Source organism: Rhodococcoides kroppenstedtii, assembly GCF_900111805.1.
Classification (GTDB): domain Bacteria; phylum Actinomycetota; class Actinomycetes; order Mycobacteriales; family Mycobacteriaceae; genus Rhodococcoides; species Rhodococcoides kroppenstedtii.
This window is the reverse complement of record NZ_FOJN01000004.1, coordinates 1-115,343: the sequence shown is the minus strand read 5'-3', so window position 1 is coordinate 115,343 and position 115,343 is coordinate 1. Positions and strand designations below refer to the sequence as shown.

At 70.3% G+C, this 115,343-nt stretch carries 105 protein-coding genes and 1 pseudogene (1 of these 106 running past the window's edge); 55 read left to right on the top strand and 51 right to left on the bottom strand.

The features are described from left to right. The 3 genes in view from trmB to BMZ18_RS06190 are tightly spaced (at most 55 nt apart) and all read left to right on the top strand, a layout consistent with a single transcriptional unit that may run on beyond the window. A protein-coding gene (gene trmB / locus BMZ18_RS06200; RefSeq protein ID WP_068099292.1) for a tRNA (guanosine(46)-N7)-methyltransferase TrmB crosses the window boundary here: on the top strand, positions 1-491 show its 3' portion. The gene continues 262 nt to the left of window position 1, outside the view; 491 of the gene's 753 nt are visible here — the last part of the coding sequence; its start codon lies beyond the left edge, outside the window; it ends in the stop codon at positions 489-491. 55 nt (positions 492-546) lie between these two features. Then, complete coding sequence (locus tag BMZ18_RS06195; RefSeq protein WP_068099291.1) at positions 547-1,254, top strand: NYN domain-containing protein; 708 nt, start codon at positions 547-549, stop codon at positions 1,252-1,254. After that, positions 1,255-4,368, top strand: coding sequence for an MMPL family transporter (locus BMZ18_RS06190; RefSeq protein ID WP_068360304.1), 3,114 nt, complete (start codon positions 1,255-1,257; stop codon positions 4,366-4,368). On the opposite strand, the gene BMZ18_RS06185 is transcribed toward BMZ18_RS06190, so the two are convergent. The 5 genes from BMZ18_RS06185 to BMZ18_RS06165 all read right to left on the bottom strand — a co-directional run bounded on the left by BMZ18_RS06185 (position 4,328) and on the right by BMZ18_RS06165 (position 9,991). Next, a complete protein-coding gene (locus BMZ18_RS06185) occupies positions 4,328-6,160 on the bottom strand; it encodes a DUF2339 domain-containing protein (RefSeq protein WP_068360306.1) in 1,833 nt (610 codons plus the stop codon). The genes BMZ18_RS06190 and BMZ18_RS06185 overlap by 41 nt on opposite strands. Positions 6,161-6,386: 226 nt before the next feature. Then, entirely contained in the window at positions 6,387-7,001 is a 615-nt protein-coding gene (locus BMZ18_RS06180; protein WP_068099288.1) for a DUF1707 SHOCT-like domain-containing protein, read from the bottom strand. A 59-nt stretch (positions 7,002-7,060) separates the two neighbouring features. After that, the gene (locus tag BMZ18_RS06175; RefSeq protein ID WP_068360312.1) at positions 7,061-7,723 is read right to left on the bottom strand and encodes a response regulator; all 663 of its coding nucleotides are present in this window, start codon (positions 7,721-7,723) and stop codon (positions 7,061-7,063) included. Then, on the bottom strand, positions 7,696-8,838 hold the full coding sequence (macS, locus tag BMZ18_RS06170; protein ID WP_068360315.1) for a MacS family sensor histidine kinase: 1,143 nt from the start codon (positions 8,836-8,838) through the stop codon (positions 7,696-7,698). Before macS ends, BMZ18_RS06175 begins: the two co-directional genes overlap by 28 nt. Then, positions 8,810-9,991: an AI-2E family transporter gene (locus tag BMZ18_RS06165; protein WP_308251634.1), complete on the bottom strand. Its 1,182-nt coding sequence runs from the start codon at positions 9,989-9,991 to the stop codon at positions 8,810-8,812. The genes macS and BMZ18_RS06165 overlap by 29 nt, the downstream gene beginning before the upstream one ends. A gap of 196 nt (positions 9,992-10,187) precedes the next feature. Between BMZ18_RS06165 and BMZ18_RS06160 the strand changes: the two genes are divergently transcribed. The 4 genes from BMZ18_RS06160 to BMZ18_RS06145 all read left to right on the top strand — a co-directional run bounded on the left by BMZ18_RS06160 (position 10,188) and on the right by BMZ18_RS06145 (position 13,921). Next, positions 10,188-11,651, top strand: a complete 1,464-nt coding sequence (locus BMZ18_RS06160) for an adenylate/guanylate cyclase domain-containing protein (protein WP_068104750.1) — start codon at positions 10,188-10,190, stop codon at positions 11,649-11,651. Between the two features lie 67 nt (positions 11,652-11,718). Then, positions 11,719-12,804: a lysylphosphatidylglycerol synthase transmembrane domain-containing protein gene (locus tag BMZ18_RS06155; RefSeq protein WP_068360326.1), complete on the top strand. Its 1,086-nt coding sequence runs from the start codon at positions 11,719-11,721 to the stop codon at positions 12,802-12,804. A 73-nt stretch (positions 12,805-12,877) separates the two neighbouring features. After that, the gene (locus tag BMZ18_RS06150) at positions 12,878-13,429 is read left to right on the top strand and encodes a YceI family protein (RefSeq protein WP_068099283.1); all 552 of its coding nucleotides are present in this window, start codon (positions 12,878-12,880) and stop codon (positions 13,427-13,429) included. Between the two features lie 78 nt (positions 13,430-13,507). Further along, complete coding sequence (locus tag BMZ18_RS06145; protein WP_068360327.1) at positions 13,508-13,921, top strand: DUF3054 domain-containing protein; 414 nt, start codon at positions 13,508-13,510, stop codon at positions 13,919-13,921. Here BMZ18_RS06145 and BMZ18_RS06140 read toward each other — a convergent pair. The 3 genes from BMZ18_RS06140 to BMZ18_RS06130 all read right to left on the bottom strand — a co-directional run bounded on the left by BMZ18_RS06140 (position 13,884) and on the right by BMZ18_RS06130 (position 18,360). Further along, positions 13,884-14,618 (bottom strand): sulfite exporter TauE/SafE family protein, encoded by a 735-nt coding sequence (locus BMZ18_RS06140; RefSeq protein ID WP_068099281.1) that lies wholly within the window; start codon positions 14,616-14,618, stop codon positions 13,884-13,886. The two genes, BMZ18_RS06145 and BMZ18_RS06140, sit on opposite strands and share 38 nt — an antisense overlap. Positions 14,619-14,642: 24 nt before the next feature. After that, the gene (locus BMZ18_RS06135) at positions 14,643-16,292 is read right to left on the bottom strand and encodes a penicillin-binding protein (protein WP_068360328.1); all 1,650 of its coding nucleotides are present in this window, start codon (positions 16,290-16,292) and stop codon (positions 14,643-14,645) included. A 121-nt stretch (positions 16,293-16,413) separates the two neighbouring features. Continuing rightward, on the bottom strand, positions 16,414-18,360 hold the full coding sequence (locus BMZ18_RS06130) for a penicillin-binding transpeptidase domain-containing protein (protein ID WP_244516439.1): 1,947 nt from the start codon (positions 18,358-18,360) through the stop codon (positions 16,414-16,416). Positions 18,361-18,585: 225 nt separating this feature from the next. Between BMZ18_RS06130 and abmR the strand changes: the two genes are divergently transcribed. The 3 genes from abmR to BMZ18_RS06115 all read left to right on the top strand — a co-directional run bounded on the left by abmR (position 18,586) and on the right by BMZ18_RS06115 (position 21,852). Beyond that, entirely contained in the window at positions 18,586-19,185 is a 600-nt protein-coding gene (gene abmR, locus BMZ18_RS06125; RefSeq protein WP_244516438.1) for an ATP-binding transcription factor AbmR, read from the top strand. A 168-nt stretch (positions 19,186-19,353) separates the two neighbouring features. Beyond that, positions 19,354-20,979, top strand: a complete 1,626-nt coding sequence (locus tag BMZ18_RS06120; RefSeq protein WP_068360415.1) for an ABC-F family ATP-binding cassette domain-containing protein — start codon at positions 19,354-19,356, stop codon at positions 20,977-20,979. 66 nt (positions 20,980-21,045) lie between these two features. Then, positions 21,046-21,852, top strand: coding sequence for an alpha/beta fold hydrolase (locus BMZ18_RS06115; protein WP_068360331.1), 807 nt, complete (start codon positions 21,046-21,048; stop codon positions 21,850-21,852). On the opposite strand, the gene BMZ18_RS20245 is transcribed toward BMZ18_RS06115, so the two are convergent. Then, positions 21,838-22,077 (bottom strand): MBL fold metallo-hydrolase, encoded by a 240-nt coding sequence (locus tag BMZ18_RS20245; protein WP_342028283.1) that lies wholly within the window; start codon positions 22,075-22,077, stop codon positions 21,838-21,840. The genes BMZ18_RS06115 and BMZ18_RS20245 overlap by 15 nt on opposite strands. Positions 22,078-22,112: 35 nt before the next feature. Continuing rightward, a complete protein-coding gene (locus tag BMZ18_RS20240; protein WP_342028277.1) occupies positions 22,113-22,568 on the bottom strand; it encodes an MBL fold metallo-hydrolase in 456 nt (151 codons plus the stop codon). Between the two features lie 87 nt (positions 22,569-22,655). Here BMZ18_RS20240 and secA2 point away from each other — a divergent pair. The 4 genes and pseudogenes from secA2 to BMZ18_RS06090 form a co-directional block, all read left to right on the top strand. After that, positions 22,656-24,818 (top strand): annotated as a pseudogene (gene secA2, locus BMZ18_RS06105) (accessory Sec system translocase SecA2); the annotation flags it as partial. Positions 24,819-25,025: 207 nt separating this feature from the next. Further along, on the top strand, positions 25,026-26,849 hold the full coding sequence (locus BMZ18_RS06100; RefSeq protein WP_068360337.1) for an N-acyl-D-amino-acid deacylase family protein: 1,824 nt from the start codon (positions 25,026-25,028) through the stop codon (positions 26,847-26,849). Next, positions 26,846-27,451, top strand: coding sequence for a TetR/AcrR family transcriptional regulator (locus BMZ18_RS06095; protein WP_222674578.1), 606 nt, complete (start codon positions 26,846-26,848; stop codon positions 27,449-27,451). The genes BMZ18_RS06100 and BMZ18_RS06095 overlap by 4 nt, the downstream gene beginning before the upstream one ends. Then, positions 27,448-28,308: an alpha/beta fold hydrolase gene (locus BMZ18_RS06090; protein ID WP_068360339.1), complete on the top strand. Its 861-nt coding sequence runs from the start codon at positions 27,448-27,450 to the stop codon at positions 28,306-28,308. Before BMZ18_RS06095 ends, BMZ18_RS06090 begins: the two co-directional genes overlap by 4 nt. A gap of 18 nt (positions 28,309-28,326) precedes the next feature. Here BMZ18_RS06090 and aztA read toward each other — a convergent pair whose 3' ends face one another. Continuing rightward, the gene (gene aztA, locus BMZ18_RS06085; protein WP_068360422.1) at positions 28,327-28,956 is read right to left on the bottom strand and encodes a zinc ABC transporter ATP-binding protein AztA; all 630 of its coding nucleotides are present in this window, start codon (positions 28,954-28,956) and stop codon (positions 28,327-28,329) included. A 55-nt stretch (positions 28,957-29,011) separates the two neighbouring features. On the opposite strand from aztA, the gene aztB reads away from it, so the two are divergent. The 4 genes from aztB to aztD are packed head-to-tail and all read left to right on the top strand — an operon-like array spanning position 29,012 to position 33,278. Next, positions 29,012-30,007 carry a zinc ABC transporter permease AztB gene (gene aztB, locus BMZ18_RS06080; protein ID WP_244516437.1) on the top strand — a complete coding sequence of 332 codons (996 nt, stop codon included), beginning with the start codon at positions 29,012-29,014 and terminating at the stop codon, positions 30,005-30,007. Continuing rightward, the gene (locus tag BMZ18_RS20025; protein ID WP_139203868.1) at positions 29,889-31,118 is read left to right on the top strand and encodes an ABC transporter; all 1,230 of its coding nucleotides are present in this window, start codon (positions 29,889-29,891) and stop codon (positions 31,116-31,118) included. Before aztB ends, BMZ18_RS20025 begins: the two co-directional genes overlap by 119 nt. Position 31,119: 1 nt before the next feature. Then, on the top strand, positions 31,120-32,031 hold the full coding sequence (gene aztC / locus BMZ18_RS06070; RefSeq protein ID WP_068360341.1) for a zinc ABC transporter substrate-binding protein AztC: 912 nt from the start codon (positions 31,120-31,122) through the stop codon (positions 32,029-32,031). 32 nt (positions 32,032-32,063) lie between these two features. Continuing rightward, a complete protein-coding gene (gene aztD / locus BMZ18_RS06065; RefSeq protein ID WP_068360433.1) occupies positions 32,064-33,278 on the top strand; it encodes a zinc metallochaperone AztD in 1,215 nt (404 codons plus the stop codon). Positions 33,279-33,284: 6 nt separating this feature from the next. On the opposite strand, the gene BMZ18_RS06060 is transcribed toward aztD, so the two are convergent. The 6 genes from BMZ18_RS06060 to BMZ18_RS06035 all read right to left on the bottom strand — a co-directional run bounded on the left by BMZ18_RS06060 (position 33,285) and on the right by BMZ18_RS06035 (position 39,515). Continuing rightward, a complete protein-coding gene (locus BMZ18_RS06060) occupies positions 33,285-34,079 on the bottom strand; it encodes an SDR family oxidoreductase (RefSeq protein WP_244516436.1) in 795 nt (264 codons plus the stop codon). Between the two features lie 104 nt (positions 34,080-34,183). Beyond that, positions 34,184-35,296, bottom strand: a complete 1,113-nt coding sequence (locus BMZ18_RS06055) for an ABC transporter ATP-binding protein (protein WP_068360347.1) — start codon at positions 35,294-35,296, stop codon at positions 34,184-34,186. An 11-nt stretch (positions 35,297-35,307) separates the two neighbouring features. Further along, a complete protein-coding gene (locus BMZ18_RS06050) occupies positions 35,308-36,189 on the bottom strand; it encodes a carbohydrate ABC transporter permease (protein WP_068360350.1) in 882 nt (293 codons plus the stop codon). Further along, positions 36,189-37,136, bottom strand: a complete 948-nt coding sequence (locus tag BMZ18_RS06045) for a carbohydrate ABC transporter permease (protein WP_068360353.1) — start codon at positions 37,134-37,136, stop codon at positions 36,189-36,191. Before BMZ18_RS06045 ends, BMZ18_RS06050 begins: the two co-directional genes overlap by 1 nt. Continuing rightward, on the bottom strand, positions 37,136-38,485 hold the full coding sequence (locus BMZ18_RS06040; RefSeq protein WP_068360356.1) for an ABC transporter substrate-binding protein: 1,350 nt from the start codon (positions 38,483-38,485) through the stop codon (positions 37,136-37,138). The genes BMZ18_RS06045 and BMZ18_RS06040 overlap by 1 nt, the downstream gene beginning before the upstream one ends. A gap of 7 nt (positions 38,486-38,492) precedes the next feature. Further along, complete coding sequence (locus BMZ18_RS06035; RefSeq protein ID WP_068360359.1) at positions 38,493-39,515, bottom strand: sugar-binding transcriptional regulator; 1,023 nt, start codon at positions 39,513-39,515, stop codon at positions 38,493-38,495. A gap of 69 nt (positions 39,516-39,584) precedes the next feature. On the opposite strand from BMZ18_RS06035, the gene BMZ18_RS06030 reads away from it, so the two are divergent. Next, positions 39,585-40,607, top strand: a complete 1,023-nt coding sequence (locus BMZ18_RS06030; RefSeq protein ID WP_068360362.1) for an NAD(P)-dependent alcohol dehydrogenase — start codon at positions 39,585-39,587, stop codon at positions 40,605-40,607. Beyond that, positions 40,604-42,094: a mannitol dehydrogenase family protein gene (locus BMZ18_RS06025; protein WP_068360365.1), complete on the top strand. Its 1,491-nt coding sequence runs from the start codon at positions 40,604-40,606 to the stop codon at positions 42,092-42,094. Before BMZ18_RS06030 ends, BMZ18_RS06025 begins: the two co-directional genes overlap by 4 nt. Positions 42,095-42,109: 15 nt before the next feature. On the opposite strand, the gene BMZ18_RS06020 is transcribed toward BMZ18_RS06025, so the two are convergent. From BMZ18_RS06020 to BMZ18_RS06000, 5 genes are all read right to left on the bottom strand, one after another. Continuing rightward, positions 42,110-43,234, bottom strand: a complete 1,125-nt coding sequence (locus tag BMZ18_RS06020; RefSeq protein WP_068360368.1) for an ROK family protein — start codon at positions 43,232-43,234, stop codon at positions 42,110-42,112. Continuing rightward, a complete protein-coding gene (locus tag BMZ18_RS06015; protein ID WP_068360371.1) occupies positions 43,231-44,643 on the bottom strand; it encodes a sugar ABC transporter permease in 1,413 nt (470 codons plus the stop codon). Before BMZ18_RS06015 ends, BMZ18_RS06020 begins: the two co-directional genes overlap by 4 nt. After that, positions 44,640-45,434 carry an ATP-binding cassette domain-containing protein gene (locus tag BMZ18_RS06010; RefSeq protein ID WP_068360436.1) on the bottom strand — a complete coding sequence of 265 codons (795 nt, stop codon included), beginning with the start codon at positions 45,432-45,434 and terminating at the stop codon, positions 44,640-44,642. The genes BMZ18_RS06015 and BMZ18_RS06010 overlap by 4 nt, the downstream gene beginning before the upstream one ends. Before the next feature lie 5 nt (positions 45,435-45,439). Beyond that, positions 45,440-46,561, bottom strand: a complete 1,122-nt coding sequence (locus tag BMZ18_RS06005; RefSeq protein ID WP_068104713.1) for a sugar ABC transporter substrate-binding protein — start codon at positions 46,559-46,561, stop codon at positions 45,440-45,442. 88 nt (positions 46,562-46,649) lie between these two features. Continuing rightward, positions 46,650-48,041 (bottom strand): xylulokinase, encoded by a 1,392-nt coding sequence (locus tag BMZ18_RS06000; protein WP_068360374.1) that lies wholly within the window; start codon positions 48,039-48,041, stop codon positions 46,650-46,652. 144 nt (positions 48,042-48,185) lie between these two features. Here BMZ18_RS06000 and BMZ18_RS05995 point away from each other — a divergent pair, with 144 nt between their 5' ends. Next, positions 48,186-48,869 carry a TetR family transcriptional regulator gene (locus tag BMZ18_RS05995; protein WP_068360439.1) on the top strand — a complete coding sequence of 228 codons (684 nt, stop codon included), beginning with the start codon at positions 48,186-48,188 and terminating at the stop codon, positions 48,867-48,869. Here BMZ18_RS05995 and BMZ18_RS05990 read toward each other — a convergent pair. After that, positions 48,853-50,880 carry an acyltransferase family protein gene (locus tag BMZ18_RS05990; protein ID WP_074922036.1) on the bottom strand — a complete coding sequence of 676 codons (2,028 nt, stop codon included), beginning with the start codon at positions 50,878-50,880 and terminating at the stop codon, positions 48,853-48,855. The two genes, BMZ18_RS05995 and BMZ18_RS05990, sit on opposite strands and share 17 nt — an antisense overlap. 155 nt (positions 50,881-51,035) lie before the next feature. Here BMZ18_RS05990 and BMZ18_RS05985 point away from each other — a divergent pair, with 155 nt between their 5' ends. Continuing rightward, a complete protein-coding gene (locus tag BMZ18_RS05985; RefSeq protein ID WP_068104705.1) occupies positions 51,036-52,193 on the top strand; it encodes an acyl-CoA dehydrogenase in 1,158 nt (385 codons plus the stop codon). 47 nt (positions 52,194-52,240) lie between these two features. Here BMZ18_RS05985 and BMZ18_RS05980 read toward each other — a convergent pair whose 3' ends face one another. From BMZ18_RS05980 to BMZ18_RS05970, 3 genes are read right to left on the bottom strand one after another with little or no spacing between them, the layout of a single operon-like run. Next, on the bottom strand, positions 52,241-52,576 hold the full coding sequence (locus BMZ18_RS05980; protein ID WP_074922034.1) for an RNA-binding S4 domain-containing protein: 336 nt from the start codon (positions 52,574-52,576) through the stop codon (positions 52,241-52,243). After that, complete coding sequence (locus BMZ18_RS05975; RefSeq protein ID WP_074922032.1) at positions 52,573-53,064, bottom strand: metallophosphoesterase family protein; 492 nt, start codon at positions 53,062-53,064, stop codon at positions 52,573-52,575. Before BMZ18_RS05975 ends, BMZ18_RS05980 begins: the two co-directional genes overlap by 4 nt. A 1-nt stretch (position 53,065) precedes the next feature. Next, the gene (locus BMZ18_RS05970; RefSeq protein WP_074922030.1) at positions 53,066-53,824 is read right to left on the bottom strand and encodes an SDR family oxidoreductase; all 759 of its coding nucleotides are present in this window, start codon (positions 53,822-53,824) and stop codon (positions 53,066-53,068) included. Positions 53,825-53,917: 93 nt separating this feature from the next. Here BMZ18_RS05970 and BMZ18_RS05965 point away from each other — a divergent pair, with 93 nt between their 5' ends. Beyond that, positions 53,918-54,319, top strand: coding sequence for a VOC family protein (locus BMZ18_RS05965; RefSeq protein ID WP_074922029.1), 402 nt, complete (start codon positions 53,918-53,920; stop codon positions 54,317-54,319). Between the two features lie 9 nt (positions 54,320-54,328). Here the strand turns inward: BMZ18_RS05965 and BMZ18_RS05960 are convergent, their stop codons facing one another. Further along, positions 54,329-55,108 carry a lysophospholipid acyltransferase family protein gene (locus tag BMZ18_RS05960; RefSeq protein ID WP_074922027.1) on the bottom strand — a complete coding sequence of 260 codons (780 nt, stop codon included), beginning with the start codon at positions 55,106-55,108 and terminating at the stop codon, positions 54,329-54,331. 124 nt (positions 55,109-55,232) lie between these two features. On the opposite strand from BMZ18_RS05960, the gene BMZ18_RS05955 reads away from it, so the two are divergent. Both BMZ18_RS05955 and BMZ18_RS05950 read left to right on the top strand, forming a co-directional pair. Beyond that, positions 55,233-56,618 (top strand): NAD(P)/FAD-dependent oxidoreductase, encoded by a 1,386-nt coding sequence (locus tag BMZ18_RS05955; protein WP_235606374.1) that lies wholly within the window; start codon positions 55,233-55,235, stop codon positions 56,616-56,618. A gap of 15 nt (positions 56,619-56,633) precedes the next feature. Beyond that, positions 56,634-57,437, top strand: a complete 804-nt coding sequence (locus BMZ18_RS05950) for a UbiA family prenyltransferase (RefSeq protein WP_074922026.1) — start codon at positions 56,634-56,636, stop codon at positions 57,435-57,437. Positions 57,438-57,494: 57 nt separating this feature from the next. Here the strand turns inward: BMZ18_RS05950 and BMZ18_RS05945 are convergent, their stop codons facing one another. Further along, positions 57,495-57,728, bottom strand: coding sequence for a hypothetical protein (locus BMZ18_RS05945; RefSeq protein ID WP_069973069.1), 234 nt, complete (start codon positions 57,726-57,728; stop codon positions 57,495-57,497). A 320-nt stretch (positions 57,729-58,048) separates the two neighbouring features. Here BMZ18_RS05945 and BMZ18_RS05940 point away from each other — a divergent pair, with 320 nt between their 5' ends. Beyond that, positions 58,049-58,978, top strand: coding sequence for a pirin family protein (locus BMZ18_RS05940; protein ID WP_068366703.1), 930 nt, complete (start codon positions 58,049-58,051; stop codon positions 58,976-58,978). On the opposite strand, the gene BMZ18_RS05935 is transcribed toward BMZ18_RS05940, so the two are convergent. The 3 genes from BMZ18_RS05935 to BMZ18_RS05925 all read right to left on the bottom strand — a co-directional run bounded on the left by BMZ18_RS05935 (position 58,969) and on the right by BMZ18_RS05925 (position 61,776). Next, positions 58,969-59,742: a putative protein N(5)-glutamine methyltransferase gene (locus tag BMZ18_RS05935; RefSeq protein ID WP_074922024.1), complete on the bottom strand. Its 774-nt coding sequence runs from the start codon at positions 59,740-59,742 to the stop codon at positions 58,969-58,971. The two genes, BMZ18_RS05940 and BMZ18_RS05935, sit on opposite strands and share 10 nt — an antisense overlap. Continuing rightward, positions 59,739-61,193 carry a maltokinase N-terminal cap-like domain-containing protein gene (locus tag BMZ18_RS05930; protein WP_083400180.1) on the bottom strand — a complete coding sequence of 485 codons (1,455 nt, stop codon included), beginning with the start codon at positions 61,191-61,193 and terminating at the stop codon, positions 59,739-59,741. Before BMZ18_RS05930 ends, BMZ18_RS05935 begins: the two co-directional genes overlap by 4 nt. A gap of 217 nt (positions 61,194-61,410) precedes the next feature. Continuing rightward, entirely contained in the window at positions 61,411-61,776 is a 366-nt protein-coding gene (locus tag BMZ18_RS05925) for a VOC family protein (RefSeq protein ID WP_068366603.1), read from the bottom strand. A 63-nt stretch (positions 61,777-61,839) separates the two neighbouring features. On the opposite strand from BMZ18_RS05925, the gene BMZ18_RS05920 reads away from it, so the two are divergent. Both BMZ18_RS05920 and BMZ18_RS05915 read left to right on the top strand, forming a co-directional pair. Further along, positions 61,840-62,295 (top strand): MarR family winged helix-turn-helix transcriptional regulator, encoded by a 456-nt coding sequence (locus BMZ18_RS05920; protein ID WP_074922023.1) that lies wholly within the window; start codon positions 61,840-61,842, stop codon positions 62,293-62,295. A 53-nt stretch (positions 62,296-62,348) separates the two neighbouring features. Next, the gene (locus BMZ18_RS05915) at positions 62,349-64,328 is read left to right on the top strand and encodes a M13 family metallopeptidase (protein WP_074922051.1); all 1,980 of its coding nucleotides are present in this window, start codon (positions 62,349-62,351) and stop codon (positions 64,326-64,328) included. 75 nt (positions 64,329-64,403) lie between these two features. Here BMZ18_RS05915 and BMZ18_RS05910 read toward each other — a convergent pair whose 3' ends face one another. The 5 genes from BMZ18_RS05910 to BMZ18_RS05890 form a co-directional block, all read right to left on the bottom strand. After that, on the bottom strand, positions 64,404-65,486 hold the full coding sequence (locus BMZ18_RS05910; protein WP_074922021.1) for an ABC transporter ATP-binding protein: 1,083 nt from the start codon (positions 65,484-65,486) through the stop codon (positions 64,404-64,406). 18 nt (positions 65,487-65,504) lie between these two features. Next, complete coding sequence (locus BMZ18_RS05905; RefSeq protein WP_068104681.1) at positions 65,505-66,833, bottom strand: ABC transporter substrate-binding protein; 1,329 nt, start codon at positions 66,831-66,833, stop codon at positions 65,505-65,507. 41 nt (positions 66,834-66,874) lie between these two features. Further along, complete coding sequence (locus tag BMZ18_RS05900; protein WP_074922019.1) at positions 66,875-67,741, bottom strand: carbohydrate ABC transporter permease; 867 nt, start codon at positions 67,739-67,741, stop codon at positions 66,875-66,877. Next, positions 67,738-68,664, bottom strand: a complete 927-nt coding sequence (locus BMZ18_RS05895; protein ID WP_235606372.1) for a carbohydrate ABC transporter permease — start codon at positions 68,662-68,664, stop codon at positions 67,738-67,740. The genes BMZ18_RS05900 and BMZ18_RS05895 overlap by 4 nt, the downstream gene beginning before the upstream one ends. 149 nt (positions 68,665-68,813) lie before the next feature. Beyond that, a complete protein-coding gene (locus BMZ18_RS05890) occupies positions 68,814-69,761 on the bottom strand; it encodes a L,D-transpeptidase (RefSeq protein WP_074922017.1) in 948 nt (315 codons plus the stop codon). Between the two features lie 183 nt (positions 69,762-69,944). Here BMZ18_RS05890 and BMZ18_RS05885 point away from each other — a divergent pair, with 183 nt between their 5' ends. Further along, on the top strand, positions 69,945-71,291 hold the full coding sequence (locus BMZ18_RS05885; protein WP_068104675.1) for an EAL domain-containing protein: 1,347 nt from the start codon (positions 69,945-69,947) through the stop codon (positions 71,289-71,291). A gap of 22 nt (positions 71,292-71,313) precedes the next feature. Here the strand turns inward: BMZ18_RS05885 and BMZ18_RS05880 are convergent, their stop codons facing one another. Continuing rightward, complete coding sequence (locus tag BMZ18_RS05880; protein WP_068360578.1) at positions 71,314-72,324, bottom strand: zinc-binding metallopeptidase family protein; 1,011 nt, start codon at positions 72,322-72,324, stop codon at positions 71,314-71,316. 154 nt (positions 72,325-72,478) lie between these two features. On the opposite strand from BMZ18_RS05880, the gene BMZ18_RS05875 reads away from it, so the two are divergent. Both BMZ18_RS05875 and nhaA read left to right on the top strand, forming a co-directional pair. Beyond that, a complete protein-coding gene (locus BMZ18_RS05875) occupies positions 72,479-73,039 on the top strand; it encodes a Dps family protein (protein WP_068360581.1) in 561 nt (186 codons plus the stop codon). Between the two features lie 92 nt (positions 73,040-73,131). Continuing rightward, entirely contained in the window at positions 73,132-74,976 is a 1,845-nt protein-coding gene (gene nhaA, locus BMZ18_RS05870) for a Na+/H+ antiporter NhaA (RefSeq protein WP_139203867.1), read from the top strand. A 45-nt stretch (positions 74,977-75,021) separates the two neighbouring features. Here nhaA and BMZ18_RS05865 read toward each other — a convergent pair whose 3' ends face one another. The 4 genes from BMZ18_RS05865 to BMZ18_RS05850 form a co-directional block, all read right to left on the bottom strand. Next, the gene (locus BMZ18_RS05865; RefSeq protein ID WP_068360654.1) at positions 75,022-75,657 is read right to left on the bottom strand and encodes an RES family NAD+ phosphorylase; all 636 of its coding nucleotides are present in this window, start codon (positions 75,655-75,657) and stop codon (positions 75,022-75,024) included. Positions 75,658-75,666: 9 nt separating this feature from the next. Further along, entirely contained in the window at positions 75,667-76,215 is a 549-nt protein-coding gene (locus BMZ18_RS05860) for a MerR family transcriptional regulator (protein ID WP_244516435.1), read from the bottom strand. Between the two features lie 195 nt (positions 76,216-76,410). Further along, the gene (locus tag BMZ18_RS05855; RefSeq protein ID WP_068360587.1) at positions 76,411-77,496 is read right to left on the bottom strand and encodes a DNA polymerase domain-containing protein; all 1,086 of its coding nucleotides are present in this window, start codon (positions 77,494-77,496) and stop codon (positions 76,411-76,413) included. Continuing rightward, positions 77,496-78,542 carry an ATP-dependent DNA ligase gene (locus tag BMZ18_RS05850; RefSeq protein ID WP_068360657.1) on the bottom strand — a complete coding sequence of 349 codons (1,047 nt, stop codon included), beginning with the start codon at positions 78,540-78,542 and terminating at the stop codon, positions 77,496-77,498. The genes BMZ18_RS05855 and BMZ18_RS05850 overlap by 1 nt, the downstream gene beginning before the upstream one ends. A gap of 53 nt (positions 78,543-78,595) precedes the next feature. Between BMZ18_RS05850 and lppU the strand changes: the two genes are divergently transcribed. Further along, entirely contained in the window at positions 78,596-79,198 is a 603-nt protein-coding gene (gene lppU, locus BMZ18_RS05845) for an LppU family putative lipoprotein (protein ID WP_068360660.1), read from the top strand. Positions 79,199-79,207: 9 nt separating this feature from the next. Continuing rightward, positions 79,208-80,569, top strand: a complete 1,362-nt coding sequence (locus tag BMZ18_RS05840) for an MFS transporter (RefSeq protein WP_068360589.1) — start codon at positions 79,208-79,210, stop codon at positions 80,567-80,569. A 2-nt stretch (positions 80,570-80,571) separates the two neighbouring features. On the opposite strand, the gene BMZ18_RS05835 is transcribed toward BMZ18_RS05840, so the two are convergent. Continuing rightward, positions 80,572-81,108 carry a sigma-70 family RNA polymerase sigma factor gene (locus tag BMZ18_RS05835; protein ID WP_068106726.1) on the bottom strand — a complete coding sequence of 179 codons (537 nt, stop codon included), beginning with the start codon at positions 81,106-81,108 and terminating at the stop codon, positions 80,572-80,574. Positions 81,109-81,389: 281 nt separating this feature from the next. On the opposite strand from BMZ18_RS05835, the gene ilvD reads away from it, so the two are divergent. Continuing rightward, positions 81,390-83,159 carry a dihydroxy-acid dehydratase gene (ilvD, locus tag BMZ18_RS05830; protein WP_068360595.1) on the top strand — a complete coding sequence of 590 codons (1,770 nt, stop codon included), beginning with the start codon at positions 81,390-81,392 and terminating at the stop codon, positions 83,157-83,159. 148 nt (positions 83,160-83,307) lie between these two features. Next, on the top strand, positions 83,308-83,769 hold the full coding sequence (locus BMZ18_RS05825; RefSeq protein ID WP_068360598.1) for a DUF6764 family protein: 462 nt from the start codon (positions 83,308-83,310) through the stop codon (positions 83,767-83,769). A 186-nt stretch (positions 83,770-83,955) separates the two neighbouring features. On the opposite strand, the gene BMZ18_RS05820 is transcribed toward BMZ18_RS05825, so the two are convergent. Further along, positions 83,956-84,627, bottom strand: coding sequence for a chymotrypsin family serine protease (locus tag BMZ18_RS05820; protein ID WP_068360601.1), 672 nt, complete (start codon positions 84,625-84,627; stop codon positions 83,956-83,958). 55 nt (positions 84,628-84,682) lie between these two features. Continuing rightward, complete coding sequence (locus tag BMZ18_RS05815) at positions 84,683-85,399, bottom strand: DUF6319 family protein (RefSeq protein ID WP_068360603.1); 717 nt, start codon at positions 85,397-85,399, stop codon at positions 84,683-84,685. A 115-nt stretch (positions 85,400-85,514) separates the two neighbouring features. Between BMZ18_RS05815 and BMZ18_RS05810 the strand changes: the two genes are divergently transcribed. From BMZ18_RS05810 to thrC, 7 genes are all read left to right on the top strand, one after another. After that, on the top strand, positions 85,515-86,000 hold the full coding sequence (locus BMZ18_RS05810; protein ID WP_068104657.1) for a pyridoxamine 5'-phosphate oxidase family protein: 486 nt from the start codon (positions 85,515-85,517) through the stop codon (positions 85,998-86,000). Positions 86,001-86,186: 186 nt separating this feature from the next. Next, positions 86,187-88,475, top strand: a complete 2,289-nt coding sequence (locus BMZ18_RS05805) for a glycerol-3-phosphate 1-O-acyltransferase (protein ID WP_068360606.1) — start codon at positions 86,187-86,189, stop codon at positions 88,473-88,475. Next, positions 88,472-89,920 (top strand): HAD-IB family hydrolase, encoded by a 1,449-nt coding sequence (locus BMZ18_RS05800; RefSeq protein WP_244516434.1) that lies wholly within the window; start codon positions 88,472-88,474, stop codon positions 89,918-89,920. Before BMZ18_RS05805 ends, BMZ18_RS05800 begins: the two co-directional genes overlap by 4 nt. Further along, a complete protein-coding gene (locus tag BMZ18_RS05795; RefSeq protein ID WP_068360609.1) occupies positions 89,910-90,986 on the top strand; it encodes an adenylate/guanylate cyclase domain-containing protein in 1,077 nt (358 codons plus the stop codon). Before BMZ18_RS05800 ends, BMZ18_RS05795 begins: the two co-directional genes overlap by 11 nt. Positions 90,987-90,994: 8 nt before the next feature. Then, the gene (locus tag BMZ18_RS05790) at positions 90,995-92,113 is read left to right on the top strand and encodes a spore photoproduct lyase family protein (RefSeq protein WP_068360611.1); all 1,119 of its coding nucleotides are present in this window, start codon (positions 90,995-90,997) and stop codon (positions 92,111-92,113) included. A gap of 2 nt (positions 92,114-92,115) precedes the next feature. Then, the gene (locus BMZ18_RS05785) at positions 92,116-92,919 is read left to right on the top strand and encodes a DNA-formamidopyrimidine glycosylase family protein (protein ID WP_068360614.1); all 804 of its coding nucleotides are present in this window, start codon (positions 92,116-92,118) and stop codon (positions 92,917-92,919) included. A gap of 52 nt (positions 92,920-92,971) precedes the next feature. Beyond that, positions 92,972-94,420: a threonine synthase gene (gene thrC, locus BMZ18_RS05780; protein ID WP_068360617.1), complete on the top strand. Its 1,449-nt coding sequence runs from the start codon at positions 92,972-92,974 to the stop codon at positions 94,418-94,420. 76 nt (positions 94,421-94,496) lie between these two features. Here thrC and BMZ18_RS05775 read toward each other — a convergent pair whose 3' ends face one another. Further along, positions 94,497-94,922 carry a MarR family winged helix-turn-helix transcriptional regulator gene (locus tag BMZ18_RS05775; RefSeq protein WP_068360666.1) on the bottom strand — a complete coding sequence of 142 codons (426 nt, stop codon included), beginning with the start codon at positions 94,920-94,922 and terminating at the stop codon, positions 94,497-94,499. A 261-nt stretch (positions 94,923-95,183) separates the two neighbouring features. On the opposite strand from BMZ18_RS05775, the gene BMZ18_RS05770 reads away from it, so the two are divergent. The 4 genes from BMZ18_RS05770 to BMZ18_RS05755 all read left to right on the top strand — a co-directional run bounded on the left by BMZ18_RS05770 (position 95,184) and on the right by BMZ18_RS05755 (position 98,779). Then, positions 95,184-97,265, top strand: a complete 2,082-nt coding sequence (locus BMZ18_RS05770; protein ID WP_068360669.1) for an MMPL family transporter — start codon at positions 95,184-95,186, stop codon at positions 97,263-97,265. Continuing rightward, positions 97,262-97,867, top strand: a complete 606-nt coding sequence (locus BMZ18_RS05765) for a lipocalin family protein (protein ID WP_068360620.1) — start codon at positions 97,262-97,264, stop codon at positions 97,865-97,867. The genes BMZ18_RS05770 and BMZ18_RS05765 overlap by 4 nt, the downstream gene beginning before the upstream one ends. Before the next feature lie 104 nt (positions 97,868-97,971). After that, the gene (locus BMZ18_RS05760) at positions 97,972-98,352 is read left to right on the top strand and encodes a hypothetical protein (RefSeq protein ID WP_068104647.1); all 381 of its coding nucleotides are present in this window, start codon (positions 97,972-97,974) and stop codon (positions 98,350-98,352) included. Then, positions 98,345-98,779, top strand: coding sequence for a hypothetical protein (locus tag BMZ18_RS05755; protein WP_068360624.1), 435 nt, complete (start codon positions 98,345-98,347; stop codon positions 98,777-98,779). The genes BMZ18_RS05760 and BMZ18_RS05755 overlap by 8 nt, the downstream gene beginning before the upstream one ends. Here the strand turns inward: BMZ18_RS05755 and BMZ18_RS05750 are convergent. After that, positions 98,776-99,204, bottom strand: a complete 429-nt coding sequence (locus BMZ18_RS05750) for a type II toxin-antitoxin system Rv0910 family toxin (protein ID WP_068360627.1) — start codon at positions 99,202-99,204, stop codon at positions 98,776-98,778. The two genes, BMZ18_RS05755 and BMZ18_RS05750, sit on opposite strands and share 4 nt — an antisense overlap. A 184-nt stretch (positions 99,205-99,388) precedes the next feature. Between BMZ18_RS05750 and BMZ18_RS05745 the strand changes: the two genes are divergently transcribed. Together BMZ18_RS05745 and BMZ18_RS05740 are read left to right on the top strand one after the other, a co-directional pair. After that, complete coding sequence (locus tag BMZ18_RS05745) at positions 99,389-101,686, top strand: ATP-dependent DNA ligase (RefSeq protein WP_068360672.1); 2,298 nt, start codon at positions 99,389-99,391, stop codon at positions 101,684-101,686. 219 nt (positions 101,687-101,905) lie between these two features. Next, positions 101,906-103,114, top strand: a complete 1,209-nt coding sequence (locus BMZ18_RS05740; protein ID WP_068360630.1) for a lipase family protein — start codon at positions 101,906-101,908, stop codon at positions 103,112-103,114. 4 nt (positions 103,115-103,118) lie between these two features. Here BMZ18_RS05740 and BMZ18_RS05735 read toward each other — a convergent pair whose 3' ends face one another. The 4 genes from BMZ18_RS05735 to BMZ18_RS05720 all read right to left on the bottom strand — a co-directional run bounded on the left by BMZ18_RS05735 (position 103,119) and on the right by BMZ18_RS05720 (position 108,719). Beyond that, positions 103,119-104,987, bottom strand: coding sequence for an ABC transporter ATP-binding protein (locus BMZ18_RS05735; RefSeq protein ID WP_068360675.1), 1,869 nt, complete (start codon positions 104,985-104,987; stop codon positions 103,119-103,121). 40 nt (positions 104,988-105,027) lie between these two features. Then, positions 105,028-107,358 (bottom strand): endopeptidase La, encoded by a 2,331-nt coding sequence (gene lon / locus BMZ18_RS05730; RefSeq protein ID WP_068360633.1) that lies wholly within the window; start codon positions 107,356-107,358, stop codon positions 105,028-105,030. A 100-nt stretch (positions 107,359-107,458) separates the two neighbouring features. Further along, a complete protein-coding gene (locus BMZ18_RS05725; protein WP_068104635.1) occupies positions 107,459-107,854 on the bottom strand; it encodes an OsmC family protein in 396 nt (131 codons plus the stop codon). 55 nt (positions 107,855-107,909) lie between these two features. Further along, on the bottom strand, positions 107,910-108,719 hold the full coding sequence (locus BMZ18_RS05720) for an alpha/beta fold hydrolase (protein ID WP_068360637.1): 810 nt from the start codon (positions 108,717-108,719) through the stop codon (positions 107,910-107,912). 132 nt (positions 108,720-108,851) lie between these two features. Here BMZ18_RS05720 and BMZ18_RS05715 point away from each other — a divergent pair, with 132 nt between their 5' ends. After that, a complete protein-coding gene (locus tag BMZ18_RS05715; protein WP_068360639.1) occupies positions 108,852-109,442 on the top strand; it encodes a DUF4190 domain-containing protein in 591 nt (196 codons plus the stop codon). Between the two features lie 58 nt (positions 109,443-109,500). Continuing rightward, positions 109,501-109,767 (top strand): hypothetical protein, encoded by a 267-nt coding sequence (locus BMZ18_RS05710; RefSeq protein ID WP_068360642.1) that lies wholly within the window; start codon positions 109,501-109,503, stop codon positions 109,765-109,767. Between the two features lie 22 nt (positions 109,768-109,789). On the opposite strand, the gene BMZ18_RS05705 is transcribed toward BMZ18_RS05710, so the two are convergent. Next, positions 109,790-110,293 (bottom strand): ribonuclease H family protein, encoded by a 504-nt coding sequence (locus BMZ18_RS05705; RefSeq protein ID WP_068360678.1) that lies wholly within the window; start codon positions 110,291-110,293, stop codon positions 109,790-109,792. Positions 110,294-110,423: 130 nt separating this feature from the next. On the opposite strand from BMZ18_RS05705, the gene BMZ18_RS05700 reads away from it, so the two are divergent. The 5 genes from BMZ18_RS05700 to BMZ18_RS05680 form a co-directional block, all read left to right on the top strand. Continuing rightward, positions 110,424-111,428, top strand: coding sequence for an oxidoreductase (locus BMZ18_RS05700; protein WP_244516433.1), 1,005 nt, complete (start codon positions 110,424-110,426; stop codon positions 111,426-111,428). Then, positions 111,418-112,347, top strand: coding sequence for a DNA-3-methyladenine glycosylase family protein (locus BMZ18_RS05695; protein ID WP_068360681.1), 930 nt, complete (start codon positions 111,418-111,420; stop codon positions 112,345-112,347). The genes BMZ18_RS05700 and BMZ18_RS05695 overlap by 11 nt, the downstream gene beginning before the upstream one ends. A gap of 60 nt (positions 112,348-112,407) precedes the next feature. Then, positions 112,408-112,920, top strand: a complete 513-nt coding sequence (locus BMZ18_RS05690; RefSeq protein WP_068104621.1) for a VOC family protein — start codon at positions 112,408-112,410, stop codon at positions 112,918-112,920. A gap of 39 nt (positions 112,921-112,959) precedes the next feature. After that, positions 112,960-113,907 (top strand): aldo/keto reductase, encoded by a 948-nt coding sequence (locus tag BMZ18_RS05685; protein ID WP_068360648.1) that lies wholly within the window; start codon positions 112,960-112,962, stop codon positions 113,905-113,907. A gap of 87 nt (positions 113,908-113,994) precedes the next feature. Beyond that, positions 113,995-115,343, top strand: a 1,349-nt coding sequence (locus tag BMZ18_RS05680) for a DUF222 domain-containing protein (protein ID WP_074922016.1), incomplete at its 3' end; no start/stop codon positions are given.

Sequence of the window (115,343 nt, the reverse complement as noted above, 5' to 3'; positions counted from 1 at the left end):
CGGCCGCCGAGCCGCACGTGAATCTGGTGGCCGTCGAGGTCTACCGCCCCGGCATCGCACAGACGGTGCAGGGCATCGAACGCGCCGGGCTCACCAACCTGCGCATCCTGCGCGGTGACGCCGCGGACGTCCTCGAGAACATGGTCGCGTCGCGTTCTCTGACCGCCGTGCGAGTGTTCTTCCCCGATCCGTGGCCCAAGGCGCGGCATCACAAGAGGCGGTTGCTCAAGGCGTCGACGTTCGCGCTGATCGCGGACCGTCTGCTCCCCGGCGGCGTCCTGCACGTGGCCACCGACCACGCGGACTACGCCGAGTGGATCGCGGAGATCGGTGACGCCGAGTCGGCCCTGACCCGCCTGCCGTTCGACGTCGACACCCGTACCGTCGAGGGGTCGCCCGTCTCGGTCGATCGTCCCGTGACCAAGTTCGAGGACAAGGCCAACCGAGTCGACCGCGCCGTCACCGAGTTCGTCTGGACCCCCAGCGCCTGACCTCCCGCGGCCCGACGCCCGGCCCCCGACTGCCGCAGAGAGCGAGAAACCGAGAATGAGCGTGGACTCCCAGAGCGTCGACGACGTGCGTGGCGACGCCGCCGCGTTCCCGGACGGCGGTGATTCTCGCCATACCAAGCGGGTCCTGCTGGTGTGGGACGCCCCGAATCTCGACATGGGTCTCGGCGCCATCCTCGGCGGGCGGCCCACCGCCGCCTATCGCCCTCGCTTCGATGCGCTGGGCCGTTGGCTGCTCGGCCGGACGGCCGAGCTCTCCGCCCGCGAGACCGCGACCCTCGAACCCGAGGCGACGGTCTTCACCAACATCGCCCAGGGCAGCGCCGATGTCGTTCGCCCGTGGGTCGAGGCCTTGCGTAACGTGGGATTCGCGGTCTTCGCCAAGCCGAAGATCGACGAGGACAGCGACGTCGACTCCGACATGCTGGACCACATCGCGCTCCGCTCCCGCGATCACGGGCTCGCCGGCGTGGTGGTGGCGTCCGCCGACGGTCAGGCCTTCCGCATCCCGTTGGAGGAGATCGCGGCCGCCGGAGTGCCGGTCCAGGTCCTCGGGTTCCGTGAGCACGCCAGCTGGGCCGTCGCGTCCGAGACCCTCGAGTTCGTCGACCTCGAGGACATCGCCGGGGTGTTCCGTGAGCCGCTGCCCCGCGTCAGCCTGGACGCCCTGCCCGACGAGGGTGCGTGGCTCCAGCCGTTCCGTCCGCTGTCCGCCCTGCTCGTCGGGCGTCAAGGAGTGTCCTGAGTGTTCTCGAGATGGGGGGACCTGGTCCACCGGTCACGGTTCACCGTGCTCGGGGTCATGGTGGCGTTCCTGCTCGGTCTCGCCGCGTACGGCGCGAGCCTGAACGACCACCTGAGCCAGAGCGGGTGGGACGATCCGGGGTCGGAGTCCGTGCACGCCGCGCGCACCGCGGACGGCACCTTCGGCCGGGACAGTTCCGGTGACGTCGTCGCGCTCTACACCGCTCCCGCGGGGTCGACGGTGGACGATCCGGACTTCACCCGCACCATCGCCGACGCCCAGAACGCCATGGTCGCCGAGCATCCGGACAAGATCGCCAAGATCAACGTCAGCTACTTTCAGCAGCGCCTCCCCGCGCTGGCGTCGCCGGACAAGACCAAGGCGATCGCCACGTTCGCGATCGTCGGCGACAACGACACCGAACTGACCAACAACTTCCGCGACGTGAAGGACGCCTTCGAGATTCCCGGCGTCGACGTGCAGTTGGCCGGTCTGCAGCCCATCGCGGGCGCCCTGAACGACACCATGGCGGGCGACATCAAGCGCATGGAGTTGCTCGCCATCCCGGTGGTCGGTGTCCTCCTCTTCTTCGTGTTCGGCGGTGTCGTCGCCGCGGCTCTCCCGCTGGTCATCGGCGGTCTGACGGTCGTCGCCGCCAACGGCATGGTGCGGTTCTTCACCAACTTCGTCCCGGTCAACAGCTTCGTCGCGCCCGTGGTGTCGCTGATCGGCCTCGGGCTCGCGATCGACTACGCCCTGTTCATCGTCAGTCGGTTCCGCGAGGAACTCGCCGACGGACGCACGACGGGCCAGGCCGTCCAACGCTCGGTCATGACGGCGGGCCGGACGGTCGTGTTCTCCGCGACGATGATCGTCGCCAGCCTCGGCGGGCTCCTGCTGTTCCCGCAGGGCTTCCTCAAGTCGGTCGCGTTCGGTGCGATCTCCACGGTCGCGCTCGCCGCGCTGACGGCCATCACGATCCTGCCCGCGATGCTCTCGGTGCTGGGCAAGCGCATCGACATGCTGGGTCTGAAGAGCATGCGAAAGACCAAGACCACCGAGGAGATCGAGTCCGGCCGGTGGGGTCGGCTGACGCGCTGGGTGATGCGCAACCCGATCAAGGTGACCGTGCCGATCGTGCTGGGTCTGCTGCTCATCACCCTGCCCGTCGGGTCCATCAAGTTCGGCGGCATCAACGAGACGTACCTGCCGCCGGACAACCCCACCCGCGTCGCGCAGAACGTCTTCGACGAGAACTTCCCGTCCTATCGGACCGAACCGCTGAAGATCGTGCTCGAGAACGCCGAGGGCCCGCAGCTCGGCGCAGTGCTTCGCGAGGCGTCCAACGCCCCCGGCCTGGTCGAACGCTTCTCCATCGAACGCAACGAGAACGGCGTCGCCGTGCTCAAGGCGGGTCTGGTCGACCGCAACGTCTCCTCCCCGGCCATCGATTACATCCGGTCCATCGACATTCCCGACGGCGTCCGGCTCTCCGTGGGCGGCACCCCGGCCATCGAGCAGGACTCCATCGCGGCGCTGATCGACCGGCTCCCGCTCATGGCGACGCTGGTGGTCCTGGTGACCACCCTGCTGATGTTCCTCACGTTCGGCTCGCTGGTCCTGCCCCTCAAGGCCATCCTCATGACCACCTTGGGGCTCGGCGCGACACTGGGCTTCCTGACGTTCATCTTCGTCGACGGCGTCGGGGCCGAACTGCTGAACTTCACGCCCGGCCCGATCATGGCGCCGGTGCTGGTGTTGATCATCGCGATCATCTTCGGTCTCTCGACCGACTACGAGGTGTTCCTGCTCTCCCGCATGGTCGAGGCCCGCGCGCGCGGCGCCAGCACCTCCGAGGCCATCCGCGTGGGCACCTCCCACACCGGTCGCATCATCACCGCGGCCGCGCTCATCCTCATCGTGGTCACCGGGGCGTTCGCGTTCTCCGATCTGGTGATGATGAAATACATCGCCTACGGCATGATCTTCGCGCTGATCGTGGACGCGACCCTGATCCGGATGTTCCTGGTCCCGGCCACCATGAAGCTGCTCGGTGACGACTGCTGGTGGGCTCCGCAGTGGATGAAGCGCCTGCAGGAGAAGATGGGGCTCGGCGAGCCGATCCTCGACGACGACCGGATGCCCGCCGACGTCCCCGAGGTGGTGGCCATCGGGTCCGCCCCGCCGCCCGCGCGGGTGCGCGAGCCGATCCGGGCCCGCGAACCGCTCACCCAGCCGATCCCGCGGACCGTCGCCCCGCCGGCCCGGCCGGAACCGGCCAGGGCCGGGCAGGACCGCCCGTCGCAGGACCGCGCTGTGCAGGACCGCGCTGTGCAGGACCGCGCTGTGCAGGACCAGACCATGGCCGACCGCCCGAAGCCGGCACGGGTCGAGCCCACCCGGCCGGCGCCCGCTCGCGCCGACCAGGCCGACGCTGATTCCCCCGGCGCGGACGCGGCTCCCCGCCCGGAGACGCCGCGGCCGATCGAGAGTTGGCTCGCCGAACTCCGCTCCCCCGCCGTCGAGCGACGCACCCCCGCGCGTCCCGAGCCGTCCGCGCGGAGCGATCACGCAACCGGCGTGAACGGCTCCAACGGCAGCGGTTCCAACGGCAGCGGCTCGAACGGCTCCGCGTCGACGGGCACTGCGTCGAACGGGTCTGCCTCGAGCGGGTCCTCGCAGGGATCCGGGTCGAACGGCTCGAACGGTTCTCGGCGCTCCCCGGACAGTGCGTCCGGAAGCACGACTCCCCGGCGCGACACCGACGACATCGACGCCTGGATCGCCGACCTGCGACTCGGCCGTCCGGAGACTCCCGCCACCCCGCCCGCCGAGGCGCCGCGGACCCGGGACCGGAGACCCGCGCCGGACGACACCGACCGGCCCGAGGGCTCGTCGTACGACGAGCCGACGCCGACCGAGTCGTCGCCGAACGAGGTGACGTCCGAACCGGCGAACTCCGAGCCGACCGCGTCCACCGGCGGACGCCGTCGTGCCCGTGAGGACGACAACGGAGGTCGACGTGCGACGGAGTCGGAGTCCGGCGGTCGGCATCACGGGCAGTCGGGTGCGATCAGTGTGAGCGAGCTGCTCGCGCGTCAGCGTCGGCAGTAGGGCCGGCAGGCCCGTCGGTCGGACCTGCCCCCAGCCGCTCGGCGAACACCCGCGCGTAACGCGTTCCCGCCGCGAGGAGCAGTCCGCCGGCCAGCAGGAAGGCGACCGCGCGGGTGACCCCGCCGGTGGCGGACAGGTCGAAGAGGAACAGCTTGGCCAACGCCGCACCCGCCACGGCGAGCCCGGCCGCCGGCAACGTGCGGGCCCGGGCCGGACGCGCGAGCCCCCGCGCCAGGAGAGCGACGGCCAGCCCGGTCCACACCACCGTGCCGACACCGTGCCCGGCCACCGCGCCCGCCCGGCCGGCGAGCAGTGCGCCGCTCACGACGGCGGTGGTCACCGCGGCTGCCAGGCCGACCACCGCGAAGCACCCGGCGACGATCACGCGCACCGCGTCGTCACGCAGCACTCGCAGGCCGACGACGCTGCCGGTGACCGCGGTCGCGACCGCGGCAACGGCCCCGACGAGCGCCCAGCCGTCGAGCGTGACGGCGAGGGCGGGCGAGAGCGTGGCATCCAGCGACCAGGCGTCGGCGTAGCCGGCCACGCCCGCCACGGAGAGAGCAACACCGACCCCGTACAGGGGAAGCGATCCGAGACGATGCGCGGCGATCATCGTCACGCACGCCACCGCCAGGAGAGCAGGGAAGGCGAGGTCGCCGGGGGTGGCGGCCACGACGGCCACCGTCGCTGCGAGTGCGGTCGGCAGCGCGAAGGCGATACGCGTCGACGCCGGGCGCTCGCCCTGCAGGAGGAACCAGCCGGTGGTCAGCGCCACTCCGGTCGCGACGACGGTGGTGACCGGGCGGTCGAGGAGACTCGCCGCCGCGAGGAGCGTGCCCGCGGTGCTCACGACGGCGGCCAGCGTGGTCACGTCGGTCGGAACCCGCTGCAGCACCAGCCGAGCCGACGCCACGGCGCCGCCGAACGCGGCCAGCGCCACGAACAGGATCGGCACACGGGGGCCGTCCGCACCGACCGCGACGGTCGCGGCCACGGCGGCGAGGGCGAGCACCACCGGCGCCGTGCGTACGGCCCGCAACATCGTCCACGAGCGCGTGGCGTCGACCGGCACGGTCGCGAGATGGACGACGACCAGAGCCACCAGCAGGGCGGCAGACAGACCGCCGGTGACGACCGGCGCGAGGAGTGCCACCCCGAGAACCACGAGGACGGCGAGCAGTTCGGAGGACCATCGCAGCGACACGGCGACGCCGAGCGCGGCGATCCCCAGTCCGAGAACGATGCCGACGGGAGCGGCCACCCACCCGTACAGGGCGGTGACGGCGGCGACGGACAGGTAGAGACCGGCGAAACCGGCTGCGGCCGAGGCGACGGCGCCGATGCGACCGCCCGGCCGGTTCACCACTCGGAACGCGGCACCGAGCAGACCCGCCGAGACGGCGACACCGGACGCGACGCGCAGCGGCGGGCCGAACCAGCCCGCGCGAGCGGCAAGGACGACAAGCATCACGACGCCGACGAGAGTCACCGCGGCGCCGGCGATCGCGAGGAGGCGGCTGACGACGCCGTCGCGCTGCCACCAGGGAACGGTCGGCGCGGGGGGTGTGGACGGAGCAGTCGGACGGGTTGGGGTCGCCTGCCGGTACTGCGGCGGCGGACCGGCCGGCGGCGGGGGTACGGGCCGAGCGGGCAGCGCATGTGGGACGGGCTGCGGGGGCTGGGCGAGACGGGCGAGGTCGTGGGCGACGCGGCCGAGACGCTGATGCAAGAGGGCGACCTCGCCGGCCAGAGCCTGGACGGCGCGTGGGTCGGGAGCGTGAGGAGTCATGACTCGATGCTCGCCCGGTCCACCGCCACCCGGAATGGGGGAAACTACGCAGTCGCGCCCGGCGACTACTCGAGTGGCTCTCGCTCGGGTTTCCGCCATCCTCACCGGTTGCAACCCGTGCAGGTGACCAGAACCCGCGCAGGTGTCGACCTGCTCGGGTTTCCGCCATCCTCACCGGTTGCAACCCGTGCAGGTGACCAGAACCCGCGCAGTTGGGGGGCGAGCGTCAGCCGAGCATGCGCTTGATGGTGACGCCGAACGGGTGCTTGGCCGTCACCGAACCCATGCGGGTCCGCCCGCGGATCTCGAGGTGCAGGGAGCTGTCGTCGCGGCGACCGCGCACCTTGTTGTCGGCGCTGCCCGCCACGGCCTGCAGGCCGTCCATGTTCACCGACACGCCTTCCGGCACGACGATCGAGATGGAGCTCATGTAGTCGTCCACCTCGATGACGACGGTCGACGAGTGCACGGTGGCGTCGGCGAAGTTCAGCGTCACCGAGCCCAGGCGGGACCGCACGCGCAGCAGACGGGGCACGTCCCACGCGCCGGACCGGGTGACCGACGACAACGTCGCCTTCACCGTGGCTTCGTCCGCGCCGCCGACGGACGACACCACCGACCCGCGCGAGATCGTCTCCGGGGCAGTCGAACCCGAGATCCGGATACCCGGCAGGTCGACCAGAACGGCGTTGAGCTCGCCGCGCGTCTTCGCGGCCAGGGCGGTGTCCATCCGCTCGGTGTACTCGCCGAGGGACAACATCCCCTGGCCCACGGCCCGCTGCAGCAGTTCGCCCACATGGTTCCGTTCGGCATCGCTCACCCGCAGGTCCCTGTCGTCCATGCGGCCAGGATACCGATCCGTCCGTTCCCCGTGATCCCGCCGAGCACCGTCGGACACGCTCAGTCGAGCCCCCGCTCGACCGCCCACCGCGTCAGCTCCACCCGGTTGGCCAGGTGCAGTTTGCGCAGGGTCGACTGCACGTGGTTCTCCACCGTGCGGTGGCTGACGTGCAGCCGCTCACCGATCTGCTTGGCGGTCAGCCCTTTCGACACCATGCGCAGTACCTCGGTCTCCCGCGCGGACAGGCTGTGCTCGAGCGGCGGAGTTTCGGGGCCGGCGGCCACGCGTCGGTACTCGCCGAGGACGAGCCCGGCCAGCCCCGGCGTGAACACCGCGTCGCCGTTCGCGGTGGTGCGCACCGCGGCCTCGAGTTCCTCGGCCGACGCACTCTTGACCAGATAGCCTGTGGCTCCGGCCTTCACGGCCGCGAGGACGTCGTCACGCTCGCCCGACGCGGACAGCACGAGTACTCGACTCCGCGGCGACGCGGCGAGCACCGCCGCCGTCGCCGACGCCCCGTCGCCCTCCGCGAGGTTCATGTCCATGAGGACGACGTCGGGGCTCGTCACCGCGGCCCGACGCGCCGCCGCGGACTCGCCGTCGGCCGTCGCCACCACCTCGAATCCCCGCGCGGTGAGATCGCGTGCGACGCCGTCACGCCAGAGCGGATGGTCGTCGACCACCATGACCGTGATCACGGATTCGGTACCGTCAGTTCCCATTCCGTTCCTTCCCCGGGCGCCGAGATCATCTCGGCCCGTCCCCCGATCGCGTCGAGGCGGCCGACGATCGATGCCGCGACGCCCAGCCTGCCCTCGGTACGAGCGGCCGCCAGACGCGCGGGGTCGACCCCCGGCCCGTCGTCCCGCACGCCGACCACCACCGTGCCGGCGTCGTCCTCGATCGAGACGTAGACCGCCGCGCCCGGTGCGTGTCGGTGGGCGTTGTCCACGGCCGCCACGACGGCGGCCACCACTTCTCGGCCCACGTCGGCCGTGACGGTCACCGGGTCGGACGGTGCCGCGACGGTCACCGTCGGTCCCACCGCCGCCCGCACGTCGGCCGTGAGGTCGGTACGCGAACCATCCCCCGTGACGCGGGATACGCTGCCGGACAACAGGTCCCGGAGCGCGCGCTCCTGCTCGGCGGCAAGCGTGCCGAGCTCCGCGGCCGGACCGCCGAGCTCTCGACCGCGCCGGTTGACCAGAGCAAGTACCTGCAACACCCCGTCGTGCACTTCCCGCGCGAGCCGCTCCCGCTCGGCCGTGGCGGCGGCGAGGGCGACGGCCTCGTCGAGTCGGGCCCGCGCGGACCGGGCGATGCGCGCGGCCAGGCCCAGCGCCAGCCCGACGGACACCAGGATCGGCCCGGTGGAGTCGCGCCACAGATCGGCGTCGAGGGTCCCGCGCACGAGAGCGATCGCGACGGTCATCGTCAGGGCGGAGGCGACGCCGATGCGCGGACCGCCGAGCAGCGCGGCGGCGACGACGGCGCCCGCCACCCAGATCGTCGTGGGGAGCACCTGGTGGTCGCGTCGCCAGTCGGGGCCGGCGACCGTCACCGTCGAGACGATCAGGCCCAGTGTGACCACCTGGTCCGCCACGACGATGGCGGGCCGAACGGCCGGAGTGACGGCGGCGACCACCGAGACGCCGGACCAGAGGACCACCACGGCGACGAGGACGTGCGACACGAGCGTGGCGTCGTACTGCTGGTACACCACCAGGTGGAAGCCCACCGCGTAGATCACGGTGAGCAGCCGGAAGGCCGCCGCGGCGCGCCACAGGGGCGCGTCGGCACCGGAGGGGTCAGTCGTCGGTGTCGCCGTCGATCTCACCCTTTCGCAGCCGCGCCGTCCCGGGGACGGGATCGGCGGCGTCGGCGGGGAACATCGGCTGGGACGGGTCGGACTCGGCGATCGCGTCGTACGCCTCCTCGGGGTCGTCGGCGAGCAGCGATCGCACCGCGGTGTTGGCCATCGCGACCAGCGGCACGGCCAGCAGACCGCCGATGATGCCGGCGAAGACGATGCCGGTCGCGATGGCGAGCACCACGGCGAGCGGATGGATGCGCACGGCGCGGCCGAGCAGCAGCGGCTGGAGGACGTGCCCTTCCAACTGCATGACGGCCACCACGATCGCGAGCGCGATCAGGGCCGTGACCAGGCCCTTGCTGACGAGGGCGACCAGCACGGCGACGAATCCGGTGAGGACCGCGCCGACGATGGGCACGAACGCGCCGATGAAGACGAGGGTGGCGAGCGGGAGGGCGAGCGGCACCCCGAGCACGGCCAGACCGATACCGATGCCCACCGCGTCCGCGGCCGCGACGACGACAGTGGCCCGCACGTAGCCGACCAGCGAGCCGAAGGCCTGGCTGCCGGCGACCCGGATGCGCCGCCGCGCGCGCGTCGGCGCGAGCCGGGTGACGAACTCCCAGATCTGCTGGCCGCCGTAGAGGAAGAAGATGAGGGTGAACAGCAGCAGCAGGGTCCCCGTCAGGATCTCCCCGATGGTCGCTGCGGTGGTGAGGGCGCCGGAGGTGAGGGCCTCCTGGTTCGACTGCAACGACCGCACGACGGAGTCGCCCGCAGTGCGAATCTGATCCTGGCTGAAGTGGAGCGGGCCGTCCGTGAGCCACTGCTGAACCGAGGTGATGCTGCCCGTGACCTTGTCGGTGAGGGCGGGCAGTCCCTGGATGAACTGCTCCACGACGAACGTGAGGATGCCGACCAAAAGCCCGATGCTGCCGAGCACCGCCACCACCACGGCCAGCACCCGCGGGATGCCGCGGCGATGCATCCAGTCCACCAACGGCAGCAGCAGAGCGGAGGCGAGCAGGGCCAGGCCGACGGGCACGACCACGCTCTCGAGCCGTTGCACCACGGCTCCGAGCGCGACCAGCCCGGCGAAGAGCACCAGCAATCGCCAGGTCCAGGCCGCGCCGACCCGGACCACCGGATGCACGGAAGCTGCCGGGTCGTCCGTCACCGAGCGAGCGTAACCACCCCGGGCGGGTATGAGCATCGCTTCCGGGGCACCGACACGCGCCGACCTTCCGTTCGCGGCACCGGGGGAGGTCTGCGCGGGGTGGTGTCCGGTGTCGGCCCGTCCCGGTAAGTTTCCCTTCGTGCTGGTGCCCGTGCGTGCGGTCGAGAGGACTCTGCGGAGTCGCTGGCCGGTGTACCTGGCATCGATGCTGCTCGCGAACCTCCTGGGGTCCATCCTCGTGTTCGCGTTCGTGCGGTACGGCCTGCCCATCCCGGAGAACCAGTCGATCGTGGTCGACCGCGTGCGCAACGTGGTCATCTTCGGGGCGTACCTGATCTTCGCCGCCGTCGTGAGCCTGGTCACCGCGGCCATCATGCTGCGCAGCGTCATGCGGTGGCAGTTGCGCGGCGGTCCGCCCACCCGCGCGGAGCAGATGGCGGCTCTGCACGCCCCGTTGCGCCAGGCCATCGTGCATCTGGTCCTGTGGATCATCGGCGGCATCCTCTTCATGGCGCTCACCGCGGCGGAGATGCCGTCGTTGGCCGTCGCGGTGGCGGTCACCGTGGCCATGGCCGCGGCCATCACGTTCGGTTTCACCTACATGCTGGGCGAGCGCATCCTCCGGCCGGTGGCGGCGCAGGCGCTGAGCGAGGGCCGGTTCGACCGCACCATGACGCCGGGTGTGGGCACCCGCATGGCGATGACCTGGGGCCTGGGCACGTTGATCCCGGTCACCGGGATTCTCCTGCTCTGCGCCACGCAGCTCACCACCGATCTGGTGTTCTCCCCGGATGCGCTGGCGATCGCCATCGCGTTGCTGTGCATCCTCGCCATCGTCCAGGCGTTCTGCCTCTCCATGCTGACCGCCAGTCAGATCTCCGACCCCATCCGGCAGCTACGCCGCGCGATCGAGCGAGTCCAGCGGGGCGACACCGAGGTCCAGGTCGAGGTGTTCGACGGGAGCGAGATCGGCCGCCTGCAGGTCGGGTTCAACCGGATGATGCAGGACTCCTCGGAACGCAAGGTGCTGCGCGAGCTGTTCGGTCAACACGTCGGCGAGGACGTGGCGCGTCGAGCACTGCAATTCGGCACCGAACTCGGCGGCGAGACGCGCTTCGTCGCCGTGCTGTTCGTCGACATGGTGGGCTCCACCGCCGCGGCCTCCGAACGCCCGCCGGGCGAGGTGGTCGACCTGCTCAACGACTTCTTCCGCGTCGTCGTCGACGTGGTCGACCGACACCACGGGTTCGTCAACAAGTTCGTCGGCGACGCCGCTCTCGCCATCTTCGGTGCGCCGCTCGACCGGCCGGACGCGCCGACGGCGGCGCTGTCGGCAGCGCGCGAACTGCGCTCCGAGCTGCACGGGATCGTCGGTCTCGACATCGGCATCGGCGTCTCCGCCGGGCTGGCGGTGGCCGGCAACATCGGGGCGCAGGAGCGCTTCGAGTACACCGTGATCGGCGATCCGGTCAACGAGGCGTCGCGCCTGACCGAGCTGGCCAAGTTCCAACCCAGCCGCGTCCTGGCATCGACCTCGGCGCTGTACTTCGCGGACGAGGACGAGCAGTCGCACTGGGAACTCGGCGAGAAGGTGCAGTTGCGCGGCCGTCGACGGGCGACACATCTGGCGACGCCCGTCGTCTATCCGGACCCCGACTGACCGGACTCGATCCTCGCCCCGACCCGACGGGCCGGGCCGGGCGGTCTCGTTCGTTACGCTGTCCGACGTGGCATCCCCCGAGCACGACGGCCAGGCCGGGGCTCCCCGGTCGGGACGCCACTGGCGGTGGTTGCGCTGGGTGCTCGCGGTCGCGCTGCTCGCCCTGCTCATCGGGGAGGGCGTCTACCTCGCTCCTCGCCTCCACGAATCCTGGCGTGCGCTGACGGAGATGCACTGGGGCATCGCCCTCGCGTGCGTGGTCGCCCAGGCGGTGTCGCTGTCGGCGTTCGCCCGGGTGCAGAAGCAACTGCTCGCCGCGGGTGGTGTCCGGGTGACCCAGCGGCGGTCCCTGTCGGTGATCTACGCCAGCACCGCGATGTCGGTGACCCTGCCGGCCGGACAGGTGTTCTCGACGGCGTTCACCTATCGCGAGACGCGTCGCTGGGGCGCGAGTCCCGTCGTCGCGTCGTGGCAGTTGGCCATCTCGGGTGTCATCGCCGCCCTCGGACTCGCCCTGCCCGGGGTGTCGGGCGCCCTGCTGGTCGGCGGCAGCGCCAACACCACGACGTTGATCCTCCCCGTCGCCGGCGTGATCGCCCTCGTCGCGGCGGTGCGGTACGTCCGCGCCCATCCCCGGTCGATCGTCGCCGCCGGGCGCTGGGGGCTCGCGAAGTACAACGCGCTCCGGGGGAATGCGGCGGATGCGGGCCGCGCCCGGTTGGACGCCATCGTCGACCAGGTGACCTCGGTGCGGCTCGGTCCCCGCGACGCCGCGGCCGCCGCCGGGTTCTCGGCGGTTCATCGCCTCGCCGACGTCGCCTGCCTGGGACTGGCGTGCTTCGCCGTCGGCGCCGACCCGACGATCTACGGCCTGCTCCTGGTGTTCTCGGCCGGGAAGACCGTTGGCTCGATCCCCGGCGCTCCGGGCGGCCTGGTCATCGTCGACGCCACGTTGATCGCCACCCTGACCACCGCGGCGTCCATCAGCGCCTCGCAGGCCGTGGCGGCGGCGCTGGTCTACCGCGTCGTCAGTTTCGTGCTGGTCGCGGTGGTGGGCTGGGTCGTGTTCCTCGCCCTGTTCCGCTCGCACCGCCTCGAGGATGCGCGCGCCGAGTTCGAGCGGGAGAGCGAACGCACCACGGCCGGGGAATAGATGCGGACCACGGTCCGGTTGTGTACGGTGTCGTTCCAAGTCGGTTGAAACCTCAACACACCAGGAGTTCGTCATGACCGCAGCAGTCGCCGTTCCTCAGCTCACCGCCGGTACGTGGGCCATCGACCCCACGCACTCGACCATCGGCTTCACCGTTCGCCACCTCATGGTCAGCAAGGTCCGCGGACGCTTCCAGGACTTCTCCGGCTCGATCACCGTCGACGAGAGCGGCGTCACCGCCATCTCCGCCGACATCGACGTCGCCTCCATCACCACCGACAACGCGCAGCGCGACGGCCACCTCAAGACCGCCGACTTCTTCGAGGTCGAGAAGTTCCCCACCGCCACCTTCCGCTCCACCTCGGTCGCCCCGCAGGGTGACGGCTACGTCCTCACCGGCGACTTCACGCTGCACGGCGTGACCAAGCAGGTCGAACTCACCGTCGAGTACAACGGCGTCAACGCGGGCATGGGCAACGGCCCGGTCGCCGGCTTCGAGGCCACCACCACCATCAACCGCCGCGACTTCGGCATCAGCATCGACATGCCCCTCGAGGGCGGCGGCGCCGTGGTGGGCGACAAGATCACGCTGAACCTGGACATCGAGGCCGGCCTGCAGGCCTGATCCGACTCCCGTCTCGTCGCCCCCGCCGGTGTCACCGGCGGGGGCGACGTGCGTTCGGCGATCTCTATCCTGGTGCCCATGACCACCGCCACCCGCCCGTCGACGACGCGCGTGCTCGCCCCAGCCGTCGCGCTCGACGTGGTGCTCGTGCTCGTCTTCGCCGCCATCGGACGCGGCAGCCACGCCGAAGGTGTCACCGTCGGCGGCACACTGAGCACGGCCTGGCCGTTCCTGGTCGGCCTCGCTGTCGGCTGGGCGGCCACGGTCGCGCTCTACCGGGACAAGCTGGCGCCGCTGCTCATCCTGCCCACCGGGGTTCTGGTGTGGGTGTCGACGGTGGTGGGCGGCATGGTGATTCGGCGCCTGATCGGCGAGGGAACGGCCTTCAGCTTCGTGATCGTGGCGTCGGTGACGTTGGCGGTGTTCCTGCTCGGGTGGCGTGCGATCGCGCGAATCAGAACCAGAGGTACAGCGCGAGCCCGACGCCGCTGAGAGCGATCACCACGCGCAGCGGGCCGGCGGGCACGCGGCGTACCAGCCGCGGACCGACGGCACCGCCGCCCATCGCGCCGAGGGCCATCGCCCCGGCCGCGAGCCAGTGCACCTCACCGGAGAACGCGAACAGGATTGCGGCCACGAGGTTGGCCACACCCAACAGGTAGCTCTTGAGAAGTGCTGCGCGCCAGACGGGTTCGGCCGTGCAGATCAGCGTGAGCGCCATGAACACGACGCCCGCTCCGGCACCGAAGTAGCCGCCGTAGACGGCCACGACGAACAGCGACAGCGGGTAGGCGACCGGGAACGTCCGCGATCCCGCGAGCAACCGGATGCGCGGTTGGGCGAGCACGGCGGCGGACGCGACCAGGATGAGGAACGGCACCAGCCGTTCGAACGACTCTCCCGGCGCCAGCAGGAGGATTCCCGCTCCGGTGAGGCCGCCCAGCGCCGCCCACAGCGTGGACCACAGCAAAGCGCGACCGCCGCGCGCGAGTTCCTTGGTCGACGACGCCGTGGCACCCACTCCGGCGCCGACGAGGGCGACGGTGTTGGTCACGTTCGCGGACACCGGGCTCAGACCCACGGCCAGCAACGCCGGGTACGACACGAGGGACGCCAATCCGGTGACGTAGCCGACCAGACCCGCCCCGAATCCCGCCAGGACGAGCAGGAGAAGGTGAGCGACGGTCACGACCCGAGCGTATCGGGGACGGTGTCACTCGCTGGGCGCGGCCATCTCCCGCAGCAGGCGATTGGTCATGCGGGCGGCGGCGTCGGTGCTGTCCGCGTCCTCGATGTGGACCGCGAACGCCAGGTCGCCGCGGGTCCCGAGGAACCACCGGCCGTCGTCGCCGTCGCCGGACAGGCCGATCACGGCGGGGTCGGCGATGCCGGCCTTCCGCGCGTCGTCGGCGAGCGTGCGACGGAGACCACTCAGCACGTCCCCCGGAACCGGGGACCCGGCCGCGGACACCGTCGCCGGTCGTCCGTCCACCACGAACGGCACCGGGGCGGACCCGCGCGCCACCGCCGCGGCCATCTGCGCCAGACCGAACGGGGTGACGGCGAAGTCGCCGGCCTGCCCGCGGGTCGAGGCCAGCGAGGCGCCGCGGATCTGGTCGACGGCGGTGCGTCCCTCGGGCAGAGTCGCGGTCACGGTCTCGAGCCCGGCGAGGTCGTACGACACACCGAGTCCGAATTGCCGTGCGGCGTCGGCGAAATCGATGCCCTGGCGGTCCGCCGAGGCCGCGACCACGTCGCGCACCGCGTCGGCCGGGTGCAGGGCGGTGAACGCGGGCGTCCCCTGATCGTTGGCGTAGCTGTTCTGCGCGGCGGCCACGACGGCGCCGCTGGACGGCCGCGTGACGACGATCGACGCCGGCGTCCCCACACTGACCACCGCGTTCAGGGCCGCGAGTTGCAGCGCGGGATCCAGCGAGGACGTCAGGTCGGGCGTTCCGGGCCCCTGGTACCCGGCCAGCTGCGTCGTCTCGCCGTCGGCGTCGGTGGCCTGCACGGCCCATCCCGCCGTGCCGTCGCGGTCGGCCTGCCAGACGGAGCGCAGCGCGTCGAGCACCGGGGAGTTGAGTCGCCGGTCGGTCGCGATCAGCTTCGGCTCGGCGTAGAGGACGACGCCGGGAATCGCGCGCAGGTCGTCCTCGAGGACGGCGTAGTCGTCGGCGCGCAGGTTGACCGCGGTGATCACGGCTCCGGGCGCCGCGGCGGCGTCGGCGAGCAACGACTCTGCGGTGATGAGCGGGGCGACGACATCGATGACGTCGGCGAGGCGGGCTGCGCTGGCGGCGAGGTCGGACGTGGCGGCGGGGTCGAGGCGCACCGAGGCGACGTTCTGCGCGGTCATCATGACCGCACCCGAGGAGTCGAGGACACGAGGCGCGGGCGCGTCGGTGCGGGTGTAGCGGACGGTCTCGCCGGCGCCGGAGTGCGGCATGACCACCGCCGGGTCCCACGCGATGCGCCAGCCGACGCCGAGCTTCTTCGCCGTCCCCTGCGTACTGACGTGCCAGGTGCGATCGTCGCCGGGACGGGGAGCACCGAAGGACCACGACGTGTCGACGGTGAAGAATCCGGACGCGTCGTCGAGACCGATGTACTGCGACACGCGGCGGGTGGCGACGCCCGGACCCATCGCGTCGAACATCTCCTCGAGGGTATGGGCCGCGGCGTTGGGGTAGGACGTCAGCGCGGCGGCCGCGGCCACGTCACGCTGGTCGAGGGCGGCGACGAAGCGGTCCACCAGAACGGCGGCCTCGCTGCGCGGCTTGTGCACCACGAACGAGGCGATCGTCGCGAGCGAGACGAACACTGCGAGCAGCGCGACGACGTACCGGGGACGCAGAGCCATTCCCCAATGTTCACATCAGTCACACGAGTAACACAGCACGGGCAGCGCTCGGAGCGGTCACGGTTCGGTCACCGCTCGGTTCGGCATCGGTGTCACCGCCGGTTCCGAGCCGACCGCGACGTCAGCGCAGGTACCGCCCCGCGGCCGCGAGTGCCGGCGCGGAGGAGTCGCCGCCCGCGACGAAGACCGCGAACGCGAGATCGCCGCGGATGCCGACGAACCATCCGTGCGCCGGGCCGCCGGCGACCTCCGCCGTGCCCGTCTTGCCGAGCAGCCCGTCGAGGTCGCGCAGCTCCGAAGCCGTGCCGTTCTGGACGGTCTCGCGCATCATCGCCCGGATCTCGTCGGTGACCCGGGCGGGAGCCGGCTCCGGCGTGCTGTCCGGGGTCCCCGGTCGACCGACGATCATGACCGGCGCGGGGGTGCTGCCGTCGGCGATCGACGCGGCCACCAGGGCCATCCCGAACGGCGACGCCGTCACGGTGCCCTGGCCGATCGCGGACTCGACGCGCTCGGCCGGCGTGGTGGCGGGCGGGACACTGCCGGTCACGGTGGTCAGTCCCGGCGTCACGTAGTCGACGCCGAGGCCGAACTGCGCGGCGGCGTCCCGCAGCGCGGTGTCCGGGAGCCCGACGGCGAGCTGACCCATCGTGGTGTTGCAGGACCGGGCGAACGCCGTGGTGAGCGGGACGGACCCGAGATCGAAGTTGTCGTCGTTGGGAATGGTTCGTCCCTCGATGTTCGCCGATCCGGGGCACGGAACCACGGTGTCGGGCGTGACCTCACCGGCCTGCAGCGCGGCCGAGGTGGTCACCGTCTTGAAGGTGGACCCGGGCGGGTAGAGCCCGGTGAGGGCCACCGGACCCTGCGCGTCGGCGGCGGCGTTCTGCGCCACGGCCACGACGTCCCCGGTCGACGGGCGGAGGGCGACGATCGCCGCGGCGTTCGGCAGCGCGGTCAGTGCGTTCTCCGCCTTGAGCTGCTGCAACGTGTCCAGGGACACGCGGATGTCGTCCCCCGTCGTGGCGTCCTCACCCGTCAGTCGCTGGGTGGGGGCGCCGTCCGGTCCGACGAGCTGCACGGCCCACCCGGCCGTGGCGTCCTGCTGCTCCTGCCAGACGGCGGCGACGTCGTTCAGCGCCGGCGAGGTGAGCGCTCGGTTGTCCGTGAGGAGCCGCGTCTGCTTCGACAGGGTCACGCCGGGGATCGCGGCGAGCAGCGACTCGATGGGGGCGATGTCCTCGTCGCGCAGGGTCACGGCCGTCACCGGGGACCCACCCGCCGTGGCCAGCGATTCGCCGAGCGACTCCGCGGTGACGGTGGGCGCGAAGGGCGACACCAGCGCGGCGACGGCTCCGGCATTCGCCGACGCGTCGAGGTTCACCAGGGTCACCACCTGCTGCGACATCAGCGGAGCGCCCGAGGCGTCGAGAACGCGGGGGACGCGGTCCGCGGCGAGCGTCGTGTAACGGACGGTGGTGTCCGGGGTCAGTCCGGCCACCACGGTTCCGGGATTCCAGGTCACCTGCAGGCCGGCGCCCCGGTCCGCGACCGAGCCCTCCGTGGTGTAGGTCCAGACCCGTTCGGTGGCGGTGGGGGCGGCCGACGTGCTCGTGGCTGCCGCAGTGGTCGACGCGGTCGACTCCGGGGTGTCGGTGGTCGACGCGGTCGACTCCGGGGTGTCGGTGGTCGAGGTGGCCGACTCCGGCGTGTCGTCGTCCGTCGGCGTGAAGGACCACGACGCCGACAGCGTGAACGTCTGCTGCTCCTCGTCGGTTCGGGAGACCGTGAAGCGCGGAGTGGCGGTGACGCCGGAAGCGCTGCCGACGCCCCCGAGGCCGGCGTAGATGCCGTCCAGTGCCGTGGTGGCGGCGGCCGGGTCGGAGGTGATCTCGGCCGCGGCCGCGACGTTCTGCGTGCTCAAGGCCTCGGCGAACCGATCCGCGAGCGACCTGACCTGCGACGGCGGCTCGCTGGAACACGCCGACGCCACCAGGGCGAGGACCAGGGCGGCGGCGCCGAACGACGCCGAACGACGGACCGGGTGACGAGTGATCGCGGCAGGCACGTGCTGATAGTGCCCCACGGGTCCGACGGTCACACGCCGTCCACGCCGCGCCGTCCGATCCGCGTGGCTTCCAGCAGTCCGCGTCGGCTGCAACACCAGCGGATCGCGGCAACGGGCGCGGATCGAGGCCCGCCGTCTCGCGCCAGTCGTCGACAGTCCCGGCGTTGGCGTGTAATCATGTAACTGCCGGTGTAATCAAGTAACACCCGAGCCGAGGAGGTTCCCATGTCATCGCACGAGCATCCGTTCGACCGAGGCCACCGCGGCCGCCGCGGCGGCCCCCGACCGCGAGGGGAACGCATCGGGCGTCCCGGCGGCTGGCAGCAGAAGGACGTCCCCGACGCCGGCGACGCCGAGCAGTGGTTCCTCGGGCGCCTCCCCGATACCTGGTACGACGGCGCGGTCACCGTCGAGGTGGACCGCGAGGAGATCGTCGTCGTCGGCGAGCTGTCGGTGCCGGACTCCTCCGCCGCCACGGTGGAAGGCCGCATCGCGCGCTTCCGCGAGGACACCCGCGGCGACCGCATGCGCATCGCCGACGAAGCCGAGGCCCGCTACGGCCGCAAGGTCGCGTGGGGTGTCGTCGTCGACGGCGAGACCACCCTGTTCACCCATCTGGCGGTGCCGGTGATGACGCGGCTGCGTCAGCCGGAGCGCAAGGTGCTCGACACACTGGTCGACGCCGGAGTCGCGCGATCCCGCGCCGATGCGCTCGCCTGGGCGGTCCGCCTGACCGGCGACCACATCGATCCCTGGCTCGCCGAGCTCCGCGACGCCATGCGCACGGTCGACGACCTTCGAGCCAAGGGCCCCGACTTGGGTTGAGCGACAACGAGAACCGGAAATCACCTTGACGGTCTGTTCCACCCGCCCCTACCATCGGACGCGACCGTGTTCCCGACGAACGGACAGCATCGAGTGATCACCTCGCAGTAGTGCGGATCCCACCGGCGAATCCTCGCGGTGGCCACGTCACTCCTCTCGAGGTTCTCCTTGTCTCGATCCCTCTCGTCCGAGCAGTCGTCGGTCGTCGTCACCGACCTCACGTATTCCTTCCCCGACGGGCGCACCGTCGTCGACGGCCTGACCGTCACCTTTCCGGCCGGCACCACCGGCCTGGTGGGCGCCAACGGTTCCGGTAAATCGACTCTGCTGCAACTGATCGCAGGCCGACTCACGCCGTCGTCGGGCACCGTCACCGTCCGCGGCAGCCTCGGTTACGTCCCGCAACGGTCCGACGTCGGAACGTCCCCGACGGTGGCCGACCGGCTCGGCATCGCCGAGGTGCGGGCCGCGCTGGCCCGCATCGAGCGTGGATCGACCCGGCCGTCGGACTTCGACACGGTCGGGGCCGACTGGGACGTCGAGGAACACAGCCTGGCCACGTTGGGCTCGGTCGGTCTCGACGTGAGTGGCAGCGGCACAGCGTATCTCGATCGAACCGTCCAGTCGCTGTCCGGCGGCGAGGCGACCCAGTTGGCGGTGGCCGCGCAGATGCTGCGTCGTCCCGACGTGCTGGTGCTCGACGAGCCGACGAACAATCTCGACGGTCGTGCGCGAGCGGCACTGCGCCGCGCCGTCGGGGGCTGGCCGGGCACCGTGATCGTGGTGAGCCACGACGTCGCCCTGCTCGAGACCATGGACCGTATCGCTGAAATGCGTTCGGTCCGTGAGCAACCGGCCACGATCACCCTGTTCGGTGGCAACTTCTCGCACTACCGCGCCGCTGTCGAGGCCGAGCAGGACGCCGCCCTGGCCGCGGCACGGGCGGCCGAGCAGGACGTGCGTCGACAGCACCGCGACCTGCAGGACGCCCGAACCACGATCGACCGCCGACGCAAGATGGGCGACAAGGCCGACCGCGAGAAACGGGTGCCGAAGATCGTGGCCCACAATCGGCGCAGCGCCGCGCAGGAATCCGCGGCGCGCTACCGGTTGGGTCACGAGAAACGGCTGTCCTCCTCACGTGAGCGGCTCGACGAGGCCCGCGACGCGATCCGCGACGACGCGGAGATCGTCGTCGACCTGCCCGGTACCGAGGTGCACTCGGATCGCACGGTCGTCGACACCGGTGACGTCGAGATGAACTGTGGCGGACGCTTTCCCGGACGCACGGTGCGGTTGACCGTCATCGGCCCGGAACGCGTCGCGGTGACCGGTGACAACGGCGTCGGCAAGACGTCGCTGCTCCGCGCGCTGCGCCCCGACGTGCCCTCGGCCTACCTGACGCAGAGTCGCGACGATCTGGACGACGACCTGTCGGTCGTGGAGAACGTCACGGCCGTCGCCCCCACCGCGACCGTCACCGAGATCCGCACGCGGTTGGCTCGGTTCCTCTTCCGGGGTCGCCGGGCCGAGGCCGCCGTCCGCACCCTCTCCGGTGGCGAACGGGTGCGGGCCGCCCTGGCCACCCTGCTGCTGACGGAGCCCCCACCCCAGCTGTTGATCCTCGACGAGCCGACCAACGATCTCGATCTCGCGTCGCGGGAGCAGCTGGTCTCGGCACTGCGCTCGTTCCGCGGTGCGCTGGTCGTCGTGTCTCACGACGTCGACTTCCTGGAGCAGCTGAGGGTGACGCGGCGGCTGCATCTGTCGGCAGAGGGGCTCGCCCCGACCTGAGGCCCGGAGGGGCTCGCCCCGACCTGAGGCCCGGAGGGGCTGGTTCCGACCTGACAGACTGACACCGTGGATTTCGCGATCAACCCCGTCGACGGCACGCGCATCGCCTACACCGTGACCGGCGCCTCCGACGGACCCCCGGTACTGCTGGTGCACGGCAGCCTGCTGTCGCACCAGATCTGGCGCACGTTCGGGTACGTGCGCGCGTTGCGCGAGACCTACCGAGTGATCCTGGTCGACCAGCGCGGCCACGGGCGCAGCGACGCGCCCCGGAGCGAGGACGCCTACCGAATGGACCGCGTCACGGCGGATCTGGTGGCGGTGCTCGATGCGGTCGACCTCCGTGCGGTGCACTACGTCGGCTATTCGTTCGGGGGCCGCTCGGGCCTGCACCTGGCGGTGGCGCATCCGGGCCGGGTCGCCTCGGCGCTGATCGGCGGCGCCGGGGCCGGGAGTCAACGCGGCGCGCTCGACAGTCTGTTCTTCGACGGCAGCGCCGACGTTCTGGCCGAGCGGGGCATGGCGGGCTTCGTCGACGAGTGGGCCGCGCGCCGCCGGTTCCCGGTCGACTCGGGAACGCGAGCGGCGTTCCTGCGCAACGATTCCGACGCTCTGGCAGCCTACTTCCGGGCGTCGGACGCCGATCCCGGCCTGCCCGACGACGCCGTCCGCGCCCTCGACGTCCCGATGTTGTTCTCGGTCGGCTCGCGGGACGTCCAGCGCATCGCGGACACCCGCCGCACGGCCGCGCTGGTCCCCGGCGCCGAGTACATCGAACTGCCGGGGTACGACCACGCGACGGCGGTGGCCGCCCCCGAGGCCGTCGACCTCACGCGCGAATGGCTCGGCAGGGTCACGTCAGCCGGCACGTAGCGCGAGGGTGACCGCGTCGTCGAGGCCCGACGTCCAGACGTCGCCGTGCCCCGGCAGCACCGTGGCGGCCGACACCTCGCGCAGCGCGACCAACGACGCTCGGGCCTGCGGCACGTTCGCCGTGGCCGCAGCCGGGACCACGCGCGGTCCCGTGTGCCCGGTGTAGGGGTCGTGAGTGACCAGCGCGTCGCCGACGATGATCGCGTCGCGGTCCGGAAAGTGCAGTGCGACATGGCCGAACGTGTGGCCGGGTGTCTCGATCAGGCGGGGGAGCCGGGAATCGCGGCGTCGACGCCGACGGGGACGACGTCCGTCACACCTCGCACTCCCAACGCACCGGCGAGAACGATCGACCCCAGAATGGGCAGCGACCGAGGATGGCGGAGCGGGAACAGGACCCGCGACCGCTCGCGCTGGTAGGTGTAGGGAAGGTGCGCCAGCGTCTCGTCGGCGTGGTGCACCCACACCGGTACGCCCCACGTGCGACCGATTCGTGCCGCGAGCCCGACGTGGTCGAAGTGCGCGTGGGTGAGCATCACGCCGACGACGTCGGACGGTGCGCGACCGAGCCGGGACAGCGCCGAGAGCAGGTCACCCCACATCCGCGGCAGACCGGCGTCGACGACGAGAATGCCCTCGTCGACCTCGACCAGGTACATGTTGGTCACCGCCCGGCAGAGTCGATGGATGCCGGGCGCCTCGTCGGGGACGAACACTGTGTCTCTCCTTCGTCGGGATCGTCCGGGCGTTCCCGTGGGTCGACGCGCCAAACCGATCGAACGCTCGTCGGTAGCCTGACCCTCATGGCGTCACGGTTCTGGTCCCTGCTCGGTCGATCGGTCGCGAAGGGACACGCGCGGTCGCGCCGGGCGGTGGCGGACGCCGGGTCGGTCGACGTCGACACGGTGACTGCCGACGCGTTGCGCGAGAAGTTCGACCTCCCGCGGTTCTTGGCCCTCGCACGGGAGACCGCCGACACCGCGATCGGGCTGCGCCCGTTCGACACCCAGCTCTACGCCGCCGTCCGGTTGCTCGAGGGCGACGTGGTGGAGATGGGGACCGGCGAGGGCAAAACGCTCGCCGGGGCGATCGCCGCGGCCGGGTACGTCCTGCAGGGGCGCACCGTGCACGTGGTGACGGTCAACGACTTCCTCGCCCGGCGCGACGCCGAGTGGATGGAGCCGTTCTACCGCGCCCTGGGCATCGACGTCGGGGCCGTCACGGCGGAGTCCACCGCGGACGAGCGGCGCAGCGCGTACGCCTGCGCGGTGACCTACGCGTCGGTCAACGAAATCGGATTCGACGTTCTCCGTGACCATCTGGTGGACGATCCCGCCGATCTCGTCGCCCCCACCGCGGACGTCGCCGTGGTCGACGAGGCGGATTCGGTCCTCGTCGACGAGGCGCTGGTACCGCTGGTCCTGGCCGGCGGCACCGAGCAGGACGGCGGAGCCGACGACGTGCTGGCCGCCGTGCGCACGCTCGATCCGGACACCGACCACGCCACCGACACCGAGCGTCGCAACGTCTTCCTCACCGACGCGGGGGCGGAGAAGGTCGAGGTCGCACTGGGCGGCATCGATCTCTACAGCGAGGAGCACGTCGGGACCACGTTGGTGCGAGTCAACCTCGCGCTCCACGCGCAGGTGTTGCTGCGCCGCGACGTCGACTACATCGTGCGCGACGGCCGGGTGCAGTTGATCGACGCGTCTCGTGGACGGGTGGCGGATCTGCAGCGGTGGCCCGACGGGCTGCAGGCGGCGGTGGAGGCCAAGGAGGGGCTGCGACGCACCGACACCGGCCGCATCCTGGACAGCATCACCGTGCAGGCCGTGATCGGTCGGTACCGTCGGGTGTGCGGCATGACGGGCACGGCTCTCGCTGCGGGAGAACAACTTCGGACGTTCTACGGTCTCGGCGTGTCGGTGGTGGAGCCGAACGAGCCGTTGATCCGCGTCGATCGGCCCGATCGGGTCTACGCGACGGCCCCCGAGAAGACCGCGGCGGTGGTCACGACGGTGGCGGAGGCCCACGCCGAGGGTCGGCCCGTCCTGGTGGGCACGCACGACGTGGCCGAATCCGAAGCACTCTCGGAACGGCTGACGGCGCACGGAGTTCCGGTGACCACCCTCAACGCCAAGAACGACGCCGAGGAGGCGGACATCGTCGCCCGGGCGGGGGAACGCGGGGCGGTGACCGTCTCGACGCAGATCGCGGGGCGCGGCACCGACATTCGCCTCGGCGACGGTGTGCGCGAGCTCGGCGGACTCCTGGTGGTGGGCACCGGACGCTTCGTCACCGAACGCCTCGACAACCAGCTGCGCGGGCGCGCGGGGCGGCAGGGCGATCCGGGCGAGTCGGTGTTCTTCGCCTCCTGGGACGATCCCCTGGTCACCTCCTTCCTCGACGCGAAGGACCGGCCGGGTACGCCCGACGCGTCGGGCTTCGTCGCCGCACCGTCCGCAGCGTCGCGCATCGACCACGCCCAGCGCGTCGCCGAGGGCGCCATGCTCGCCACCCACTCCTCGACGTGGCGCTACAACCGCCTGACCGCGCAGCACCGCGACATCCTCGACACCCGTCGTCACGCCCTCCTCACCACCGACGAGGCGTGGGGCCTGCTCGCCGGCCGCAACCCGGAGCGGGCCGAGCAGCTCGCCGACGACGTGCCGCACGACGTGCTGGTCGTCGCGGCGCGGCGGATCGTGCTGCACCACCTCGACCGCGCGTGGAGCGACTACCTGGCCCACCTGGCCGACGTCCGGGAGAGCATCCACCTGCGTGCGCTGGGCCGGGAGAACCCGCTCGACGAGTTCCACCGCATCGCGATCGACGCGTTCGCCGAGGTGCAGTCGCGGGCTCTGGACGAGTCGGACCGCACCTTCCGGACCGCCGACATCGGTCCGGACGGGGTGGACCTGGAGTCGCTGGGGCTCGTGCGGCCGTCGTCCACCTGGACCTACGTGCGGGAGTCGGAGCGGCCGTCGCTGTTCTGACCGCCGGCCGATCGATGCTGCGCCGGGGGCACACCAGCGCGCCTAATCGACGGGATCCCGCCGTTTGCGGCGACTTCTGTGCACGCAGGCATGGCGCCCGGGGCCGATCGGCCCGAACCATTGCGAGCGAGCACTCTCTTTCTGTACGGTGACGCCATCCCACGTGATGGAGGTCACATGAGCGACTACGACGTCATCCTGTCCGGCGGCACGGTGTTCGACGGCAGCGGCGGGCCCGGCGTCCGCGCCGACGTGGGCATCAGCGGCGGGGAGGTCCGCGCGGTGTCCTCGACCCCGCTCGAGCCCGGCCCGGACACCGAGGTGATCGACGCCACCGGTCAGTGGGTGATGCCGGGCTTCGTGGACGTGCACACGCACTACGACGCCGAGGTCCTGGTCGGCCCGGGCCTCACCGAATCCGTCCGCCACGGCGTGACGACGGTGCTGCTGGGCAACTGCTCGCTGTCCACCCTGTACTCGACACCCGTCGACATCGCCGACCTCTTCAGCCGCGTCGAGGCGCTCCCCCGTGACCACGTGCTCAAGGCCGTCGACACCCACAAGACGTGGTCCAACCCGGAGGAGTACATCGCTGCGCTCGAGCGACTCCCGTTGGGCCCGAACATCGCTGCACTCGTGGGCCACTCGGACCTGCGGGCCAAGGTCATGGGCCTCGACCGGTCCACCGATCCGAGCCAGCGGCCCACCCGCCGGGAGAGCGCGCAGATGGCCGAGGCGCTCGACCGTGCGCTCGACGCCGGCCTGCTCGGCCTGTCGACCATGACCAACCCGTGGGACAAGCTCGACGGCGACCGGTACCGCTCGCGCTCCCTGCCCTCGTCGTACGCGTCGTGGTCGGAGTTCCGCCGGCTGCACCGCATCCTGCGTCGCCGGGGCCGACTCCTGCAGTCGATCCCGAACCTCAACACCAAGTACGACATGATCTTCTTCCTCGGCGCCGCCACGGGTGTCGGCCGGAAGGCGCTCAAGGTGTCGCTGCTCGCCGCCGCCGATCCCAAGGCGTCCCCGTGGATCCATCGCATCTTCGGCCCCCTCGCGGCATTGGTGAACGGGCCCGGCCGGGGCGACTTCCGCTGGCAGCACCTGCCCACCACCTTCGACGTGTACTCCGACGGTATCGATCTGGTGGTGTTCGAGGAGTTCGGTTCCGGCCGGGCTGCGCTGCACCTGCGAGAAGAGCTGGGCCGCAACGAGTTGCTGCAGGACGAGGCCTACCGCCGGTGGTTCCGCGCGGACTTCGAGAAGAAGTTCTCCTCCCGGGTGTGGCACCGCGACTTCGCGGACGCGGAGATCACCGAGTGCCCCGACGCGTCGGTGGTGGGCAAGAACATCGCCGAGGTGGCCGAGGAACGCGGAATTCACGTGGTCGACGCCTTCCTCGATCTGGTCGTCGAGCACGGACGGAAGCTGCGCTGGCACACCACGATCGCCAACCATCGCCGCAAGCAGATGGACAGGCTGATCACCCGACCGGGCGTGACCGTCGGCTTCTCCGACGCGGGCGCGCACCTGCGGAACATGGCGTTCTACAACTTCGGCATTCGCCTGCTGCGTCGGGTGCACGACGCGCGGGAGGGCTTCCTCACCGTCGCGCAGGCCGCGCACAAGCTCAGCGGCGAGTTGGCGGACTTCTACGGCGTCGACGCCGGCCACCTGCGGATCGGGGACCGGGCGGACATCGTCGTGGTGAACCCGGCCGGCCTGACCGACGAGGTGGACGCGTACCGGGAGGAAACCATGCCGGAGTTCGGCGGCCTGAGCCGCATGGTGAACCGCAACGACGACGCGGTCACCGCCACGCTCGTCGGCGGCCGGGTGGTCTACCGCGGCGGCCGCTTCGCCTCGTGGTTCGGCGTCTCCGAGCGCGCCGGGCAGTTCCTGCGCGCCGGCGTGCGCACGCCCGCCGCGGGCGCGGCCGCTGCGGGCGAAGACCGCCGATCGGCCGCCGCGGGCGCCGACCGCCGACCGGCAGCAGTGTGAGGCGGACCCAGGAGGAACGCCGGACCGCGACCGTCGGCAAGCTCGTCGACGCCGCGATCGCCTCGCTGTGCGAGAAGGGCTACGCCGCCACGACGGTCACCGAGGTGGTCACCCGCGCGGGCCTGTCCTCGGGCGCGATGTTCCGGCACTTCCCCACTCGGCTCGACCTGATGGTGGCGGCGGCGGACGAGGTGCGCCGCCGACAGTTCGAGGAGTTCCGCACGGGTCTGTCGGCGTTCGGATCGGCGTCGGTCGAACACTGCCTGACCCTGTTGCGCGCGGCGTGCCGGGCACCGATCAACGGCGCCTGGTACGAGCTGCTCATCGCGGCGCGCAGCGATCAGGCATTGCGAGAGCGGCTGGTGCCTTTCACCGAGCGGTACCACGCGGAGATCGTCGCGCTCGGCCGAACCCTGCCCATTGCCGGGGCACTGCCCCCGGCCGAGGTGGATACCGTGCTCTTCTCGGTGGTATTCCTCCTCGACGGGGAGGCCCTCTCCGCCGTCGTGCATCCGCAACCCGAGCAGGAGCAGCTCCGGCTGGACCTGGTTGCCCGGTTGTTGCGCGGCGACTCGGTGCATCGACGAAGCGAGGCGAGTTGACCCAGCAGGAACCACCCGAGCCGCACGCGCAGTGGACGGTCCGGTCCACCGGAGCGGACGTCGCGGTCTTCGAGTACGGCCGACGCGACGCGGAGACGACCGTCGTTCTCGTGCACGGATATCCGGACGATCACCGCATGTACGAGCCGCTGATCGCCGCGATCGGCGACCGCGCTCGCGTCGTCGCCTACGACACCCGCGGCGGTGGTGACACCCTCCTCGACACTCCGGACCGCACCGCGTCCTACGCCCTCGAGCGACTGGCCGAGGATTTCTGGGCAGTGGTCGACTCCATCCCCGATCGCGGCGGTCCGGTCCACGTGTTCGCGCACGACTGGGGATCGGTCCAGATGTGGGATCCGTTGCGCGACAGTCGCGCTCGTGTCGACGTCGCCTCCTACACCTCGGTGTCCGGACCCAGCATCGACCACCTGCGGGCAGTGTCGCGCCGGCGGGGCCTGCGCCCCTGGCAATGGCCGTCGTTGATCGGCCAGCTGGGTCGGTCCTGGTACATCTGGGGCTTCCACGTCCCCGTGCTCGGGAAGTACGTGCCGACGGCGTTCGTCAAGGCCGGACCGAACGATCCGGCTCCCGCGGCCACACCCGAGAACATGGCACGCGGGGTGGAGTTGTACCGCGCCAACATCGTTCGACGGATGATCGCCGGGCCCGAGCCGCGGTGCGAGGTGCCGACGACCATCGTCGTACCGCGGCGGGACCGCTTCCTCTCCCCCGATCTCGTCGAGGGCGTGGAGCGGTGGGCCCCGGATCTGCGGATCGTGCGGGTCGACGCCAAGCACTGGTGGCCCTGGACCCACCCCCGCGACGCGGCGGATCTTCTCCTCGGTCGCTCCTGAGCCGGGAGCGTCGCCGGATCACTCGACCCGGCGCCCGCCCTCCAGTCGGACCACTCGATCGGCGACGGCGATCACCGCGGCGTCGTGCGAGACGCAGACCACCGCGGCGCCGCGCTGTGCCTCGTCGACCATCGCGGCCCGGATCCGCTCGGCGCTCGCGGCGTCGAGTCCAGTGGTCGGCTCGTCGAGCAACAGCAGGTCCGCCCGCCGCGCGAGCCCCTGGGCGAGCAACGCACGCTGACGCTGACCGCCGGACACCGTCGCGAACGACGCCGAGGCGAGATCGGCGATGTCGAGGCGGCGCAGCGCGTCGTCCACCAGCGCCCGGGTGCCCGCACGCGCGGGGCGCCACCGACCGAGCCGACCCCAGGTACCCACCGTCACGACGTCCCGGACGGTGAGCGGCAGGCCGTCGGACACGGCGGTGCGCTGGGGAACGAATGCGATCGTCCCCGACACCACCCGCCGACCCGCCGTCGGCACCACGGTGCCCGCGATCGTCTCCACCAGAGTCGATTTGCCGGAACCGTTGGGTCCGGCGATCACCGTCACCGTGCCCGCGCGGACGTCCAGGTCGACGTCGCGCAACGCCACGGTGCCGTCGTATTCCACGCGGAGTCGGGTGAGGTGGGCCGCAACGAGGGTCATCACCACACCATAGCCGGTTTTGATAATCGTTTTCGATACTGTTACGTTCCCGACCGTGACGAATCCGGCACTCGGTGCGCTGATGGACCCGTTCGCCCACGGGTTCGTCCAGCGCGCTGCCCTGGGCGGTGCGCTGGTGGCCGTGCTCTGCGGTGTCGTCGGCACCTGGGTCGTGGTGCGCGGCATGGCCTTTCTGGGTGAAGCGCTCGCGCACGGCATGCTGCCGGGGGTCGCGCTCGCCACCGTGCTGGGTGGTCCCGTGCTGGTGGGCGGAGCCATCGGCGCCGCGGTCATGAGCGTCGGTATCACCGCGCTGCAGCGTCGCGGCCGACTGTCGTACGACACCAGCATCGGCCTGCTGTTCGTGGCCATGCTCGCACTCGGCGTCATCGTCGTGTCCCACTCCGGAAGCTTCGCCACCGACGCCACCACGATCCTGTTCGGCGACGTGTTGGCGATCGACGAGACCGACCTCGTTCTCCTCGCCGTGGCCACGGCGGTCGGAATCGCCGCCGCGACGGCCTTCCACCGCCCTCTCGTGGCGCTCGCGATCGACCCGCGCATCGCCGCCGTCCTCGACCTGGGCCCCCGCTCGGCCCGCGCGGTCCTGGTCGCCCTCGTCACCCTCGCCGTCGTGTCGTCGTACCAGGCCGTCGGCTCGCTGCTGGTCGTCGGCCTGTTGCTCGCCCCGGCCGTGGCGGCCGGTCCGTGGACCGACCGCATCCCGACCCGGATGGTCCTGGCGGCCGTGATCGGGGTCGCCAGTGTCGTTGTCGGCCTGCTGGTCTCGTGGCACGCAGCCACCGCGGCCGGCGCCTCGATCGCGGCCACGGCCATCGCGGCGGCCGCCCTGTCGCACGCGGCGCACGCGGCTCTCCCACCCGTCGACGCGCGTCGACACCCGTCCCCGAAAGGTCACCGTGCACCATCGACTGACCCGCGCCGTCCTGGCGCCCGCTCTTCTCACGCTCGCCCTGTCCGGGTGCAGCGCCGAGCCCGCACCGGTCGACGATCGGGCGGCCGACGAGACCGCCGTCGACGCGAGCGGTGACGGCCACGGCGCGATCGACGGCGCCGAGGAACTGGCCGAGCCGCGCCTCGGTCTCACGTCCGTCGACGCCGCCGGGACGGTCACCCACCTCGACCTTCTCGACGAGACGACGACCGAGCTCGGTAGTGTCGACCCTCCCCGCGCGGTGCACACCGACGGTCGATACCTGTTCGTGCAGAACGATTCCGGCGTCGAGATCGTCGACAGCGGTGTGTGGACGTGGGACCACGTCGACCACTTCCACTACTACCGGGCGCAGCCGCGCCTCCTCGGCACGGTGCCCGGGGACGGCGACGTCACCGTGAGCACGACGAACTCGTCGACGTCCGGCGGGACGGGGCTGTACTTCGCCGGGTCCGGCGACGCCGTCCTGCTCGACACCGAGGCACTCTCTCGCGGTGAGATCCGCGAACTCTTCCGCGTCACCGGCGCTCCGGGTCCCGGCCTGACCGTCCCGGTCGGCTCGTTCGCGCTCGTCACCGAGGGGAGCGGCGCGTCGCGCACCGTCGTCGGCCGTGCCGCCGACGGGACACCCACCGGGGTCGTCGACTCGTGCCCCGACGTCGGCGGTACCCGGACCACGCGGGTCGGTGCCGTGATCGGCTGCGCCGACGGCGCCCTCCTCGCCACGGCCACCGACGACGACGTGACGACGCAGCGCATCCCCTACCCCGAGGGGCTGTCCGGTATGTCCGTGGCCGAGTTCGACAACCGAGAGGGCCGGCCGACGGTCGCCGGCCTGGTCGGCGACGAGATCCTGCTCCTCGATACCCGCGACAGATCCTGGACCCGGCTGCCGGCTCCGGCCCCGCTGGTGCACGTCACCGCGGTCGACGACGGCGACGACCACGTGCTCGCCCTGGCCCGCGACGGACGCGTTCTCGTCCTCCGCGGTACCGACGGAGCGGTCCTGGCCGAGACTCCGGCCCTCGTCGCGGACTCGATCGCCGCCGGTGCCGCGCCGACGCTCGTCGCCGACCAGCAGCGGGCCTACCTGAGCGGACCCGTCGAGAAGACCCTGTACGAACTCGATTTCGCGGACGACGCGCGCATCGCCCGCACCTTCGACACGGCGACCGAACCCGTGTTCACCGCCGGGACGGGGCGCTGACATGACACGATCGTTACTGTCCCTCGCCGCGGTCGCCCTGGTGATCTGCGGCGCCGCAGCGTGTTCCGCGACGGACGACGATCGGCCCACCGTCGTCGTCTCCACCAACATCCTCGGCGACGTGGTCGAGAGCGTCGTCGGCGACGAGGCGCGCGTGGTCACCCTCATGAAGCCGAACGCCGACCCGCACTCGTTCGAGATCTCGGCGCAGGACGGTGCCCTGCTGCGGTCCGCCGATCTGGTCGTCTCCAACGGTCTGGGACTCGAGGAAGGTCTCCAACAGCACCTCGACGCGGCTGCGGCAGAACGAGTTCCGACCTTCGTCGCCGGCGATGCCGTCGACGTCCTCGACTACCGGGACGGCGACGCGGCGGGAACGCCGGACTCGCACTTCTGGACCGACCCGACGCGGATGATCGACGTGGTCACCGCGCTGGAACCCGCGCTCTCCGGCCTGGACGGGGTCGACCCCGACAGGATCGCCGCGCAGACCGCCGAGTACACCGCGCGCCTGACCGAGCTCGACCGCACGATGGCAACGACGTTCGACGCCATTCCGCGCGATCGCCGAGCCCTCGTGACCAACCACCACGTGTTCGGCTACCTTGCGGACCGCTACGACTTCGACGTCGTCGGCACCGTGATCCCCGGCGGGACCACCCTCGCCGCACCGTCGGCGTCCGACCTGTCCGACCTGGTCGACGCACTCGAACGCACCGGAGTCCCGGCCGTGTTCGCCGAATCCTCCGCACCGGACCGACTCGTTCGAGCCCTGGCCGACGAGGCCGACCTCGAGGTGCGCGTCGTCGAGCTCTTCTCGGAATCCCTCACCGAACCCGGCGGCGGCGCCCCCGACTACCCGACCATGATGCGCGCCAACGCCGATCGCATCGCCGACGGACTCACACCCTGACCGGAAACACCCACACAGAAATGGATCACTGCATGCGCACCAACGCCGTTCGACGCTCGACCACCGCGGTCGTCGCCCTCGCCGCCGCCGCCGTCGCTCTGACGGCCTGCTCCGCCGACACCTCGACCACGTCGGACGCCTCGACCGCGCCCGACGGTGCCGCCGCCGAGCCCGGACCCCGCGTCGTCGTGTCCTACGCGGGCGGGCTCCGCGTCCTCGACGCCGAGACACTCGCCGACGTCGCCGACTTCACGTCCGAGGACTACACCCGCCTGAACGCCGCCGGCGACGGGCGTCACGTCATGGTCACCACCAGTGCCGGATTCCAGGTGCTCGACACCGCGGCGGGCACGGCGGACACCCCGGAACTCACCGACACCGTGTTCCCCGCCGAGAAGCCGGGCCACGTGGTCCACCACGCCGGGCGCACCGTGCTCTACGCCGACGGCACCAGCGACACCACCATCCTCGACACCGCCGCTCTGGGTACGACCGACGGCATGCCCGAGACGGAGACCGTCCCCGGCACGGAGGCTCATCACGGCGTCTCCGTGGTCCTGTCCGACGGCGCTCTGCTGACTACCGTCGGAAACGCCAACGGGCGCACCGGTATCGAAGCCCGGTCCGAGAACGGGGACGTCGTTGCCTCGAGCGACCGCTGCCCGGGCATCCACGGCGAGGGCACAGCGCAGGACGAACGGGTCGTGTTCGGGTGCGAGAACGGCGCCCTGGTCTACGACGGGGGCGAGATCACCAAGCTCGACGCACCGGACCAGCCGTACGGCCGGATGGGCAACGCGTACGTGAGCGAGACCAGCCCCCTCGTCGTCGGCGACTACAAGGACGACCCCGACGCGGAAGGTCTGCTGCTGGACCGGGTGACCGTCGTCGACACCGAGGCCAAGACGCTCGACGTGGTCGACCTCCCCGCCGGAGTCGAGTACACCTGGCGCGGCGTCACCCGCGGCCCGAACGATCTGGCCTACCTGATCGGCACCGACGGCGCGGTCCACGTCTTCGACCCGACCACCCGCACGGTCACGGCGTCCTACCCGGTCATCGGACAGTGGGACGGACCCGCTCGGTACCAGGACGCGCACCCGGGGATCTCCGTGATGGGCGACACCGCGTACGTCACCGAGCCCGCCACGAACACCGTGCACGCCCTCGATCTGACGACCGGCGACGTCGTCGCCACCGCGACCCTGGACGTCACGCCCAACGAGTTCGTCGCCGTCGCCGGCTGACGACGGTTATCGACGGAACCCGCCCTCGGAGTCGATGACCTGCCCGGTGATCCACGCGGCGTCGTCGGTGCAGAGCCAGGCGATCAACCGGGCGGCGTCGTCGGGTGATCCGATGCGCCCCGTCGGAAAGCGCGCCGCTACTGCGGCGCGGTCGGCCGGGGACAGGTACCCGGTGTCGGTGGGGCCGGGGTTGACGGTGTTGACCCGGATTCCGGCGTCGGCCAGCTGGTCGGCGACGGTCATCGTCACCCCGGCCAGCGCCGCTTTGGCCGCGGCGTAGGCGATCTCACCGGGCATCGGGCCGAGGTGTTGGCCGGAGGTGAGGAAGACGATCGATCCGGGACGGCCCGGGACGTGGCGAGCCGAGAAGCCCTGGGCCAGCAGGATCGACGTGCGCGCGTTCACCGCGAAATGTCGGTCCAGATCGCCGGCGGTCAGGGCGCCGAGGGGTCCGTCGGAGCCGGACAGGGCCTGATTGCAAACGAGGACGTCGACCGCGCCGAATTCCGCTGCGGCGCGGTCGACGATCGCCTCGGGCGCACCGGGGTCCGTGAGATCGCCGGACACCTCCATCACGCGAGCGCCCGCCACCAGTCGGGAGCGCACGCTGTCCACGACCGCCGAGACGTCGTCGCCGCCCCAGGGTTGCTCCGCGTCGTGCGGCGAGTGGTGATGGCACACCACGTTCGCCCCGAATGCCGCGAGCCGACAGGCGACGGCGTGGCCGATCCCCACCCGCCGGCTCACCCCGGTGACCACGGCGGTGCGGCCGAGCAAGGGGTACGGATCGCACACACTCACGCCGGCCAGTACACCAGACCGCGCGCGTTACGCCACACGATCGGCGCGGAGTCCGCGGATTCGCGGATCGGCGCCCGATCGTGTGGCAGAACTCGCGGCGACTCCTACGCCCCGATCCGCTCTCCCGTCTCGGTATGGAACACGTGCGCCGAACCCTCGCGCTTGCGCAGCGTCACGGTCTCACCGATCCGCGCCGGGGCCCGCTGCGGGGACCGCGCGACGATGGTGGCCGAGGTGCCGTCGATCGCGCGGATCTCCCGGTCGGGGAAGCTCGCGTAGAGGTAGCTCTCGTTGCCCAGCTCTTCCACCAGGTCCACTTGCACCAGCAGGCCGTCGTCTTCCGCGCTGCCGATCTCGAGCTGCTCCGGCCGCAGGCCCAGGGTCACCTCGTCGAGGCCCGCCGCCGCGATGGCGGTCAGCTGATCACGCTCGAGCGCCACCAGACGCTCGCCCACCCGGACCCCGCCGGACGCGACGGGCACCGTGAACAGGTTCATGGCGGGTGAGCCGATGAAGCCGGCCACGAACGCGTTCACCGGGTGGTCGTAGAGCTCGGTCGGCGAGGCGAACTGTTGCAGGCGGCCGTCTTTGAGGATTGCCACGCGATCACCCATCGTCATGGCCTCGACCTGGTCGTGCGTGACGTACACCGTGGTGGTGCCGAGGCGACGCTGCAGAGCGGCGATCTGCGTGCGGGTCTGCACGCGGAGCTTGGCGTCGAGGTTCGACAACGGCTCGTCCATGCAGAACACCTGCGGCTCGCGCACGATCGCGCGGCCCATGGCGACACGCTGACGCTGACCACCGGAGAGCTTGCCGGGCTTGCGGTCCAGGTACTCGGTGAGGTCGAGCAGCTTCGCCGCTTCCTGCACCTTGCGGTTCCGCTCCTCGAGCCCGACGCCGCGCATCTTGAGCGCGAACCCCATGTTCTCCCCGACGGTCTTGTTCGGGTAGAGCGCGTAGTTCTGGAACACCATCGCGATGTCGCGGTCCTTGGACGGCACGCCGACCATGTTCTTCCCACCGATCTCGATGGCACCGCCGTCGATCTCCTCGAGGCCGGCGAGCATGCGCAGCGCGGTGGACTTCCCGGACCCCGACGGTCCCACCAGAACGACGAATTCGCCGTCCTGGATGTCGAGATCGAGCGAGTCGACGGCGAGCTTGTCGGCGCCCTCGTAGATGCAGGACGCGTTCTTGTACGAGATTGCAGCCATGATCGTTTCTCCTACTTGATGGCGCCGAAGGACAGGCCGCGCACGAGCTTGTTCTGCGCGAACCATCCGGCGAGGACGACGGGGAGGGCTGCGAACGTCGCAGCGGCGGAGAGCTGGGCCCAGTAGAGGCCCTGACCGGTGATGAAGCCGACCAGATAGACCGGAATGGTCTGCGCCTGAACGGCGGTGAGGTTCACGGCGAAGAAGAACTCGTTCCAGGAGAAGATCACGCAGATCAGCGACGTCGCCGCGATCCCGGGCGAGACCAGCGGCAGGATGACCTCCCGCACCGACGTCCACAGCGAGGCGCCGTCCATGCTCGCGGCCTCGAGCAACTCGCTCGGCACCTCGAGGAAGAACGAGCGCATCATCCACACCGCGATCGGCAGATTCATCGCCGTGTAGAGAACGATCAGCGCCCAGATGTTGTCGAGCAGACCGATGTCGCCGACGATCACGTACAGCGGCACGATCGCCGCCACGACGGGAAGCATCTTGGTCGAGATGAAGAAGAACAGCACGTCCTGCGTCTTCTTCACCGGGCGCAGCGACAGTGCGAACGCGGCCGGAACCCCCAGCAGCAGAACGAGAAGCGTCGAGACCACGGTGGCGAACGCCGAGTTCGCGAGGGTGGTACCGATCCCGCTCTCGAGCACCCCGCGGTACTGATCGAGGGTGGGCGTGAAGAAGATCTTGGGGGTGGAGGTGTAGGCGTCCGCCTCCTGCTTGAACCCGGTGATCACCATCCACAGCACCGGGAAGAAGAAGACGATGCCGGCGATCCAGGCGACGAGGGACCAGACCGAACCCGGTCCCCACGACCGCTTCCGGGACACCGGGGCGGTCGTGCTCGGGGCAGTCCGGTCGGTGCCCCGCTCGGTGGTGGTGCTCATCAGGCCGCCTCCTCTTTCCCGCTGAAGCTCGTGAAGATCAGTCGCAGCGCCAGGGTGCTGACGACGATGGTGGCCACCACGGTGACGACGCCCATGGCCGCCGCCTGTCCGATGTCGAAGCCGAGGAACGCGCGCTGGTAGATGTAGAACGGCAGGTTCGACGACGCGACTCCCGGGCCACCGGAGGTCATCATGTAGACGGCGTCAAAGGTGTTGATGAGGTAGATCGCACCGAGGACCGCTCCGAGCTCGATGAAGCGCCGCAGGTGCGGCAACGTCAGCTCGCGGAACAGGGCGATCGGCCCGGCACCGTCCACGCGCGCGGCCTCCGCGATGTCCTTCGGCATCGACTGCAGGCCCGCGAGGATCAGCAGCATCATGAAGGGAGTCCACTGCCAGACCAGGTTGGTCATGACGGCGGCGAGCGGGAACCGCGAGACCCAGTCGATCTGACCCACCCTGAACGGGCTGAGGACGAAGTTGATCAGGCCGAAGACCGGGTCGAACATGGTGGTCTTCCAGATCAGCGCGCCGGCGACCGGGGTGACGAGGAACGGGGTGATGAGCAGGGTGCGAATCAGGCTGCGTCCGATGAACTTCCGGTCGAGCAGCAGCGCGAGCGCCAGGCCCAGCACCACCGAGATGAGCACCGTGCCCACGATCATGATCACGGTGTTGAACGCGACCGTCCGGAACTGGCTGTCGCGGAACACGTCGACGTAGTTGTTCAGACCGTTGAACTCCCGCGATCCGGGGCGCACCAAGTTCCACGACTGCGTCGAGTAGTAGAGCGTGAACAGGAACGGGATCTGCGTGACGACGATCGCGAACACCATGGCGGGCAGCAGGGGCCCGCGGCGGCGCCACCCCTCCGCCTTCGAGATCACGCGTTCGCGGGGAACGACGGTGGCGTCGGACCTCGCCGAGCCGACATCGGTCGTGGTCATCACTGATCCTCCTGGTACGTCTTGCCGACCACCTCGGCGTACTGCTGCGCTTGCGCGAGCGCGTCCTGGACGCTGATCTGTCCTGCCACGGCGGCGCTGATCTGTTGGCTGACCCGCGTGCCGAGATCCTGGAACTCGGGAATCGTGAGGAACTGGACTCCGGTGTACGGCACCGGGTCCACGGTCGGATCCAGAGGATCGGCGCCGTTGATCGAGTCCAGCGTCACCTGCCCGAACGCGGCCGATGCCTCCTGGTACTCCGGAATCTCGTAGGTGGACAACCGACTTCCGGGCGGCACGCGTTCCCACCCGAGTTCGGTGCCGACCTTCTGCAGGTACTCCTTGTTCGTCATCCACGAGACGAACTTCCAGGCGTCGTCCGGGTTCTCCGACGTCGTCGGGATGCCGAGCGACCACGAGTACAGCCACCCGTTGTCGCCCTTGACCGCCGACGGCGCCTTCGCGTAGCCGATCTTGCCGACGACGGTGCTCGACGTCGGGTCCTCGAGAACCGACACCGCGGAGGTGGCGTCGTACCACATGGCCGTGTTGCCCTGAGCGAGTTGCGTTCCGCACTCGCTGAACCCGCTCGTCGCCGCGCCGGCCTGCCCGTGCTCCCGCACCAGATCGACGTAGAACTGCACGGCCTGCTCGACCTCCGGACTGTCGAGTTGCGCGTTCCAGTTCTCGTCGTACCAGCGGCCGCCGAATGCGTTGATCACGGTGTTCAACGGAGCGAGCACCTCGCCCCACCCGGGCTTGCCGCGCAGGCAGATTCCCGACACGCCCGGGCGGTCGAGCGCCGCGGCGCCCTCCGCGACCTGGTCCCAGGTGGGCTCGGCCGGCATGGTGATGCCCGCTTCCTCGACGAGGTCCTTGCGGTACATGAGGAACGAGGACTCGCCGTAGAACGGAACCGAGTACATGCTGCCCTCGTACGACAACGACTCCTTGAGCGACGGGATGAAGTCGTCCTCGTCGTACCCCGGCGTGGCCTGCGCGTAGTCGGACAGGTTGGTGAGCCACCCGTTCTCGGCCCACTGCGGCGTCTCGTAGTTGCTGATCATGACCACGTCGAATTCACCGCCGCCCGTGGCCACCGACGCCGTGATCTTCGCGCGGGCCTCGTTCTCGGACAGGGACACGAACTTCAGGTTCACACCGGGGTTCGCGGCCTCGAACTCCGGCGCGAGCGAGATCGCGTCGGACATCTGCGAGTTCGAGACGATGGCCACGGTGATGGTCGTGCCGCCACCGTCACCACCGAACGATCCCGCGCCCGCGCAGCCGCTCGCCGTCAGCACGGTGGCTGCGGCGAGGGCGACGAGTGGGACGAATCGTGATGTCACGTCGGTACTACCTCGATTCCTTCGTGGGGGTGCTGCCGGGCTCGTCGAGAAGGTCGAGAGCACAGGCGATATCGGTCACCAGGACGGTGGCCAGACGGCCGCGCAGAGCGGCCCGGACCGCAGCGTGCTTCCGCGCGCCGCCGGAGATGAGCAGAGTGGTGGCGCAGTTCCGAATGTCGTCCAGCGGGACCGAGACGGTGCGCTCGGCCAGCGATCCGCCGACGTCCCTGCCGTCGGCGTCGAAGAACCGCCCGCCGATCTCGCCGACCGCGCCGAGGCGGTCGAGTTCGACCAGCAGATCGGCGTCGAGGAAGCTTCCCTCGAACAGCGTCGTCGAGGTCGAGACCGGGCCGAGCCCGAAGAACATGAGATCCGCGGTCCGGCCCGCGTCGAGAGCCCGGGACATCAGCGAGTCCTGCTGCAGCGCGACGACGGTCGCCGGGTCGGCGTAGAGCGGGGCGTTCAGGCGCATCGGCGTCGCCTGCAGCTGGTCGGCACACCGTGCGAGCACGAAGTCGACGCCGGTCTGGTAATCCGCCGTGCTCATGGACCCGTCCAGCTGCACCACCCGGGCGCACCGGGTGCCGCGGCCCTGCAGTGCCTGCGCCACCGCGACGGTCTCCGGCCCCCAGGTGAAGCCCAGAGTGTGCGCGGGCTGCAGACGCCGGGTGAGCACACCCGCGGCGGCGCGTCCCACCGCGTCGTACCGACCGCCGGCGTCGTCGATGCTCGACGTGACCACCATCGCCTCGTCGAGGCCGTACCGCTCCTCGAGTCGGCGTTCGAGATCGGTGTGCACCGATCCACTGATCTCCTCGGGCACGTGGATCTCGATGCGCACCAACCCGTTCGCCCGGGCGCGGGCGACCAGCCGACCCGCCGTGGGGCGGGAGACGCCCAGTTTGGCGGCGATCTCGGCCTGGGTCGCGCCCTCGACGTGGTACATCGTCGCCGCACGCAGCGCCAGCCTCAGCTCGTCGCTGCCACTCGGCGTCGTCACGATGTCGCTCCCGGCTCTTAAGGTGAGCATCTGCTCACCTGGTGTTCATCTGCTCACTTAAGCTAGCATTCAGGTGTGATCCACACAACAGTCGAGTCCATGCGTGCCGCAGTTCTCACGGAACCGGGACGCCTCGAGACGCAGACGCGGCCGATACCGACCCCCGCGGGCGGCGACGTCCTGATCCGCGTGGCGTCCGTCGGGGTCTGCGGATCGGACGCGCATTACTACCGGGAAGGCCGCATCGGGGACTTCGTCGTCGACGCCCCGCTCGTCCTCGGTCACGAGGCATCGGGCGTGATCGTCGGCGTCGGCGACGGCGTCTCCCCCGAGCGCGTCGGATCGCGGGTGTCCATCGAGCCGCAGCGGCCCGATCCCCACAGCCGCGAGACCCGGTCGGGCCACTACAACCTGTGTCCCCACATGGAGTTCTACGCGACCCCGCCGGTGGACGGAGCCCTCTGCGAGTACGTGACCATCGGATCGGAGTTCGCGCACGACGTTCCGGACTCGGTGTCCGACGACGCCGCGGCCTTGTTCGAACCTCTCTCCGTGGCCGTCGCGACTGCCCGCAAGGCCGGGATCACCGGCGGCTCGCGGGTGTTGATCGCCGGCGCCGGCCCCGTGGGGCTGCTCACCGCGCAGGTCGCCCGGGCCTACGGCGCCACGGAGATCGTCGTGTCGGACGTCTCGGCCACCCGACGCGCCGGAGCGGCCCGGTACGGAGCCACCCGTGTGATCGACCCCGCCGCCGAATCCGTGCACGACCTCGACGTCGACGCCTTCGTCGACGCGTCCGGGGCACCCCGCGCCGTGCAGGACGGGCTGCGCGCCGTGCGCCCCGCGGGCACGGTGGTGCTCGTGGGGATGGGCGGCGACGAATACCCGATTCCGGTGTCGGTGATTCAGAATCGCGAGCTCTGGGTCACCGGGGTCTTCCGCTACGCGAACACCTGGCCCACCGCCCTCGAGCTGGTCCGCACCGGCCGCGTCGACCTCGACGGCATGGTCACCGGCCGCTTCGACCTCGATCACGTCGAGGACGCACTGAACCACGACCGCACCGACGGCGCCGTCAAGGCCGTCGTCACCGTGACCCCCAGTCAGGAGACCCTCTCGTGAAGCTGTCCGCCGCCTCCCTCGACCGGCTCCCCGACGACGTCGACGTACCCCGGTACGACCGGTCCGCGATCACCACCGGCATCGTGCACTTCGGCGTCGGCGGCTTCCACCGTGCTCACCAGGCGATGTACGTGGATCGGTTGCTGCGCAGCGACTTCGAGTCCGCGTCGCGGTGGGGCATCTGCGGCGTGGGTGTGCTGCCGGGCGATCGCCGCATGAAGGACGTCATGGACGCCCAGGACTGCCTCTACACCCTGGCGCTGCGGCACGCCGACGGATCGTGGGACACCTCCGTGATCGGGTCGATCGTCGAGTACCTCTTCGCGCCGGACGATCCCGAGGCGGTGGTCGAGAAACTCGCTCACCCCGACACCCGCATCGTCTCCCTCACCGTGACCGAGGGCGGGTACAACTTCTCCGCCACCACGGGCGAGTTCGATGCCGAGAACTCCCTGATCCGAGCCGATCTGGCGGCGGGTGCCGTACCGAGCACCACCTTCGGGCTCGTCTGCGAGGCCCTGGCCCGCCGCAAGGAGCGCGGTCTCGCGCCGTTCACGATCATGTCGTGCGACAACATCGAGGGGAACGGACACATCGCTCGGTCGACCTTCACCGCGTTCGCTCGACTGAAGGATCCCGCACTGGCGCAGTGGATCACGGACCACGCGCAGTTCCCCAACTCGATGGTGGACCGCATCACCCCCGTCACCACGCCCGACGTCGTCGACGAGCTCGCCACGCGGTACGACCTCGAGGACGCCTGGCCCGTCGCCGCGGAACCGTTCACCCAGTGGGCGCTGGAAGACTCGTTCACCCTCGGGCGGCCGGCCTTCGAGGACGCCGGTGTGCAAGTGGTCGACGACGTCACCCCGTACGAGCTGATGAAGCTGCGGCTGCTCAACGCGAGCCATCAGGCCCTCTGCTACGTCGGCTACCTCAGCGGATACCGACTGGTCCACGACGTCACACAGGACCCGCTGTTCGCTCGATTCCTGTTGCGCTACATGGACGAGGAGGCCACGCCCACCCTGCAGCCGGTGCCCGGGATCGATCTCGCGGACTACAAGCGAACGCTGATCGAGCGCTTCTCCAACCCCGAGATCCGGGACACCGTGGCGCGCCTCTGTGCCGAGTCGTCCGACCGGATTCCGAAGTGGCTGGTCCCCGTGGTGCGCGCCAACCTCGACGCCGGCGGTCCAGTGGCGCTGTCCGCGGCGGTGATCGCCAGTTGGGCGCGCTACGCCGAAGGGGTCGACGAGCAGGGGGAGCCCATCGACATCGTCGACCGGCTGAAGGACTCGCTGGTGCCGGTGGCGCGATCGCAGCACGAGGACCCGCTCGCGTTCGTCCGCAACCGGGACCTGTTCGGCGACCTGGTCGACGACGAGCGCTTCACCACCGCGTACCTCGATGCGCTGGGCGGATTCCACAGCCGCGGAGCGCGAGCCGTCGTCGAGGAGCTGGTGGGCCGACCTGCTCGCGCCTGATCGACCCGCTCGCGCTCAGAGGCGCGGAAGCAGCTGTGCGAAGGCCAGTTCCGCCGCCCCGATGACCGAGATGCGACGGCCGAGACCGGACACGTGCAGGGCCACGCCCCGCTGGCGGCCGACCAGGCAGTCGTTCACCGCGGCGCGGACGTGGTCCATCACCGACGGCACCCCGAGCACGTCCGCGAAGAGGCCGCCGAACACGACGGCGCGAGGATCGACCATCGTCACGATGGTGCACACCCCGGTGGCGAGATCCTCGACGTACGCGTCGGGGAGCGTCCCGCGGCGAGCGGCGATGTCGGCGATGGCCCGCGCGAGCGCGGCGGGACGCGCCGGCCCCGCCAGTCCGAGCGCGTCGCGCAACGCTTCCTGACCGACGGAGAGTTCCCAGCACCCGTCGCTGCCGCAGCTGCAGCGCCGCCCCCGGCGGGTCGCCCGCATGTGCCCGACCTCGCCGGCGTACCCACCGGACCCACCCAGCAGCGTTCCCGCGCTGAGGATCCCGGCGCCGACACCGAACTCGGCGAACAGGTAGACGACGTCGTCGACGCCGCGCGCGCAGCCGCGGGTGTGCTCGGCGACGACACCGAGGTCGGATTCGTTGGCCACGACGCAGGCGAGGCCGACCGCGTCACCGACCGACTGCCCCAGCGGCACGTCGCGCCACCCCAGGTTGGGGGCGACCCGCACCGAACCGTCGGCGGACCGCACCAGTCCCGGCACCGCGACGCTCACCGCCCGCGGCGACGTCCCGACGCGAGCAGTGAGGTCGGCGGTCGCCGCAACGATGCGCTCGACGAGTTCCTCGGGCGACCGGCCGGCACCCCTCTCGTGCTCGACCTCGGCGAGAGTGGTACCGCCCCAGCCGATCGCGGAGAAGGTGACCCAGTCGACCGCCGCGTCCACCGAGAGGACCCACGCGGCGGAGGCGACGGGATCGACGACGAGCGACGGGCGTCCCGCACCACCCCCGCTGGAGGGGTGTTCGGTGACCAGCCCGTCCGCGACGAGGTCGTCGACGAGGGACTTGACCGTGCTGCGGTTGAGGGAAAGGTCCTCGGCGAGTTCCGCCCTCGTCCGTGCGCCACCGAGGTGGACGGCACGGACGAGGGCGGAGCGAGTGGATCGATCTCTCACCGAGCGATCGGCGCGCGGCGCCGGGACAGCGCGTCGACACTGGCGGCGAGCAGGAGCACCAGACCGGTGACGATCGACACCACGGCGGCCGACTGACCCTGCAGGCGCAGGCCGTTGTCGATCACCGCGATCACCGCCGCACCGATCACCGCGTCGCGCACGCGGCCGCGACCGCCGAACAGCGAGGTGCCACCGATGACGGCCGCACCCACCGCGAACAGCAACGTGTTGCCGCCGCCCGCCTGCGGATCCACCGACCCGACCTTCGACGCGGCGACGATGGCCCCGAGCGCCGCGATGGTGGAGCTGACGACGAACACGCTCATCCGGATCCGACGGACGTCGATACCCGCACGCCGCGAGGCCTCGGCGTTGCCGCCGACCGCGTAGACGTGCCGGCCGTACGACGTGCGGTCGAGCACGAACGTCGCGAGCACGAGCACCGCCAGGACGATGGGCACCACGTACGGGATGCCCGCGATCGACAGCACCGCCGGGTTGGGGCTGCGGTTCACCGTCATCGCCCACGTCGCCAGAGCCGCGAAGATCGCCAGGGCACCGATCTTCACCAGGATGAGTGCCGTCGGCGGTGCCGTGAGGCCCTTCCGCAGCCGAGTGCGCTGGCGGCCGAGGTTGATCGCCGCGAACCCGCCGACCACCACCACGAACAGCACCCAGCTCGCCCACACCGGCAGCGACCGGTTGGCCACGGCGAACAGCACCGGGTTGTCCGAGATGCCGAGCGTGCCGCCCTCGCCGATCAACTGCAGGACCACGCCGCCCCACGCGAGGAACAGCGCGAGGGTGACCACGAAGGACGGGATGCCGACCCGCGACACCAGGAATCCGGTGAGGCAGCCGATGGACGCGCCGACGCAGATCGCGAGGACGATCTCGATCCAAGGGTTCGCCGGGACCCCCAGCACCGCGATCAGCAGAGCGATCGCCGCGGGCACGATGGCCACCCACAGGCGGGTGAGGCCGGCGAGCACCCCGGCGAGCACGAGCACGAGGCAGAAGGTGTAGAACACCCCGGTTCCCATGCCGCCGAGCAGGTTTCCGCCCTCGGTGTAGTGCAGGGCGAGCACCGCCGCCGCCACCCCGGATCCCGTGCCGGCCGACAGATCGATCTCGCCCAGCAGCAGCACGAACACCAGACCCATGCCGATCAACGCGGTCGCGGCACCCTGGGTGAGCAGGTTGGCGACGTTGTTCAGCGTGAGGAACTGCTCGGACAACGAGGAGAACACCACGATCAGCACGACCAGGCCGGCGAGAGCCGGCAGAGCGCCCAATTCGCCGCCGCGCAGACGCGCGACGTAGTCCTGCCCGGCCTGCCCGAGCGAGCGACGCTCGGTGTCCATCGAGAAATCCGAGCGCGCCCGGTCCTGTTCCGGTGCGGCGGTCATATCGTCACCGCCTTCGCCTCGGCCGACGGCAGTCCGATGTCGCCGCTCCGACCGGTGGTGATCAGTTCCACGATCTGCGGAACCTTCACGTCCGCCGTGCGGACCTGAGCCGCCATGCGGCCCAGGAAGAGCGCCGCGACGGAGTCCGACACCTCCACCACGTCGTTCATGTTGTGGCTGATGAGCAGGACGCCGACACCCGAATCCGCCAGTCGCCGAACCAGATCGAGCACCTGGCGGGTCTGGGCGACGCCGAGGGCCGCGGTGGGCTCGTCGAGCAGCACCACCTTCGACTCCCACAGCACGGACTTCGCGATCGCGACGGTCTGGCGCTGTCCGCCGGACAGCGCCGCCACCGGGGTCCGCACCGACTTCACGGTGCGGACCGACAGCGACGCGAGCGTGTCGCGCGCCGCCTGCTCCATCGAGGCCTCGTCGAGCAGTCCCTTGGCCGTGCGTTCGCGGCCGAGGAACATGTTCTGGACGATGTCGAGGTTGTCGCAGAGCGCGAGGTCCTGGTAGACCACCTCGATTCCGAGCGCCGCGGCGTCCTTCGGGCTGGACACCGACACGGGCTCGCCGCCGAAGCGGACCTCGCCCGAGTCGGTGCCATGGATGCCGGCAATGCACTTCACCAGCGTCGACTTGCCCGCACCGTTGTCACCGACCAGGGCGGTGACCTCGCCCGCGCGGACCGTCAGGTCCACGTCGTGCAGCACGTGCACGGGGCCGAAACTCTTGTTGATCTCCCGCAGTTCGAGCACCGGGGGAGCCTGGGCGGTGTCCGCCATGCCGGTCAGGAGATGCCCGCGTCGGCGCACGCCTGTGCGACGTCGCCGGTGCACAGCGCGTCGGCCGTGACGGCCCCGCCGTCGACGGCGACCTTCACGTTGTCGCGCGTGATGGTGACCGGATCGAGCAGGACCGACTTCACCTGACGATTGCCCTCGGGGTCCTCCGACGTGGCCGTCGCCTTGGCGTCGGCCGCGGCGGTGTCGCCGTTGGCCAGATCGATGGCCAGTTCGGCCGCGGCCGCCGCTTCCTTCGCGACGTCCTTGAACACGGTCATGCACTGATCGCCGCGCAAGACGGCGCGCAGGCCGTCCTCGGTCGCGTCCTGCCCGGTGACGGGCACGGTGCCGTTCAGACCGTTCTTCTGCAGCACGGTGATCACGGCGCCGGCCAGACCGTCGTTGGCGGCAAGGACGCCGTCGACGCGGCCGCCGTTGGCGGTCAGCAACTGCTCGAAGGTGGTGGCACCGACCTGGTTGTCCCACTCGGGGATGGCCTGGTCACCGGCCAGCCGGAACTCGCCGGAGTCGTACTTCGGCTGCAGCACCTCGAGCGCACCGGCCTTGAACAGCGTCGCGTTGTTGTCCGTCGGGGACCCGTTGATCTGGATGATCTGGGCGCCCGGCTTCGCGCCGACGCAGTCGACCAGGCCCTGACCCTGCAGGTTGCCGACGGTGGTGCTGTCGAAGGAGACGTAGTAGTCGGCCGAGCCGCCCAGTGTCAGGCGGTCGTAGTCGATGGTGGCGACGCCGGCCTCGGTGGCCTTCTTCTGCACGGCCGCACCGGATTCCGACGACAGGTTGCTCATCAGGATCACCTTGGCGCCCTGACTGATCATCGAGTCGGCGATCGACGAGAACTTGGTGGTGTCGCCCTCGGCGTTCTGGATGATCGGGTCGAGACCCGCGTCGCTGAGAGCCTTCTGCAGGAGCGGACGGTCCTGGGACTCGTACCGCGCGGAGGACTTGGTGTCGGGAAGGATGACCCCGACCTTGGTGCCGCCGTTGTTCGATCCGCCGCTGTCTCCGCTGCCGGTGTCGCCGCCGCTGGAGTTGCTGCCGCACGCCGTCAGTGCCATGACGAGGCCGACGCCCGCCGCGGTGAGGGCGAGCTTGGTGTTCTGCATCGATCGTCCCTTCGGTTGTATGTTGCGGAGCACAACATATTCCTCCGGGTGTGATCCAGGCAATAGAGCCCCTCTGACGTGGCCCGAGTCACATACCGTCGGTCAGGTCCCGCACCTCGGCGTAGCGCTCCCGCACCGCCGGAACGGGGTCGGCCTCGTACCGGGGCACGTCCGCCGAGACCCATTCGGGCGGTTCCGCCGCGCCCGAGCGCACCCAGGCGGCCTGGCGCGCGGCTCCGTCCGCCACGTACTCGCCGGGTGCCGGGACGTCGACGGGCAGACCGAAGACCGCGGGCGCGAGCCGGCGAACGGCCTCGGACTTCGCCCCGCCACCGACGAGCAGGACGCGCGACACCGTCGCTCCCTGCGCGCGCAGATGGTCGATACCGTCGGCGAGACTGCACAACAACCCGTCGACGGCCGCGCGGGCCAGGTGCGCCGGGGTCGAATTGCCCAGTCGCAGGCCGTGAATCGCACCCGTCGCCTCCGGCCGGTTCGGCGTCCGCTCCCCTTCGAGGTACGGCACCATGACCAGCCCCTCGCTGTCGGTCGACAGCGCGAGCCGCGAGAGTTCGTCGTGATCGACCCCGAGCAACCGTGCCGTCGCGTCGAGCACCCGTGCCGCGTTCAGCGTGCACACCAGGGGCAGTTGGCGGCCGGTGGCGTCGGCGAAACCCGCCACCAGTCCCGACGGGTCGCGCGGAGCCACCGTGGTCACGGCCGAGACCACGCCGGACGTCCCGATGGACACCACCAGATCTCCCTCGCCCGCACCCAGAGCCAGTGCGGCAGCGGCGTTGTCCCCCGTCCCGGGTCCGATCACCGCCCCACCCGGCGTCGTCCCGATCGATGCCGACGGGGCCGCCACCGTGGGCAGGTGGGGGGCACGTCCCCGGAACGCCAGTTCCAGCAGATCCCGGCGATACTCGTCGGTGGCGGCCGAGAAGTACCCCGTGCCGCTGGCATCGCCCCGGTCGGTGGCCAGGGCCGCGAGACCGTGATCGACGCCGAGTCGCCAGGACAACCAGTCGTGCGGAAGGCACACCGCTGCAGTGCGATCGGCGCTCCGGGGCTCGTGATCGGCGAGCCACCGCAGTTTCGCCGCGGTGATCGCCGCCACCGGCACCACACCGACGGCGTCGGCCCACGCCCGGCCGCCCCCGAATTCCTCGACCAGGTCCCGAGCCGACCCCGCCGACCGAGTGTCGTTCCACAGCAACGCCGGACGCACCACCTCGCCGTCGGCGTCCAGGCACACCATGCCGTGCTGCTGCGCGCCGACGGACACCGCCTCGACACCGTCCGCCCCGCCCGCGTCCGCGAGTGCGACCTCGAGGGCCTCGAACCACCGCGCGGGGTCGATCTCCGTGCCGTCGGGATGGGGCGCGCGGCCCTGCCGCACCAACTCCCCGGAATCGGCATCGCGAACAACGACTTTGCAGGACTGGGTGGAGGAATCGACACCCATCACCAACGCCACGACTCGTCCTTTCCCGTACCGGTTCGAGTCACCGGTCCACGACCGAACCGCCTCCGGCCTTCCCGTGACAGACGACCGGCCTCCGGCCTTCCCGTGACAGGCGACCGGCCTCCGGCCTTCCCGGTCGAACGCTACCGTGGGACCGTGCCCGCCCACGACGAGTCCGGCGAAACGGACCGATTCCGACTCGACGTCATGAGTGCGGCGCTCGAACTCTTCGAAAGCCGAGGGTTCGACGCCACGACGGTCGATCAGATCGCGGACCGGGCCGGCATCTCGCGTCGGACCTTCTTCCGCCAGTTCCGGTCGAAGGACGACGTGGTGTTCGTCGACCACGACGTGACTCTGGCAGCGGTCCGAGACTTCCTGGCCCGCAGCGAACTCCCCCCGTACGACGCCGTGTGCGACGCCGCCGCGCAGGTGTACGAGCGCTTCGCCGGCACCCCCGACACCACGCGTCGTCGGTACCGCGTCGTGCAGGCCGTGCCCGCGCTCCGCGAGCGGGAACTGGTGATGGTGCTACGGTACGAGCAGGTCTTCGTCGGCACTCTCCGGGACCGCACGCCGGACGCCGATCCGTTGATCACCGTGCAGTTCGCCGCCGCGGTGACGGCCACGCACAACTATCTGCTGCGCCGGTGGCTCCGGGACGCGACGGCCGTCTCCGCGGCCGACGTCCGGGCCGCACTCGCCGCCGTCCGGACTCGCTTCGCCGCACCGTCGTCGTCGACCGGACCGACGGTGGCCATTCTGCCCCCCGGAGTCCGTCCGGACGACGTCACCGCCGTCCTGAGTCGACACTTCGGGACCGTCACCACCACCGAGTGACGTCGCCGATCGTGCGGGCCACCACCGGCGCGAGGGTCCGGACGTACGATGCCGATAGGTGATGAGAATCGTGGTAGATCAACACGTTTCCCTCCACGACCCGGCACCGGTCGGGGCCGCAGACCGCGTCGGAGAAGTCCACGGGTACCACGTTCGGGAACGGCGCCGACGCGGCCACCGCCGGATCGACCTCCGCGAGCACCTCCGACCGCGGCAGACCACAGGACTCGGCGTCGCCTCCGTCGGCGATGCAGTCCGCGGCGCGATAGGGGACACCGTCGACACTGAGCCACGGCGTGTCGCGAATGCCGATCACCGGCAGTCCGGCCGCCTCGAGACGCGCCCACACGTCGGTGTACGCGCTCGGGGTGATGTCGCCGAACTCGGTGGGCGAGGGCCGAGTCGACGTCGTGACCACCCAGTCCGGCCGTTCGGCGGCGAGTCGCGTCAGGACGTCCTCGGACCAGTCGCGGCAGTCCGGGTACGGATTGGCGTCCAGCAGCAGCGGTTCACCGATGTCCAGCGGGCAGCCCATCTTCAGGTAGGTCACCACGGCGACCCCGCGGGCGCGGCCGATCTCGTCGAGAGCCGGAAGCCAGTGCTCGGCGTGCGATCCGCCCGCCAACGCGAGGGTGCGATCGCCATTGGGGTCGCCGTAGGTGCACGTGACGACGTCCCGCTGGGTCATGTCGGCGATGCAGCCGTCGAGCGTGGACTGCGGAAGGTCCATCGCGGCGTCGAGAACGGACGGGCGCATGGGCGCATCGGGCACCGGGACGCCGTCCGTCAGTGCGAGGGCACCCGGGTACAGCCTCGGGTCGAGGTCCGACGCGGTCGGACCCGTCGTCCGCTGCAGGTAGCTCTGCCAGCCGCCCGCCGTGAGAGCCAGCACCAGAACGCCGACGATGACGGCACGGACGGCCGTCCGTGACCCGTCGGTGACCCGTCGCTCGACGACGTTCCGGGTGAGGACCGCGAGGCCCACCGACGCCGCGACGATCAGCGCCCCGGTCAGCGGGTTCACGGTCCCGCCGGCGTCGAGGACGGCGATGAGAATCGGCCAGTGCCACAGGTACAGCGGGTAGGCGATCGAGCCGAGGAACAGCAGGGGGCGGGAGCCGAGCAGCCGCGTGACCGTCGTCGGGGAGCCGGGATCGGTGCCGGCCAGGATCACGGCCAGCGCCGCGCCCACCGGGACCAGGGCCCACGGTCCGGGATAGTGCGCCGCGCCGTCGATCACGACCCCGCCGAAGCACACCACGAGGAACCCGGCGACGCCGAGCACGGCGCGCACTCGGTCGGCCATCACGATTCGCCCGATCAGGAGGCCGGCCAGTGCACCCACCCCGAGCTCCCAGAACCGGGCCGCCGTGTCGTAGTAGGCCCAGCCCTGCCGGACGGCACCGATCCGCGTCGCGTAGAGGAACGACGCCGCCGTGGCGAGCAGCAGCGAACCGACGAGGACGGGCCGCACCGCGTCCGGTCGGCCGACGCGACGGGCGATCGTCACGATCGCGGCGACGAGCAGGATCGCCACCGCGTAGTACTGCGCCTGCACCGACATCGACCACAGGTGCTGCAGTGGGCTCACGGACGCGTCCGCGGCGGCGTAGTCCGACGCGGTGGTGGCCAGTTCCCAGTTCTGAACCTGGGCCAGGGTCGTCAGGATCTGCCGCGTCGTCGCGTCCCACGTCGTGAACGGCAGGAGGATCGCGGTCCAGACGCCGACGGCGAGCAGCACCACCGCCATCGCGGGATACAACCGCCGGGCCGTGCGGCGGACGACGGCGCCCAGCGCACCGGCCTCTGCCCGCCGCAGCACCATCGTCGTGAAGAAGAAGCCGGACAGGACGAGGAACACGTCGACACCGCCGGAGACGCGCCCGAACCAGATGTGGAACACCACCACCAGCGCAATGGCGAGCCCACGCAAACCGTCGAGGTCGGTGCGGTGGACGGCGGTGCGGGCCACGGCGGGAGCGGTCGAGACCCGATCGACGTCGGAGGTCATGCACCCACCTCTCGCACGTTCGGTCTTCCGTCCCAGGATACCGATCGAGCCGACGTGGCATCGCGTGCCATCAGGGCCTGGTTCGATTCGGGCAGTCGCTGGTAAGATCGGCGTCAACCCTCGGCACCGAGTGCCACATCTGCGAAGGAGTTCCCATGGCCGGCAATCCCGACTTCGACCTGTTCCAGCTTCCCGACGAGCACAACGAGCTCCGCGAGGCCATCCGCTCGCTCTCCGAGAAGGAGATCGCGCCCTACGCGGCCGAGGTCGACGAGAACGAGCGCTTCCCGGAGGAGGCCCTGAAAGCCCTCAACGCCTCCGGCTTCAACGCCATCCACGTGCCCGACGAGTTCGGCGGCCAGGGAGCGGACTCCATCGCGGCCTGCATCGTGATCGAAGAGGTCGCCCGCGTCTGCGGCTCGTCCTCCCTCATTCCCGCCGTGAACAAGCTCGGCACCATGGGTCTGATCCTCAACGGCAGCGACGAGCTGAAGCAGAAGGTGCTGCCGTCCATCGCCGAGGGCGAGATGGCGTCCTACGGACTGTCCGAGCGCGAGGCCGGTTCCGACGCCGCGGGCATGAAGACCCGCGCGAAGGCCGACGGCGACGACTGGATCCTCAACGGCACCAAGGCCTGGATCACCAACGCCGGCAAGTCCAGCTGGTACACCGTCATGGCCGTGACCGACCCGGAGAAGAAGGCCAACGGCATCTCCGCCTTCATGGTCCACAAGGACGACGAGGGCTTCTCGGTCGGCGAGAAGGAGCGCAAGCTCGGCATCAAGGGCAGCCCCACCCGCGAGCTGTACTTCGAGAACTGCCGCATCCCCGGTGACCGCATCATCGGCGAGCCCGGCACGGGCTTCAAGACCGCGCTGGCCACGCTCGACCACACCCGCCCGACCATCGGTGCGCAAGCCGTCGGCATCGCCCAGGGCGCGCTCGACGCCGCCCTCGCGTACGTCAAGGAGCGCAAGCAGTTCGGCAAGCCGATCAGCTCGTTCCAGGGCGTCGAGTTCATGCTCGCCGACATGGCGATGGAGATCGAGGCGGCGCGCCTGATGGTGTACTCCTCCGCCGCTCGCGCCGAGCGCGGCGAGAAGAACCTCGGCTTCATCTCCTCGGCGTCGAAGTGCTTCGCCTCGGACGTCGCCATGAAGGTCACCACCGACGCCGTGCAGCTGTTCGGCGGCGCCGGCTACACCCGCGACTTCCCCGTCGAGCGGATGATGCGCGACGCGAAGATCACGCAGATCTACGAGGGCACCAACCAGATCCAGCGCGTCGTGATGTCGCGCGCGCTGCTGCGCTGACCCTCGTTCGTCGCCGATCCGGTGCAGTAATCGGTGTACAGCACCGATTACTGCACCGGATCAGTCAGTTCTGGCCGCCCGGCCCCCCGATCCCGCACCGGCACCGCCGCGAACAGCTCCTTCGGCGGGGGCGGCGGGCTGCGGTCGACGTAGCACTCCGCCGCGGCCGGCGCCCCGACCCGCTTGCTCACCAGCCGGGCAACCTCCACGATGCGCTCGCGGCCGCCCGCCCACACCCGCACCTCGTCCCCGGGTACCACGGGTTGCGCGGGTTTGGCCGTGGCGCCGTTGATCTTCACGTGCCCGCCCCGGCACGCCGACGCCGCCGCCGAGCGGGTCTTGAACAGCCGCACCGACCAGGTCCAGGCGTCCACGCGGGTCACAGCGACACCAGCCGGACGTCGTGAATCCCGTTGTCCTGCAATCGCAGCGTCATGTACGTGCACGCCGGTTGACGACGGCGATCGGTCGGCGACCCGGGGTTGATCAACCGCATCCCACGCTCGGTGACCGTGTCCCACGGAATGTGGCTGTGGCCGAAGACCAGCAGGTCGACGTCGGGATACGCGGCGTCCGCACGCTTCTCGCGTCCGGTCTTCGCCCCGGTCTCGTGCACGACGGCGACGCGGACGCCCTCGATCGTGCGGCGATCGACCTCCGGGATCAGCGCCCGGAGATCGTCGCCGTCGTTGTTGCCCCAGCACGCCATGAGGTCCGAGGACCGTTCTCGCAGTGCGTGATACAGCTCCACCGCCATCCAGTCACCCGCGTGGATCACCAGGTCGGCGCGGTCCACCTCGTCCCACACCGGCGCGGGCAGATCCTTCGCGCGGGTGGGGACGTGGGTGTCGGCGAGGAGCAGCACCTGCATGTCAGTCCTTCGGACCGCCGGCCACGTAGACCACCTGGCCGGAGACGAATCCGGCTCCCTCGCTGCAGAAGAAGGACGCCGTGTGCGCGATGTCCTCGGGCTGGCCGACGCGGTTCACGGGGATCTGCGACGCCGCCCCCTTCTTGAAGTCCTCGAAGGGCACGCCGACCCGCTCCGCCGTCGTGGCCGTCATCTCGGTCTCGATGAACCCGGGGGCGATCGCGTTGACCGTCACGTTGTACCGACCCAGCTCGATGGCCAGGGTCTTGGTGAAGCCCTGCATGCCGGCCTTGGCGGCGGCGTAGTTGGCCTGCCCGCGGTTGCCCAGCGCCGACGTCGACGACAGGTTCACGATGCGACCCCACTTCTCCTCGACCTGGTGCTTCTGCACCTCGCGGGACATGAGGAAGGCGCCGCGCAGGTGCACGCCCAGGACGGCGTCCCAGTCGTCGACGGACATCTTGAACAGCAGGTTGTCGCGCAGGATGCCGGCGTTGTTGACCAGGATCGTGGGCTTGCCGAAGTCGGTGGCGATGCGCTCGACGGCCGAGACGACCGACTGCTCGTCGGCGACGTTCGCCCCGACCCCGATGGCCTGTCCACCGGCCGCGGTGATGGCGTCGACGGTGGTGGCGCACGCCGCCTCGTCCAGATCGACCACGGCCACGCCGTACCCGTCCGCCGCGAGCCGCTTGGCCACGGCTGCACCGATTCCGCGCGCACTTCCCGTGACGATTGCCGTCCTGACCTGATCGCTCACAGCTACCCTTTCGTCGTTCGGCACCGAAACCCGCGTCGGCTCTCGTTCTTTCTATCAGCGCACCCGGCGCGCCCCGACGGAAAGGCGTTCGTCATGCCCTCGCGACTCAACCCGTACCTGTCCTTCCGCGACACCGCGCGCGAGGCCATGGAGTTCTACCGGGACGTCTTCGGCGGAGACCTGACCGTGTCCACGTTCGGCGAGTCCGGCATGCCGGTCGAGCCCGCCGAGAACGATCTGGTCATGCACGCCCAGCTCGAGACACCGAGCGGTTTCCTGCTCATGGGCGCGGACACGCCGTCGTCGATGTCGGTGTCCACCAACGGCACCGTGTCGCTCAGCGGCGACGACGAGGCCGATCTGCGGCGCTGGTGGGACGGTCTGTCCGAGGGCGCCACCCCGGGCGTGCCACTGGAGAAGGCGCCGTGGGGCGACACCTTCGGCATGCTCACCGACCGCTACGGCATCGGCTGGATGGTGAACATCGCCGGCTGAGCCGGCTCGTCAGTACTCGCTCACCGAGAGTTCGACGGCGACCTGGAGGTACTCGGCGACGGTGCGCGCGATGGTGATCGGCTTCTCCGGCAGCGTCAGGTCCGGCACGTCGATGTGCACGCTCGCACCGCGGTAGCGGCCGGGCGGCGGACCGTAGTGCAGGCCCATCACCACCAGGGTGGGGTCGACGCCCTTCGCCCGGGCGCGCGCGACGATGTGGCCGATGCCGCTGCCGACGTGCTGCAGCACCGTCGGGTCACCCTCGTTGCACGTGCCCTCGGGGAACAGCGCGAGGTCGTCGCCGCGCCGGAGGCGCTCGGCGCAGACGTCCATCATGAGATTCCCGGCGCGCGCCGCGGCACGCAGACCGTGGTCCTTGCCACGGAACACCGGAATGCCGCCCATCATGTCGATGCGACGGCGCTGCGACGTCCGCTCGGCAATCGCCCGACCACGTGTGCGCCCCGGCTCGGTCTCGACGAACAGCTCGTCCTTCGCGAGGACGCGAGTGCGGCCGATCACCGGTCGCAACGCGCTCGACCAGGCCGCCGCGGCCACGGTGTACGGATCGGTGTCGCTCACGTGGTTGACCGCAACGATCAATCGGCTGTCGTCGTAGATCAGGCTGCGCAGCCGCTCGCGGGCACCCACTCCGTAGTGCACCCGCGGTCGGAAGCGGCCGGCGAGAGCCCCGTAGGCCAGGCGCGCCACGCGCCGATTCTGCTGGTGAGAAAGGTAGTAGTCGTAGACGGCGTCGGCATTCTCCAGCGCGACCACGGGGCGATCCATGTCCGAATCCTATGCGTCGTCGCTGGTTCTGCGATTTGTTCTGACATTTCGAGCGAGCCGTGTATGGTCTGGGTCACAGGCGGAGACCCCGTCTTTGTTCGGACATGGAAAGGTGTGTGCACCCGTGAACGCAGCCCCCCATCGCGTCGTGGTCGTCGGTTCCGGCTTCGGTGGCCTCTTCGCCACCAAGGCCCTGCGCCGCAGCGACGTGGAGGTCACCCTGGTCGCGCGCACCGCCCACCATCTGTTCCAGCCGCTGTTGTACCAGGTGGCCACCGGGATCCTGTCCGAGGGCGAGATCGCGCCGTCGACACGCATCGTGCTCCGCGACCAGCGCAACGCGAACGTGCTCATCGGAGACGTCACCGACATCGACCCGGACACCCGCACCGTGACGTCGGTGCACCGCGGCCGCGTCACCGTGACGCCGTACGACAGCGTGATCGTCGCCGCCGGCGCCGGCCAGTCGTACTTCGGCAACGACCGGTTCGCCGAGTTCGCGCCCGGCATGAAGACCCTCGACGACGCCCTCGAGCTCCGCGGCCGCATCATGAACGCGTTCGACGCCGCCGAGCTCGCCACCGACCCCGCCGAGCGGGCCCGCCTGTTGACCTTCGTCGTCGTCGGTGCGGGGCCGACGGGCGTGGAGATGGCCGGCCAGATCGCCGAGCTGTCCAAGCGGACCCTCGCCGGCACGTTCCGCACGATCGACCCCCGGGACGCCCGGATCGTGCTGCTCGATGCCGCACCGAAGGTGCTGCCGCCGTTCGCGGATTCCCTGGGCGAGCACGCGCGCCGCCGCCTCGAGTCCCTCGGGGTCGAGGTCACCCTGAACGCCGCGGTCACCGATGTGGATACCGACGGCCTGGTGGTCCGTGCCGCCGACGGCACCGAGCACCGCATCGAGGCGGCCACCAAGGTCTGGTCCGCCGGCGTCTCGGCCAGCCCGCTCGGCGCGATGCTGGCGTCGAAGTCCGATGCCGAGATCGACCGTGCCGGAAGGGTTCTGGTGAACCCGGACCTGACCGTGCCGGGACTGCCGAACGTGTTCGTCGTCGGCGACATGATGGCGCTCGACGGTCTGCCGGGTGTCGCGCAGGTGGCGATCCAGGGCGGCCGCTACGCCGCACGCGTCATCGCGGACGAGGTGAAGGCCGCGGCCGAGGGACGTCCCGTTCCCGAACGCCGTCCCTTCCGCTACCGCGACAAGGGCAGCATGGCGACGGTGTCGCGCTTCTCCGCCGTCGCCCAAGTGGGCCCGGTGAAGATCACGGGGTTCCTCGCCTGGCTGATGTGGCTGGTGGTCCACGTGGCGTACGTCGTCGGGTTCAAGAGCCGCCTGACCACGGTGTGCAACTGGGCGTGGACGTTCCTCGGCCGCACCAGGACTCAGCTCACCGTCACCCACCAGCAGACGGAAGCGCGGCTGGCACTCGGGCGCCTGGTGTCGCTCGAGGACGCCCGCGCAGCGCGCGAGACCCCCGTGCGGCCGGAGCAGCTCGCCGGCTGACTCTAGGCTGGGTTCATGAGCGAACCGTCTCGCGCGCAGTCGCTCCTGATCGCCTCCCATCCCGGCCCGGCGGTGGCGGTCACCTCCATCGCCGCCGCGCTGGCCGCGCGGCTCGGCGCGTCGCCCCTGCAGCTGGTCACCCTCGTCGTGGCCGTCGCCAGTGGGCAACTGCTGACCGGGTGGACCAACGACCTTCTCGACGCCGACCGGGACCACGCCGTCGGACGCGCGGACAAGCCGCTGGCACGAGGCACGGTGACGCGCAACGCCGTTCGGCGTGCGATCGCACTGTCTCTGATCGTCTGCGCGGTGGCGTCCCTGCTTCTGGGTCTGCTGCCCGGGGTGCTGCACCTCGCGCTCGGGGTGGGGGCGGCGTTCGCGTACAACGCCGGGGTGAAATCGACGGTGCTGTCCTGGCTGCCCTACACGGTGGCGTTCGGCGCCCTGCCGGCCGTGGTGTCCCTCGCGATCGACGACGCGCTCCCGCCGGCCTGGATGATCGCCGTGGGAGCGATGCTGGGGTTCGGCGCACACCTGGTGAACGTGGCACCCGACCTGGCCGACGATCGGGCGACGGGCGTCGTCGGCTTCGCGCATCGACTGCCTCCCGCCGCGGTGGCGCCGACGGCCGCCCTCGTGCTCTCGGTCGCGTCGATCGTCGGGGTGTGGGGGGCGCGCGGGTTCGATGCGATCGGCCTGGCGTTCCTCGCCGCGGTGGGTGTGTGCGCGATCGTCGCGCTGACGGGGACGGGCCGACGCCCGTTCCAGGCGGCCATCGCGATCGCCGCGCTGGACGTCGCGGTGCTCGTCACCGGCTGAGCGCAGCGGTGCTCGTCACCGCCCGAGCGCAGCGGTGCTCGTCACCGCCCGAGCGGGCTACTCGCTGTCGACGACCTCGAGGTCGGCGTCGTCCCGGAACACCAGTCGCCCGTCGTCGAGGGCCACGGCCCAGCGGTGCGGGACGGCCCAGGTGCGGCCGCCGGTGTCGCCGGTCAACGTCCCTGCGTAATCGTCGACCACGGTGCCGAGTACGGCGTCGGACGGCGTGTCGGTCTCGTCACCGGAGTCGGAGACAGCCGACGTCGCACGAACGCGAGCGCCGACGCGCAACCCGGCCTCGCCGACGTCGTCCCCGTTCTCCGAGACCTGCGTGGCGTCGTCGTCGGCCTCGGGCGCGACGATCGGATCCGCGTCGACGTTCGACGCGACGGACTGTTCGGTGACGGTAGTCATGGCGACCTCCTGCGTTCCTGCTCTTCCCCGACCGTCGAGGATTTCCCATCACTGGGCCGATCACACCTCGATCGTCATCTCATTGTGACCGTGCCCGGGCGTTTCGGGAAGGAACAATCCCGATTGCGACCGGGTTCAGCGGTATATAGTTGACTCGTCAATCATATGACGGATCATCGGAACCCAGGAGGAACCCCATGCCCGCCGTGACCGTCGACAACGTCCTCGCCCTCCCCCGCCTCGACACACCCGGCCCGGACGCCGTCTCCCGCCCGATTCGCACCGTGACCACCGCCCCGACCGGCTACGAGGGCGAGGGATTCCCGGTGCGCCGGGCCTTCGCCGGGATCGACATGGCTCGCCTCGATCCGTTCATCCACATGGACCAGATGGGCGAGGTGAACTACGCCCCCGGTGAGCCGAAGGGCACCCCGTGGCACCCGCACCGCGGCTTCGAGACCGTCACCTACATGATCGACGGGATCATGGACCACCAGGACTCGCACGGTGGCGGCGGTTCCATCACCGGCGGCGACACGCAGTGGATGACGGCCGGCAGCGGCATCCTGCACATCGAGGCCCCGCCGGAACACCTCGTGATGTCCGGTGGGCTCTTCCACGGAGTTCAGCTGTGGGTCAACCTCCCGCGGGAGAACAAGATGGCATCTCCGCGCTACCAGGACATCACGGGCGGTCAGGTCGCGCTCCTGTCCAGCTCCGACGGCGGCGCGCTGATCCGGGTCATCGCCGGCGAGATCGACGGGCACGCCGGGCCGGGCTCCACGCACACTCCGATCACGTTGTCTCACATCACCGTTGCTCCGGGTGCGTCGGTGAGGGTGCCGTGGAATCCTCGCTACAACGCGATCGCCTACGTGCTGGCCGGGGCCGGCACCGTCGGCGAGGAGCGTCGGCCGGTCCGCATGGGCCAGACCACCGTCTTCGGGTCCGGGGACACCCTCACGGTCGCCGCGTCCGACGGTCCCGAGCCGCTCGAGGTCTTCCTCCTCGGCGGAGAGCCGATCCGTCAGCCCATCGCCATGGCCGGGCCGTTCGTGATGAACACGAAAGCCGAAGTGTTGCAGGCGTTCGAGGACTTCCAGGCAGGACGGTTCGGTCAGCCCTGAGCCGAGCCGATCACCACGGTGGCGTCCCGCTCGCCGTCGTGGTGGATCCGCGGACGGAGACCGGACGCCTGCATGATCGCCGCCGCGGCGTCGGCCTGCGCGGCGGAGGTCTCGACGAGGAGTGACCCGGTGGGCGTCAACCACCGGGTCACCTCGCCGGCGACGCGGCGTTGGAGATCGAGTCCGTCCGGTCCTCCGTCGAGGGTGACGCGCGGTTCGCTCTCGCGCGCCTCCCGCGGCATCGACGCCACCGCCGCCGTCGGCACGTAGGGGGTGTTGGCGCAGACGACGTCGACGCGGCCGCGCAGCGCGGCGGGCAGAGCGTCGAACAGATCGCCGTGGAACACCCTGTCCGGCGGCAGGTTCCGGCGAGCGCACGCGACGGCAGCGGGGTCGACGTCCGCGGCGTAGACCGTCGCGACGTCGGCCATCGCGCGCCCGATCGCGCCGGACCCACAACACAGGTCGACCACCACGGCGCCGGGCCTCACCAGTTCGCGGGCCACGTCGACCAGCGCCTCGGTGCGACGTCGGGGGACGAACACCCCCGGTTCGACCACGACACGGTGGCCGCTGAACTCCGCCCAGCCGACGATCGTCTCGAGCGGCTCGCCCGCCACTCGGCGACGCACCCAGGTCCGCAGCACGTCGTCGTCCGGCGCCTCGGTCCGCAGCAGCCGCGCCTCGTCCTCGGCGAAGACACAACCCGCCCGGCGCAACTGCGCCGTGAGTCGGTCGTGGCCGTGATCGCGGGGCTCGGTCACCCGTCGGCGAGCCGCTCGATCGCGTGCATCGGGATGCTCAGCCATCCCGGTCGGTTCCGGGCCTCGTACACCGCTTCGTACACGGCCTTGTCCAGCTCGTACGCGCGGAGCAGCGCGAGGTTCTCGCGCGGATCACGCCCCGCTTCCTCCGCGTATCCGTCGAGGAACGCGGTCACCGTCCGGTCGACCCACTCGCGCGCGAGTCGCTCGGCCGCCACTCGTTCGGCGTCGTCGGGGAGGTCGACCACGCGGCTCATGGCGGCGTAGTCCACGGACCGAACCATGCCGGCGACGTCACGGAGCGGACTGTCGGGCGTGCGACGCTCGTCGACGCTGCGCGACGGCTCGCCCTCGAAGTCGATCAGTACCCACAGGTCCGGCGTCCGCAGCACCTGCCCCAGGTGCAGATCACCGTGAATGCGCTGGGTGTCCACGGCGGTCTCTCCCGCGGCCTCGATCAACGCCCGGACGCGGGGCAGTGCGGCGTCGAGTCCCTCCACGACGGGCAGCGCGGACTCGACCCGGGCAGAGATGGCGGCCGTGGTCTCGGCCGCGGGTGCGATCGAGGTGCCGAGAACTCGGGCCAGGTCACGGTGCACCGAGGCGACCGCACCCCCCAGCGAGCGCGCCTCCCCGGTGAAGTCCCCGGCGCCGAGATCGCCGGCGGCCAGCACGGCGTCCACCGCCTCCAGTGCGGCGGTCCAGCCCTCGGACGCCCCGGCGACGAAGTCCTGCATCATGCCGAGGGTCGTCTCGTCGTGTCGCACGTCGGCTTCGATCCACCCCCGCAGTGTCGCGACGTGCGCGCTCTCGGCCCGGCCCAGCGCCTGATGCAACTCGACGTCCGGGTTGACGCCGACCGCCACGCGGCGGAACAGCTTGAGCAGGAATCGATCTCCCACGACGACCGACGTGTTGGACTGCTCGGCGCCCAGCACGCGGCCGGACAGACCCGTCGGCAGATCCGCACCGGGCACCGCGAGGAACCGCACGTCGCCGGTGCCGCCCGTCGCGAGGAGGTCGGACAGCAGACCGATCACGGACGGATCCCGCAGGCCGTCGTAGACCACGCATCCCGACCGGGCTCCGCCCTGCCCGCCCGCACCGTCCGTGCGCAACAGAACCGCGGGCTCGAGGTCCTCGTCGACCTCGGCGCGGACCCCCACCGGGACCTGGAACACCTGACTGTCGGCGCCCTCGAGATGCACCTCCACCAGCAGGTGCACCAGGGTGAGGTCAACCGTCGTCGCGAGCGTTTCACGGGTGAGGACGTCCACGCCGGTCACGGTGTGGCCCTTGGCCGAGAACCACCGTTGCTCGGGGAGCCAGGAACCCAGGGCGGCCGTGAGCTCGGCGTCCGTGGGGGACGCCGGAGCAGTGGCCTCGGGCTCCGGGATCGCGGACTCGGCCGGGGTGGACGGTTCCGGCGCGGACGGCGTCGAGGAAGACATGGCCAACCTGTACCCGGAAATTCCGGCCCGTGCACCCCGAGCCTCGACCGCGGGCGCGAGTTCTGCCACGGAATCGGGCGAAACCCCGCGGATCCGCGGTTCCTCGACGGATCGTGTGGGAGAACTCGCGGGCGTGAGGGCCCGCAACTCGGCCGGACCGACGGGATCCCGTCCGGACGGACGACCTGCGGGCACCCACGCCCGCCCCGACTCGGCGTCAGGCCCGGTCGTGAAGCGTGAGGTGATAACCGTCCGGATCGGCGACGGTGAACGTACGCCCGAAGGGACCGTCGAACGGGGCGGTGACGATGGTGGCGCCGTCGGCCGCCAGTCCGTCGTGGATGGCCTGGACGTCGTCGGCGTGGAACCACAGTGCCACTCCGAGTCCGGGTTTCGCGGCATCGAGGTCGGTGCCGGGGACCAGCTCCCGGAGGGCGAAGGCAATCGGGGTGGTGGTGAACACGACCGCATGGGGCGGGCCGCCCGGTGACGGCTGCAGCCCGAACCACCGCTCGTAGAACGCCTGCGAGGCCGCGAGATCGCGGACCTGCAGGGAAACGAAATCGAGACCGGTGACCGTCATGGTGTGCTCCTCTGCATCGCTGTGTCAGTTATCTGACACGGACAACTATGTCAGAATCCTGACATGAGTCAAGGCCGCGACGGGATCGACCTCGAGGTGTCGGTGGGGTATCTGCTCAAGGAGGCCGCGACCGCGCTGCGGCTCGCGATGGAGGAGGTGCTGCGGCCGCTCGAGCTCACCGTGACGCGGTACTCGTGCCTCGAGCTGCTGTCGCAGCGACCGGGACTCTCGAACTCCGAGCTCGCCCGCGGCGCCTTCGTGACGCGGCAGTCGATGAACGTCCTGCTGCGCACGATGGAGGCGGACGGCGAGGTCGTCCGTCCCGACCAGGCCGCCGTCGGCAAGGTCCTGCCCGCCCGTCTGACTCCCGCCGGCGCCGCGAAACTGGCCCGCGCCAGCGCTGCCGTACGCGAGGTGGAGCAGCGGATGCTGAGCGGCCTGGACGACGTCGACGAGGCCCGCCGGATGCTGCGCGCCATGGTCGATGCGCTGAGCGACCCCGAGCCCGGTTCGTCCTGAACACCGACCGGTGCCCCGTGCGGCGCCCGCCGGGTTTGGGCAGGATGGGGACCATGACCACGGCAGAGTCCCCCATCCGCGAATCCCGCCCGTCCGGCCTCGACCTGGCCTGGGTCGACCCGTCCACCCGTGCGCAGGACGACCTGTTCGAGCACGTCAACGGACGGTGGCTCGCCGAATACGAGATCCCCGCGGATCGAGCCGTCGACGGTGCGTTCCGCACCCTGTACGACCGCGCCGAGGAACACGTCCGCGACATCGTGACCGAGTGCGCGGCGTCGAACCCGGCGCCGGGCAGCGACGCCGCGAAGATCGGTGACCTCTACGCCGCCTTCATGGACGCCGAGGCTATCGAGGCCGCGGGCATCTCGCCGATCGCCGACGAACTCGCGGCGGTCGCGGCTGCGGCGGACCGCGAGACCCTGGCCCGGGTCCTCGGCGGGCTGGCGCGCACCGGTGTCGGCGGCGCACTGGCGCACTACGTGGACACCGACTCCAAGCAGTCCGACCGCTATCTGATGCACGTGACGCAGTCCGGTCTCGGGCTGCCCGACGAGTCCTACTACCGCGGCGACGAGCACGCCGAGCTACGGGAGAAGTACGTCGCCCACATCGGACGCATGTTCTCTCTCGCCGGCGTGTCCGACGACGCCGCCACCGTGCTCGACGTCGAGACCGCGGTGGCCGCCGGGCACTGGGACGTGGTGAAGCGGCGCGACGCCGAGCTCTCCTACAACCTGCGCACATGGGCCGACCTGACCGCCGAAGCACCCGGATTCGACTGGGACGCATGGGTGTCCGGTACCGGAGCCACGACAGAGCAGTGGGCCGAGGTGGTGGTGCGCCAGCCGTCGTTCGTCACCACGTTCGCGCAGGAGTGGTCCGATCGCAGCCTCGACGAGTGGAAGGCGTGGGCCACGTGGCGCATCGTCCACTCGCGGGCGCCGTATCTCACTGCGGGCCTCGTCGACGAGAACTTCGACTTCTACGGCCGCACGCTCACCGGTACGGAGGAGAACCGCGAACGATGGAAGCGCGGGGTGTCGCTGGTGCAGGACCTGATGGGCGAGGCCGTCGGAAAACTGTACGTGGAGCGGCACTTCCCGCCGGAGTCGAAGGCGCGGATGCAGGACCTCGTGGCCAATCTGGTCGAGGCGTACCGACGCAACATCACCGACCTCGAGTGGATGAGCCCGGAGACCCGCACCGCCGCCCTGGCCAAGCTCGACCGCTTCACCCCGAAGATCGGCTACCCCGACACCTGGCGGGACTACTCCGCACTCGAGATCGACGCCGCGGACCCTGTCGGCAACTACCGCCGCGGGTACGAGTTCGAGTACCGACGCGATCTGGGCAAGCTCGGCGGTCCGGTCGACCGCGGGGAGTGGTTCATGACCCCGCAGACCGTCAACGCCTACTACAACCCCGGCATGAACGAGATCGTCTTCCCCGCCGCGATTCTGCAGCCCCCGTTCTTCGATCCCGAGGCCGACGACGCCGCCAACTACGGCGGGATCGGCGCGGTGATCGGGCACGAGATCGGCCACGGTTTCGACGATCAGGGGGCGAAGTACGACGGGGACGGCAACCTGGTGGACTGGTGGACCGACAGCGACCGTTCCGAATTCGGCACGCGCACCACGGCGTTGATCGAGCAGTACGACGCTTTCGAGCCGAAGGCCCTGCCCGGCCATCACGTCAACGGCAAGTTCACGATCGGCGAGAACATCGGCGACCTCGGGGGCCTGTCCATCGCGGTCGAGGCCTACCGCATCTCGCTCGAGGGCCGCGAGGCACCGGAGATCGACGGACTGTCGGGGCTGCAGCGGGTGTTCTTCGGCTGGGCGCAGGTGTGGCGCACGAAGGCTCGTGACGCCGAGGCCCTGCGCCGGCTGTCCATCGATCCGCACTCGCCCCCGGAGTTCCGCTGCAACGGCGTGGTGCGCAACCTCGACAGCTTCCACGAGGCGTTCGGGGTGACCGAGGGCGACGCTCTGTATCTCGATCCGGCCGAGCGCGTACGCATCTGGTGATTCCGAGCGAATCGTGCGCCTCGGCGTCGACGCCGGCGGAATCCCGTCGGCCTCGGCGCCGGGCCGCACACGCGCTCAGCGGATGCGGTCCCCGGACTCCGCGTCGAAGAAGAACACCTCGTCCGGCGCCGGCCTGACCCGCAGGCGCTGACGCGGATCGACCACCGTGCGGCGATCCACCCGCACCACGACGCGCCCGCCGCGAGCCGTCCACCCGGCGTCGGCCGCCGGGGTGGAGTAGGCGAAGGACTCGGCCCCGAGTTCCTCCACCAGGTCGGTGACCAGCTCGACCGACTCGGAGTCGTTCTCGCCGACCAGGTCCCAGCTCTCCGGGCGCACACCGACCACGATGCGCCCCCCGTGCCCGGACGGGACCGGCACGCGGAGCCCGCCCAGCACGGCGTGGCCGTTCTGGACGTCGGCCTCGAGCAGGTTCATGGCCGGCGATCCGATGAAGGACGCCACGAAGTCGTTCACCGGATTCGCGTACAACTCACGGGGACTCGCGACCTGCTGCAGGTGCCCGGCCTTCAGGACGGCGACGCGGTCACCCATGGTCATGGCCTCGACCTGGTCGTGGGTGACGTACACCGTGGTTGTTCCCAGGCGCCGCTGCAACCCGGCGATCTGGGAGCGCGTGCTGACCCGCAGCTTGGCGTCGAGGTTCGACAGCGGCTCGTCCATGCAGAACACCTCGGGGCGGCGAACGATCGCCCGGCCCATGGCCACACGCTGACGCTGGCCGCCGGAGAGCTTGCCCGGCCGCCGGTCGAGGAGCGGCTCGAGCTCGAGCATCCGAGCCGCCTCCTCGACGCGAGAGCGCGTGTCCTCCTTGCTCATTCCCGCGTTACGGAGTGCGAACCCCATGTTGTCCGCCACCGTCATGTTGGGATAGAGCGCGTAGTTCTGGAACACCATGGCGACGTCGCGGTCCTTCGGCGCGAGGCCGCTGACGTCCTTGCCGCCGATCTCGATGCGGCCGCTCTCGACCGCCTCGAGGCCGGCGAGCATCCGCAGGGACGTCGACTTCCCGCATCCCGACGGGCCGACCAGGACGAGGAACTCCCCGTCCGCGATCTCGAGGTCCAGCCCCTCCACCGACGGATGCGGAGCGCCCGCGTACCGATGGGTGGTGCCGACGAAGTTGACCGAAGCCATGATGGTGGGTCCCGTTCCTTACTTGGGCAGCTTGGGCGTGATCTGGCGATCGATGATCTGCTGCAACTGATCCTGCATGCCGCTGAACGTCGAGGCGACGTCCGCGTTCTGCAGGGCGATCTGCTCGAGGCCGGTCCCGATGATCTTGTCGCCGCCGGGGACGAACACGCGGGCGTAGTCCTGCGAGCGGGTGCGCGAGAGCTGGTCCACCGCCGTCCGCGAGCGCGGGTTCTGCTCGAGGAAGGCCACCTCGGACGGATCGCTCGCGGCGGCCTTGCGCACCGGCATGTAGCCGACGTTCTGCGAGAAGTAGACCGTCGACTCGGTGTTGGTGACGAAGTCGATGAACTTGAGGGCGTTGATCTTGCGCTCGTCCGGAATGTTCGCCGGAATCGCCAGACCCGCTCCGCCGGTGGGGCATCCGGGGGTTCCGGGCTCGGCCGGCAGGAAGGCGGTGCCGAAGTCGAACTTGGCGTTCGCGGTGATACCGGACAGGTCGCCGGTGGAGGCGATGGTCGAGGCGAGCAGCCCCGCACCGAAGTCGTTGGCGATGTCGTTGGAGACGGCCGCGTACTTCTTGGTGTGGATCATCTCCTTGAGGAAGTTGCCGGCGGCGATGGTGCGCTCGTCGGTGAACTTCAGGTCGAACTGGTCGGAGTAGCTGCCGCCGAAGGTCCAGATCGGTCCCTCGTAGGTCCAGCCGAGGTAGTCCTCGGCGTTGCCCCACCCGTGCGCGAGCTTGCCGTTGCCGACCACCCGCTGCAGTTCCGGGCCCCACTGGTCGAATTCCTGCCAGGTGGCGGGACCGCGGTCGGGCAGTCCGGCGGCCGACCAGACGTCCTTGTTGTAGTAGAACAGCGGGGTCGACCGCGCGTAGGGCAGCGCCCAGGTCTTGTCGTTCCAGTTGTAGTCGGCCACCAGCGAGTCCACGTACTCGCTCGTGTTCACCCCCGCCTGCGAGAACAGGTCGTCCAGCGGCGAGATCGCGCCCAGCAGAGCGAAGTTGAACCACCAGACGTCCGAGAGCAGGACGACGTCGGGCAGCGAGCCGCCGGAAAGCGCGGCGTTGAACTTCTGCGCGATCTCCTCGTAGTTCTTGCCGCCGTCGATCATCTGGACCGTCAGGTCCGGGTTGGCGGCCTGGAAGCGCGAGATCAGCTCGTTCTCGACGTCCTTCGAGCTACCGGGGTGCGACGACCAGAAGGTGATCGTGTTCGCGTCCCCACCGGAGCCCGAGCCGGGCGACGACGTGGAACTCGTTCCTGCACAAGCGGTGAGGGCGGCGCTCGCCGCGACGGCGCCCGCCGCTCCGGCGGCTCCGAGGAAACCCCGACGAGAGAGATGCATGTCGACTCCTGTGTTGGTGGTGTGCGCGAGAGGAAGGCCGGTCAGCCCTTGACGGCGCCGGAGGTCAGACCCTTGATCATGTGCCGCTGGAGGGCGAGGAACACGATCAGGATGGGGATCATCGTGAGCACGGTGCCGGCCATCACCGGCCCCCAGTTGGTCACGCCGTCGTTGTTCTGCAGCTGGGTGAGCCCCACCGGCAGCGGTGCGACGGAGGAATCGTCGGACATCAGGAACGGCCAGAGGTACTCGTTCCACTCGTTGACCACGGTGATCGTCGCGAACGCCACCATGGTCGGCCCGGACAGCGGCAGTACCACTCGGAAGAGCAATCGCACGGGACCGGCGGCGTCCATGCGCGCGGCCTCGATGATCTCCTGCGGAATGGACAGGAAGTGATTCCGCATGAGGAACGTGCCGAAGGCGACGCCGGCCAGCGGCACGATGATGCCTTGGAACGTGTTACGCCACCCCAACTGTGCGACCAGAGCGTAGTTGGAGATGACGGTGATCTGGTTCGGCACCATCAGCGCGGCGATGATGACGAGGAACACGATCGTCTTGCCCGGAAAGCGCAGGAACACCAGTCCGTAGGCACTGAGCACACCGAGGACGAACTTCACGACGGCGAGAATGCTGGTGATGATCAGCGAGTTCTTCAGGAACGTCCAGAACGGCACCGTCGAGGTCGCGTCGACGTAGTTCTCCGGCCGGAACACGCTGGGCCACCAGATGGACGGCTGCACGTAGATGTCGCCGCGTTCCTTGAACGAGGTGACGAGGATCCAGAACAGCGGCAGCCCGATGATGACGATGACGACGACCATGGCGGCGTACCCGAACAGGCTCGAGAGCCGCCGACGCCGGTCCGCGTCGAGCTGCGCCGGCGGAACCGCGGTGGTGGTCATCGGGCGTCACCTCGATCCATGACTCGAACTTGCAACACGGTGATGACCAGCAACACCAGGAACATGACGGTGGCGACGGTGGCCCCGTATCCGGCGCGGAAGTTGCGGAACGACTCCTCGTACACCTGATAGACCATCGTGGTGGTGCCGGTGCCCAGCGGGCCACCGCGCGTCATCACGTTGATGATGTCGAAGACCTGCAGCGAGTTCAGCATGACGGTGATCGACAGGAAGAACGTGGTGGGCCGCAGTTGCGGCAACGTGACCTTGCGGAAGGTGGTCCAGCGGCTCGCACCGTCGATCTGCGCGGCCTCGCTCAGATCCTGCCGAAGGCCCTGCAGCGCAGCGAGATAGATGACGAAGGCGTAGCCCAGGTTCTTCCACAGATAGGTCACGGTGACCATGAACAACGCCCAGCCGGGACTCTGGTAGAAATCCGGGACGTTCTCGAACCCGATGCGCCGCATCAGATCCTGGATCAACCCGAAGTTCGGATCGAAGACGAACTGGAAGGCGACACCGATCGCGGCGCCCGAGATGACGAACGGCGCGAACACGGCGGAGCGAACCACGTTGCGGCCCCGGAGCTTCCGATCCAGCAGCATGGCCAGGACGAGACCCAACAGCATGCTGCCCGCCACGGCCGCGATCGTGAAGATCACGGTGTTGGACACGATCTGCCAGGTGTCGCTCCGTCCCCACCACTCGCGGTAGTTCGCGAGCCCGATGAACGTCGAGGTGGGCGAGCTGATGTTCCAGTCGAAGAACGACAGCCGGATGTTGTCCACCAGCGGCCGGTAGGTGAAGACACCCAGCAGCACCAGGTTCGGCCCCACCAGGACGAGGAACAGGGCGTAGTCCCGCCAGGGTCGACGCAGGAAAGAGCGTTGCGCCGGAGGGAGTTCCGGCAGCGTCCGCTGCACGACGGGACGGCTCCGACCGATCGGTCGCCGAGGGGGCCGGGAGGCCGTCCGTCGAGGGAGGAGTGCGGTCACCGATGGGACATTAGCCTAGAGAAAGCGAACGAATGGTGAACACGAATGGATCCGCGCCTGTCCGGACCGTGGCGGTTCTACAGTTGCCAGTCGCCCAGGCCGTCGTACCCGCTCAGGACGCCTCCGGCGGTGTTCTGCACGATCACCGGATCGCCCTTCTGCACGGTCTCGTAGAACCATTTCGCGTCCTCGGTGCTGACGTTCAGGCACCCGTGGCTGACGTTCGCGACGCCCTGGCTGCCCACCGACCACGGGGCCGCGTGCACGAAGATCCCGCTGTTCGACATCCGCGTGGCGTACTCGACGTACGTCCGGTAGCCCTCGGGGGCGTCGACGGGCACACCGTAGGTGGACGAGTCCATGTACATGTCGCGGTAGCGCTCGCCGATGACGTAGGTGCCGTTGGGGGTCTCGTGGCCGGGCTTGCCCATCGACGTCGGCATGGTGCGCACGACGGCGCCGTTCCGCGTCACGGTGATCGTCTTGGTGGCGTCGTCGGCCGTCGTCACGATCGCGTCGCCGACGGTGAACGTGCTCGTGAGGTCGCCCGCGCGGACGGTCACGTCGGTGTTGGCCGGCCAGAAGGCGTCCGGCCGCCACCGCACCTGACGGTCGGAGAACCAGAAGAACCGGCCGGGGACGTCGCCCGCGGACGTGGTGACGTCGATCGCGCGTTCCGCGACGGCGCGGTCGGCGATCGGCGCGGAGAACCGCAGGATCACCGGCTGCGCGATGCCGACCACCTCACCGGCCGACGGGTTCACCGCGGGGGTGGCGAAGTTCGCCGGGCCGCGCTGGGGCGGGGCGGGCAGCTGCGGGACGGTCGGCAGCGACGGCGGTGCGGGCAGTCCGGGCAGAGTCGGCAGCTCGGGCGCCGGCGGCAGGCCGGGCAGCGAGATGTCGGGGCCGCCGGGCCACAGCGGCGCAGCGGCGGCCGGAGCCGCGGTGGCGATCAGGCCGGCGGTGACGACGACGGCACCGACCGCTGCTCGCACCACGGAACCGGGCGTACGACGAACTCCCATGAGCGTGAACCATCCCTGTCGGTCTCGAACTGTCTCGGGTTCCGTCATTAACACACAGACGAGGACATCGTCGCCAGTCGGGTACCGTGGCGGGTCACACGAGATCGAGGTCAAGCCACGGCGACGGTCACGGGTCACCGAACGCTGCCTACGGGCGCGTGCACGAGAGAAAGGCCTGACGCCGTGGTGGTCGACGACCGGGGACAGGAGTCCCAGCGACCCCTGCCGGCTGCGCCGGCCGAGCGACATCTACCGGCTGCGCCGGCCGAGCGACACCTGCCATCGGCACTGTTCCCCGATCGCGCGGAGAACGGCCTGAGTTCGCTGCTCGGTCCGGACAGCCTGCACACGTCGTTCCAGCGCATCATCGATCTGCAGACGGGTGCCATCGTCGGGTACGAGGCCGTCGTCGGCGGTCCCGCGGACTCGTCGTTCGCCGATCCCGCCGCCCTCGCCTCCGCCGCGCGCGCGATGGGTATGACGCCGGATCTCGACGCCGCGCGGTGGAACGGCGCGCTCGCCGCCGCCGCTCGCGAGGACAAGCCCCGCGAGGTGCCGCTCTTCATCGCCGTCGATCCCGATTCCCTCACCGATCTGCCCGACCTGCACGATCAGGACGCGGGCGGCGCGGTCCTCCAGTTCGACGAGACCGCCCTGATCCGGCGCCCGGCGCACCTCATGCGCGTCGTCGCCGAGGTGCGACGACTGGGGTGGGCGATCGCCGTCGACCACGTCGGCGTCCGGCCGGAATCGCTGGCCCTGCTCCCGCTCCTCGAGCCCGACGTCGTCAAGCTCGATCGGACGTTGCTCGCGACGCGCCCCAATCGCTTCACCGCGCGCGTCGTCAACGCCGTCGCCGCCCAGGTGGAGCGGACCGGTGCGATCGTCATGGCGGAGGGCATCACCGACGAGGCGTCGGCGCTCGCCGCGCGGGCCATGGGCGCGCGGGTGGGCGAGGGGCCGCTCTACGGATCGACGACGTCGCTCTCCGGCGACAGTCCCGTCGGCTCGCCGCTCGAGTTCGGGACCGCACGGGCGCGGGGCGCGACCCCGTTGTCCACGCCGTACAACCTGGCGGCCGGCGGCCTCGACGTACGCCGGGCGAGCAAGCGCCTGCTCATCGAGATCAGCAAGAACCTCGAGTCGATGGCCACCGACAGCCGCCAGACCGCCCTGATGATGGGCGCGTTCCAACACATCCGTCACTTCACGGCGCTCACCGGCCGGCGGTGGGAGCTGATGGCGCAGAACGCGGCGTTGGTCGGCGCGCTCGCCGAGAACATGGGCACCGAACCCGCGCCGAAGATCCGCGGGGCGGGGCTGCCCGCGTCGGATTCGTTGCGCGAGGAGTGGGACGTGGTGGTGCTGTCACCGCACTTCTCCGCCGTGCTCGCGGCGCGCGATCTCGGCGACGGCGGCCCGGACATGGACCGGCGCTTCGACTACGTCCTCAGCCACGACCCGACGCTCACCATCGAGTGCGCGCGATCGCTCGTGGCCCGGCTGCCACCCGAGCGCAGCGGGAGCTGACGCCGACTCGCCGTACCCGGGGTCAGACGACCTCGGGCACGACGAGACTGTGCACGAATCGCATCTTCTCGAGCACGCGCGCGGGGAGCACGAAGGGGTACAGGTCCTGGTGCCCCATGGACCGGTTCAGCTGGTTGAGCGCCCAGGTGAGCGGGAGCCACCAGTCGATGATGCGGTCGAACCCGACGTCACCGGCGAGCGGCGCCTCGAACGTCGAGCCGGCGGGGGCGAAAGCGTAGGCCGCCGCGGTGTCGAGCGTGTCCCGGATGTGCAGGTAGTGCGCGAACGTCTCGGCCCAGTCCTCGGACGGGTGCATCGTGGCGTACGACGAGACGTGGGTCTTCCGCCACCCGTCGGGCGCGCCCTCGCTGTAGTGCCGATCCAGAGCGGCCTGGTAGTCGTCGTCGGGGTTGCCGAAGAGTTCCTCGAACCGCCCGCGGTGCTCGCCGGTGCCCACGAGCACCGTCTGGTAGTAGTGCCCGATCTCGTGTCGGAAGTGGCCGACGAGGGTGCGGTAGGGCTCGTCCATCGACACCCGCAGTTGCTCGCGGTGCGCGTCGTCGCTCTCGGCGAGATCGAGGGTGATGAGCCCGTTGGCGTGGCCGGTGATCACGTGGCGGTGAGCGCTCGACAGCAGGTCGAAGGCGAGCCCGCCCGACGGATTGTCGTCGCGCCCCTCGATGGGCAGGTGCAGCTCGTCGAGTTCGAGGATCACCCGGCGCTTGGCGGTCTCGGCCGCGGCGAACTCGGCCATCGCCTCGGTGTCGCTGTCGGCGGGACGGGTCCGGGTGAGGGCGCACGACGCGCACAGCGTGGCACCCGACGACACGTCGACCAACCAGTTGCACCGCGCCCGTTTGATGTTGGCGCAGCGGCCCCACACGGTGCCGTCGACGGTGACGGTCAGATCGTCACCGAGCACCTGGATGCTCCGGCCGGGAAGGTGGAAGCCGAGCCGACTGTCGCAGGACAGACAGATCGAGTTCTCGAAGGACAGTTGCTGACCGCATTTGCGGCAGAAGAACACTCGCATGGATTCCGGGTAACCTTCCTCACGCCGTCGGACTCGGCCGACAGCGACGCCACCGTTCGGGCGAGCGTCGGATACCCAGCCTAGCCGTCGTGACACGCGCCTCGAACCGCCCGCGCAGGGTTTGAGAACGGGGGGCTCGGTCAACTCTGCGGCCATGACTGATTCGACGCAGAAGACGGCTTCGTACACGGTTCCGGGCATGTCCACCGAGGACGGCGGACGCGTGGCAGAGATCCTGCAGGATCGGCTGAACGCGCTGAACGATCTGCACCTCACCCTCAAGCACGTGCACTGGAACGTGGTGGGCCCGAACTTCATCTCGGTGCACGAGATGCTCGACCCGCAGGTCGAGGCCGTCCGTGGATTCGCGGACGACGTGGCCGAGCGCATCGCGACCCTCGGCGGGTCGCCCAAGGGCACGCCCGGCACCATCGTCGCGCAGCGCTCGTGGGACGACTACAGCATCGGCCGCGCACCGGCCATCGAGCACCTCGGCGCCCTCGACCTGGTGTACTCCGGCGTCATCTCGGACTACCGCGAGGCGATCGAGAAGACCGGCGACGTCGATCCCGTCACCGAGGATCTCCTGATCGGCCACAGCGGACAGCTGGAGCTCTTCCACTGGTTCGTTCGCGCGCATCTCGAGAACGCCGGTGGTCAGCTCTCCACCGCGGGCGCGTCCTCGGAGAAGGAAGCCGCAGCCGACGCCGACTGACCCGAGACGTTCACGGGCAGCGCCGCACCCGACCGACGGGGTGCGGCGCTGTCGTGCGTTCGGTGTAGTTTGCCCGCGTGAGCGACTCGACCATCACCACCCACCGCGAGCGCGTGCGCGGATGGGTCGAGCGCATCGCCGACGCCCGCCGCGGGGACAGCAGTGAGACCCTCGCCGCCGCGTTTCTCCTGGCTGCCACGCTGGCCGCGCTGGTGTGGGCCAACTCGCCGTGGGGCGAGACCTATCAGGCCTTCTGGCACACGCCGCTCTCGATCACCGTCGGCGCGCACGGCATCGAACTCGATCTCCAGCACTGGGTGAACGACGGGCTGATGGCGTTGTTCTTCTTCGTCGTCGGCCTCGAGGTCAAACGCGAGTTCGCGATGGGCGAGCTGCGGGACACCTCCCGTGCGGCCGTGCCGATCGTGGCCGCCGTCGCGGGGCTGGCCGTCCCGGCGCTGCTGTTCCTGGTGCTCAACCCGTCCGGTCCGGCGTCCGCGGCCTGGGGCGTGGTCATCTCCACCGACACCGCCTTCGTCCTCGGTCTGCTGGCCGTCGTCGGGCCGTCCCGCGCGCTACGCCTGCGCGTGTTCCTCATGACCCTCGCCGTCGCGGACGACGTCGGCGCCCTGGCGATCATCGCCGTGGTCTACACCGACGATCTGCGCGTCGGCCCTCTCCTGGTGTCGTTCCTCGGCCTCGCGCTGGTGCTGCTCCTGCGGCGGATGCGCGTGTGGCGGGGTGCGGGATACCTCGTCGTCTCGCTCGTGACCTGGACGGCGATGTACCTCTCCGGCGTCCACCCCACCCTCGCCGGCGTGATGATCGCCCTGCTGCTGCCCGTCTACCCGCCCCGGCGGCGGGAGGTGGAGCACGCCGCCGCGCTGACGCGGGCGTTCCGCCAGTCGCCGAACCCCGAGTACGCGCGGGCCGCTCGGCTCGGGCTCGAGCGGGCGGTGTCGGTCAACGAGCGCCTGATGCGGCTCTACCAGCCCTACACCGCGTTCCTGGTGGTGCCGATCTTCGCGCTCGCCAACGCCGGCGTGGTGCTGAGCCGCGAGACGCTCACCGCGGCGGCCACGTCTCCGCTCACGTGGGGCATCGTGCTCGGGCTCGTGATCGGCAAGTTCGTCGGCATAACCGGCGCCACGGCGCTGTTCGCCCGGATCCGGCCGCAGGCGCTGGCACCGGGACTGACCTTCCCGCAGATCGCAGGCGGCGCCGCACTGTCCGGCGTCGGTTTCACCATCTCGCTCTTCATCGTCGACCTCGCGCTCGAGGACCCGTTGCTCCAGGACGAGGCGCGCGTGGGCGTGCTGTCCGCGTCCGTGATCGCGGCGCTGCTGGGCTGGGGTGTGTTCGCCCTCGGCGCCCGGCTCGCGCCCCCGCCGGCGGGCCCGCCCACGAAACTGCTGCGGCCGGTGGGTCGACGCGACCACGTTCGCGGCCCGGTGGACGCGCCGCTCACCGTGGTGGAGTACGGCGACTTCGAGTGCCCCTTCTGCAGCAAGGCGACGGGCGTCGCGCGGGAGCTGCGCGAACACTTCGGCGACCGCGTGCGCTACGTCTTCCGGCACTACCCGCTGGACGACTATCACCCGCACGCGCGCTACGCCGCGCAGGCCGCGGAAGCCGCTGCGGCACAGGGCAAGTTCTGGGAGATGCACGACACGCTGTTCCGCCACAGCGACGACCTGGAGCGCGACGCGGTCGACGGGTACGCGGCCGCCGTGGGCCTCGACATGGAGCGCTACGAGGAGGACATACGGACAGGCGACTTCGTCACCCGCGTGGAGGACGACGAGCTCGACGCGCTCACCAGCGAACTGCCGGGGACACCCGCCTTCTATCTGGGGGGTGCCGACACGCCGCGTCGGCACGACGGCCCGCACGACACGGCGACGATGATCCGCGAGCTGGAGAAACTGCTGCCCTAGCGGTGATCCGGGACCCTGTTGCCGTCGTCGTCCCAGTGTGCAACGTCAGGTGATGACATAGCCGAGTTGGCGGCCTGCGGTATCGATCGGTCCGGCGAGCGCGGGGTGCGTCAGCGGCAAAGACAGCTCAGGCCGCACGGGGAACGCGTCCTCGACACGTTCGACCAGGGCGATGCACACGCTGCCCGCGAACCGACCTCGGTACATCAGCCCATCGAGGTCGGCGTGCGCCCGGTGGATATTGCGCGCCCAGTGCTGGGTGCGACCGTGGGCCGCGGAATCCAGTGCGTGATTACCGCCGACACGGGTCGCCCACGCGCCGCCGTCGATCCCGGACACGTCGAGTAGCCGAAGCGGCCGTAGACAGCGCACCCCGGTCAGATATGGATCGCCGTAGTGGCGGTCGATGACCCGCGCCGACTGAAACGCTTCGGCCAGTGCGCCGCGGGGACTCGATGCGCCGTACCAGATGCCGTAGTCGGGATGCTCGTCGCGAGGACGGGGGTGATGGTCGAATCGCAGGATCGGTCCGAACGTCCGCAACCCGTTCCACGGGAGAACGTGGCTGCCGGTGGTGCGGTGTACCCGCCACAGCACATCGGTGGGCTGCCACGCTCGTCGTTCGCCTGCGAGGATCCCCGCATCACGGAGGGTGACGATCGACGGAGGCGGCGGCAGCATCGCCGCCACCTACGCCGACTCCCAGGATGCAGCAGTCAGTACTTCGACGACCTGCTCGATCTCCCGGTCGGCTCCGGCAATACCGCTGAGCCACTGCACGATCGACACGGGGCGGCCCTCGACGGTCAGAGACGGCTGCGGCTCCGTGAGAAGCGCCTGAACGGTCAACGGGTGGAGTGTTCGGTCGAACAGCGGCATCACCTTGTCCAGGTGAGGCACCGGACCGTCGGCCGCGAACTGGGCGCGGGGGAGAAGCCGGGTCGAGCCCGAATCGAAAGACCACAGGGTTCCGTCGGCCAAACGTTGACGAACCCTGGCTGTGGTGACCCCGAGATGCTTTGCGGCCTGAGCCACCGAGAGAGAATCTTGAACCAGGTTCTGCATCCTGATGTGGCGATCCAGCCGCGCCGCCGTGGCAGCTGTCGGATCCGTGACGAACCCGGCCTCCCGGAGCACAGCGGCGTCGTGCTCGGACAGGGCGGGCTCGGCCGGATTCGATGCACTCAGCCCGTGCACGATCTGAGCGAAGAACGCGCGGGTGAAGTCGGCGCCCGTCACTTCTCGTACCGCGCTCTCGAAGTCGAGGTCACCGTTGCGGTAGCGGTCTTCGACGCTCCGTGCCGTGTTGTCCATCATTGCGTCCTTACAAGTATTTGCGTCCTCAAATCAAGAATAGTGGGAGCGCATGGATCTGCGCCAGGACGGCCCGCACGACACGGCGACGATGATCCGCGAGCTGGAGAAACTGCTGCCCTAGCGGTGATCCGGGACCCTGTTGCCGTCGTCGTCCCAGTGCTCGGCCACCTTCTTCGACGGCTGCACGCGCGGGGGCTCCCCGGGCATCTTGGGATAGTCGGGCGGGAAGTTCAGCTCGCCGCCGGGCAGGGTCTCCCACAGCTGCAGCAGCGGGTCCAGCGAGAACGCCTCGTCGTCCATGTCCGCCCAGGGGTCGCCGTCCGCCAGGTAGTCCGGCACGGTGTGCAGCGTGTAGGCGCGAGGATCCCGCGTCTGCGCCAACGTCGACCACGTCATGGGGGTACTGACGGGCGCGCCGGGCCGGGCGCGCAGGCTCCACGCGCTCGCGATGGTGCGGTCCCGATTGTTCTGGTTGTAGTCGAGGAAGATGCGCTCCCCGCGCTCCTCCTTCCACCAGGCGGTGGTCACGCCGTCGTCACGCCGTTCGAGTTCGCGCCCGAGACCGATCGCCGCGTGCCGGACGTCCTCGAACGTGTACTCCGGGTGGATCCGCACGTAGACGTGGATTCCGCGGTTGCCGCTGGTCTTGGGATAGCCGCGAAGACCCAGCTCGGCGAGCAGTTCGCGCGTCACCTCCGCGACGCGCTGCGCGTCGGCGAACGTCGTGCCCGGCTGCGGGTCGAGGTCGAGACGCAGTTCGTCGGGCCGGTCGACCTCGGGACGACGGACGGGCCACGGGTGGAAGGTCAACGTGCCCATCTGGGCGGCCCAGACGAACGACGCCGGCTCCGACGGACACAGCTCGGCCGCCGTGCGCCGACTCGGGAAGGTGATGTCGACCGTCTCGATCCAGTCGGGCGCGCCCTTCGGCAGCCGCTTCTGATAGAAGCCGTCGCCGCCCTTGTCCTGCGGCCCGGTGGCCAGGCGCATGCCGTCGCGGTACCCGTCCGGCCACCGTTCCATCGCCGTCGGGCGATCGCCGACGGCGCGCATCATCGCCGGCCCGACCGCCGAGAAGTACTCGCACACCTGGAGTTTGGTGATCGCGGGTCCGGCCTCGGTGGCCTCGTAGATCACCCGATCGGGGCTGGTGACGCGGACGTCGCGCTCGCCCGCCCGCACCGACGCGGCCGGTGTCGCCATCACGCACCCGCCAGGATGTCGGCGACGTCGTACCGCTCGGGGGTGTCGAGCTGGTCGTAGGTGCAGCTCAGGGGATCGCGGTCCGGCCGCCACCGCAGGAAGCGCGCCGCGTGCCGCAGCCGGTCCTTCTCCATCTGGTCGTACGCCACCTCGAGCACGCGCTCGGGACGCACCGGGATCCACGTCCGGTCCACCCCGGACCGCCATCGGGTCTGCTCGCCGTCGGAGACGACGTCCTCGCCGATCCGCAACGGTTCCAGTTCCTTCTGGTACTCGATTCGCTTGGCGTCGGTGAACGCCGACGCGCCCCCGATCATCTGCAGCCGGTCCCCGTTGTAGAGCCCGAGCAGCATCGACCCGATACCGGTGCCGGACTTGTGAATTCGATATCCGATGAGCACGCAGTCGGCCGTCCGGGCGTGCTTGACCTTGACCATCTCCCGCTTGTTCGGCAGATACACCCCGTCCAGGCGCTTGGCCACCACCCCGTCGAGACCCGCGCCCTCGAAGCGGTCGAACCACTCCGTGGCGAGTGCGGCGTCGTCCGTCACCCGGGTGACGTGGCACCGCGGCGACTCCCGCGGCTCGAGGATGCCCTCGAGCGTGGACCGCCGCTCGGCGAACGGGCGGCCGGTCAGATCGTCGTCACCCAGGGCGAGCAGGTCGAACGCCACGAAGCGCGCGGGCGTCTTCTCGGCCAGCATGCGAACGCGACTGTCCGCGGGGTGGATTCGTTCCGAGAGCGAGTCCCAGTCCAGGCGCCACGACCCGTCGCGCTCGAGGGAGACCACCAGCTCCCCGTCGACGACGCAGCGGGTGGGCAATTCCTCCTTCACCGCGGCCACCATCTCCGGGAAGTATCGAGCCAGGTCCTTGCCGCCGCGTGATCCGAGCACCACCTCGTCCCCGTCCCGAAAGACGATGGTGCGGAAGCCGTCCCACTTGGGCTCATAGGACCAGAGTGCATCCGGTGCACCCTGGTCCGGCACCACCTTCGCGGCCTTGGCGAGCATGGGCTGCAGCGGCGGCATCACGGGGAGGTCCACGTCCGCCATCCTCGCACGAGACTCCGACGTCCCACGGGCTTACAGTGACCGCCATGCCTCTTCTCCGGACACGCCGCCCGAGCCCCGTCGCGCTGCTGCTCGGCGTGGTCGCGGCGGCGCTTCTGGCGGCCGGCTGTTCGTCCACGGTCACCGGCACCCCGGTCGCGGCGCCGACCACTCCGGCGGCGTCCTCCACCTCCGAGATCCCGAACGATCGCCTCGTCCCCCCGACCAACACGGCGTCGGGCGGAGACGTGTCCATCGACGTCGCGCCCGGTGACTGCGTACGCCTCGGCGGCACGGTGAACGACGCGACCATCGAGGAAGCCGCGTGCGGCTCGGACGAGTCGAACTACGTCGTGGTGGCGTCGTCACCGACGTCGAGCGGGTGCCCGTCCGACGTCGACCAGACGTACTACGAAACTCTCGACGGCGTCGAACAGGGCGCGCTGTGCCTCGACATCGACTTCGTGGTGGGCGGCTGCATGGACCTCGGCGGCGAGGATCCAGTCCGCACCGACTGCTCGGAGCCGATGGTCGACGGCGTCCGCGTCGCCGAGATCGTCCAGGACTCCGTGGACGAGTTCGACTGCGACACCGACCGCGCGTACGTGTACGACGAGCGGGAATTCGTCGTGTGCTTCGACAGCCCCTGACCGACCGTGATGGACGCCCCGCGCCTCCGCACCCCTCGCGGGCGATGGATCGTCGCCGCGACCGTGCTCGGCTCGTCGCTGACCATGCTCGACGGCACCGTCGTGAACATCGCGCTTCCGGCCATCGCCGCCGATCTCGGTGCGACCGTCTCGGGGCTGCAGTGGACGGTCACCGGCTACACCCTCACCCTCGCCGCATTCGTGTTGCTCGGCGGCTCGCTGGGTGATCGCTACGGCCGCGCCCGCCTCTTCGCCGTCGGGACGGTCTGGTTCACGGCCGCGTCGGTGGCCTGCGCGCTCGCCCCGACCGTCGACGCGCTCGTCGCCGCCCGCGTGACCCAGGGCATCGGCGCCGCGCTGCTGACGCCCGGATCCCTGGCCATCCTCTCGGCGTCACTCGATCCCCGCGACCGCGGCGCGGCGATCGGGCTGTGGTCGGGACTCGGCGGGGTGGCCGCTGCGGTGGGACCCGTCCTCGGGGGCTGGCTGGTGGACCTCGCCGGATGGCGGTCGGTGTTCTGGATCAACGTGCCGCTGGGTGTCGTCGTTCTGGCGGTCACCGCCCGCCACGTCCCCGAATCACGGGATCCCGACGCCACGGGTCGTCTCGACTGGTTCGGCGCGGCTCTGGTCGTGGCCGCGTTCGCCGCGGTCACCTTCGGCGCGATCGACGCGAATGCGGTGGCGGTGGGACTCGGGCTCGTCGGCGTCGGTGTGTTCGCCGCGTGGCAGCGACGCGCCCACCACCCCCTGGTGGCGCCGGCGCTGTTTTCGTCGCGGACGTTCGTCGGCGCGAACGTGGTGACGGTCGCGGCGTACGCCGCGCTGGGCGGGGTGTTCTTCCTGCTGTTGCTGCAGCTGCAGACCGCGCTGGGGTACGACGCGATCACGGCCGGCGTCGCCACGCTGCCGATCACCGCCGCGATGCTGTTGTTGTCCTCCCGCACCGGCGCGTTGGCGGACCGCATCGGCCCTCGAATCCCGATGACGGTGGGTCCGATCGTGGCCGCACTGGGGCTCGCGCTGATGACGCGCATCCACCCCGGCGCGACGTACGTCGGGGCGGTACTGCCGGCTGTCGTCGTGTTCGGGGTGGGGTTGTCGATCCTGGTCGCGCCGCTGACCGCGGCGGCCATCGGATCGGTCCCGAGCGAGCACGCGGGTGCGGCGTCGGCGGTGAACAACGCCGTGGCGCGGACCGCTCAACTGCTGGCGGTGGCCGCGCTGCCCGGCCTCGTGGGCATCACGGGAACCCTGGACGCGGACACGGTGGGGCGGGGCTTCACATCGGCCATGTGGATTTGCGTGGCCTTGCTCCTCGCCGCTGCAACGGCAGCGTTCGCGCTGGTCCGAACGCCCGTGCGCGTCTGACGTCAGTCGGCGAGGCAGGCGACCTGCGGGTCCACCCGCAGCTTGGCCAGCGCGCTGCGGATGCGCGACTTCATGGTGGAGACGGGCACGCCCATGCGATCGGCGGCCTCCGCGTAGGTCAACCCCTCGAAGAACGCCATGAACAGGCACTCGCGCTGCCGGCTCGACAGCTCGGCCATCGCGTCGAGCACGGGTCGACGGTCGAGGAAGCGATCGCCGCCGTCCGCCGAGCCGATGGCGGCGTCGAGCATGGCCCACTTGGATTCGCGGTCGGACCGGGACTGCTCGGACCGCACCCGGTCGATCGCGCGGCGGTGGGCCATGGTGACCAGCCAGGCCGCCGGGGATCCCTGGGACGGCGAGAACGTGGGCGCCTTCTGCCAGACTTCGAGATAGACGTCCTGCACGCACTCCTCCGAGAACCCGCGGTCGCGCAGGACGCGGAGCACGGCGCCGTAGACGCGGGACGACGTGAGGTCGTAGAACCGCGCGAAGGCCACCCGGTCACCGCGCCCGACGGCGAGGAGGAGGTCCACCAGCTCACCGGTGGCGGTCTCGGAACGCCGGGCGGGGGTCGACGCGACGCGCGTCCCGACTGTTACCGAATCGGGTTGTGCGACAAGAGTGTTCACGGTCATCACCTCGGTCCGTGGAGCACGGGATCGCGCTCGATGCAGTCGACAGTGCCAGCGCTCGACGGCGGTCCTGCGACACGCACATCGCAATCAGGACACCGTACGGTCACGAAAAGGTCACGGCCCTCGACGTGCGGTACACCACCCGGGTCGGCGCGGTCGCGCGCAGGTCTAGGGTTTTCGCCATGAGCAGCACCCCCAGCAGCACCTCCGAGAACAAGGCCGTCGACGCCGATTCCGCCGGCACCACTACCACGACCTCGACCGACCCCGACGTCAAGCCCCGCAGCCGCGACGTCACCGACGGCCTCGAGAAGACCGCCGCACGCGGCATGCTCCGAGCCGTCGGCATGGGTGACGCCGACTGGGGCAAGTCGCAGATCGGCGTCGCGTCGTCGTGGAACGAGATCACGCCGTGCAACCTCTCGCTGGATCGCCTGGCCAAGGCGGTGAAGGAAGGCGTGCACACCGGCGGCGGCTACCCGCTGGAGTTCGGCACGATCTCCGTTTCCGACGGCATCTCGATGGGCCACGAGGGGATGCACTTCTCCCTCGTCTCGCGCGAGGTGATCGCCGACTCGGTCGAGACCGTCATCAGCGCCGAGCGCCTCGACGGCTCCGTGCTGCTGGCCGGCTGCGACAAGTCCCTCCCGGGCATGCTCATGGCCGCCGCCCGCCTGGACCTCGCGAGCGTCTTCCTCTACGCGGGCTCGACGCTCCCCGGCTTCGCCACGCTGTCCGACGGCAGCGAGCACCAGGTCACCATCATCGACGCCTTCGAGGCGGTCGGCGCCTGCTCGCGCGGCCTGATGTCCCGCGAGGACGTCGACACCATCGAGCGCGCCATCTGTCCCGGCGAGGGCGCTTGCGGCGGCATGTACACCGCGAACACCATGGCCAGTGCGGCCGAGGCGATGGGGATGTCGCTGCCCGGCAGTGCCGCGCCGCCCGCCCCCGACAAGCGTCGCGACGGGTTCGCCCGCGCCAGCGGTGAGGCCGTGGTCGAACTCCTCCGCCGCGGCATCACCGCGCGCGACATCATGACCAAGGAAGCGTTCGAGAACGCGATCGCCGTCGTCATGGCGTTCGGCGGCTCGACCAACGCGGTGCTGCACCTGCTGGCCATCGCGCACGAGGCGGACGTCGAGCTCACCCTCGACGACTTCATCCGCGTCGGCTCGAAGGTCCCGCACCTCGCGGACGTCAAGCCGTTCGGTCGGCACGTCATGACGGACGTCGACCGCATCGGCGGCGTGCCCGTGGTCATGAAGGCCCTCCTCGACGCCGGTCTGCTGCACGGGGACTGCCTCACCGTCACCGGCCGCACCGTCGCCGAGAACCTGGCGGACATCGCACCGCCGGATCCCGACGGCCTGGTCCTGCGGGCGATGTCGGAGCCGATCCACCCCACCGGCGGCATCACCATCCTGTCCGGATCGCTCGCCCCCGGCGGCGCCGTGGTGAAGTCGGCCGGCTTCGATTCCGACGTCTTCGAGGGCACCGCGCGCGTGTTCGAGCGCGAGCGCGCCGCGATGGACGCCCTCGAGGACGGCACGATCACCGCCGGCGACGTCGTCGTCATCCGCTACGAGGGCCCCAAGGGCGGGCCGGGCATGCGCGAGATGCTCGCCATCACCGGCGCGATCAAGGGCGCGGGTCTGGGCAAGGACGTGCTGCTGATGACCGACGGCCGCTTCTCCGGCGGCACGACGGGCCTCTGCGTCGGACACATCGCCCCCGAGGCCGTCGACGGCGGGCCCATCGCCTTCGTCCGCGACGGCGACCGGATCCGCCTCGACGTTGCGAACGGCACGCTCGACCTGCTGGTCGACGAGGCCGAGCTCGCGTCCCGGCGTGAGGGGTGGGCACCGCTGCCGCCGCGCTACACCCGCGGCGTCCTGGCGAAGTACTCCAAGCTGGTCGGCTCCGCGTCGCAGGGTGCCGTCTGCACCTAGTCCCGCCGAGCCACGCCGCTCGTGACCCACCCGAAGCCCCACCGTGATCGAGTCGTGATCCGGCGGGGCTTCGGTCGTCACATGGCGGGGGAACTCTGTCTGTCGACGGGGCAGCGCCGGGCTGCCCGAACTTGGGGAGGCAGCGCGTATGTCCATCATGAAGAAGTCCATCGCAGGTGCGTTCGGTGTGGCCCTGGGTGTCGCGGCGTTCCTGCCCGCCACCGCCTCGGCCGCTCCGGTCGACGCGTGTCAGGCACCGTTCGGTCGGGACTCCGTCACCGGTGAGTGCTCCGCCACCAGCGACGCCTCCAGTGCCGCCGCGGCCTACGGCAACGCCACCGCCGACGCCAACCGTAACGCCCTCGCACTCGCTCTCGGCCTGAACGGCGGCGTCGCCGGATCCTCCGCCGTCGGCTTCGCCGCACCCGCTGCCATCGCCTTCGGACCGGGAAGCGTCGCCGAGGCCATCGGCCTCAACCCCGGTCTGTCCATCGCGATCGCCGGTCCCGGCGCCACCATCACGGTCGACTCCCTCGGCGGCGTGACCTGCGACGGCCCCGGCTTCGCGGGCGACCTCACGACGCTGAAGGCCTGCATCGGCCAGAACTGAGGCCAGAACCTAGGCCAGAACCGAGGCCACGGCCCGCTCGAGGTGAGCAGCACGTGCGGCTCGGCGTCGGATCCTCCGGATTCCCGTCCGCCGACGCCCCGAGCCGCACACTGCGCTCCGAGACGGACCCCGTGACAAACACGAGCCCCGCACCGAGATCGGTGCGGGGCTCGTGTGGGTGATGGATCAGGGAGTGGGAACGAAGCCCGTTCCGACGCCGCCGCCACGGTTGATGTCGCTGAAGACCGCGCGGATGTTGGTGCCGACCTCGGGGCCGATGCACGGGATGCCCAGGTAGGCGTTCACCATGCCCACCAGCGTGGTGCCGGCGACCACCGGACCACCCGAGTCACCCTGCTGCACGCAGATCTGGGTGTAGGTGCGATCGTTCTGGAACAGCTCGCCGTACGTGATGCCGCAGGTGTTGCCGGTGGTCCGACCTTCCTTGCACATGATGCCGGGGAACGTCGCGGGCTCGCCGACACCGGTGATGGTGACGTTGCCGACGCGGTTGGTGGGGGCCACGCGGTTCCGATCGAACTCGATCACGGCGTAGTCGAGGCCGCCGACCGAGGAGACGATGCGGCCCACCGCGCCGGCGTCGGGCAGGTACTCCGCACCCACCAGGTCACCCGGAACGCCGCAGTGACCTGCGGTGATGCCGACCAGGCGACCGGCGTTGTCGGTGCCGACGGTGGTCAGCGTGCAGTCGAACTTGCCCTTGCCCGAGCTGTCGGCGATCAGGATGCCGGACCCACCGCCCAACACGGCGACGGGTGCGGCGGACGCGGTGCCCACGCCGACGCCGGCGGTCAGAGCGAGAGCAGCGGCAGCCGCGACGACGAGTTTCTTCAGCATGTATTCCCCTCCGGAGTTCCCGCACACCGTAGCAATCCCGGGCGGTGAATCCGTACTAGTTGCCCTGCTCGGTCAATCGATCGAGAACTCGGCGAGCGTCCTCGAGCTCCCGGCTGAGGGCCTCGACCCGCTCGCGCGCCGCGGCCCGAGCGGCCTCGACCTTCTCCTCCACGGCCTCCGACGCCGCCGGATCACCGAGTGCTCGCACGGCCTCGAGCACTCGATCGGCGGTCACGACCGTGGGCTTGCCCGCCTTGCGCGCGCCGTGCGACACCGTGACGGTCCACGTGTCGTCCGGTCCCGACGCCACGGTGACCACGATCGGCGCGGGAGCCGTTTTCGAGCGACGGGGCTTCGCCGGGGCAGAGGTGGGTGTCGACACCGCGGGTGGCGCGGGCCTCGCTGCGGGAGCGGGTGTCGTAGCGGCGACCGGGGTCGGAGCCGCCGGAGCCGGAGCCGGGGTGGGCGCCGGGGCCGACCGCGGTGCCCGAGCAGCACGGGGAGCCTTCGCCGGCACGGGCGCGGTGCGCGAACGCCGGAGCTCCTCCGCCTCGTACGGCAACTGATCGTCCACCCCGGCGGGACTGACGGTGACCGTGGTGCCGTCGATGGACACCACTCGCGCGGACGCACCGGCGTCGAGCCCCAGCGACGGCGTGGCTTCCCGGAGGTAGACGGTGGCGCGCTTGCCGGCGTCGAGCGCGGCCTGCAGCGCGGTCAGATCGTCCTGGGTGAGGGCATCGGCCGGGGGTCGCCGACGGGACGAAGCCATGAGTGTCCTTTCGGGGACGACACGGGAGACACGTCAGTCTGTCACGAGGTCCCGACACCTCCGCCGACGTCGTCGTCGGTGGTTGCGAGCCGATCTCCCCGGGTACGCGCCGCCCATGACCGACACCGATTCCCGCGCCCACGTCGTCGAGCTTCTCTCCGACGCGAACCTCTGCATGTTCACCACCACCTCCACCGACGGGCACCTCATCGCCCGACCGATGGCCCTGCAGGAGACGGAGTTCGACGGCGATCTCTGGTTCTTCGCCGCAGCCGACTCGCGCAAGGTGGCCGACATCGGCGCGAACCCGTCCGTCGGCATCTCATTCCAGTCCGGCACCTCGTGGGTGTCGGTCTCGGGCCGCGCGTCCGTCGTCCGGGACGACGCGAAGAAGAAGGACCTGTGGAGCCAGGGCGTCGCCGCGTGGTTCCAGGACGGGCCGGAGTCCGACGGCATCGTCCTGATCAAGGTGGAGGCCGAGGGCGCCGAGTACTGGTCCGCCCCGGGATCGAAGGTGTCCACGCTGATCGCGTACGCCAAGTCCCGCATCACCGGCGATCGCCCCGACGTGGGCACCAACGACACCGTCGACCTGTCCTGACGCGACCGGACCGTTCGCTCGGAGCGGACCCCGCTGTTCGCTTCCAGCGGACACAGCTGTGAGCGGTCGGGGAGGCTCCGAAATCGGCACCGCCGTACCGCTCTGCCGCGTACCGTTCGACGGGTTCTCTTCGCCCCGGGGCTCGTGACGGGGCGGCTCCGCCTCGTTCTCGGGAGAAGGCACGCCATGTCGCTGGACACGACCCCGTCCGACACGTCCTCGTCGACGGCGGCGGCGCGGGACCAACTGTTCCTGATCGACGCGGTGACCGACGAGGACGTCCAGATCGCCTCGGCGTGGATCGAGCGGCACAGCCGGGTTCCGGATCCGCGCACCGTTCCGATGACGGGTCGCGCGCTCGACCGCGTCCTCGACGGTCTCACCGACGGCGACCCGCTGGTCACCCCGGTACGGGTGGTTCACACCAAGCCGGATACGCCGTCGCGGGGCCTGCGTCGCTGGATCCGTCCCCGCAAGGGTGACGCCCGGGTCGCCGTCGGCGAACCGGCCACGCTGAGCGACCTGCGCCAGCGGTTCGAGGCGACGGCCGGCCGCTCCTTGTCGACGTACGTGGCGCGGCAGGCCAGCCTGACCCTCGACCGGGCCGAGCGCGACATCATCGGCAACGAGTACAAGGTGCCGCGGTTCGTGGTCGAGGAGTTGACCGAGCGATCGCAGTTCCGACGCGACCTGGCCGAGCTGTCGAAGTCCGTGAACACTCCGCTGGCCGAGGTTCGGGCGCGGGTGCACAAGATCCTCGACGAGATGGTCGCCACCGAGAACAAGCAGGCGGTGGAGCTGTGGGGGCAGCTCGGAGCGTTCTTCTCCCGGGCCTACCGCGTGGAGATCGACGACGAGTCTCTCGCCGCGCTGCGCGAACTGGACAAGTCCTATCCCCTGGTCTTCCTGCCCAATCACCGGTCGTACCTCGATCCGCTGGTGCTGCGGCCGGCGCTGCTGGACCAGGGTCTGCCCTTGAACCACGTCATGGGCGGCATCAACGTCGGGTTCTGGCCCATCGGCCCGCTGGCCAAGCGCAGCGGGGTGGTGCTGATCCAGCGGAAGTTCTCCGACGACGTCTACAAGTGGACCCTGCGCCAGTACATGAGCTTCCTGCTGAGCAAGAAGTTCAACCTCGAGTGGTACATCGAGGGTGGTCGGTCCCGGACGGGCAAGCTGCGGCCGCCCCGCTTCGGCCTGCTCACCTATCTGGTCGACGCCCTCGAGACCAGCACGGCGGCCGACGCGTACCTGGTGCCCACGTCGATCACCTACGACCGCCTGCACGAGGTCGGGGCCATGACGGCGGAGATGCACGGCGCGCAGAAGCAGGCCGAGGGCATCAGGATGGCCATCGACTACGTCCGGGCACAGGGCAAGATCCGCGGCACCGTCTATCTACGGTTCGGCACGCCCATGTCCGTCCGCGCCTTCCTCGAGGAACACGAGGACAAGCGCGTGGCGGTGCAGCGGGCCGCACTGGCGGTGTCGCACGCCATCAACGAGGCCACCCCCGTGACGCCGACGGCGTTGGTAGCGATGGCGATGCTCGGCACCGAGGACCGCGCCCTCGACATGGCCGAGATGTGCGGGGTGATCGATCCGCTGGCGCACTACATCCGCTTACGCGGCCTGCCGACGGCCGGCGGTGTGGACCTGACCGATCGCGCCGTCGTCACCGCGGCGCTGCGCACCCAGGTGACGGCCGGCGTCGTCACGCGGTTCGACGACGGCCCGGAGCCGCTCTACCTGCTGGCGCAGGACAAGCACCTGGTCGCCTCGTTCTTCCGGAACAACACCATCCACTTCTTCGTCATGCGCGCGATCGGCGAACTGGTGGTGCTGCGCACCGAGGACTGCCCGCAGGGTGTGGCCGGGGCCGCCGATCTGTGGCGGTCCGCGCTGGAACTGCGCGACCTGCTCAAGTTCGAGTTCTTCTTCGGTGACAAGCGGGAGTTCGGGGCGCGTCTGGAAGCCGAGGTCGACCTGATCGACCCGGGCTGGCGGGACCGGTTGGACACCCCGGGCTACGCCGTCAGCACCCTCGAGCGTCAGCCGTTCCACCTCGCCCATCGCGTGCTGCAGCCGATCTTCGAGGCGTACCAGGTGGTGGCCGATCGCCTGGTGCTCGCCGACCCGAACGCCGAGTTCGACAAGGCATCGTTCCTCACCGAGTGCCTCGGCGTCGCGCATTCGCGCCGGCTCCGTCAGGAGCTCGATCACAGCGAGGCCATCTCCAACGAATTGTTCGACACGGCACTGCAATTGGCGGACAACCGAGGGATCCTGAACTCGGACGCACCGGACGTGCGCGAGCGCCGCGAGCAGTTCGCGGTGGAGATCGCCGCCTGGGGGCGGGTGTCGCGTCGAATCAGAGCCATGGTGTACCGCAGACTCGCCGGGCACGAGGGTGCCGCCGACTCCCCGCTCGCCGACCACCCGACCGACCCCGACCGATCCGGAGAATCACGGTGACCTCTCGCCCGGCCCAGTCCCTGACCGATCTGCTCGACCTCGTCGCCGCGGCCCCCGAGGGCCCGGAGGTGGTCGCGTTCTTCGACTTCGACGGCACCGTGATCGACGGGTACTCGGCCACGGCCGTGTTCAAGGAGCGTCTACGCCGCTTCGACGTCGACCTGTTCGAACTGTGGGACATCAGCAGTGCCGTCGTCGAGATGCGGCTGCGCGGCACCACGGTGGACAACCTCATGGACAAGGCGGTGCGCGCTCTCGCCGGCAAGACGCACGAGGAGTTGATGGAGCAGGCCTACCTGCTGTTCCGGTCGGAGATCGCGTCGCAGATCTTCCCGCAGGTGCGCACGTTGATCGCCGCACACAAGGCGCGGGGGCACCGCATCGTGCTCTCGACGTCGGCCACGCCGTACCAGGCGACCCCGGTGGCGGAGGACCTCGGTTTCGACGCCCTCATCTGCACCCATCCCGAGATCGGGGACGACGGCGTGCTCACCGGCTCGCTCGACGGTCTGTCGCTGTGGGGTCCACGCAAGGCAGCGGGTATCCAGGACTGGGCGGCGGCCGAGAAGGTCGATCTCACGGGGTGTTTCGGCTACTCGAACGGCGCCGAGGACGTGCCGATGCTCGAGACGGTGGGCATCCCCGTCGCGCTCAATCCCGACGGCGACCTCGACCGCACCGCCCGCGACCGCGGCTGGGCGCGCGTCCGGCTGCAGAAGCCGACGACGGGTGTCGACGTCACGTCGACCGTGCGCAGCGTCGCCGCCCTCGGCTCGGTGCTGGCGAGCGCCGGACTCGGTGCCACGCTCGGCCTGCTGAGCGGGTCACGACGGGTGGGCGCCAACATCACCAATTCCGTGGCGCCCGAACTCGCGTTGGCCCTGACGGGCATCGAGGTGGAGGTGATCGACGAGGCCAACGCCTGGTCGCACCGGCCGGCGGTGTTCCTCTTCAACCACCAGTCGACGATGGACATGATCGTCGTCGCCCGGGTCTTGCGACGCGACATCACCGCCGTCGCCAAGAAGGAGTTGGCGCGCGACCCCCGGTTCGCGCCGCTCGGCGCGTTGTTCGACGTCGCCTACGTCGACCGGGCGAACGGCGCGCAGGCCCGCGACGCGATCAAACCGGCCATCGAGAAGCTGCAGAACGGTACCTCCGTCGCTATCGCCCCGGAGGGCACGCGGATGCCGACCTCGCGACTGGGTCGATTCAAGAAGGGTGCCTTCCACCTGGCGATGGAGGCGGGCGTGCCGGTGGTGCCCCTGGTCCTCGAGGGCGCCGGCGACGTGATGTTCCGGTCCGCGTTCACGGCGCACCCCGGCAAGGTGACGGTGACCGTGGGCGCACCGGTTCCCACGGACGACTGGACCCCCGACACGCTCGACGAGCACATCGCCGAGGTCCGCGAGTTCTACGAGCGGACGCTCGGCCATGTCCGATAACACCGACAGCGGCAGCCACACCGACACCGCCGACGCCACCCGCCGCCGGGTGGAGGACGCTCTGCTCGAATCCTCGGCGTCGTACACCCGCGAGGAGGTAGCCCGGCGCGCCGGTGTCGATCTCGACCGTGCCCGACGCCTGTGGGTCGCCATGGGTTTTCCCGTGAATCCGGACCCGGACGCGGTCATGTACACCGACGCCGACGTCGAGGCGCTGCGTGCACTCACGACGTTGGTGGACCGTAACGTCGTCGAGGAATCGATGGAGCTGGCCGTCGCCCGTACGCTCGGCCAGTCGATGTCACGCCTGGCGGAATGGCAAGTGGGCGTGGTCAACGCGTATATCGCCGCGCGTATTCGCGAGGACGAGGACGCGGCGGGCACGAGCGATCCGGATCGCATCCGACACGACGCCCGCGAACTGGCGGCCGACACCGTCCCGGCACTCGAGACCCTGCAGAACTACGTGTGGCGTCGCCACCTGGCGGCCGTCGCGGGACGGTCACTGGACATCGACGGGTCGCCGGACAGCAGGCGCACCCTCGCGGTGGGGTTCGCCGACATGGTCGGATACACCTCGCTCACTCGGCGACTCGACGTCGACGAGCTGACGTCGTTGCTCGAGGAGTTCGAGTCGGTGGCCGGCGAGGTCGTCGCTCGTGGGCACGGGTCGGTGGTCAAGAACGTCGGCGACGAGGTGATGTTCCAGTGCGCCGATCCGGTCGACGCGGCCCGGATCGCCCTGCGACTGCACGAGGCGTTCGCCGACCGTGACGACGTGCCGGCGCTGCGGGTGGGCATCGCGCTGGGTCCGGCGCTGGCCCGGTTCGGCGACCTGTACGGCTCGGTGGTCAACATCGCCGCGCGCCTGACGAGCAACGCCCATCCCGGCACCGTCCTGGTCGACGAGCACACGGCCGAGGCCCTGGCGGACGTCGACGAGTTCTACCTCAAGTCGCTGCGGCCGCTCCGGGTACGCGGCTTCCACAAACTGCGGACCTTCGCCCTGCGGCACAACCGTGATCACGGCGGCGACCGGGAAGGATCGAGCGACTCCGGGCGTTGACCAGGGCAATGACTTCTTCCCTGGCCACTCCCGCCGCGGCGTCCGACCTCGTGCAGCCCACCCGCCTGTGGACACCGAAGCACGTCGTCGTCACGGCGTCCGCGGCCGACCTGCCGCACACCGCCGAGATCCTGCGGCGGTGCGAGGCCGCGGGAGTCGACGACGTGACGATGCTGTCCGGCGACCGCATCACCGGCGTGCGGGGCGGATCGGACCGCGAGGTGTACGCCCGAGCGAAGTCCACCCTGGCCGTCGTCGTCGCCCCGCCGAGTGCCCGCAAGCCCCAGCCGATTCCGCCGAGCGCGGACTGGCGCATCGACCTGGCCAAGGGCTGCCCCGCGCACTGTCAGTACTGCTACCTGGCGGGCTCGCTGTCGGGGCCGCCGATCACCCGCGTGTACGCGAACCTCGACGAGGTGCTCGCGCCGATCGCCACGCACGTCGGCCGGGGCACGATCACGTCCGGCACCGCCGAGCGCGCACACGAGGGCACGACGTTCGAGATGTCCTGCTACACCGACCCGTTGGGCATCGAGCGGGTGACGGGATCGCTCGCCGCCGCGATCGCACGGGTCGGCGCCGGCGAGTTCGGCGAAGACGCCTCGATCCGCTTCACCACCAAGTTCGACGACGTCACCGAGTTGGCCACGCTGGACCACGGCGGGCGCACGCGGGTGCGGTTCTCGGTCAACGCGGCCGACGTCGCCCACCGGTTCGAGAGCGGCACCGCCCGGATGCCCGCGCGATTGGCGGCGCTGCGCACCCTGGCCCGCGCGGGGTACCCGGTGGGTGTGACCATCGCCCCGATCATGCCGATCCCCGGGTGGCGTGAGCAGTACGGGCAGCTGCTCGCCGACCTGGCCGACGCCGTGGCGGACGTCCCCGACCTCGACCTCACCGCCGAGATCATCACGCATCGCTTCACGCCCGCCAGCAAGGACGTGCTGCTCGGCTGGTACCCCGCCACGAAGCTGGAGATGGACGAGGACGCGCGCAGCGCCAAGCGATCGAAGTTCGGCGGGGTCAAGTACGTGTACCCGAAGGACGTCATGGCCGAGATGCGCTCGTGGTTCACCGCCGAGCTCGACCGCACGGTCCCGTCCGCGCAGCTGCTCTACTGGACCTAGCCGTGCCGGAAGGGGACACCGTCTTCGCGCTCGCGCGTCGGCTCCGGCCCGCGCTCGACGGACAGCGGCTCGCCGTCGGACGGCTGAACGTCCCCGCCCACGCGACCGCCGACCTGTCGGGTCGGACGGTGCTCGGGCATCGCACGATCGGCAAGCACCTGCTCACGGACTTCGACGACGGCCTCACCCTGCACACGCACCTGAAGATGACCGGGTCGTGGACCGTGACCCGGCCGGGCCGACGGCTGCCGCGTCGGCTGGCTCCCGACGTCCGGGTGGAGCTCGGTGTGGTCGACGGACCCACGGCGTACGGCATCACGCTGCCGCTGGTGCAGCTCATGACCACGCCCGACGCCGCCCGCGCCCTCGCCTACCTCGGCCCGGACCCTCTGCGCGACGACTTCGACGCCGCGCTCGCCGCCGCGAACGTCCGCGCGGATCCGCGGCCGGTGATCGCGGTGCTGCTGGATCAGCGCGTCATGGCGGGGCCGGGCAACCTCTGGGCGAACGAACTGTGCTTCCTGCGCGGTCTCGGCCCCTGGGTTCCCGCGTCGGAGGTCGACGCCGATCGGCTGGTCGCCCTCACCCGCAGGACGATGCGTCATTCCGCGACCGTGCCCGGCGCGATGCAGGTGACCACCGGAGACACCCGTCCCGGCCGGCAACACTGGGTGGCGGGACGAGCCGGCAAACCCTGCCTGCGCTGCGGCACCACCATCCGCGTGGTGGCCGAGGTGCCGGGCGATCCCGAGCGTCGTCGTACCTGGTGGTGCCCGCACTGCCAGCCGGGTCCGGACCGGCCCTGACGTGCGGTGATAGGTTGACTGCCGTACCCGGCCGGCGATCAGGAAGACAGTGATGCAGTATCAGTCCACGCGGGGCCACGACGTGCCCCAGCATTTCTCGGACATCCTGCTCGGCGGCCTGGCCCCCGACGGCGGGCTCTACCTGCCCGCCGAGTACCCGCAGTTGACGACGGACGAGCTCGAGTCGTGGCGGTCGCTCTCCTATGCCGATCTCGCCTACGAGGTCCTGCGGAAGTTCGTCGACGACATCCCCGAGGACGCGCTGCGCGACATCACCCGGCGGACCTACACCGCCGAGGTCTACTGCAACGGCCGCCCCGGCGACGACACCGCGCTCATCACTCCGCTGCGCACGCTCGGCGAGGAGGAGGGCGCGCCGCTGCACCTGCTGGGCCTGTCCAACGGGCCCACGCTCGCCTTCAAGGACATGGCGATGCAGCTGATCGGCAACCTCTTCGAGTACACGCTGGCCCGGGACGACGCCGAACTGAACATCCTCGGCGCGACCTCGGGGGACACCGGCAGCGCCGCCGAGCACGCGATGCGCGGCAAGCGCGGCATCCGTGTGGTCATGCTGAGCCCGCACGGCCGGATGAGCAGCTTCCAGCGGGCGCAGATGTTCAGCCTGCAGGACGAGAACATCGTCAACTTGGCGGTCGAGGGCAATTTCGACGACTGCCAGGACATCGTCAAGGCCGTCTCGCGCGACGCGGAGTTCAAGGCGCACCACGCCATCGGCACCGTGAACTCCATCAACTGGGCGCGCGTCGTCGCGCAGGTCGTCTACTACGTCCACGGTTGGCTGCTCGCCACCGACGGCCCGGGGCAGCGGGTGTCGTTCTCCGTCCCGTCGGGCAACTTCGGCAACGTCTGCGCGGGGCACATCGCCCGGTGCATGGGTCTGCCGATCGACCGCCTCGTCGTCGCCACGAACGAGAACGACGTGCTCGACGAATTCTTCCGCACGGGTGTCTACCGGCCGCGGTCGGCCGCCGAGACCCACCACACGTCGAGCCCGAGCATGGACATCTCGAAGGCCTCGAATTTCGAGCGGTTCCTCTACGACCTGGTCGATCGCGACGCCGCCCGGCTGGGCGAGCTGTTCTCCCGCCTCGACACCGAGGGCGGCTTCGACTTCACCGGCACTCCCGAGTTCGACCGTATCGCCGACGATTTCGGGTTCGTCTCCGGACGCAGCACCCACGGCAACCGTGTCGAGACCATCCGCGACGTCCACGAGCGGTACGGGGTCGCCATCGACCCGCATACCGCCGACGGTGTCACCGTTGCCCGGCACCACCTCACCGCGGGTGTGCCGATGATCGTGCTCGAGACGGCGCTGCCGGCGAAGTTCGCCGACATCGTCCGCGAAGCGCTCGGCCGTGACCCGGAGCGCCCGGCGGCGTTCGAGGGCATCGAGGACCTGCCGCAGAAATTCGACGTGGTTCCGGCGGACGCGGACCGGGTGAAGGCGGTCATCGCCGAGCACACCGGGCGCTAGGGAGCAGTCACCCGGCTATCCCACCCGGCGTCAGCCGGCGATCTCACCCGGCGTCAGCCGGCTATTTCACCCGGCGTCAGCCGGCTATTTCACGGTGGTAGGCCGCCATCGCAGCGGTGAGGGCGCCGAAGACGCGGTGGGCGGCGTCGAGGTCGGTGTCGGGCAGGTCGGCCATGGCGTCGCGGACGTGCACGCCGAGCGGACCGAAGAACTCGCGGGCCACCTCCATGCCGGGCTCGTCGTAGCGCAGGATGACCCGTCGTCGATCGCGGGTGTCCGGCTCGCGGCGGATGTGGCCGGACGTGATCATGCGCTCGACGAGGTAGGTCATCGCGGCCGAGGACAGGCCGAGGACGGAGCCGAGCTCGCCCGGCGAGACGGGGCGACCGCTCACGTCGGCCACCATGATGTGCAACAACGCGCGGAAGTCGTTGGCGCTCAAGCTGTGCTGCGCGCCGAACACGCGACCGAGACGATCGGACTCGGCGGTCATCGCGCGCATGTCCGACGCGATGCGCGACTCCAGTTCGGCCCGGTGCGACGGCGGTTCCGCAGGATCGCCGTGGGGTACACCGGCGGTGGGACGGCTGTCCTGGACTGACATCGACACTCCTTCGACCGCAGTCAGACTACCCGCGTCAAAGTATCTCAGTTGCTGAATCATCAAGAAACTGAGATAGTTACTTCCGTGAGCGCCTCGACCGCACCCGCCGAGCAGCAGTCCCCGGCGTCCCCGCAAACCCTCTGGAGCCGCGTCTCCGCCCTGGTCTCCTCGCGCCGGTCGTGGATCGTCGCGCTGATCGTCACGATCGCGGCCATCGGCCTGGTCGGCGGAGTGGGGGCCAACGACGCCGCCGAAAGCTCCCCGAGTTCGGTACCCACCGACTCGGAGTCGGCTCGCGCGAGTGCGTTGCTCGAGCAGTTCCCCGACGCCGACGTCGCCGCGACGATCCTCGTCGCCACCCGCGCGGACGGCGGGGCGCTGACGCCGCGGGACCTCACGGCCGTCGACGAGGCACGCGGCCGCATGCTCGGGGTCGATCGCGGTGTCGACGCGAATACCGCTGCGGCCCCGGTGATCCCGTCACCCGACGGGCAGGCGGCCATCGCCCCGGTCCAACTCTCCACCGCGGAGACCGGCCTCGGACTGTCCGACACGGTCACCGAGCTGCGCGACGCCGCCCGCACCGGTGCGCCCGACGACCTCGTCCTCCAGGTCACCGGTGGTCCCGCCTTCGGCGCCGACATCGCGAACTCGTTCTCGGGCGCGAATTTCGTGCTGCTCGGCGTCACCGCCCTGGTGGTGGCCGTGCTGCTGATCGTCACCTACCGCTCCCCCGTGCTGTGGCTGATTCCGTTGGCCGTCATCGGATTCGGTGACCGCGTGGCGTCGTCCGTCGGCACGGCGGTCGCAGAGCTGACCGGACTGTCGTTCGACGGCAGCACCTCGGGCATCACCAGCGTTCTGGTGTTCGGCGCCGGCACCAACTACGCGCTCCTGCTGATCTCCCGCTACCGCGAGGAGTTGCGCCGCGAAGCCGATCACGTTGTCGCGCTGCGCCTGGCGGTGCGGCGTGCCGGCCCGGCGATCCTGGCCAGCAACGCCACCGTCGTGCTCGCCCTGCTCACACTGTTGCTCGGAACCCTGCCCAGCACACGCAGTCTCGGCGGGTTGGCCGCAGCCGGTCTGGTGGTCGCCGCGATCTTCGTGCTGTTCGTCCTCCCGCCGCTGCTGGCCCTGTTCGGGCGGAAGCTGTTCTGGCCGTTCGTTCCCCGCGTCGGCGACCCGGAACCGACCGACAAGGGCGTGTTCTTCCGCATCGCGTCGGGCGTGAGCCGACGACCCGGCCCCACCGCCCTCGTGTCCCTGGCCGCCCTCGCGATCTGTGCGCTGGGCCTGATCGGGACGAGCGTCGGACTCTCCCAGACCGAGCAGTTCCGCGTCGAAGCCGAGGCCGTGCGCGGAATCGACACGCTCGCCGAGCATTTCCCGGCCGGTCAGTCCGATCCCACCGTGGTGATCGCGCGCACCGACGCCGCCCCGGCCGTGCAGGACGCGCTCGACGCGGCCCCCGGCGTCGTCTCCGCCACCGAGACGGCAGCGTCCACCACCGGCCTCACCGAGTGGTCGGTCGTCCTGGACGGTGGGCCGGCGTCCGACGCCGCGTTCGACGCCGTCCGGGCCGTGCGCGGCGAACTCGCCGCCGTTCCGAACGCCGACGCGGTGGTGGGCGGCAGCGACGCCGAGGCGCTGGACACGGCCGACGCCGCACAGCGGGATCGGCTGGTGATCATCCCGGTGATCCTGGCCGTCGTGCTCGCCGTCCTGTTCCTGTTGCTGCGGTCCGTGGCCGCGCCGCTGATCCTGGTGGCCACCACGGTCCTCAGCACCGTCGCCGCGTTGGGCGTGGGCAGCTGGGCCAGCCAGACCGTCTTCGGCTTCCCCGCACTGGGGGACAACGTGCCGCTCTTCGCGTTCCTGTTCCTCGTGGCACTGGGCGTCGACTACACGATCTTCCTGGTCACCCGCGCGCGGGAGGAGACACCGGAGCACGGCACTCGTACCGGCATCGTCCGGGCGGTCGCCTCGACAGGCGCGGTCATCACCAGTGCGGGCATCGTGCTGGCCGCCGTGTTCGCGGTGCTGGGCGTGTTGCCGCTCATCCTGCTGACCCAGCTGGGCATCATCGTCGGCATCGGCATCCTGCTCGACACGTTCGTCGTCCGCACCATCGTCATCCCCGCGCTGTTCACTCTGGTCGGCCCGCGCATGTGGTGGCCGACCAGGCTCGACCCCCGATCCGAACACTCACCGACACCCACCCACGAAGGAGCTCACCGATGAGTCGCACGTTCGCCCGAGCCGCCGCCGCGCTCGCCCTCGCCACCGGAGCCGTCCTCGCCGGCAGCGGTGCCGCGTCCGCCCAGCCGCTGTGGGAGCCGCTGCAGCCGATCCAGAAGCTGGACATCGAGCGCTACACCGGCGACTGGTGGCAACTCGCCGCCGTCCCTCAGCCGTTCAACCTGAACTGCGCGAAGGACACCAAGGCGAACTACCAGCTGCTCGACCCGGCGAACGTCCGGGTGCAGAACACCTGCACCCGCTGGGACGGCGGCCGCAACGAGATCCTCGGCAACGCGCGGGTCAACGATCCCGTCACGCAGGCGCAGCTGCACGTGAGCTTCCCCGGCGTCCCCACCCAGGACAACCCGGACGGCCCCACCAACTACATCGTCACCTACATCGCCGACGACTACTCGTGGGCGCTGGTCGGCGATCCGTTCCGCACGTCGGGCTTCGTCCTGTCGCGCTCCCCGCAGGTTTCCGCGGAGAAGTGGCAGGAGATCCGGCGCGTGGTCGAGAGCCGCGGATACAACGCGTGCCTGGTGATCACCTCGCCCACCACCGAGGGGTCGAACGAGATCCGTCCGCTCTGCACCGTCTGACGGACTCGGTATCGTACGTCGGCCTCCGTCCTCCGGGACCGTCGCGGTGGCTCGCGTCACCGCGACGGTCGTCGGGCGTCGCGCGCCGATAAACTGGGTTCACCATGCTCACACCCATCACGGTCGCGCTCTACGTGCTTCCCCTCGTCGCCGCGGGGTGGGCGACGGTGAAGATCGTCCGCGACAAGCCGCTGCTGCTGGCCCACCGCAGCGACCGCGTCTTCTTTCGCTTCCTCGTCGGCATCGAACTGCTGGTGATCGTGCAGGCCGTGGTCGGCTTCGTGAGCCTCGCGGTCACCGACCATCAGGTCCACGCGGTGACCTTCGGTGCCTACTTGATCGGGCTCGCGCTGCTGCTGCCCCTCGGGGTCTGGTGGTCGCTCGGCGACCGCAGCCGCGGCGGCACCGCCGTCCTCGTCGTCGTCACCCTCACGCTCGCGGTCATGGTGCTGCGACTGACCCAGATCTGGAACGGCCATGCCTGACGCCCGCACCGCCGACACCCGCGCGGCCCTGGCCGCCACGACCCGATCGGGGCCCGGACGGATCCTCATCGCGCTCTACGCGATCTTCTCCGTGGCGGCGACGTCCCGGTCGGCGGTGCAGATCGCGACGCGGTTCGACGCGGCCCCGATCGCCTTTCTGCTGTCGGCGTTCGCCGCGCTGGTCTACATCGTCGGCACCGTCTGTCTGGCCCGCGCGTCGGTGGTATCCCGCCGGATCGCCACGATCTCGTGCGTGGTCGAGCTGGTCGGCGTGGTGGCCGTGTCGATCGCCAGTTACGCGGTGCCACAGGAGTTCCCGGAGCCGACGGTCTGGTCGCACTTCGGATCCGGCTACCTCTTCGTGCCGGTGGTCCTGCCCATCGCCGCCCTCTGGTGGCTGCGGCGCACCGAGCGTGCGGGCGCCTAACCCAGCTTGGCCAGGTTGGTCACGGACTCCCGCACGTCGGACTCGAGCACCTTGGCCACCACCGTGCCGATCGGTCCGCTGAGCAGACCGCCACGGAAGTTCGCCTCGAGGGTGAACGTCGACCCTGCGCCCTTCGGCGCCACCGTCATCCGCAGGTCGATCTTGACCCCGCCCTTGCCGGTGCCGAGCAGCGCGATCTCGTGCGGCTTGTCGTACTCGGCGATGGTCCAGGTGATGACGTTGCGGAACCCCTTGACCTTGATCAGCGAGTCGACGGTGACACCCTCGTGCAGCGTCGTCGGAATCGGGCTGCGCCAGCCGCCGAAGATGGTCATCCACTCGTCGAAACCCGACAGGTCCGACGCCCGTGCCCAGGCCTCGTCCGGTGTCATCGTCGATTCCACCGACACGTTCACTCCGGCCACGCGGTTCCTCGCTCCCTGTCGGACGTCCGGGTCCATCTGTACCCACCGTGGACCGTGTCCACTCATCCACACCGTGGACCGTGTCCACTTATCCACACCGTGGACCGTGTCCACTCATCCACACCGCGGACTCGCCACAATCGTCCCGGGGTTCTTCGGGGCGCGCCCGCCTAGGGTGGTACGCATGCCACCCGCCGGGTCGTCGCGTCGCGAGATTGACGGTCACACGCTGGCCTTCACCAATCCGGACAAGGTCCTGTATCCGGAGACCGGCACCACGAAGGCCGAGGTGATCGACTACTACCTCACCGTGGCCGACGCCATGCTGCCGCATCTGGCCGGCCGGCCGGTCACCCGCAAGCGGTGGCCGAACGGCGTCGACCACCCGGCGTTCTTCGAGAAGAACCTCGCCGCGTCGGCCCCGGACTGGTTGGACCGCCGCCGCATTCACCATTCGGACCGCGTCGTGGTGTACCCGGTGTTCCACGGTCCCGCCGACCTCGCGTGGCTCGGGCAGCAGGCGGCCCTGGAGGCGCACGTCCCGCAGTGGACCTTCGATCGGGACGAGCAGGGCAAGGCCACCCGCATCGTCTTCGACCTCGATCCCGGCGACGACGTCGACCTCGACACGTGCGCGACGGTCGCGTGCGCGGTGCGGACCATGGTCACCGACATCGGACTGACCGCGTTCCCACTCACGAGCGGCAGCAAGGGAATTCACCTCTACGTGCCGCTGGAAAAGCCGGTCACCTCGGCCGGGGCGTCCACCGTGGCCAAGCGGGTGGCCACCCTGCTCGAGGGCACGATGCCCGACCTCGTGACGGCGTCGATGTCCAAGGCGCTGCGTCCCGGCAAGGTGTTCCTCGACTGGAGCCAGAACAACGGCAAGAAGACCACCATCGCGCCCTACTCGCTGCGCGGCCGCAGCCGACCCACCGTGGCCGCCCCGCGGACCTGGGAAGAGATAGAGGGCGGCGGGCTGACCCAACTCGCGTTCACCGAGGTGATCGACCGCCTGCACCGCGACGGGGACCTGCTGGCCGATCTGGACGCCGCCGTCCCCGGGGGCACCGCCGACCGGTTGGGACCGTATCGCGGCAAGCGCACCACGTCGCGCACGCCCGAGCCCGTCCCGACCGGGACGACACCGGAATCTCGTTCCGCCGCACCCACGTTCGTCATCCAGGAACATCACGCGCGCCGGTTGCACTACGACTTCCGACTCGAACGCGACGGCGTCCTCGTCTCGTGGGCCGTGCCGAAGAACCTGCCCACCGACACCACGTCGAACCACCTCGCCGTCCACACCGAGGACCACCCCCTCGACTACGCCGGCTTCGAAGGCACGATTCCGGCGGGCGAGTACGGCGGCGGCGAGGTCACCGTCTGGGATCACGGCACCTACATCGAGGAGAAGTGGCGGGACGACGAGGTCATCGTGACCCTGACCGGCGAACGCGTCTCCGGCCGCTACGCCCTGATCCGGACCGGCGGCGATCAGTGGATGGTGCGGCGGACCAAGACCACCGCCTCCGGCGTCCCGCAGGGTGACACGGCCCTGCCCACGCGCGTGCGTCCGATGCTCGCGACCGCCGGCGAGCTGGACGCGCTCGACGCCGACCAGTGGTCGTTCGAGGGCAAGTGGGACGGCGTGCGCGTCGTCGCCACCGTCGACCACGGGCGCACGGTGCTCGAGAGTCGCACGGGGCAGGACCTCACCCGCCGCTACGCGGGGATCACGGCGCTGGGGGCCGACCTGGCCGACCACGTCGTGGTCCTCGACGGCGAGGCCGTGGTGTACCGCGCCGACGGCGTCACCAGCTTCGAGGCGCTCCAGGACGCCCACCCCGACGACGTGCAGTACATCTGCTTCGACATCCTCCATCTCGACGGTACCGACCTGACGAACAAGAAGTTCGCCGACCGTCGTCGCATCCTCGAGCTGCTCCTCACCGGAATCGAGTCGGCCACCCTCTCGCCCCTGATGGCCGGCACCCCGGCCGGCGCGCTGGCCGAGAGCGAACGACGCGGGTGGGAGGGCATCGTCGCCAAGCGCCGCGATTCCGTCTACGAGGTCGGCCGTCGCAGCACCGCGTGGATCAAGGTGAAGAACTGGCGCACGCAGGAGGTGGTGATCGGCGGCTGGCGCGCCGGGAAGGGCGGGCGGGCCGGCAGCATCGGTTCCCTGCTGCTCGGTGTGCCCGAGGGCGACGGGCTGCGATACGTGGGTCGGGTCGGCACCGGGTTCACCGAGCGCGCCCGCGCGAACCTGCTCGATCGGCTGCGGCCGCTGGCGCGGGACGACTCTCCGTTCGACCGTCCGTTGCCGGCCGTGGATCGCAAGGATGCGACGTGGACCGAACCCGCGCTGGTCGGCGAGGTGCGGTTCTTCGAGTGGACCGAGGGCGGATCACTGCGTCATCCCAGTTGGCGCGGGCTGCGCGACGACAAGAGTCCCGCGGACGTGGTGCGGGAGTCCTGACCCCTACGGGGGCTACCCGGGACCCTTCACAACACCCCGGCATTCGATTGCCGGTGTTCGCGCGCATGGTTACGGTTCGGATACGGAGCGGGGTGCCGGTTGCTGTGCTCGTAGGGCACGGGGGGCGTCGGTTTTCCGGGACGATTACAGGTCCGGAGACGGGTGTGCCACTATCGGCGCCGACAACCGCACGGTCGGTTCGTAGGGAGTGGTAGCACCGTGATCAGAATTCGTCGTTCGTTTCTCGTCGCCGTCGCGGCCGCGCTGGTCGCCGTCGGACTACCCGGTACGGCGTCGGCGGGGGCACAGATGCCCATCCCCAACGCCGATCCGTTCTACTCCGCGGGCGGTGACATCTCGGGGGTGGCCCCGGGCACGGTGTTGGCGGCGCGGCAGGTGCCCAATCCACCCAACTTCATCGGGGTGAACACCTGGCAGCTCGCGTTCCGCAGTACGGCCAGCGAGGGCAAGCCCATCGTCGGCGTGACCACGGTCTTCGTGCCGATCGTCAAGGCACCCGACGGGCCGCTGCTGTCCTACCAGCAGATCGTCAACGCCCTCGGGCTGAAGTGCGCCCCGTCTCAGGCGCTGTACTCCACCGACCCCAACGTCGTCATCCGTGACGCGGCGGCGCTGAACGTCGTGTTCCAGCGGGGCTGGTCGGTGGCCATGACCGATCACCTCGGCCCCACCAGCGCCTACGGTGCGGCCAAGCTCGGTGGCCAGCTCACCCTCGACGGGATTCGCGCCGCCAAGAACTTCGACCCGCTGCAGCTCCGCAACAGCCCGGTCGCCATGGCCGGCTACTCCGGCGGCGGCATGGCCACCGCCTGGGCGGCGGCGCTGGCCCCGTCCTACGCCCCCGAGCTGAACATCGTGGGCAGCGCTCAGGGCGGCGTGCCGATGAACCTGGTGAAGATGGGCTACCTGCTCGGCGAGGACACCCCGCATCCGGCGTTCGGGCTGGTGCTCGCCGCCGCCATCGGCCTGGGCCGCGAGTACCCGGACCGCATGCCGGTCTCGGAGAACCTGACCCCGCAGGGCACCGCGATGATGAACCAGGTCGCCAACTCCTGCACCAACGACATCCTCGCCGTCGGCGCGAACCACAGCGCGGCGGAGATCACCGCCAACCGGTCCGTGTTCCAGGATCCCGAGGGTCGGCGCGTGGTGGAGGAGAACAGCCTCGAGCTCTACCCCGGCATCCCGCGCGCCCCGATCTTCGAGTGGCACAGCCCCACCGACGTGCTGATCCCGGTGGACGCCATCGACAACTCGACCCGGCGGTACTGCGCGGCCGGCACCCCGGTGCAGACCCTGCTGACGCCGAGCCCGGACCACCTGTCGGCGGCTCTGCTCGGCCTGCCCGCCGCGCTGCAGTGGCTGAACGACCGCTTCGCCGGGCTGCCCGCGCCCAGCACCTGCTGACCGGTCAGGTGCGGACGGGCTCGTCGAACTGCGTGCGGTACAGCTCGGCGTAGCGGCCGGAGGTGGCCAGCAACTCCACGTGGGTCCCGCGCTCGACCACCCGTCCGTCCTCGATCACCAGAATCTGATCGGCGGCGCGAATGGTGGAGAGCCGGTGGGCGATGACGAGCGAGGTACGTCCGTCCAGGGCCTCCGCCAACGCCTCCTGCACCGCGGCCTCCGACGTGGAGTCCAGCGACGCCGTCGCCTCGTCCAACACCACCACCCGCGGACGGGCGAGCAACAGTCGAGCGATGGTCACGCGCTGGCGCTCACCCCCGGAGAAGCGGTAGCCGCGCTCGCCGACGACGGTCTCCAGACCGTCGGGCAGCGATCGCACCAGGTCGCCGAGGCGGGCGCGCTCGAGGGCGGACCAGACCTCGTCGTCGGTCGCCTCGGGGCGCGCGAGCGTGAGGTTGGCCCGCAGGGTCTCGTGGAACAGGTGGCCGTCCTGCGTCACCATGCCCACCGTCCCGCGGACGGACTCGGCCGTGAGGTCGCGGACGTCCACGCCGGCGAGACGTACCGCGCCGCCGTCGACGTCGTACAGGCGTGAGACCAGCTGCGCGATGGTCGACTTCCCGGCACCCGACGAGCCCACCAGCGCCACCATGTGCCCGGGCTCGGCGCGGAACGAGATGCCGTGCAGCACTTCCTCACCGCCGCGGGAATCGAGCACGGCCACGTCCTCGAGCGAGGCCAGCGACACCTTGTCGGCCGACGGATAGGCGAACCGGACGTCGTCGAACTCCACCGTGACCGGCCCGTCCGGGACCGGACGGGCGTCCGGCGCGTCGACGATCAGGGGTTCGAGGTCGAGGATCTCGAAGACCCGCTCGAAGCTGACCACCGCACTCATGATGTCGACGCGCGCGCTCGCGAGTGCGGTCAACGGCGCGTAGAGCCGCGTCAGCAGCAGGGACATCGTGACCACCGACCCCGCGTCGAGGGTGCCGCGCAGGGCGTAGAAGCCGCCCAGTCCGTAGACGAGGGCGAGCGCCAACGCCGAGACCAGCGTGAGGGCGGTGACGAAGGTGGTCTGCACCATCGCGGTGCGTACGCCGATGTCCCGCACCCGGCCGGCCCGCGTCGCGAATTCCTGCGACTCGTGATCGGGGCGCCCGAACAGCTTGATCAACGTGGCGCCGGGCGCGGAGAACCGCTCGGTCATCTGCGTCGACATCGCCGCGTTGTGGCCCGCCGCCTCCCGTTGCAGCGTCGCGAGCTTCGCGCCCATCCGCCGCGCCGGGATCACGAAGACCGGAAGCAGGATCAACGCCAGCAGCGTGATCTGCCACGAAATGCCGATCATGACGACCAACGTCAGCAGCAGCGTGACGACGTTGCTGACCACACCGGACAACGTGCCGCTGAACGCGCGCTGCGCGCCGATGACGTCGTTGTTCAGCCGGGAGACCAACGCCCCCGTCCGCGTGCGGGTGAAGAACGCGATCGGCATGCGCTGCACGTGATCGAAGACCCGTGTACGCAGATCGAGGATGAGGTTCTCCCCGATGCGCGACGACAGCCAGCGGTTGGCCAGCCCGCTGGCGGCGTCGAGCACCGCGACCAGGGCGATGACGACGGCGAGAATCAGCACCGTCCGGAACTCCACCCCGCGCACGATGCCGTCGACCACCCGGCCCGCGAGGATCGGCGTCGCCACGGCCAGCGACGCCGACACCACGCTGAGAATCAGGAACCCGATCAGCAGTCCGCGCAGTGGGCGGGCGAACACCAGGATCCGTCGCAGGGTGACGCGGGAGAACGGCCGCGCTTCCGGCGTGTGCATGCCGCGATACATCTGGCTGTACGCCACCGATTCCATGCTCACGACGCACTCCTCGACTCGTCCGACCGCACCGGGTACCCGCTCACGCCGCCGCGGTCCCGGCTGCCGGCTCCCGCGTCCCGACACGCACCGGTTCCAGTGCCGCAGCGACGATATCCGCCACGTCCGACATCGGACGCACGTCGAGGGCCTGGAGGACGTCCGCGGGCACGTCGTCGAGATCCGGCTCGTTACGGATCGGTACGAACACCGTGCTCAGTCCCGCGCGCTGGGCGGCGAGCAGCTTCTGCTTCACCCCGCCGATGGGCAGCACGCGGCCGTTCAGCGACACCTCGCCGGTCATGCCGACGTCCGAGCGCACGGGCCGTCCCGTCGCCATCGACACCAGGGCGGTGACCAACGTGACGCCCGCGGACGGTCCGTCCTTGGGCACCGCGCCGGCGGGCACGTGCACGTGGATCGTGCGGTCGAGCGCCGCGGGGTCCACCCCGAGCTGCTCGGCATGCGCCCGCACGTAGGACAGGGCGATCTGCGCGGACTCCTTCATGACGTCGCCCAGTTGGCCGGTGAGCGTGAGACCCGGCTCCGTGCCGGTGCTGCTCGCCTCCACGAAGAGGACGTCGCCGCCCAGGCCGGTCACCGCCAACCCCGTCGCGACGCCGGGCACCTCGGTGCGCTCGTGCGCCTCCGGGGTGAACCGGGGTCGGCCCAGGTAGCCCGTCAGGTCGTCGGCGTCGACGGTGACCGGCAGGGTCCCCGCCGCGGCGATCTTCCGCAGCGTCTTCGCCACCAGACGTTCGACCTGTCGCACGCCCGGCTCGCGGGTGTACTCGGCGGCGATGCGGCGGAGCGCTGCCTCGGTGAACCCGACGTCGTCGCCGGTCATCGCGGCGCGGTCCAGCTGACGCGGGACCAGGTAGTTGCGCGCGATGGCGACCTTGTCGTCCTCGGTGTAGCCGTCGACCGTCACCAGTTCCATGCGGTCGATCAGCGCCGCCGGGATCTGCTCGACAACGTTGGCGGTCGCGAGGAACAGCACGTCCGACAGGTCGAGATCCAGGTCGAGGTAGTGGTCACGGAACGTGTGGTTCTGTGCCGGATCCAGCACCTCGAGCAGGGCGGCGGCCGGGTCTCCCCGGAAGTCGGACCCCACCTTGTCGATCTCGTCGAGCAGGACGACGGGGTTCATGGATCCCGCTTCCGCGATCGCGCGGACGATGCGGCCGGGCAGGGCCCCGACGTACGTCCGGCGGTGACCACGGATCTCGGCCTCGTCGCGCACGCCACCGAGTGCGACACGAACGAAGTTCCGGCCCAGAGCCCGGGCCACGGATTCGCCCAGCGAGGTCTTGCCGACGCCGGGAGGCCCGGCCAGCACCATCACGGCGCCGGAACCACGCCCACCGACGACGGACAACCCGCGGGACGCGCGACGCGCCCGCACGGCGAGGTGTTCGACGATGCGGTCCTTGACGTCGTCGAGACCGTGATGATCCGCGTCGAGCACCGCGCGAGCGGATTCGGTGTCGATGGTGTCGTCCGTGGTGATCGACCAGGGCAGACCGAGCACGGTGTCCAACCACGTTCGGATCCACCCGGTTTCGGGACTCTGGTCGCTGGAGCGCTCCAGCCGATCCACCTCGCGCAGCGCGGCCGACCGCACCGCGTCCGGCAGCGGTGCGGACTCGACGCGCGTGCGGTAGTCGTCCGCGCCGTCGGGCTCGGTCTCGCCCAGTTCCTTGCGGATGGCGGCGAGTTGTTGGCGCAGCAGGAAGTCCTTCTGCGTCTTCTCCATGCCCTCGCGCACGTCGCCGGCGATCTTGTCGGTCACCTCCATCTCGGCGAGGTGATCGGTGGTCCACCGGATGAGCGTGGCGAGACGGGTTGCGACGTCCGGGGTTTCGAGCAGTTCACGCTTCTGCACGTCGGTCAGCCACGACGCGTAGCCGGCGGTATCGGCGAGTGCCGAGGGGTCGGTGAGCTTGGTGACCGAGTCGATGGCCTGCCACGCCTCGCGGCGCTGGAGCAGAGCAAGCACCAGCTTCTTGTACTCCGCGGCCGATTCACGCACGGCGTCGGTGGGCTCGTCGGCGGCGACGATCTCCGCCTCGACCCACAACGCGGTGCCGGGCCCGCTGACGCCGGCGCCGAGGTGCGCCCGCGTGCGTGCTTCGAGCACCGCCGCCGGTGCCCCGGTCGCGAGACGCCCGACCTGCACGATGGTCGCCACGACGCCGTACGCGGGGTAGCGATCGTCGAGCCGAGGCGCAACGAGGAGCTTGCCGTCCGCCGACGTGCGGGCGGCGTCGATGGCGGCGCGGGCGGCGTCGTCCAGCTCGACGGGCACCACCATGCCGGGCAGCACCACGGGATCGTCGAGGAAAAGCACGGGCAAGCGAGTGGGTTCGCTCATGAGGTCCTCCAGGGTTCAGCGTGCTCGGCTCAACCTCGTGGCCGACCGCGCTGTTCCCCGGTGGACCCCCGTTCGCTGGGGGCGTAAGAACGCCGCCGAATCAGCTGCTCAGAGCGACATCGACCCCGGTGACGGACTTCAGGAACGGGCAGATCGACCGCGCCTGCTCGAGCACGTCGCCCGCGTTGTCCACACCCGGCAACGTGACCGCCAGGCGGTAGGTCGCGTCGTATCCGGCACCGTCGGCGGCCGCGAGGGTCACGGTTCCCTCGACCGAGGCGCCCTCGATACTGCCGCCCGCGGTGCCGACGGCGATCCGCAGCGATTCGAGGAGGCAGGACGACAGCGCGGCCGCCATCAACTGCTCGGGGTTGGTGGCGCCGCCGGGACCACCGAGATCGGTGGGCTCGTGCACGTCGAGAGTCAACACGTCGTCGTTCGAGGCGACGGATCCGTCGGTCGCGGTGACGGTGGCGGTGTACAGGTCCTGGCTCATGCCTGTCGGGTGTCCGCCCGGGACCGGAGGCAAACCCTCGGGGCGAGAGCGGGAGTCAGGAGGCGAAGAAGTCGACGACCACCGACACGAACTTCTCCGGCTCGTCGAGGAAGACGGCGTGGGAACTGTTCTCGAACAGCTCGAACCGGGAGTTGGGCACCGTATCCGCCACGAATCGTGCTGCTTCCCAGGGGAATGCGCGATCATGACGTCCCACGACGACCAACGACGGCAGAGTGAGCCCGGGTAGCAGATCACGCCAGTCGTGGTGCGTGTGATCGGCCATCACCGCGTTGCGGGCCGACGACGCCATGCGCGACATCTCGTCGAACAGGACGTCCGCTCTATCCTCGGGCAGGTCCGTCGCGGTGATCTCGTCGAGTTGCTCCCGATCGAAGGCGGACCGGTCGTAGGTGACGCGCCCCTGCACCGCGGCGAGAGTGGCGTCGTCGAAGATCGAGTTGTGCGCGAGAGTCCAGTCGGTTGCGCGGTACTGCTTGGGCGTCTGGGCGACGTAGACGGCCTGCCGCAGGCGGTCGGTGCCGAACAACTCCTGGTAGCTCCAGATCACCGGGCACCCGAGCGACCAGCCGAGCACGGTGACGTCGTGCAGATCGAGGGCGACGATCAGGTCGCGCAGGTCGGCGGCCAGGCGGGACACGCGATAGCCGTGGCCCGGGTCCTCCGACCGCCCGTGGGCGCGGAGGTCGACGGCGATCACACGGGCATGCTCGGCGAGGCCGGGCATCACGCCGGAGAAGAACTCGCCGCTGAATCCCCACCCGTGCAGCAGGATCAGCGGTCGCCCCTCTCCCTGTTCGGTGTAGTGGAGGGTGGTGCCGTCGCCGACCGTCACGGTGCTCATCGGTACCCCGTACCCGAATCACGCTGCGCGATAACGGTGCGGTCACGCCTCCCCGCCGGGGTCCGGTGTCCGATTAGAGTCGCGGTCACCAGCCGAGATGTGACGGATCCCGGCTCGACCCCGAGGAGAGCCATGACCGGTCCCCAGTACCCCGGCCAGCCCGGACCCGACGACACGCCCCGCGATCCGGGCCAGTACCCACCCCCCGGGCAGTACGGCCAGACCCCGCAGGGCGGGCAGTACGGCTCCACCCCGCAGGGCGGGCAGTACCCGCCCCCGCCCGGCGGGCAGTACGAGGCCGCCCCGCAGTACGCGGGCGGCTACCAGCAGCAGCCGCCGGCGAGCCCGAAGAACGGCATGGGTATCGCCGCGCTGATCCTGGGCATCATTTCGGTGCTCGCGTTCTGGACGTTCGGCTTCGGCATCCTGCTCGGCATCGTGGCCGTGATCCTCGGCATCGTCGGGCGGAACCGCGCGAAGCGACTGGAGGCCACCAACAAGGGCGTCGCCACCACGGGCCTCGTCTTCGGCATCCTGGGCATCATCGCCGGCGCGGTGTTCATCGCCCTGTCGGTGTGGGTGTTCAACGAGGTCGGCGGACGCGACCTGACCGACTGCCTGTCAAACGCCGGCAGCGATCAGGCGGCGATCGAGCAGTGCCAGCAGGACTTCACCTCGAACCTCGAGGACCGCTTCTCGGTGACCATCACGCCGTCGCCCTAGACCCACCTGTGACGCGATTGCCCGGTTGACGACCCCGTCGACCGGGCATTCCCGTCTCATGAGCGATGCCGCGAACACTCCCGTCGACACCACCAGCGTCGATCCGCGCGAGGCCACCAAGGGCACGGGCGCCGACTCCGCGCAGTCCGACTCCGAGCGCGACGAGGCGATCCGCGAATTCGACCATCACGCGGAGACCGACGGCCCGGACACTCTCGACCGTAGCGAGGCCGTGGTCGACGCGGGCAAGACGCTGGGTGCCCCGGATCCCGAGGACGTCACGCCGGGCGACAAGGACGACAAGCAGACGACGCGCTCGGAGTAGAACCGACAGCGCGGCGTGGTGGTCAGAACAGGGTGACGGGGTCCGCGGCGGCCATCACCACCGCAGCCCCGGCGGGAGGCGATTCGGGGAGCGTGCCGTCCCGGACACCGCGCGCGGCCTCGCCGGCGAGCTGGTCCGCCATCTCGTTGTACTCGTTGCCGACGTGTCCCCGGACCCACCGGAACCGCACGGGGCCCTCCCGCTCGGTGATCGCTCGATCGATGGCCCGCACCAGGTCGAGATTCCGCACCGCGGTGCCAGTGGACGTCCGCCAGCCCTTGCGCTTCCAACCGGGCAACCATTCCGACGCGCACTTGATGGCGTACTGGCTGTCCGCCTCGATCAGCAGCGGCTCTGCACCCGGGTGTGCGAGCACGGCCTCGAGCAGCGCTCTGAGCTCGGCAATCTGGTTGGTTCCGGACGCCGCCCCACCCGAGGCGCTGGGCCCGGCGTGGTCGACCCAGGCCCAGCCGATGGCGCCGCCCGGGTTCTTCAGGCAGGACCCGTCCGTACTCACGATGATCACGTCCGCGACAGTATCCGCACCCACCGACACGGTCCGGTTCCCGCGCCGACGCCGCCCGTCGGCGGTCCCCTACCCTCGATCCTGACCTCGTCCCCGGATGGGACAGCCGTCGCCGCGAAGGAGCACTCCCGTGACCGCATCCACCGACAGCTTCCGCGCACTCGTCGCCCGCGAGACGGACGACGGGATCACGCTGGCCGACGAGACCGTCGACGCGTCGTTCCTGCCCGCCGGCGAAGTCACGGTGGCCGTCGAGTACTCGTCGATCAACTACAAGGACGCGCTGGCGGTCACACCGAAGGGTGGCGTCGTCCGGAACTACCCGATCGTGCCGGGCATCGACCTGGCCGGGACGGTGGTCGCGTCGGACTCGGCGGACGTCGCCGTCGGGACCCGCGTCGTCGCCCACGGCTACGAGATCGGGACGGGACGCCACGGCGGGTACGCCGAGTTCGCCCGCGTTCCGGCGGAATGGGTGGTGCCGTTGGCCGATGGTCTGTCGACGGCGGACGCCGCCGCCATCGGCACGGCCGGGTTCACGGCGGCGATGAGCGTGCAGGCCCTGGAACGGCACGGGATCGGGCCCGAGGACGGACCGATCGTGGTCACCGGCGCCAGCGGCGGTGTGGGCACGGTCGCGGTGGACCTGCTCTCCCGCAGGGGTTTCGAGGTGGTCGCGTCCACCGGCAAGTCGTCTGCGCACGATCTGCTGCGCACCCTCGGTGCCGCCGAGATCGTCGGCCGGCTGCCGGAGGACCCCGACGCGAAGCCCCGCCCGCTCGGCAAGGCGCGCTGGGCCGGCGCGGTCGACTGCGTGGGCGGCGCGACGCTTGCCGACGTGCTCTCCACCGTCCGGTACGGCGGCGCCGTGGCGGCGAGCGGACTCACGGGCGGACCGGCCGTGTCCACCACCGTCCTGCCGTTCATCCTGCGCGGAATCGCCCTGCTGGGCATCGATTCCGTCCAGTGGCCGATCGACGCCCGGCGCGCGCTGTGGGCACGGTTGGCCGACGATCTGCGGCCGAGCCGACTGGCCGAGGTCACCACCGAGGTGGGCCTGGACGGTGTGCAGGGCGTGATCGACGCGCTGCGCGACGGCGCGAACACCGGGCGTGCGCTCGTCCGTGTCCGGTAGCGAGGGTCCTGTTCTGCGGCGGACGATCCACTCGGATCGTCCACTGAGCCTGCGCCACACGCTCTCGCCCCATCGACGGGGTCGGAGCGACCCGACGCACCGCACCCTGCCCGACGGAACCATCTGGCGGACATCGCTGTTCGCGAGCGGGGCCGTGACCTACCGACTCCGACAGCCGTCGCGCACCGAGGTCGTCGCCGACGTGTGGGGCGAGGGCGCGGAAGAGTTCGTCGTCACGTTGCCCGGACTGATCGGACTACTGGACGACGCAACGGGATTCGCACCCGAGCACCGCATCCTCGCCGAAGCCGCCCGACGCCTGACCCACCTCCACCTCGGTCGGACGGGGCAGGTGTTCGAAGCGCTCGTCCCCGCCGTCCTCGAACAGAAGGTTCACGGCGTCGCTGCATTCGCGTCGTGGCGTCGCTTGGTGACGCGCTTCGGCGCTCCCGCACCCGGCCCGGCGCCGTCGGGCATGGCGGTGTCGCCGCCACCGGAGGTCTGGCGTCGTATTCCGTCGTGGGAGTTCCACCGTGCCAACGTCGATCCGAAACGGGCGCGCACGATCGTGGAGGCCGCACGAGTCGCGGACAAGCTCACCCCGATCGTGGGCATGAACCACGACGATGCGTATCGACGCCTGCGGCTGGTCCCCGGTATCGGCGAGTGGACGGCGGCGGAGGTGTGCCAGCGAGCCCTGGGCGACGCCGACGCGCTGTCCGTCGGGGACTACCACCTTGCGGCGGTGATCGGGTGGAGCCTCGTCGGCGCCCCGATGACGGACGACGAGATGGTGGCGTACCTCGAGCCGCTCCGACCGCATCGGTACCGGGCGGTGCGCCTGCTCGAAGTGAGCGGGATGGCCGTGCGGCCGAAGTTCGGGCCGCGGACGGCGATCACCGATCACCGATTCCATTGAGGGAACAGGTGGCGTACGGTTGTTGTTGAAGCTTCAACACCGACCCGAAGGGATTCCGCGATGGCCATCTCACGCCTCAACCACGCCGTGCTCTACGTGCGGGACGCCGAGCGCAGCGCCGCCTTCTACCGCGACGTGCTCGGTTTCCGCGTCGTGATGGCAATGGGTGGCCGCGCCGTCTTCCTCCAGGCGCCCGACAGCACCAACGACCACGATCTCGGTCTGTTCTCGATCGGTGATGCGGCCGCCGCCAGCCCCGCCGGGCGCGCGTCCGTGGGCCTCTACCACCTGGCCTGGGAGGTGCGGACTCTCGCCGACCTGGCCACGGTGCGCGACGACCTCACCGCGGCGGGAGCTCTCGTGGGCGCTTCCGATCACGGCACCACCAAGAGCCTCTACGGGCAGGACCCCGACGGCCTCGAGTTCGAGATCGTCTGGCTGATCCCGGCCGATCGCATCGACGACGCGATCCTCCAGGCCAAGACCACCATTCGTCCGCTCGACCTCGACGCCGAGATCGCACGGTTCGGCGCGGACACACTCGGCGGCATCGGCATCAGCGTGCGGGCCTGAGCCGGGAACAGTGAGCTCGGCTCACGAGTTGTTCTCGGTATGACTCGCATCGGACACTCGGACCTGGACGTCTTCCCGCTTGCGCTCGGCGCCAACACCTTCGGATGGACCTCCGACGAGGCCGCCTCGCACGACATCATCGACGCGTTCCTCGGGGCCGGCGGGTCGTTGATCGACACGGCCGACTCGTATTCGGCGTTCGCACCGGGCAATTCGGGTGGGGAGTCCGAGACCGTCATCGGCAACTGGTTCGCCCGAACCGGTCGGCGAGACGACGTCGTCCTCGCGACCAAGGTGAGTCGGCACCCGGACTTCCTCGGTTTGTCCGCCTCGAATATCGCCGCCGCCGCTGACGCGTCGCTGGCGCGTCTTCAGAGCGACCACATCGACCTGTACTACGCGCATTTCGACGACGAAAACACCCCGCTCGAGGAGACCGTCGCCGCGTTCGATGCCCTCGTGAAGGCCGGCAAGGTCCGCTACGTCGGAGTCTCGAACTACTCCCCCGATCGCGCGCAGGCCTGGCTCGACATCGCCGACCGGGAGGGCTTCGACAAGCCCGTCCCGCTGCAGCCGCACTACAACCTGGTGCACCGGCAGTCCTACGAGCCCGCGCTGCAGGAGCTCGCGACCGAGCACCACCTCGGCGTGTTCCCGTATTTCGCGCTCGCGTCGGGCTTCCTGACCGGGAAGTACCGCACGAAGGACGACCTCGGGGACAGCATGCGCGGGAAGATGGCATCGGGATACCTGAGCGACTCGGGGCTCGCCGTCGTCGACGCGCTAGCCGAGATCGCGGACGCCCACGACACCGCCATTCCGACCGTGGCGCTCGCCTGGCTCCTGACCCGGCCGGGCATCGTCGCACCGATCGCCAGCGCGAGCCGGATCGCGCAGCTCCCGTCGTTGACCGAGGCGCCCGGCCTGAGCCTGACGGACGACGAGGTCGCTCGGCTCACCAAGGCCTCGAACGCTGTCGGGGAGTAAGACTCCGGCCGCCCGCCCTTCGATCGGTGTCCCGGTTTCCGGTCGCTGTCGTGGCGGGTGTCGGTGGGGGCCACTACAATCGAACACATGAGCGATCGGGGGGTCGGCGCGGTGGGCGCGGCGCAGGTGGGCAGTGTGCCGTGGCCTGAGCGTGATCACGCCGCGTTGGGTCTGCCGGTGTCGTTCGACTTGCCGGTGGTCGGGCACCTCGACGCCCTGGCCGACCTGGCTGCGGGGGCGGGCTATCTGGAATGGCGCCGCTACCGGCACGCCGCCGCCCTCCACACCGAACTGGTGGTGCCGGAGGAAGACTACGACGAGCGGGCGGTCGATGCGTACGCCCAGTGCGCCGCCCGCATCGCCACCGCCCTGTCGGTGTCGCAGTACGTCGCCGAACGACTCCTCGACAACGCCGTCGCCCTGCGCGATCGGTTGCCGCGGGTGTTCGAGTGCCTGCGCGACGGAGTGGTTTCCCCGACTTTCATTCGCACCATCGTCTCGCGCACCGAACTGATCCACGGTCGCCCGTATCAGGGGTTGGTGGACGCCGACATCGCTGCCGCATTGCGGAAGCCGGGGTCGTGGTCGACGGCGCGGGTGCGGGACCTGTGCGATCAGATGGTCTACCGGCGTGATCCCGACGCCGTCCGCGAACGACGGGAGGAAGCACTGAAAGGGCGGTGCTTCTTCACCGAGGCCGGTCTCGATGGGATGGGGACGGTGGGGGCGACGATGTCCGCCGAACGCGCCGCCATCGTCGCTCGCGTCGTCGAACGTCTCGCCGCGCAAGTCTGCAAGCACGACAGTCGCACCAAGGGTGCGCGGGCGTCGGATGCGTTGTTCGCGTTGGTCAAGCACGCCCCGTTCGGCTGCGACTGCGGTCGCCCCGACTGTGCGTTCACGGTGGTCGATGCGGACGAGGTGGCGGCGACCGCGGCACGAATCGTGATCCACGTCGTCACCGACACCACCACCCTCACCGGACCCGTTCCCGCCGCTGCTCCTACCGCGGACACCGCGCAGCCGGCAGCGCACCGGGAGGCCCGGAACGTCGACACGGCCGCGACGGCATCCAATGCAGGTCCGGAAACCGATGAGGCGGCACCCGAGGAGGTCGAGGTCACCGCCGACGACGGAGCTGAGGTCGACGAGGCTGATTGCGATTCCGTCGTGGCCGAAACGCTTTCGGTAGACGAGGTCGAGGTCGAGCCCGACATGATCGACGGGGTCGGGTTCGTCGCCGGGCTCGGCATCATCTCCGGAGCCCACGTCCGCGACCTCGCCGCCGACCCTGGCACCCTGATCCGCCCGCTCGGCGACGGCACCGTTACTCCGTTGCCCGCGACCCAACCGGCCGATCCCTACCGGCCGTCCGCGGCACTGGACACCTACATTCGCGCCCGCGACCGGTACTGCACCTGGCCCGGCTGCAACCG

Coding starts and splice junctions, on each gene's coding strand:
- BMZ18_RS06195 (WP_068099291.1), top strand. CDS start 547: ATGAGCGTGGACTCCCAGAGCGTCGACGACGTGCGTGGCGACGCCGCC.
- BMZ18_RS06045 (WP_068360353.1), bottom strand. CDS start 37,136: ATGACCACGACCGATGTCGGCTCGGCGAGGTCCGACGCCACCGTCGTT.
- aztC (WP_068360341.1), top strand. CDS start 31,120: ATGACACGATCGTTACTGTCCCTCGCCGCGGTCGCCCTGGTGATCTGC.
- BMZ18_RS06150 (WP_068099283.1), top strand. CDS start 12,878: ATGACCGCAGCAGTCGCCGTTCCTCAGCTCACCGCCGGTACGTGGGCC.
- BMZ18_RS06180 (WP_068099288.1), bottom strand. CDS start 7,001: ATGGACGACAGGGACCTGCGGGTGAGCGATGCCGAACGGAACCATGTG.
- BMZ18_RS05760 (WP_068104647.1), top strand. CDS start 97,972: ATGCTCACACCCATCACGGTCGCGCTCTACGTGCTTCCCCTCGTCGCC.
- BMZ18_RS06030 (WP_068360362.1), top strand. CDS start 39,585: ATGCGTGCCGCAGTTCTCACGGAACCGGGACGCCTCGAGACGCAGACG.
- BMZ18_RS06015 (WP_068360371.1), bottom strand. CDS start 44,643: ATGACCGCCGCACCGGAACAGGACCGGGCGCGCTCGGATTTCTCGATG.
- BMZ18_RS05950 (WP_074922026.1), top strand. CDS start 56,634: ATGAGCGAACCGTCTCGCGCGCAGTCGCTCCTGATCGCCTCCCATCCC.
- BMZ18_RS05890 (WP_074922017.1), bottom strand. CDS start 69,761: ATGGGAGTTCGTCGTACGCCCGGTTCCGTGGTGCGAGCAGCGGTCGGT.
- BMZ18_RS05965 (WP_074922029.1), top strand. CDS start 53,918: ATGCCCTCGCGACTCAACCCGTACCTGTCCTTCCGCGACACCGCGCGC.
- BMZ18_RS05715 (WP_068360639.1), top strand. CDS start 108,852: ATGACCGGTCCCCAGTACCCCGGCCAGCCCGGACCCGACGACACGCCC.
- abmR (WP_244516438.1), top strand. CDS start 18,586: ATGTCATCGCACGAGCATCCGTTCGACCGAGGCCACCGCGGCCGCCGC.
- BMZ18_RS06100 (WP_068360337.1), top strand. CDS start 25,026: ATGAGCGACTACGACGTCATCCTGTCCGGCGGCACGGTGTTCGACGGC.
- BMZ18_RS05820 (WP_068360601.1), bottom strand. CDS start 84,627: ATGCTGAAGAAACTCGTCGTCGCGGCTGCCGCTGCTCTCGCTCTGACC.
- BMZ18_RS05775 (WP_068360666.1), bottom strand. CDS start 94,922: ATGCGCGCGATGACCGCCGAGTCCGATCGTCTCGGTCGCGTGTTCGGC.
- BMZ18_RS06035 (WP_068360359.1), bottom strand. CDS start 39,515: ATGCTCACCTTAAGAGCCGGGAGCGACATCGTGACGACGCCGAGTGGC.
- BMZ18_RS05765 (WP_068360620.1), top strand. CDS start 97,262: ATGAGTCGCACGTTCGCCCGAGCCGCCGCCGCGCTCGCCCTCGCCACC.
- BMZ18_RS06010 (WP_068360436.1), bottom strand. CDS start 45,434: ATGGCGGACACCGCCCAGGCTCCCCCGGTGCTCGAACTGCGGGAGATC.
- BMZ18_RS05900 (WP_074922019.1), bottom strand. CDS start 67,741: ATGACCACCACCGCGGTTCCGCCGGCGCAGCTCGACGCGGACCGGCGT.
- BMZ18_RS05725 (WP_068104635.1), bottom strand. CDS start 107,854: ATGAGCCAGGACCTGTACACCGCCACCGTCACCGCGACCGACGGATCC.
- BMZ18_RS05690 (WP_068104621.1), top strand. CDS start 112,408: ATGGCCATCTCACGCCTCAACCACGCCGTGCTCTACGTGCGGGACGCC.
- BMZ18_RS05795 (WP_068360609.1), top strand. CDS start 89,910: ATGTCCGATAACACCGACAGCGGCAGCCACACCGACACCGCCGACGCC.
- lon (WP_068360633.1), bottom strand. CDS start 107,358: ATGAGCGAACCCACTCGCTTGCCCGTGCTTTTCCTCGACGATCCCGTG.
- BMZ18_RS05865 (WP_068360654.1), bottom strand. CDS start 75,657: ATGCTGCCGCCGCCTCCGTCGATCGTCACCCTCCGTGATGCGGGGATC.
- BMZ18_RS05920 (WP_074922023.1), top strand. CDS start 61,840: ATGAGTCAAGGCCGCGACGGGATCGACCTCGAGGTGTCGGTGGGGTAT.
- BMZ18_RS05825 (WP_068360598.1), top strand. CDS start 83,308: ATGTCCATCATGAAGAAGTCCATCGCAGGTGCGTTCGGTGTGGCCCTG.
- BMZ18_RS05710 (WP_068360642.1), top strand. CDS start 109,501: ATGAGCGATGCCGCGAACACTCCCGTCGACACCACCAGCGTCGATCCG.
- BMZ18_RS05805 (WP_068360606.1), top strand. CDS start 86,187: ATGTCGCTGGACACGACCCCGTCCGACACGTCCTCGTCGACGGCGGCG.
- BMZ18_RS05880 (WP_068360578.1), bottom strand. CDS start 72,324: ATGCGAGTGTTCTTCTGCCGCAAATGCGGTCAGCAACTGTCCTTCGAG.
- BMZ18_RS06050 (WP_068360350.1), bottom strand. CDS start 36,189: ATGAGCACCACCACCGAGCGGGGCACCGACCGGACTGCCCCGAGCACG.
- ilvD (WP_068360595.1), top strand. CDS start 81,390: ATGAGCAGCACCCCCAGCAGCACCTCCGAGAACAAGGCCGTCGACGCC.
- BMZ18_RS05745 (WP_068360672.1), top strand. CDS start 99,389: ATGCCACCCGCCGGGTCGTCGCGTCGCGAGATTGACGGTCACACGCTG.
- BMZ18_RS05855 (WP_068360587.1), bottom strand. CDS start 77,496: ATGGCGACACCGGCCGCGTCGGTGCGGGCGGGCGAGCGCGACGTCCGC.
- BMZ18_RS06005 (WP_068104713.1), bottom strand. CDS start 46,561: ATGCAGAACACCAAGCTCGCCCTCACCGCGGCGGGCGTCGGCCTCGTC.
- BMZ18_RS05840 (WP_068360589.1), top strand. CDS start 79,208: ATGGACGCCCCGCGCCTCCGCACCCCTCGCGGGCGATGGATCGTCGCC.
- BMZ18_RS05910 (WP_074922021.1), bottom strand. CDS start 65,486: ATGGCTTCGGTCAACTTCGTCGGCACCACCCATCGGTACGCGGGCGCT.
- aztA (WP_068360422.1), bottom strand. CDS start 28,956: ATGACCCTCGTTGCGGCCCACCTCACCCGACTCCGCGTGGAATACGAC.
- BMZ18_RS05915 (WP_074922051.1), top strand. CDS start 62,349: ATGACCACGGCAGAGTCCCCCATCCGCGAATCCCGCCCGTCCGGCCTC.
- BMZ18_RS06135 (WP_068360328.1), bottom strand. CDS start 16,292: ATGGCTCTGCGTCCCCGGTACGTCGTCGCGCTGCTCGCAGTGTTCGTC.
- BMZ18_RS05685 (WP_068360648.1), top strand. CDS start 112,960: ATGACTCGCATCGGACACTCGGACCTGGACGTCTTCCCGCTTGCGCTC.
- BMZ18_RS05810 (WP_068104657.1), top strand. CDS start 85,515: ATGACCGACACCGATTCCCGCGCCCACGTCGTCGAGCTTCTCTCCGAC.
- thrC (WP_068360617.1), top strand. CDS start 92,972: ATGCAGTATCAGTCCACGCGGGGCCACGACGTGCCCCAGCATTTCTCG.
- BMZ18_RS05925 (WP_068366603.1), bottom strand. CDS start 61,776: ATGACGGTCACCGGTCTCGATTTCGTTTCCCTGCAGGTCCGCGATCTC.
- BMZ18_RS05905 (WP_068104681.1), bottom strand. CDS start 66,833: ATGCATCTCTCTCGTCGGGGTTTCCTCGGAGCCGCCGGAGCGGCGGGC.
- BMZ18_RS06055 (WP_068360347.1), bottom strand. CDS start 35,296: ATGGCTGCAATCTCGTACAAGAACGCGTCCTGCATCTACGAGGGCGCC.
- BMZ18_RS06175 (WP_068360312.1), bottom strand. CDS start 7,723: ATGGGAACTGACGGTACCGAATCCGTGATCACGGTCATGGTGGTCGAC.
- BMZ18_RS05975 (WP_074922032.1), bottom strand. CDS start 53,064: ATGCAGGTGCTGCTCCTCGCCGACACCCACGTCCCCACCCGCGCGAAG.
- BMZ18_RS05720 (WP_068360637.1), bottom strand. CDS start 108,719: ATGAGCACCGTGACGGTCGGCGACGGCACCACCCTCCACTACACCGAA.
- BMZ18_RS06185 (WP_068360306.1), bottom strand. CDS start 6,160: ATGACTCCTCACGCTCCCGACCCACGCGCCGTCCAGGCTCTGGCCGGC.
- lppU (WP_068360660.1), top strand. CDS start 78,596: ATGCCTCTTCTCCGGACACGCCGCCCGAGCCCCGTCGCGCTGCTGCTC.
- BMZ18_RS05990 (WP_074922036.1), bottom strand. CDS start 50,880: ATGACCTCCGACGTCGATCGGGTCTCGACCGCTCCCGCCGTGGCCCGC.
- BMZ18_RS05930 (WP_083400180.1), bottom strand. CDS start 61,193: ATGTCTTCCTCGACGCCGTCCGCGCCGGAACCGTCCACCCCGGCCGAG.
- BMZ18_RS05940 (WP_068366703.1), top strand. CDS start 58,049: ATGCCCGCCGTGACCGTCGACAACGTCCTCGCCCTCCCCCGCCTCGAC.
- BMZ18_RS05790 (WP_068360611.1), top strand. CDS start 90,995: ATGACTTCTTCCCTGGCCACTCCCGCCGCGGCGTCCGACCTCGTGCAG.
- BMZ18_RS06145 (WP_068360327.1), top strand. CDS start 13,508: ATGACCACCGCCACCCGCCCGTCGACGACGCGCGTGCTCGCCCCAGCC.
- BMZ18_RS05815 (WP_068360603.1), bottom strand. CDS start 85,399: ATGGCTTCGTCCCGTCGGCGACCCCCGGCCGATGCCCTCACCCAGGAC.
- aztD (WP_068360433.1), top strand. CDS start 32,064: ATGCGCACCAACGCCGTTCGACGCTCGACCACCGCGGTCGTCGCCCTC.
- BMZ18_RS05985 (WP_068104705.1), top strand. CDS start 51,036: ATGGCCGGCAATCCCGACTTCGACCTGTTCCAGCTTCCCGACGAGCAC.
- BMZ18_RS05875 (WP_068360581.1), top strand. CDS start 72,479: ATGACTGATTCGACGCAGAAGACGGCTTCGTACACGGTTCCGGGCATG.
- BMZ18_RS05755 (WP_068360624.1), top strand. CDS start 98,345: ATGCCTGACGCCCGCACCGCCGACACCCGCGCGGCCCTGGCCGCCACG.
- BMZ18_RS05960 (WP_074922027.1), bottom strand. CDS start 55,108: ATGGATCGCCCCGTGGTCGCGCTGGAGAATGCCGACGCCGTCTACGAC.